This is a genomic window from Sinomonas mesophila (genome assembly GCF_001999765.1).
GTDB lineage: Bacteria > Actinomycetota > Actinomycetes > Actinomycetales > Micrococcaceae > Sinomonas > Sinomonas mesophila.
Map to the genome: position 1 here is coordinate 1 of NZ_MTIC01000008.1, position 115,343 is coordinate 115,343.

Sequence of the window (115,343 nt, forward strand, 5' to 3'; positions counted from 1 at the left end):
CCGCAATCACCCTCGCCGCATCACTCGCATGGCTCAACGCCAGCTTTAGCAACACGCCCTAGGCGGCCACGAAGTGTCCGCTGGCGGCCAGAAGAACGGACCTTCGGCGGCCATGAGATCTGCCCAGTTCCTCTCTGAGCCGGCCGCCAGAGGCCCGGTCACCTCCGCGCGACGGACCGCCGAAGCCCACACCGGCGCCCGGCACCCAGAGCAGACCCCGCTCCGCAGAGGACTTCGAACACTTCGCGGAGCAGCCCGCCCGGGCGGTGGCGCTGACACCGGTACGGCTCAGCCACCGTCCGGGCGCCAGTACCGCAGACCGCCGCTGGTGGCGCCGTCGGGGGCGACGTCTACCACGGCGTACGGGAACGCCAGACGGTCCGACTGGTCAGGTCCGCGACCGCGGACGTCTGAAGACCACGTGCCGGTGTTGACGTACCGGGTGGGGCACGCCTCGAGGGCCGACTCGACGGCCCGATGGGTGTGGCCCGAGACGTACCAGGGCACTCCGGAACCGTGCGCCTCGAGGGTACGCGCGAACCGGCCCGCTGCAGCAGGAGCCTTCTCGCCGGTGACTCTGCGCCCGGCGGCCGCGAGCACCATGCGAGTCCCGGCGAGCGGTAGCGCCGACACCGTCCGGAACCTGGACAGGCGCGCCAGGTCCCGGACGGCAGCCCCATCGAGGCCGAGTCGCAGTGACTCGGCCTGCAATAGCTCGTCGTAGGCGAGCTCCCGGATGCGTCGTTCCGCCCGTTCGGAGGCCAGGCACGCCCGGGCGACGGCCCCGGCACGCCTCAGGCGCGACCTCGGAGGAGCGTTCCAGGCGGCAAGCGGTGGTGGATCCAGCTCGTCGGTGCCATTGATCGCCGTTCGGAGCAGCTCGGGAATCCGGTGCAGCGCGTGGTGCTGATGCCCGTGCTCGGCCACGAGCACGTGGGGCACGTGCAGGAACCACGGGTGCACCCGGACCCGCGTGGGCTCGACGGGTGACAGCAGCGCCGACAGACGGGAGGCAACCGCGGGCCGGGCCAGCTCGACGTCGTGGTTGCCGCACACGAAGTGCAGCTGCACGCCACGCGCCGCACACGCCTCCAGCGCCCGGAACGTGTCGACGTGGCGGGTGAGGATGGACTCGAGCCGGGCCAGGCTCTCATCCTCGGCGAACCCAACCAGCTCGAACGTGTCACCGACGAAGGCGACGTGCTGCAGCGGCCCGGAGGCTGCCAGCACCTCGCGGCGGAGGAACTCGCTCAGCACTCTGCCGGGGCGGCGGGGGTCGTCGTCGAACGCGCCCAGATGGAGGTCGCTGAGGAGCCACCACCGCGCCGCGCGGCTCACACCAGCAGTCCCAGCACGCGTGGAAGGACGAGGAGCAGGCACATCGCCCAGAGGACGGCGACGATGCTGCGGCTCGCTGTTCGGCTGAGGAGCCTCGCGCGTGTGGGCCGCCCAGTGTCCGGTCCGGCGCTGTCCGATCCCGCGCTGTCCGCACCGGCACGTTGCACCTCGATCGCGACGAGGGTGATGAGCAGGGCGGCAGCCACGAGCAGCCCGGCCAGATCGATCATGACGCAACCTCCTTCCGTCCGCGTGCCACGCAGGCCAGGACGGTGGTGACGCCCATCGTGACGACACACGCCTGCCACGACCACACAGCGAGGTAGAACATGGCCGTGGACACCGCCGTGAGCGCGCCGAGGCCAAGCACCAGGACGAGCAGCGCGCCGAGCGTGGGGTCGGTCACCGGCGTGAGCCTGGTCAGTGCCTGCCCCGGGAGCAGGATGAGGACGGCTATCGCGGCGGCTGCCTGCAGCGGTGTCGGCAGCCCGACGAGCGTCACCAGAGACAGCGCCACGGCCGCGAGACCGAGCGCCACGGTGGGCCTGCTGACGCCGCTCATGGCGTCACCCGATACGCGCGTGCGTCGGCGTTGCCGAACGCGAGCTCCACGCCGTCCTGCGAGCTCAGCCACGCCTCCAGCTCGGCCAGGCCGCCCGCGCTGCTGGCGCCCTGGAGCACGAGACTCGCTTTCGACGAGCGCGTGAGCAGCACGACGGCGCCGGCAGGGTTGCGCCGGGCGTAGTCGTAGACGAGGGGGCCGCACGTCGCCGTCGCCAAGTCGTTCCGGCACAGATCGTCGATCGTCCGGTACCGGTGTTCGAGGTAGGCCTCGCTGCGCCACGGCGTCGGGTGGGCAGCCGAGATGATCGCCGAGCCGGGGGGCGCGAAACGCTGCACGGCGGCGACGGCGGCGATCTCACCGTCGGTGAAGACGTCATACTGGGCGTTCCCGAACCGGCCCGTCACGGTCAGCACAGCCAGCAGGAACCCGGTGAGCACAAGGACACCCGCGGCGCGGAAGGAGGGGCGTGTGCTGCCGCCCGTGGGAAGCAGGACCGAGCACGCCTGGAAGGCAATGAAAGGCAGGGCAAACAGCGAGACGCGGATGAGCATCTCCCCGCCGTACAACTGAACGGGGAAGAGCAGCAGTGGGGTGACCGCGAGGAGGACCACGCGGAGGTCTAGACGGCCGCTGCGCCAGTCGCGCACTGCCCCCGCGACGGCCAGCGCCCACAGCACGAGGGTGAGAACGATCCGGACCTGGACCACGATCACATGCCCAGCGCTCCCGCTCAAGCGGTCGACGACGTTCGCCTCGAGCGCGGCCGGAATCCCTGCGTCAAGCAGCGGCGGGTGCCCGGCGAGGAAGGTGCTCGCGGGGAAGGCGAGCCAGAGCCCCAGAATGACCGCGGTGATCAGAGGCAGCCGGCTGGGCCAGAGACGTCCAGTCAGGGTGAGCGCGGTCAGGGCGATGAGCACCATGAACGGCGTCAGCTGATGGCTCGCGCAGATGACCGTGACGAGCAGGAGGGTCACCGCGAGGGCGCTCACCCTGTGCGCCGGCCGGGGATCGGCGGGCGTCCGCCCTCGCCACCACGCCGCCAGATCGGCGCGTCGGAAGCCGCGGAACTCGGACGGCCGCGCGGCCAAAGGGCCGATGATGAGCGCGACCACGACGAGGTACAGGAAGAAGCCGAAGGCCTGAGGAGACAGGTAGTCCTGGTCCTGCCAGTTTCCAAGGCAGAAGATCCACAGCACGAGCCAGCGCCGGCGCGGATCGCTCGTCAGGTAGCGCACCAGCACGCCCAGGGCAGCGAGCCACAGACCCATGTTGAGCACCGGCGCCCACAGGGCAACGGCTATGGGGTCGAGACCGGTTGCCTGGAGCACCGTCGCCAGGAGGGCGAAGAAGGCCGGCCAGTTGAAGTACGCGTCGATTCTTGGGTTGATCCCCTGGCTGTTCGTGAGAGCATCCGCGACGCCAAGATGACGGAACGCGACCTCCCCCCGCGGCACGTCCGTCACGAAGGCCGCGGTCCCGAAGAGCACGAGCACGAGCGCCACGATGAGCCACAGCATGACCAGTCGGCGCGCCGGACCCGCGGCATCCCCCCGCAGCGCCACAATGAAGGCGATGTTCAGGAGCAGGACCCCGATCCAGAACGGGTAGGGCAGCACGGCGACGAGGCCCAGATCGCTGCTCACCGGCACGGCCACCGTGGATGCAGCCCCCACAGCAAGCGCCAGCGACACAGCGCCCGCCACTGCGCACCACACCTCACGGGGCTTCCAGCGCCCCATGGTGCGGATGGTCGCATCGAGCCTTCCGGTGATCACGCGACTCATCGCGCCTCCCGCGCGACGCGCCGAAGGACGGCGACCAGCCGGACGCCGACCGCCGCGGCCCCGATGGAGAGCACCACCAGCCATGTCAGGGCCATCGCGCTGGCGCCCCTCTCGGCGGCCGACAGCGCCGAGGCGCAGAGGGCGACGCCGAGCATCACGCCGACCACGATCGCCTCCACGGAGTGACCGCGGACCCGGCATACGGCGTTGTAGGCCTGCAGCACCGCGTAAGGCACCAGTCCGGCCGCCAACCACTGAAGAGCGCCGGCGGACGAGTCGGCGTACCGCTCCCCCAGCAGACTGAGCAGCGGGTGAGCGAAGAGGGCGAGGACGGCGGCAGCCAGACCTCCTATGGCGAGCGACCAACGAAGACTCGCCATGGTGGTCGACACCAGGCGGGCCGGGTCGCGGACACCCTCGGAGAACTGGACGATGCCCATCAGCGTCGGAGCGGTGTAGGCGGCCCAGGCCACCATCCATGCGGGATACCAGTAGGCAGCGGCCTCCGGCGCTACCATGTGCGCGAGCAGGAGCGGCAGCACCAGCCCTGGGGCCCGCTCGGTAAGGGTGAGGAGTTGGTGCGGAATGCCCAGCGCCAGCAGGGGACGGCCGCGCGCCGAGCGCAAGGACGGTCGCGGCCGGTAGCCGACCAGTCTTCGCAGCTGGACCGCACCGACGACGCACGTCACGGTCGACCCGAGGGTCCAGCAGGCCATCAGCACGTCGGCGGAGGCGCCATGCGCCAGCCAGGCCACGAGCGCCGCAGCCCCGAGTGAGACCCCGCCGCCCAGCGCGTACCTCAAGGTCGCACTGGCGCCGCGTCCCAGCGCCACGAGCGCCTGGTCCAGCACGATGACCAGAGTGCCGGTGACGGCAGCCACGAGGAACGTGAGCCAGAAGAGAACCGATGTCACGGCCGTGTCCGGCGCCACCACCGACTGCAGCACGAGGTAGCCGAGGGCCAGCACGGTGCCGGCTATCCCCACGATGGCGAACGCTGCGTCCAGCACTCGCGCGGGCGACTCCCCTCGTCCCACCGAGACGATCACGGCCGACCCGGCGCCCAGCACTGCCAGCTGCGTGCAGATCATCACGGCCGAGACCGCGGCCGTGGTAAGCCCGACCTCACGGACAGACGTCGCATGCGCGGCAATGATCCAGAAGGCGAAGCCAGCACCCGTCTGGGCGGCCTTGGCCACGATGAGGCCGAGGGAGCTGCGCAGGGCGGAGTGCCGGACCGTTGGGACCTCCGTGACAGCGTTTCCCAGTTCAGTGCTCACGACCGAGACTCCTTGCCATGCCCGCGTAGTTGTACCAGCAGAAGGCCACGTAGTAGCGCAGCCACCGAGGCTGGCCCGCGGCGAGGCTCAAGGCGCTGCCCCGAGCTGCCGCGGCGGCGGGCAGCAGCGCCAACCTGGCACCGCGCCAGCCGTGCTTGCGGATCATCCGTCCCAATCCCGTTCCGTCCATGAGGAACTGGTCGAGCGCGAAGTCGAAGTCGTCTGAGGCGAAACGATGTTCGACGACGACCCGTCGTGACACTCCCGTCCGCAGCCCTGACTCCCGCATCCGCCAACGCAGCTCGATGTCCTCCCCCGACTTGAACGAGTCATCGAAACCCATACCCAGCATCAGGTCTCGGTCGACCATCGTCGCCACGAGCCCGAACCAGTTGCGGCTGCGCCCGGTGCGATGGTGGTGTGCCAGCGCCTGCCCCCAGTAGCCCGGCCCAGCGACACTCTCCAGACCGGCCTGGAGGGCGTCGTAGCCGCCCTCGACCAGCTCCGTGAGCAGGTCGGCGACTCCGGTGGGCCCGAACACGACGTCGGCGTCGACGAGCAGGACCCAGCGAGTGCTGCTGCTCCGCACACCGAGCGTCCGGGCCCACGGCAGGCCGCGGCCCTCGTCACTCAGGACCCGAGCACCGGCCGCGAGGGCGAGGTCGACGGTGCCGTCGGTGGACAATCCGTCCACCACGATGATCTCGGCGACACCGGACTGGCGCAGGGCCTCCAGACAGCGCGGGAGCAGGCGCTCCGCGTTCCGGGCCGGAACGACGGCGGTGACCTCGGCAGAGCTGTTACCCACTGTCTCCCACCCCTCAGGCCTGCTCGTCGAGGACTGACGGCAGCAGCTCGTCGAGATACCGGACGATGTCGTCCGACGCCTCGTCCGCCGTGTACGCGGAGGGCACCTGCAGCAAGTGGCAGGGCCGTCCGTCGAGCGCCTTGTTCAGCACGACCCCCTTCGCCGTGAAGTGCTCGCGCCACGGGACGACGGACGTTGCCGCCAGGCCGGTCACGACCCGCTGCGAGAAGCCGGCCATCTCGATGTGGAAGTTGCCGAGCATGCGGTCGACCATCCACTCGCTCGTCCGCTCGACGATCCTAGACCGGGTGCCCTCGAAGCGCTCGACGTAGACGGCAGCCGCGAGCGGGGCCGAGGTCGTCACTTCCCGCCCCGGGAACGCGGTCCCCGGGGCGACCATGCGGTGCTCCGGCGACCATCGCCGGGAGAAGTCCGCGAGGCGCGGATAGCGGATGACGTACGGGTGCACCACGGTGGTGAGGCGGCTGACGCTGTTCGAGAGCTGTGACGGAACGAGGGGCTTCCGGACACCTTGGAACAGGTGCGGGTAGATGGTCCGGTGGTGCGGCTTGATGAACATCGGCTTGGCGTAGCCGAGCAGCGTGGCGTCCTCGGAGAGGAAGGCCCAGTCGTCGCCCATGAACGACCACCCCTCGCGCCGCATCAGCTTGGCGACCGTGCTCGTCTTGCCGGTCCCTCCGGCGGCGGGAAGCGCGATTGCGTGACCCCGGTACGCCATTGTTGCCGCGTGGATCATGCCTGCTCCCCGACCGACCATGGCGGCATCGAGAACAGGCACCACGGAGGTCAACAGCTCGCCCGGCCCGTGAATGCGCCACTGCTCTGCGTCCCTCACGACCTGGACCCGATCGGCATTGAAACGCGCGCTCTTCTCCGTGTACGCGAGCTCGTGCTCGAGCAGACCCGCATCCGGCATGGGCTCCGGCCGGTCATCGACGACGATGTCGGCCTGCCGTTCGGTGTCGGTGGCGAAACATGCCAACATGGTCTGAAGCTGGGCCGCGGCCGGAGCCTTCGCATCGACGTTGATCGTGACGCGGCCGTGGATGTCGAAGTGCAATGCCTTGGTCTGCCGGGTGCGCATGGTCGTCCCCTGTCTTGGTGGTGTCAGTTGGATGGTGTGGACCGTGTCGGCCGTGTCGGCCGTGTCGACGGTGTCCGCGGTGTCGTCGCGGTGGCGGTTGGTGACGAGTGGACCCGTGTCGACGCGAACGCGCAGGCAGCTGCCGATGGCTTGGCGAACGAAGGCGGGGGCTCGGTGGCAAGAGACAAATGCCTCACCTCTTCATGGCGTGTGTAGACTCTGCCCAATGGGACGCCCTGCCGCAGGAGAGCCGCACCAGCGCTCAGCGCCAGGGATGCGAACCCCGACCGAGAACGTGTAAGAGCTGACTCTGCCCGAAATTTGAGCGTATCGTCGGCCGGCAAGGTAAACACCAGTAGTGAGTACTCGCTTATGGTTCCTCTTATCTCGCGTCCTACGTGGGGAATCCTGCGCCGGTACCTAGTCCCGATGGCCTTCCGTCGTTCACCCAGCCCACCTCTCAGCATGCCGTGAGCACCTCGGCCACGAACTCCTGCTGCTCCACCGTCAGGTGAGGGTGCATGGGCAGCGAGAGGATCTGCTTCGCGGCGCCCTCAGCCACGGGGAACGAACCCGACCCGTACCCGAGGTGCGCGAAGGCGCGGGTGAGGTGCACGGGCACGGGGTAGTGCACGCCCGCGCCGATCCCCGCCGCGTGCAGGGAGGACAGGGCGGTGTCCCTGCGGCCTGGCTCGAGGCACCGCACCACGTACAGGTGCCAGGCGTCCTCGTTACCGGGCAGGCTCCGGGGCAGGGCGATCTCGGACACCCCCGCAAGTAGTTGCGCGTACCGCGATGCCGCCGCCCGCCGTCGTGCGTTCCACTCCGCGAGCAGGCGCAGCTTCGCGCGGAGCACGACGGCCTGGAGAGCGTCGAGGCGGGAGTTCACCCCGACGCGCTCGTGGACGTACCTCTCGCGGCTGCCGTGCGCGGCGAGGAGCCGCACGTCCGTGGCGATGCCCGGATCATGGGTCGCGACGGCCCCGGCGTCCCCGGCCGCGCCGAGGTTCTTGCCGGGGTAGAAGCTCGTCGCCGCCACGTGGCCGAGGGATCCGGCCGCCCGGCCGTGGCGGCGCGCGCCCTGCGCCTGCGCGGCGTCCTCGACGACGGCGGCGCCCCCGCCGAGCGCCAGGGGAATGATCCGCTCGACGGGGGCAGTCTGGCCGAACAGGTGGACCGGGACGATGGCCTGCGTCTTAGGACCCACTGCCTCGGCCACCCTGTCCGGGTCGATCAGCAGGTGATCCGGATCGACGTCTACGAGCACGGGCCGCGCGCCGATCCGTGCCACGGCCTCCGCCGTGGCGATGAACGTGTTGGCGGGCAGGACTACTTCTCCCCCTGCCCGCACGCCCACGGCGCGCAGGGCGAGCTCGAGCGCATCGGTGCCATTCGCGACCCCGATGCAGTGGGGGGTGCCGAGGAAGGCTGCGTACTCGGACTCGAACGCCGCCACCTCGGGCCCGCCGATGAAGGCACCGGACTCCAGCACCCGCAGGAGGTCGGGTACGACGTCCTCCTCGATGTCCGCGAACTGCGCGGCGAGGTCCACGAGCGGGACCCGCAATGCCGGCACGGCCTCGGTCATGCCACATCACCTCCTTCGTCCAGCCGGGCCGCGGGGACGCCGACCCACGTCTCGCGCTCCGGCACGTTTCTGACCACAGATGCCCCCATCCCGACCATGGAATACGCCCCGACGAGCGTCCGGTCGCGCACGCTCGCGTTCATTCCGAGGTGCGCCCCCCGGCCCACGCGCACCGACCCTCCGAGGCACACGCCCGCGGCGAGGGTCGCGAAGTCGTCGACGACGTCGTCGTGCGTCAGGACGACGCCGGGCATCACCACGACGTGCTCGCCCAGGAAGACGTCGGCGGTGAGCACGACGTTGGCCAGCAGGATGCTCCCCCGCCCGACGATGCAGCCCTCCGGGATGACGGCGCTCGGATGGACGAGCGTCGCGTACCGGCTTGCGTCGAAGCCGAGCCCTGCGAGCCGGTCCACGGCCCGCTCCCGTGCCGCGCCCGACCGCATGCAGAGGGCGACCTGCGCGTGGCGGTAGGCCTGGACGAGCTCGAACGGCCCCAGGACGTGGGCGCCGTCGACCTCGGTGGTCCTCAGGGACTTATCGTCGTCGAGGATCCCGACGACGTCGTAGTCGTCGCCCTCGCGGACCATGGCCATCGCCTCGCGCGCGAGCCCGCTCGCGGCCAGAAGCAGGAGCTCGCTCATCCGTGGCGGCCGGTGCGCAGGACCGAGGCGACGACGCGGTCGACGTCGTCCTCCGTCATCTCGTGGTACAGCGGGAGGATGAGCGAGTTGTCGCTCAGCCACTCCGAGACGGGCAGGGGCCGGTGGGCGTTCCGGGAGAAGGCCGGCTCGCGGTGCGCGGACATGAGGCCGCGCCGCGCGGAGACGCCGTCCGCCGCGAGCTGCTCGAGCACGTCCTCGCGGGAGGCCCAGAACGTGGGCATGACGTCGAGCCGCAGCGACTGGTAGTTGGTCCGCCCCCACAGCGGGTCGCCAGCGAGCACAAGGCCCTGGACACCGGTGAAACGGCGGCGGTAGAGCCCGGCGAGGCTGCGCCGACGGGCCACGATCGCCGGGAGGCGGCTGAGCTGCACGAGCCCGACCGCCGCCTGGAGGTCGGTCATCCCGTAGCTGAAGCCCAGCTCGAGGTAGCGCTCCTGCGGGGCTGGGAGGGACGACTGGCGGGACTCGGCGGAGACGTCCATCCCGTGCTGCCGCAGGCGCCGGGCGCGCTGCGCCCAGTCGCCCCGGGAGGTTGTGAGCATTCCGCCCTCCCCCGTCGTGAGGAGCTTGCGGGAGTGGAACGACCACACGGTCACGTCCGCCCTGCGCCCGACGGGCTGGTGGTGGTATTCCGAGCCGGCCGCGCACGCCGCGTCCTCGATGACGGGGATCCTACGGGCGTGGCAGAGGCGCAGGATCGGGTCGATGTCGGCGGGCATGCCGCCCTGGTCGACGACGACGACAGCGGACGTCCGCTCGCTCAGGTGCGGCACGAGCGTGGTGGCCGTGACATTCCCGTGCAGCGGCTCGACGTCGGCGAACACGGTCGCGGCGCCGAGATACCTCGGCGCGTTGCCGGTGGCGATGAACGAGTGCGAGGGCACGACCACCTCGGTGCCCGGGCGGACGCCGACGAGGACGAGGGCGAGGTGCAGCGCCGCGGTGCAGCTCGAGAGGGCGACGGCGTGCGGCACGCCATGAGCGGCCGCAAACGCCTCCTCGAACATCGCCACGCGGGGGCCCTGCGCGAGCCAGCCAGAGGCGATGACCTCGCTCACGGCCTCGGCCTCATCCTCGCCGAGCCACGGCTTCATGACGCTGATCCGCTCGACCTGGCCGTCTTGGATGCTCATGGGACCGCCACCGCCCTCGCCGCGGCGATCTCGTCCCGCAGGGGCCGCCGCCCGCAGACGGACGCGCTCGAAGCGAAGACCACCTTGTCCACGCCGTGCTCGGCGGCCGCCTCGGAGACGGTGAAGCGTCCGTCGGCGAGCAGATGATCTGGCATCAGACTGTGCTCCTTCACTTCCATGGGTGTCACGTAGGGGGTTGTTCACGACGCCCCGACGGGGTCGACGATTGCCCGGAAGGCACGCCAGAGGATCCTCAGGTCTCCGGTCAGGGACCAGTTCTCGACGTAGTACAGGTCGAGGCGGACGGCGTCGTCCCACGAGAGCTCGGAGCGGCCGTTGCTCAGCCACAGGCCCGTGATGCCGGGCTTGATGAGCATCCGCCGGTGCGGATAGCCCTCGCGGTCGGCGACCTCGCGGGGCAGCGGGGGCCGCGGCCCGACCAGGCTCATGGTGCCTTCGAGGACGTTGAACAGCTGCGGGAGCTCGTCGAGGGAGTACCGGCGCATCCAGCGCCCGCAGCGGGTGATCCGTGGATCGTCGCGCATCGTGAACAGGACGCCGTGGGCGTCGCTGCCGTTCGTCAGGCCCTCGGGCAGGGCCTCGGCGCCGGGAACCATGGTGCGGAAGGTGACCATCCTGAAGGGTGCCCCGCCGCGGCCGATGCGCTCCTGCCGGAACAGGATCGGCCCCCCGGAGTCGAGCCGGACGACGAGGGCGAGCGCGAGCAGGAGCGGCGAGAGCGCGAGCAGGGCGCACGCGGCGAGCACGATGTCGAGGCCGCGCTTGGCCCAGTGCTTGGCGCCGGAGTAGTAGGGCAGCTCGGCCTCCATAAGGGGAAGCCCCTCGACGGGGCGCCAGTGGATCCGTGGGCCGGCCACGTTCGTCAGGCCCGAGGACAGCACGAGCTCGACCCCGTGCTCCTCGAGGCGCCAGCCGAGCTCCCGGATGTACTGGGTGCCGCCGGGGACGTGGCCGGCGACGATGACGGCGGCGGCATGCTTGAGCGCGACCGTCCGCACGACGTCGTCCGTCGAGCACAGCACCGGGAGCCGCTCGCCCTGGACCGTGAGGCTCTGGCCACGCCGTCCGCCGGGGAGGGCGACGCCGAGCACGTTGTACGCGGCCCCGGGGTACTCCGCGATGCGGCGGGCCACGTAGCGGACGTCCTCCGGCTTGCCGACAACGACGGCGGGAGTCAGGTACAGCCCGTCCCGGCGCTGGCGCTTGAGCCAGGTGCGGCTGAGCCAGCGCGAGGCGAGCAGCCCGAGGATCCCCGCGGAGAGCACGACGCCGAACAGCGCCCCCGGGAACTCGACCTGGAGGATGAACATGACCATCGCGGCGCCGCCGAACACGTGCATCGTGGCGGTCACGACGCGCTTGTACTCGTCCGAACCGACGCCGAACACCGAGGCCTCACGACTCCGGTAGGCCCCGAGCGCCACGATCCACGCGAGCCCGAGGACCGCGAGGATGCCGGGGAAAGGCTCGGCGCCGGCGCCGTCGGTCAGCCATGAGGGGGCAAACGCGTAGCTGCCCAGGATGCAGGAGAGGACGACGGCGGCGTCTGTCACGCGCAGGAACCTCGCATAGCGACGTGGCCAGGCCTCGGCTGCGGCCGACCGGGCGATGCGCGGGCGTGGGGGCGGGATGAGCCCGGACACTCGGCTGGGCGACCAGGACGCGTGCGTCGACATCATGCCGAGGCCGCCCATAGCTGCCTGGCGCCGGTGCTCGGTGTGCTGTGCCACCATGATGGGCCTCCGAGAGGAACGGATGGGAGCTGCCCTGTTTCTCGTTCAAGTACATCGGGCGGTGCCCGGCGGCACACGAGTACCGGGTACGCGATCTGCGCGGAGCCGAGAGGCCGGCGGCACCCGGGCGGTACTCAGTTGCGCCGGGCCGCCAGCGCCGGACTACTCGGAGGGAGCCGTGCGGCCTCAGGACCTCTCCTGAGGTTTCGGGTACGGATCTCGACCGCGAAAGGGCGTTCCGGGTATGCGGTCGCGTACCCGGAACGGCCTTTTGGCGTCGAGATCCGTACCCGAAACGATGGGGAGGGGTCAGTCGAGCACTGCCTCGGGCAGCTCGTCCCGGCCGCGCACGCCGAGCTTAACGTAGCTGCGGTGGAGGTGCCCCTCGACCGTGCGGACCGAGATGGAGAGCCGCTCGGCAATGTCCCGGTCGGCAAGCCCTTCGAGGGCGAGGAGGACGATGCCGTGCTCCCGAGCCGTGAGCTGCTGGGCGGTGAGGAACTGCTCCTCGGGCGAGACGGGCAGCCCCTGGCCGCCGTCGGCGGCGCACTGCCTGGCGAGGGAGCCCGCGCGTCGCGCGGCGACCCGGTCGCCGTCCCGGTCGAGGGCCTGTGCCGCGCGGGCGTAGGCCGAGCGGGCCTGCCGGGGGAGCCCCAGGCGCACCAAGGCCTGCCCCGCCTCGAGATAGCTTCCGGCGCTCGCGTCGAGGACGGACCGCGCCCAGGCGCCCCACGCGTGCGCCCACGCGCCCTCCGCGGCGGGGATCAGCTCGACCACGCGCTGGGCCGGCGCCGTATCCCCGAGCTCGAGCGCAAGGATCTCGGCGACGAGTTCGAGGCCTGGCAGCCCCGCGCCGCCCTCGCGGCGCGCAGTGGCGTGCAGGCCGCTGAGCGCATGCGGCTCCCCGAGCCGATGGCGGGCGACGGCGCGGTGCAGCTCCGCGAGCACGCGCCGCACGTGGTTTCCCCGCCCGGCGGCGGACTCGGCCTCAGCGAGCCAGGCGACGGCGCGGCGCTCGTCGCCCACGGCGGCCGCGGCGACGGCGGCAAGGGCGGTCGCGACCCCGAGGAGCTGGTGCGGGTCGTGGACCCGCAGACTCGCGACGGCCTCGGGCAGGAGCGCCGCGGCATCGCCGAAGCGGCCCCTGCGCACGAGCCCATAGGCCCGGCCGCACAGGAGCGCCGGGCCGCGCGCGACCGCACTGCGGGACCTCGCTTCGAGGGCGTGCCCGAGCTCTTCGTCGCCGAGGTCCCAGCCCCCGCAGTGCAGGCCCGCCAGAAGGCGCAGCGCGAACGCACTCTCGGCGATGGGCAGGAACTCGCCGTCCGCGTCCGTCGCCCCCAGCAGTGCCGTCGAGGTCTCCGCGGCCGCGGCGAAGCGGCCCTCGGCAAAGCGGCTCTCGGCATCCAGGAGCTTCCGCAGGAGCTGGCCTGTCGCGCGCTGGCCGGGGAGCCCCTCGCGCCCGGCCAGAGTGGGCGCCGTGTCCGCCGGGCGGGCCCCGGGGGCATCCCTCCCTCCTGCCTCGGCCAAGAGCGAATCCACGACGCCGTAGTCGCCGCGGTCGGCGGCGCACAGGGCATCGACGAGGGCGCAGTGTTCCTCGACCGACTCCAGCAGGGCCGGATCCGCCTGGCCTCGGGCAGCGAGCAGCGCCGCACGCGCGCGGAGGCGGCCGAGGTCGCCGGCAATCGAGCCGTCCTGGCGGAAGGCCAGCCGGAGGTGGGCGAGCAGGAGGCTGCCGGACAGGAGCGCGCCCGGGGAGGCTGCCTGATCGGGTTTCTGCTCGAGGACCTCGATCGCGACGCTCGTGTCGCCCAGGTCGTGAAGGGCGCGTGCGATGCCGACGCGCAGGCGGAAGCGCTCCGCGGGGGAGCGCAGGAAGCGGCCGAACGTGAGGGCGAGGCCTGGTCGGCCGCCCGCGAGCGCCTCCGCGAGCCCCCTGGCGATCACCTCATCGGGCACGTGGACGCCGCAGTCGAGGTCGAGCTCCAGCCGGCGCAGCCAATGGAGCCCGGCCGGGACCGCATGAAGTGCGATCCGCTCGCGCATCTGGAGCTTTCGGGACGCTGTCGTGACGTGGCAGATGGCATCGGCGCGCATGGGCTGGGCCACGCGGAGGCCGTCGGCTGTCTGCCTGAGCCAGCCGGTCTCGACGAGCCGCGCCACGACGTCGGCGTCGAGCACTCCGGCCTCCGCGAGCGGCTCGGCGAGCGCGACCAGGACCACGGCGTCCCGCTCGCGGGGCGCCAAGACGTCCAGCTCGGCCCCGATCGTCTCCGCGAGAGCCGCGCCGGTGCTCTCGAAGGAGGGCCGGAGCACCCAGACTCCGTCCTCCGCCACGATCCCTCCCCCGGAGCTCGCCTCCTCGAGGAGCCGCGCCAGCAGGTGGGGGTTGCCCCCGCTGATCCGCTGGAGGACGGCGGCGGCGAGCCGGCTGAGCCGGCCGCCGAGCCGCTGCTCGGCGGCCTCGGCGGTCTCCTCCACCGAGAACGGCTCGAGCTCGTGATGCTCGGCCATGCCGTCGTTCCATAGTTTGAGCAGCGCATGGGGCAGGCCGGGGTGAGTCTGCGCCGCGGCCAGGAGTCGCAGCTGCGAGGAGGCAGCAATCTCCGCGAGGATGCCGGCGCTCGCCTCGTCGAGGTCGTGGGCGTCGTCCACCACGACGACGACGCCGCGCCCCTCGGCGCTGTGGGAGCCGAGATCCGCCCAGACGGCTCGCAGCACGCTCACGGGGTCGAGCGCCGGGAGGGGCCCACTGCTCCGGAGGTGGGGGGCGAGGGCCCCGTAGGGAACGGAGCGGAGGGCGTGGCTCGCTATCACGCGCCGGACGGCCTCGCGGGGCGGGAGCGAGCTGACGACCCTGTTCAGGAGGGTGCTCTTCCCGGACCCTGCCTCGCCGGTGATGAGGAGGCTCACGGAATCGCTGCCGCCGAGGGAGTCCTCCAGGGCGGCGCTGAGGGCTCTCCGACGGCGGTCTTGGCCTCTGTGCTCTCGCCCCTCCATGACGTCGTGTCCCCGCCCTAGATGAGCCCGGCCAGGCCGGCTCGGGAGGAGATCCCGAGCTTCGTGAAGATCTGGTAGAGGTGGCCCTCGACCGTCCTGACCGAGACCCCCATGGAGTCCGCGATCTCCCGGTTGCTCGCCCCCCGCGCGGCGAGCGCCGCAACCTCCCGCTCCCGCGCGGTGAGTGAGAGGGCGGGCGTGCGGGGCACGAGCGGCAGGGAGGGCAGGCGTTCGGCGAGCGCGTCGAGCCGGGACTGGGCGAGGGCCGCGGCACCGGGGCGGCCGAGGTCGCGGGCCACGTCGACGGCCTGCGCCGCCGCCTGGGCCTCGATCCCCTCGAGCCGGAGGGCTGCCGCGTCGTCCGCGGCGGCGAGGAGGGCGTCAGGGTCGCACAGGCGCCGCCCGCGGGCCACGGCCCCGAGGAGACGGGTGAAGCGCGAGCCGGTGTGCCGGGCGAGGGCCTCGACATGGCCGAGGCCGTCATCCTCTCGGACCGTGGCCTCGAAGAGCGCCAGGCAGGCTGTCGTGTATCGCCCTGCAGCCTCTTCCTCCGCCGCGAGCGCCCGGAGCAGCCCGGCGGCCTCGGGGTCGCCCAGCCAGCGCTTGGCCAGGGCAGTGCAGAAGTCTGCGGCCCACGCGACCCGCCAGGACGGGGAGCGGTCCGCCGCCGCTGCCCGGTCGAGGTAGCCGCGCGCCTCTGGCCCGTCTCCGAGCTGGGCGAAGGCGAGTGCCGTCGCGGCGTAGGCGAGGCTCAGGCGCCCGCCGAAGCCGGCGTCCTCGAGGTGCACAGTCCCCGCCAGAAGCGGCTCAAGCGCCCGCTCCCCGTGGCCGGCCAGGAGATGGGCCAGGCCCTGCCCGATTTCGACGTCGCCCCCGTGGAGCCTCAGCTGGGACGACCCGCTCCCGGCGAACAGGCCTGCGACGTCGTGGCAGCGCCACCACTGCCCCGCGAGGAGGCAGGCCTCGAGCAGGACGGCATAGCCTGAATCGAAGGCGCCGAGCACGCCCCGGGGACCGCTCTGCACGAGGGATTCCGCGAGGGCGACGGCGTCGTCCGCGCGGCCGGTGGCCGACCACACGTCGGCGAGCATGAACCCGCATGCGGCGCGGAAGGCGGCGCTGCCACCGTGACCGCGCCAGCTTGACCGCAGCCTGTCGGCGAGCCCGCGGTAGCTGCCGGTGAAGCAGCGCTGCTCGAACTCGGCGCGCTCGAGCAGCTCGAGGGCCTCGGACGCCTCGGGTGCCTCGCGACTGGACGCGGCGAGCTCGGAGCGCACGGCGGCGATGGCGTCGAGCGGATCCTCGCGCCCGGGCAGCCAGCGGAGGATCCTGCAGCGCAGGAGCACGCGCCTGGCCGCGCCGACCGGCCCTCCGCTGTCGCCCGGGATGGAGTCGAGCGCCTCGAGCGCCTCCTCCAAGCGGCCGAGCTGGGCGAGGGCCTCCGCGCGGTGCAGCAGGGCCTCGGGGGCGGCGGTGTGGTCCGCCGGGACGAGCCCGGCGAACCTGAGGGCGCGCTCGGGGTCGGCGAGCGAGATGGCCGCACCCGCGGCGGAGGCCAGGAGGTCGCCGCCGATGCCCGCCCCCGAGTCGAGGGACCAGTCCGCGTAGGCGACGAGGTCCCCGGGCGCCTCGCACGGTTCTGGGGTTGTGCCCTGATCGAGCATGTCGCGCAGGCGCCGGCGGCGTTCCTGCGTGAGCCGCTCGCGCACGATGTCCGCCATGCGCGGCTCCGCGAGGGCGACGCCGCGCTGGGCGGTGGCGTCGATCCGCACGAGCCCGGCGTCCTCCATGTGGACGATCACGTTGACGCCGAAGACGCCGGCGAGAGTCGTGAGGGGCACGCGGCGAGCGTCGGCGAGCAGCTCGATGACCTCCCGCACGTCGCGGGGCTCCTTGGCCCAGCGCGCCCGCAGGAGCTCGTCCGCACCCGAGCTCGTGGGTGACTCGATGGGCCCGCGCAGGGTCCACACGCCGCGCCGGGAGACGAGGTTCCCGCGCTCGATCTGTCCGCGGACGATGGTCGGAAGGGCCAGGACGTGCCCCGCGCAGGCCTCGTACAGGGACGAGACGGCCGAGAGCGAGACGATGCCGCCGAGGAGCGTCAGCAGGAGCTCGCGCGTGAGCAGTGGCGTGAGCGTGCCGAGCTGGATCGTGCGGAGTTTCCCCTCCCGGACGAGCCGGCCCAGATCCGTGGGCAGGTCCGCGGGCCGTGGGGCGACGGCGACGAGCTTGGCTGTGCCGTCGTGGAGCAGGTGGGCGATGACTCCGGTGCTCTCCTCGTCGAGGGGCGCCGACGTGTCGACGAGCAGCACCGTCTGGCGCCCTGCCGCGTCCCTCCGGACGAGCTCGTCGACGCCCAGCAGGATGCCGAGGGGGGACTCCAGGTACGCGGGGGCGACGCGGGCGAGCAGGAAGCCGAGCGCGGAATAGGCGCCGGACGACGGCGCGGTGGACGCGTGGACATGCTGGACGTGGGTCTCGGGGCCGAGGGCCGCGACGATGCCGGAGGCGAGGAAGGACTTCCCGACCCCCGGGGGGCCCGTCACGACGACGCCGAGCACGCCAGGTCGCCAGATCTCCGTCAGGGCCGACTCGAGCTCCCGCCGCCGCGCGTGGGCGGCCCAGCGCATCCGCTCGGACTGCCGGTCGGCTCCAGATGCGAGCCAAGGGCCCTGGGCGACGGGCCGCTTCGCGGCGACCACGTCGCCCCGGCCCGCGCCGCTCGGCTCACTGTCAACCAACGCGGCGTCAACCAACGCGGTGCGCGCTGCCCTCATCGGCAGATGCTCAATGGACATAGCCCCCGGTCCTCCACTGGCTGACGGACTAGGGCTCCAAGGCTACTCAGGCACGCTCTTATAACAAGCGTTTGTTTGCCGTTCGCGGGGAATTCAAGTACTCGCCCGCGGGGGCCAAGTAGTTGGCCGAGGGATGCGCTGCGTACACCCCCGGCGCCCGCAAGTACCCGGCATCCCGAGTACTCGCCTCCGGGCACCGAGGTGGCTAGTCCTCTGCCCGCGCCTGCCGCGCGGCGTCCTCCGCCGCGACCCACGCGAGCATCGCGCACTTGACCCGGGCCGCGTAGCGCGAAACGCCCTCGAACGCGGCCGCGTCCCCGAGGACCTCGGGATCCGCCTGCACAGCCCCGCGAGAGCGGAGCATGTCGCGGAACGCGGCCACGAGCTCGTCGAATTCCCCGAGACCGGCCCCCTCGGCGAGGCCGTGGAGCACGGAGGCCGAGGCCATCGAAATCGAGCACCCCTGCCCCTCCCAGCGCAGGCTGCGGATCGCGCCGTCGGACACCTCGACGCGCACCGTGACCTCGTCGCCGCACACGGGGTTGAGCTGGTGCGACTGCCCGACACCCGGAACGGGGAGTTCGCCGGCACTGCCGGGGGCCACGCTCCCGGTCGAGGCGTCGAGGCCGCTTCCGTGGCGGGCCTTGGCATGCTCGAGGATGAGCTGCTGGTAGAGCGAGTCGAGGCTCATCAGGCCACCCCGAAGTAGGCGCGCACGTCGGCGAGGGCGTCCAGGAAGACGTCGACCTCCTCGGTGGTCGTGTACAGGTAGGCGCTCGCGCGGGTCGACGCCGTGAGACCGAGCCGGCGGTGCAGCGGCTGCGCGCAGTGGTGCCCCACGCGGACGGCGACGCCGCGGCTGTCGAGGTACTGGCCGACGTCGTGCGCGTGCACGCCGTCGACGTCGAACGCGGCGAGCCCGATCCGGCCCTTTCCATGCCACTCCTCGCCCGGCCCGGGCCCAAGGAGCCGCACGCCGTCCATCCCAGCGATCCCCTCGGCGAGGCGCTCGCCGAGCTGCGCCTCCCGGGCGTGGATCCGGTCCATGCCCGTGTGCGCGAGGTAGTCGACGGCGGCCGCGAAGGCGATCGCCTGGGAAATGCGCTGCGTGCCCGCCTCGAACCGCTGGGGCGCGGGCAGGTACTCGGCGCGCTCCATCGTCACGGTCGTGATCATGGACCCGCCCACAAGGAACGGCGGGAGCGCGTCGAGGAGCTCACGGCGCCCGTACAGGGCGCCGATGCCCGTCGGGGCGAGCATCTTGTGCCCCGAGAACACCGCGAAGTCGACGTCGAGGGCCCTCAGGTCCAGAGCCAGGTGCGGCGCGGACTGGCACGCGTCGAGGACCACGAGGGCGCCGGCGCGACGCGCGAGCGCGACGAGCTCCCCGACCGGGGCCACGGTGCCGAGGACGTTCGAGGTGTGCGCGAAGGCGACGACGCGCGTGCGCGGCCCGATGACGGAGGCGGCGTCCTCGAGGCGGAGGCGGCCCGCATCGTCCACGGGGATCCAGCGCAGCGTCGCGCCCGTGCGGAAGGCGAGCTCCTGCCACGGGATGAGGTTCGCGTGGTGCTCGAGCTCGGTCACGACGATCTCGTCGCCCGGCCCGAGCGCGAGCCGGCGCGTCTCGGCCCCGCCGCGGCCGCGCTCGGCCCACACCGTGGCCGTCGCGAGGGACTGGGCGACGAGGTTGACGGCCTCGGTCGCGTTCGACGTCCACACGAGCTCGTCGGGGTCCACGCCCACGAACGCGGCGACCGCGGCCCGGGCGTCCTCGAAGGCCTCCGTCGCGCGAACCGCGAGCTCGTGCGCCCCCCGGTGCACGGCGGCGTTGCGCTGCTCGTAGAACTCCTGCTCGGATTCGAGGACGCTGCGAGGCTTCTGGCTCGTGGCGCCCGAGTCGAGGTACACCAGCGGGTGGCCGTTGACCTCCTGGGCGAGCGCGGGGAAGTCGTTCCGGATGCGCTCCACCTCGGCGTCGTCGAGTGCCGGCTGTGCGTGCTGCAGGGTGCTCGGTGTCTTCACCAGGGCCACGGCTGGGGCTCCTTCGCGGGACGGATCGAGGCTGCCTGGGACAGCCTGCGGCGAATACGGCACGTGGGCGTGCCGCAATTCATTGTCCCATGGGGGTGAGGGCGCGGCCTCACGGGGCTCGCGCACCAGAGAGCCGGCGACGGCTGGGGGGAGGAACCTTGGTCTCGGGGAGGTTCCGACGTCGCCGGCTCTGTCCTGGGGAGCCTGTAGCCAGCGTGACTTGGGCTACTGGGACAACTCTGTCACCCGCCGGAGGGGCCCCGCACGGGTAGTCAGTACTCGTGTTTGGAACGTCGCGGGGGACGCGACTACTTGGGTACGCGCGGCGTGTACTCGGTTTGCGAACGGAGCCGTCCCGACCCGCGCCAGTGGGGCCCGCCCGTCAGCCCGAGAGCATGCTGAACGCGGGGGCGAGCTGCTCCCGCCGCGTCACCCCGAGCTTCGCGTAGGCGCGGTACAGGTGCCCCTCGACGGTGCGCACCGAGACGGTGAGGCGCTCGGCGATCTCGCGGTCGCTCAGCCCCGCCGCAGCGAGCGCGGCGATCTGCCGCTCGCGCCGCGTGAGCGTCTTGGTCTCGGTCGCGGCGGCCGCGGCCCCCTCCTCGCCCAGCTCCGCGTCGCACTCGGCCTTCGCGGTCCATGCGGCCTTCGCCTCGCTGCGGCGCAGGTTCCGGTCGAGCACGCGCGAGGCCTCGGCGAAGCACTCACGGGCGTAGCGGATCGCGCCGACCGCCCGCAGCCACTCGCCCGTCTCCAGCAGGACCTCCGGCGTCCCGTCCGCGAGCGCCACGGCCAGCCGCCCCACGAGGTCTGGCCACGGGCCGCGCACGGCGCGCGCGGCCGCGAGCAATTCGTCGAACCGGTCCCTGCCCCCTGATTCGAACCAGAGGACCTCCGCCTGGAGCTCGACGTCGGCGCGCCCGCTCTCCGCGGCGTCACGGATGCAGTCGGCGAGGGCCTCTCGCGACTCCTCGGCGGGATTGACCACGAGCTCCGCCGCCGCGGCGAACACGCCCACGAGCGGGCGCAGGAACGCCGTCGTCGGCCGCTCGGGATCGAGCGCGTCGAGCAGGAGCGCCTCGGCGTCGTCGCGGTGGCCCAGGAGCGCGCCCGCGTAGGCGGCGATCGCCGCCGTGACGCACAGGACCTGTTGGGGGTCCCGCTCGCGGAGGCTGTCCACGGCGGGGACGAGCCGGGCCCACGCCTCGGCGTGCTTACCCTGGCGCAGGAGCGCGAGCCCGCGGCCGGACTCGGCGGCCGCGCCGACGGAGATGAGGCCCGCGTTGGATTCGGAGAGGAAGCGGCCGAGGGCGCGGTCGGCGGCCGCCCACTCCCCCGCCGCGCACGCGGCGAGGACGAAGCGGGCCGCCGCGAACCCGACGACGAACGGGTGCTCGGCACCGCCGACGGCGAGCCTCTCGAGCGCTGCCGCGACGACGGCCATGCCGCGGTGGGGCTCGCCGCGAGCGACGAGCAGCTCCGCCATGAGCGTGGCCCGCAGGACGTCCGCCGTGGCGTCGCCCTCCGGCGGTCCGTCGGCGGACGGTCTCTCAGCGGACGGTCTCTCGGCGGCGACGGGCACCCGTTCGGCGCCGGGACCGTCGCCGTCCTCCTCGAGCCACACGGCCACGTCCCGGTAGTCCCCCGCGAGGGTGTCCGCGAGGACCATGAGGAGACGCCCGACGGCGGCGGAGCCACCATCGACGGCGGAGCCACCGCCGACGGCAGAGCCACCGCCGACGGCAGAGCCACCGCCGACGGCGGAGCCACCCCCGACGGCCGTCGAGGCCGGGCCGCCGGCGTCGTCCGCCCCCCGCGGCCCGGCCTCGACGGCCGTCGCGACGAGCTCCTCCGCGTCCCGCCTGATCGCGGCCGGGTCATGGCCGAGCGCCGAGCGGCTCACGGCCCACAGGAGGCAGCCCGCGAGCCCCGGACGGACGCGCCCGTCGCGCCGTACTGACGGCTCGAGCATGGCGGCGGCCTCTGCGTACCGCCCGCGGTTGTAGGCCACGCACCCGAGGACCTCCTGGGCCGCGCCGCGCAGCTCCGGGTCCTGAACGGCGCCGGCCGCACGCACGGCGAGGGAGTTCTCGAAGAGGCGGACCGAGAGCTCGGCGGCCTTGAGCAGGGTCGCGTCGTCCATCCCGAAGCCGCAGTCGAGGGCCCACGAGACCGCCCGCAGGAGGCCCTCGGCCGTCGCCGTCTGCTGCGTCACGTACCCGGTCGCATACTGACGCAGCTGCACCGAGCGGGCGAGCGGGATGAGCTTGACCATCGCGTCCCCGTACATCGGGTGGCGGAGGCGCAGGACGCCGTCGGGGCCGTCCGGCGGCCGGATGATGCGCTTGGCCACGAGCTGGCGGACGACGTCGGGACCGCAGTGGCGCTCGACGAGCTCGAGCGGCGCCGGCTCGGCCACGACGATGAGGCTCAGGGCATCGCGCTCCTGCGGCGTGAGGCGCGTGAGCTGTTCCCGGGCGAGCCCCACGAGCCCGTCTCCCCGGCGCGTGAGCTCGCCGGTGAGGACCCACGTGCCGCCGCGCAGTTCGAGCGAGCCGGCACGCCGGGCCTCGTCGACAAGCTGGCCGAGCACGAGCGGATTGCCCTCCGACTCCCGCCAGAACAGCTGCACGACCGAGGGAAGGAAGCGGCCCAGGAGCGTCGACTCGAGGTACTCGGTGGCCTCCTCGAGGGTCAGCGGCGCGAGGTCGACGCGTTCGACGCCGCCGTCGAGCCAGAGTTCGAGGAGCGGCCTGGGCAGGGCCGCGCCGCTCGGGGAGGCGATGATGGCCTTGGCCCAGCGCGCGCCGAGGAGCTCCGCGACGATCTCGCTCGAGGCGGAGTCGAGCTCGTGGGCGTCGTCGATGACGAGCAGGAGCTCGTGCTGGCGGCCCCGCCGCAGCGTCTCGACCTCGCGCCAGAAGGCCCGCAGCACCGCCACGCGCGAATCGGCCTGCTCGGCGGGGAGGCCCCCCAGGAACGGGGCGAGGACCCCGAACGGGACCTTGCCCAGAGCCGGGCTGCCGTGGATGCGCAGCGGCTCCATCTCGTCCCCGAGCGCCCTGGCCGCCGCCTCGAGCAGCACCGACTTGCCCGCGCCCGACTCGCCCATGACGAGCACCGCCGCCGTCCCACGCCGGCGCAGCATCTCCGCGCAGTGATCCGTGTCCTTGGTCCGCCCGAAGGTTCGTTCCGTCTTCATCGCCGCCCCCTCACAGCACCTCTGAGAGCTCGGTGCGCGTCGACACCGCGAGCTTCGCGAACACTTGGTAGAGGTGCCCTTCGACCGTGCGCACGCTCAGCCCCAGGTCCTCGGCAATCTGCCGGTTGGACGTGCCGCGCGCGGCGAGGATCGCGACCTCGCGCTCGCGCACGGTCAGCACGGGCAGGGCGCGGCTCGGCACGACCGGCAGCACGGGCACCCGACCGGCGAGCCGGTCGAGGCGCGCCTGCATGATGCGGGCGGCCACGGCGTCCTCGGAGGCACGCGAGCAGTCGATGCCGACGGCGACGCAGCGGGCCTCGAGCGAGTCGAGCTCGAGGCTCGCGGCGATGTCGGCGGCGCCCGTGAGGTCCGGAAGGCTGCCCGTGCGGCTCCCGCGTGCGAGCAGCAGGCCGAGCTTCGCGAAGGCGCCCTGGCGGTGGGTGCACACGTCCTCGAGGAGCTCGAGCACGTCCTCACCCGCCCCGACGCTCGCGCCCACGAGCTTGACCCCGGCCCTGGTCCAGCGCTCCTTGCGGATGTCCTCGCGCGCGGACTCGATGAGCCGGCCCGCGGCGTCCGCGTCGCCGATCCAGTGGCGGGCCATCTCGGCGCAGAACTCGATCGAGGCCTGCGTCGCGTAGCTGCACACGCCGGACCACGAGTCGAGCTTCGCGAGGTATTGACGCGCCGAGGCGGCCTCGCCCTGCTGCGCGTAGGCGAGGGCGGTGGCCGCGTAGGCGGAGCCGAGCGTGTTGAGGACGGGGTACTGCTCGAGCATCGCGATCGCGGACAGGAGCGAGGGCACGGCCTCGTGGCCGCGGCCCGCATAGACATAGGCGATGCCGATCCCGAGCTCGACGGCCGCTCCCATGCTCTTGGTCCTGGCCAGGGGCCACGACGGCGAGCCCCGCAGGAGCGCGAGGCACTGGCGCCAGTGCCCGTTGAGCAGCAAGACGCTGAACCCGCGCACGGAGAACTCCTGGCGGGCCCGGGCGGCGCCGAGCGAGGTGTCGAGCTCGCTCGCGACCTCGTGCATGAGCGCGAGGCCCTCCTGCTCGCGCCCCATGACGGTGCGGGCCTCCATGAGGATGCACTGGAAGACGACCCGCAGCTCGGGGTTGGCCACCTCTGGGGCGGCGACCACCGCCTCGAGCCGGTCGATGATCTCCGCGAACTCTCCGATGAACGCGAAGTGCTCGAACTCGGCCAGGTCCAGGATCTCGGCCGCACGCCTCAGCTCGAGGCCGTCGGTTTCCCTGGCCGTGGCGCGGACCGTCAGCGCGGCCCTCGCCTCGTCGATCATCGCCGGGATGCTCTTGCTGGAGCCCTCGATCCACGACATGGACTCGGCGCGCGCTGCCACGTAGCGCGCGAGGTCGGACGGGGACTCGGCCTCGAGCTCAGCCTCGGTGACCTCGTCGAGGTAGGCGAGCGCCTGGCGCGGGAGCTGGAGGATCTGCGACGCGCGGGCGCGGAGCCGCTGGACCATCCCCCAGGAGCCGGGTTCGCGCTCGACCCCCTCCAGGCACTCGAGCGCGAACTGGGGGTCGAAGAGGCGCAGCGACGCGGACGCCGCTGCAATGGCGTGGCGGACGGGCAGGATCGCATGGCACTCGCGGGTCCACGCGGCGAAGCCCAGAAGCTCGACGGTCGAGAGGACCTCGAGCGGCGGCGTGCTGTCGCCGAGGAGCATCTGGCGCAGCTGGCGCCGCCGCGGCACCGAGAGCCAGCCGCGCACGACGTCGCCGACGAACGGGTCGGTGAGCGAGACCGAGTGCCGCCCTCCCTCGTCGACCGTGATGAGGCCGGACTCGTCCATGTCCGCCACGACCGCGGGGCTGAAGACGGCGGTGAGCCCCTCGAGCGGCATCCGCCGGGCGCAGGCGAGTGCCTCGATGACGGTCTGCACCTCGGCGGGCTCGCGCTCGAGGCGCGCGCGCACGAGGTCGTCGAGCTGCCGGCTCCCGCTCGTGTCTGCGTGGGGCGCGAGGGTCCACACGCCGTTGGCGGGGCGCAGGCCGCCCGTCTCGAGGAGCTCGGAGACGCTCAGCAGCAGGATCTGCGGGTTGCCGCGGGAGAGGGCGTGCAACTGCAGGCCGACGGTCCTCGGCACGAGCCCGCCGAGCAGTTCGCCGACCGCCTCGAGCGTCGCCTCCGGGGAGATCGCGGTGAGCGGGATGTCCCGCAGGCGATCCTCGGTGAGCATCCAGTGGAAGTCAGGCGGGAGGTCGCTCGTCCGGTCCGCGACGATGACGAGCTTCGCCGTCCCCGTGATCATGATGTTGATGAGGGTCGCGGTGCTGAGCTCGTCGAGGTTGTTGGCCGTCTCGAGGGCGAGGACCGTCTGCTTGCCGCCGGCGTCAGCGGCGAGGATCTGCAGGATCCCCCGCATCGTCGAGCCCGGATCGGCCTGGGCATCGGGAGGCAGGCGCGCGAGCAGGAGGGCGAGCGCACCGTAGGGCGTCTCCCTCCCCACGATCGTGCTCCGCAGGCGCACCGCGTGCATCGAGCCCTCGACATCGGCGAGCAGGGCCGATGCGACGGCGGACTTGCCGAGCGTGTTCTCCCCCGAGATGACGATCCCGTAGCTGCGGGGATCGGCCAGGACGGCGGCTCCCTGGGTGATCTCGCGATGGCGCACGGTCCTGGCCCAGCGCAGCCTGTCACTCGCGCGCATCTTCGCGCCGCGGACCAGCTCATCGGCATCCGACAGGCCTGCTGCCAAACCCTCATCACCTCCGCCCCCAGCGTCGGCACGTCTCCTCAGACGTCGCTGGGGGACACGATACATCGGGCCCTGCGACAGAGGCAGAGGCCATGGTCACTACCGGACGGTAGCGCACCATGCGCGCAGGACGCCAGAACCTGGGAGGCTCAGCCCTTGGCAGGATGGAACTTTTGCTGTGCGGCGGGCAGGCCCTCGGTGAGGAGCATCTCGGCGGCGTCGGCCGCCTCGTCGAGGAGGAACGGCAGCTCCTTGCGCTCGGCCGCGCCGAAGTCCCGCAGCACGAAGTCGGCAGCGTCCATCCGGCCCGGCGGCCGGCCCACGCCCACGCGGACCCGCAGGTAGTCCTTCGTGCCGAGGGCCTTGGAGATGTCGCGGAGGCCGTTGTGGCCGCCCTCCCCTCCCCCGAGCTTGAGGCGGACCGTGTTGAAGGGGATGTCGAGCTCGTCGTGGACGGCCACGACGTGGTCGGGCGAGATGCCGTAGTACTTGGCGAGGGCCGAGGCGGGGCCGCCCGAGACGTTCATATAGGTGAGCGGCTTCGCGAGGACGACGCGCGGGCCGCCGATGCCGAGGCGCCCCTCGAGGACGGCCGCGCGGGCGCCCTTGTGCGAGGCGAACCTGCCGCCGACGCGGCCGGCCAGCTCGTCGAGCACCATCTGGCCCACGTTGTGGCGGTTCTGGCTGTACTCGGGCCCTGGGTTGCCCAGGCCCACGACGAGCCACGTCTCAGTCATGTTCTCTCCTTGGACACTCGCCTGAGCGCAGAAGGCGGCCCGCCCCGGCTGGGACGGGCCGCCTCGAACGCTCGAAACGCTCGATGCTCGAAACGAGAGACTACTCGGCAGGAGCCTCGGCCGGGGCCTCCTCGGCTGCGGCCTCGGCCGCGGCCTCGGCGGGAGCCTCCTCCTCGGCCACCTCGAGAGCCTCGGAGACGTTGACCACGAGGGTCTCGGGGTCGGTCAGGAGCGTGACGCCCTGGGGCAGCACGATGTCCGAGGCGTGGACGTGCTGGCCGGCCTCGCGGCCCTCGATGCTGACCTCGAGGGCGGTCGGGAGGTGGGTGGCCTCGGCCTCGACCGAGACCGTGACGGCCTCCTGGTTGGCCACGGCGCCCGCGGCGACCTCGCCGTTGACGTGCACGGGGACGTCGACCGTGACCTTCTCGCCGCGGCGGACGGTGAGGAGGTCGATGTGCTCGATGGCCTGGCGGACGGCGTTGCGCTGGATGTCCTTGACGATCGCAAGGTGCTCCTCGCCCGCGATGTCGAGGGTCAGGAGCGCGTTGGCGACGCGGACGGCGAGGGTGGTCTCGCGGCCCGGGAGGGCGACGTGGATCGGGTCGGCGCCGTGGCCGTAGATGACGGCGGGGATCTTGCCGGCGACGCGGGCGCGGCGGGCGTAGCCCTTGCCGAATTCGGTGCGCAGCTCGGCTGCGAGCTTCTCGCTCATGAGGGTCTCCTTCGGTTCTTGAGTCGTTGGCGCGAGGTCTGCACGACCTCCAGCGGCCAGCCCGGGGGCATCGCGAAGGAGTTCTCAGACCCAGTCGATCACGGAGCGGGCGCTCCCTCGCCAAGGTTCGCCGTCGAGTCTACCAGCCCGGAAGAGCAGCGCACGACGGCGAGGCTCACCGCCGTGGTGATCCTCGCCGTCGTGCGCTGCTCGCCGCCGCTGAGCTGCGCTGGGCGCTCAGCTCCGGCCGTCGAAGAGGCTCGTGACCGAGCCGTCGTCGAAGACCTCGTGGATCGCGCGGGCGATGAGCGGGGCGATCGAGAGGATCGTGAGCTGCTCGAAGCGCTTCTCCGGCGGGACGGGCAGGGTGTTGGTCACGACGACCTCGCGCGCGCCGGACTCGGCGAGCCGCTGCGAGGCCGGGTCGGAGAACACGGCGTGGGTCGCCGCGATGATGACGGACCGGGCGCCGGCGTTCTTGAGCACGGCGACGGCGCCGGCGATCGTGCCGCCGGTGTCGATCATGTCGTCGATGAGCACGCAGTCTCGGTCCTCGACCTGGCCGACGACCGTCTTGGACACGGCGGAGTTCGGCACGTTGACGTCGCGCGTCTTGTGCACGAACGCGAGCGGCGCGCCGCCCAGCCGCTCGGCCCACTGCTCCGCGACGCGCACCCGGCCGGTGTCGGGCGAGACCACGGTGACCTTGTTGAGGTCCACGCGGGTACGCACGTAGTCAGCGAGGAGCGGGATGGCCATGAGGTGGTCGACGGGACCGTCGAAGAAGCCCTGGATCTGCGCGGTGTGGAGGTCGACGCTCATGAGCCGGTCGGCGCCGGCGGTCTTGTAGAGGTCGGAGACGAGGCGGGCCGAGATGGGCTCGCGGCCGCGGTGCTTCTTGTCCTGACGGGCGTAGGGGTAGAAGGGCGAGACCACCGTGATCCGCTTCGCGCTCGCGCGCTTGAGCGAGTCGATCATGATGAGCTGCTCCATGATCCAGTTGTTGATCGGCGCCGGGTGCGCCTGGATCACGAACGCGTCGGTGCCGCGCACGCTCTCCTCGAACCGGACGTAGGTCTCGCCGTTGGCGAAGTCGTAGGCCGAGGTCGGCAGCAGCTCGGTGCCGAGCTCCTTGGCGATCTCCTGCGCGAGCTCCGGGTGGGCCCGCCCGGAGGCGAGGACCAGCCGTTTCTCGCCGTGGGCCGTGATCTCGGTCATCTACTTGCCTTCTTCTTTCTTCAGGGGGGATGCGACGGAGGAAGGTTCGGGGTTGCCCGCGGCAGAATCAGGAACAGCGGCGCGGGCCCGCGCAGCAGCCTCGGCAGATGGCGAGCCGGGCCGGTGCGCCTCGGTCCAGCCCTCGGCGTTGCGCTGGGGGGCGATGGAGAGGGCGAGCGCGCCCGCGGGGACATCCTTGCGCACGACGGCGCCCGCGCCCGTGTAGGCGCCGTCGCCGACGGTCACGGGGGCGACGAAGACGGTGTTGGACGCCGTGCGCACGTGCGCGCCGATCACGGTGCGGTGCTTGTGGACGCCGTCGTAGTTGGCGGTGATGTTGCCGCAGCCGATGTTGGTGCCCTCGCCGACCTCGGCGTCGCCGACGTAGCCGAGGTGGGAGAGCTTGGCGCCGCGGCCGATCTCGGCGTTCTTGGTCTCGTAGAACGCTCCGATCTTGCCCTCGGCCCCGAGCCGCGTGCCCGGGCGGAGGTAGGTGAACGGGCCCACCGTGGCTCCGGGGCCGATCTCGGCCTTCGTGCCGTCCGTGCGCTTGACTGTCGCGCCCTCGCCGACGACGACGTCGGTGAGCGTCGTGTCGGGGCCGATGACGGCGTCGCGCTCGACGACGGTCGCGCCGTGCAGCTGCGTGTTCGGCTTGACGGTGACGTCCTCGGCGAGGCGGACGGTCGCGTCGATCCAGGTCGTGGCCGGGTCGACGACGGTCACGCCCGCGCGCATCCAGGCCTCCACGGTGCGCCGGTTGTGCTCGCGGGCGAGGGCCGCGAGCTGGACGCGGTCGTTGGCGCCCTCGACCTGCCAGCGGTCGTGGGTCGCGACGGCCTCGACGCGGCCGCCGGCCTCGCGCGCGATCATGAGGACGTCCGTAAGGTACTTCTCGCCCTGGGCGTTCTCGGTCGTGACCTTGCGCAGAGCCGTCCGGAGCGCCTCCGCGTCGAACGCGTAGATGCCCGAATTGACCTCCCGGACGGCGCGCTCGGCCGGGGTCGCGTCCTTGTGCTCGCGGATGCCCGCGACCGTGCCGTCCTCGCCGCGCAGGATGCGGCCGTAGCCGGTGGGGTCGTCAAGGACCGCGGTCAGGACCGTCACGGCGTTGCCGTCGGCCTCGTGCACCGCGACGAGCTCGGTCAGCAGCTCCGTGGTCAGGAGCGGGACGTCGCCGTAGGTGACCACGACGGTCCCGGTGAGTCCGCTGTGGTCACCTGCGGCCGCCTGCTCGGCGTCGAGCGCCTCGAGGGCGACCTCGACGGCGCGGCCGGTACCGGGGACCTCGTCCTGGTCGACGATGAGGATGCCGGGGTCGAGGGCCGCGATGTGCTCCGCCACGAGGTCCCGCTCGTGGCGGACGACGGCGGCGAGCCGCCCGGGCGCGAGCCCGGCGGCGGCCGCGAGGGCGTGCGCGACCATGGAGCGCCCACCGAGCGGGTGGAGGATCTTCGGGGTCCGGGACTTCATGCGCGTGCCGGCGCCGGCCGCGAGCACGATCACCGCCGCGGGATGCGGCCCCTCCGGTCTCTGCGCTTCCGGCGCCTGTGGTGCGGGTGCGCTCTGTCCGGGGATGTCCGCATTCACTGTCGCTGGCTCTCCTGGTCGATCGGCTCCGGCGTGTGGCTGCTCGCCATTCTATCGACGGCCCACATCGGGCCCCTGACGGGTCCCGCCCGTGCGCGCGTCGACGGCGGCGCCACGTTCCGCCCCTAGGATTCGAACCTAGACTGCACGGCTCCAAAGGCCGGCGTGCTGCCGTTACACCAGGGCGGAGTGCAGTGCGTCCGGCGGGCCCGCGGGCGGGCGCGCGCAGAACGCAGCGGCACAGTGCTCAATTCTGCCACGGATGGGCTACTCGAGGATCTCAGAGGCCTCGAGCCAGGCCAGTTCGAGCTCCTCCTTCTGCGCGACGAGGTCCTGAAGCTCGGTGTTGAGCTCGCCCAGCCGCGCGTAGTCCTCCGCAGAGGCCGCCATCTGGGCGTGGAGCTCCTCCTCGCGCTGGGCGATCCTGCCCAGCTGGCGCTCGATCCTGGCGAGTTCCTTCCGCGCTTCGCGCTTCTGAGCCTCGCTGAACCGGGACGGGGTCGCGGCGGCCGCGCCGGCGCCTCCTCCGGTGCCCGAGGCCGACGCCGGGGCCGCACCCGAGGTGCCCGTGGCACCGGCCAGCGACCCCCCGCCGTCGTTCGCTGCGCCCGTCGCCCCTGCCAGGGCCGCCTCGCGGAGGGCGAGGTACTGCTCGACGCCGCCGGGCAGGTCGCGGATGCGGCCGTCACCGAGGAGGGCGAGCTGGTGGTCGGTGACGCGCTCGAGGAGGTAGCGGTCGTGGCTCACGACGACGAGGGTGCCGGGCCAGCCGTCGAGCACGTCCTCGACGGCCGTCAGGGTGTCGGTGTCGAGGTCATTCGTGGGCTCATCGAGCATGAGCACGTTGGGCTCGCCGACGAGCAGGCGCAGGAGCTGGAGGCGGCGCCGCTCGCCGCCGGAGAGCTCCGAGATCCGCGTCCACTGCTTCTCGTTCGTGAAGCCGAGCTGCTCGACGAGCTGGCCGGCCGTGAGCTCCTTGCCGCCGACTCTGACGGTCTGCTTCTCGCGCTGGATGAGCTCGACGACGCGCAGCTCGGCGACGTCGTCGAGCTCGCGGACCTCCTGGCTCAGCACCGCGGGCACGACCGTCTTGCCCCGCCGGACCCGACCCGCCGTGGGGGCGATGTCGCCCGAGAGGAGCCGCAGGAGCGTCGACTTGCCCGCACCGTTGACGCCCACGATGCCGACGCGCTCCCCGGGCGCGAGGCGCAGGGTGATGCCGTCGAAGAGGGGCGCGTTCCCGCCGTCGTCCGCGCCGCCGTCCTGACGCGCGTACGCGAGGCTCACGTCCTCGAGGTCGATCACGTCCTTGCCCAGGCGCGCCGTCGCCATGCGGGACAGGGCCACGGTGTCGCGCGGCTCGGGCACGTCGGCGATGAGCGCGTTCGCGGCCTCGATGCGGAACTTGGGCTTGGACGTGCGGGCGGGCGCGCCGCGGCGCAGCCACGCGAGCTCCTTCTTCATGAGGTTCTGCCGCTTGGACTCGACGACGGCGGCCGCGCGGTCGCGCTCGGCGCGGGCGAGGACGTAGGCGGCGTACCCACCGTCGAACGGGTCGACGATCCCGTCGTGGACCTCCCACGTGTCGGTGCAGACCTCGTCGAGGAACCAGCGGTCGTGGGTCACGACGAGGAAGGCGCCCTCGTTCGCGCGCCAGCGGGTCTTGAGGTGCCGCGCGAGCCATGCGACGCCCTCGACGTCGAGGTGGTTCGTGGGCTCGTCGAGCATGATGACGTCGTGCGGCTCGATGAGGAGCTTCGCGAGCGCGACGCGGCGCTTCTGGCCGCCCGAGAGGGAGCGGATCCGTGCGTGCCAGTCGACGTCCTCGACGAGGCCGCCCATGATGTCGCGGATCGCGGGGTTCGACGCCCACTCGTAGTCGGCGCGGTCGCCGACGATCGCGGCGCCGACCGTGAGGTCGGCGTCGAGCACGTCGCCCTGGTCGAGGTAGCCGATGTTCACGTCGCGGCGCTTGGTGACGCGGCCGGCGTCGGGCTCGAGCCGCTGGGCGAGCAGGCGCATGAGTGTGGACTTGCCGTCGCCGTTGCGGCCCACGACCCCGATCCGGTGGCCCTCGTCGAGCCCCACCGTGACGCCGTCGAGCACCGTGCGGGTGCCGAAGGAGATGGAGAGGTTCTCACCGCCGAGCAGGTGTGCCAAGGGATGCGTGTCCTTAGAGTGGGCCGGAAAAAATGGACTACAGCAGGGTATCGCTCAGGATCCTCGCCCCAGGAACCGGGCCGTGCACCGCGAGGGCCTCGACGCCGCGGTGGGCCAGGGCCTCGACGAGCCCGGCCGCGGCATCCCCGTCCGGCGCGAGGAGGGCGACGGTGGGCCCGGACCCGGAGACGAGGGAGGCGAGCGCGCCGTGCGAGTCCGCCCAGCCGAGCGTCTCGCGCAGGCCTGGGGCGAGCTGGATCGCGGCGCGCTGGAGGTCGTTGACGAGCAGGTGGGACAGGCGGGTGGCGTCGGCGCTGCGCAGGGCCGCGAGGATCTCGGGTTCGACCTCGGTGGGCTCGGGCGCGGCGATGCCCTCGGCGTCCCGGAGCCGGTCGAGCTCGGCGAAGACGGCCGGGGTGCTGAGGCCGTAGTCGGCGGGGACGAGCACCCAGTCGAGGCGCTCGGTGGCGAGCGCGGGCGAGAGCCGGTCCCCCACGCCGAGGCCGACGGCGGCGCCGCCCAGGAGCGCGAACGGCACGTCCGCGCCGAGCTCGGCCGCGAGGTGCGCGAGCTCCTCCTTGGACAGGCCGCTGTCCCATAGGGCGTCGCACGCGAGGAGGGTCGCGGCGGCGTCGGCCGATCCGCCGCCCATGCCGCCGGCGACCGGCACGCGCTTGGTGATCTCGAGGTGCACGCCCGTGGCCCTCTCGGACACGTCCGCCATGAGGCGCGCGGCCCTGACGGCGAGGTTGCTCTCGTCGAGGGGGATCTCGACGCCCTCGAGCTCCAGGGTGCTCTCCGGGCTCAGGCTCACGGTGATGCCCGGCTCCAGCGTGCTCGTGGCCGTGACCTCCTCGAAGAGCGAGACGGCGAGGTACACGCTCGCGACCGAGTGGTAGCCGTCGGGCCGCAGCGGGCCGACCTGGAGCGAGACGTTGACCTTCCCGGGGGCCTTGGCTCGCACGGAGCGCTGCCGCCTGGGCTGGCCGGTGCCGAGCCCTGGGGGTGGTGTGTGCATGCCCCCCACGCTAGCGGCCGGCCCCCGGAACCGGCTCATCGGACGGTGCGCCGGCCGGGTCCGATGCCGTCCGCTGCTCGGCGATCCGCGCGAACTCCGCGATGCCGAGGACCTCGCCGCGGGCCTTGGGGTCGATGCCGGCGGCGACGAGGATTCGTTCGGCCTCGGCGCCGCTGCCTGCCCAGCCCGCGAGGGCCGCGCGGAGGGTCTTGCGGCGCTGGGCGAACGCGGCGTCGATGACGGCGAACACCTCGGCGCGCGTCGCCGTCGTCCGGGGCGGCTCGGTGCGGACGAAGCCCACCAGGCCCGAGTGGATCTTGGGGGCGGGCCAGAAGACGTTCATGCCGATCACGCCTGCCTTGCGCATCGTGCCGTACCACGCGGCCTTGACGCTCGGGACGCCGTACACCTTCGAGCCGGGCTCCGCCGCGAGACGGTCCGCGACCTCCTCCTGCACCATGACGAGGCCGTGCCGCAGGCTCGGGAAGTGCTCGAGCAGGTGCAGCACCACGGGGACGGCGACGTTGTAGGGGAGGTTCGCGACGATCGCGCTCGGCTCCTGGGGCAGTCCGGTCACTTTGAGCGCGTCGGAGAGCACGAGGTCGAAGCGGCCGACGGCGTCCGGCCGCCACCGGGCGACCGTCGCGGGCAGGCGCCCGGCGAGCACGGGGTCGATCTCGATCGCGACGACGTGCTCCGCGGCGTCGAGCAGCCCGAGGGTCAGCGAGCCGAGCCCGGGCCCGACCTCGAGCACCGTCTCCCCCGGCTCGAGATGCGCGGCGGACACGATGCGGCGGATCGTGTTGCCGTCGATCACGAAGTTCTGGCCCAGCGTCTTCGTGGGCCGGATCCCGAGCTCTCCCGCGAGGGCGCGGATGTCGGCGGGGCTGAGCAGATCACGGCCGTCACGGGAGCCTGGTGCGTGCGTCACCCGAGCATCCTACCGACGCGGGCACCCGCCGAGGCGCGCCAAGGCCCCGGCCGGGCAGGATCCCGGCCGGGGCCATTGGCGTTCGTCTCGCCGGCCTCAGCCGCCGACGACGTGGCGGCAGCCCCACGGGGCGAGGCTGGCGTTCGTCTCGCCGGCCTCAGCCGCCGACGACATGGCGGCAGCCCCACGGGGCGAGGCCGGCCTTGTCGTAATACGTATTGGCGACGGCGATCTGCTGCTCCTTCGTCGCGAGCGATGCGTTCGGGGCGTACTGCCCGCCGCCGTTCGCGAGCCAGGAGGGGATGTCGAACTGGAGGCCGCCGTAGTAGCCGTTGCCGGTGTTGATGTTCCAGCGCCCGCCGGACTCGCACTGGGCGATGGCCTCCCACATTGCGAGGCGGTCCATGGGCGGCGCCGCGGCCCCGGTGTTCTGGCTCTTGGGCTTGGTGCCGACGAGGACCTTCTCCGCGACGGGCTCCTTCGTCACCTTCTCGGAGACGAGCGTGCGGGTGGCCTCGCGGCCGTCGAGGGTCACGACGCGGTACTGCTTCTCGACCGTGCCCGCGACGCCCTTCTGGACGACCTTGGTCTCGCCCTGGGTCAGCTCGGCAGACTCGGTCTTCTCCGTGCTGAAGGGGAGCGTCTCGCTGACGACGGGGGCCTCGGAGACGTCGACGCGCGTGAGCTTGAGGGTCATGTTCGCCACGACCGGGGAGTTGCCGGGGACCGAGATTCGGTCGCCCGGGCCGGGGGTGATCTCGAGCTCCGTCAGGAGCTCGGCGACGGTCGCCGCCGTCGTCGTGCGCGTCACCGGGTGGCCGTCGACGACGACGGTGACGTCCTTCGGCGTCGTGATCTCGACGACGGTGCCCTGGGTCGCGAGCTGGGTGCCGCCGTCGAGCGAGACGACGGCGCTCGAGGCGACCCCGAGCTCGGCAACGAGCTCGTCGACGTTCGCGCCGGTCGTCTCGACGGTGCGCTCGGCCCCGTCGAGCTGGACCGTGACCTGCTTGGCCCGGCTGACGGTGATGACGGAGCCGTTGGCCAGCGAGGTGTCGAGGGACGGCGTGATGCGGTCGCCGTCGGAGACCTCCACGTCTGCGCTGTCGACGATCTGGCCGACCGTCCCCGCGAAGGTCGTCACGGTGCTGGCCTGCCCGTCCACGGTCAGCGTGACGGTCTTGCTGTTGGCCACGAATGCCGTGGTCCCGAGGACCAGGGCGGCCACCACGGCGGCCTGCCCGGCGATCTGGACGGGCGAGCGCTTGGGGCGCGGTGCGGTCGGCGTCGTCAGTGCGCGGTGCGCGGAGTTTCTCTTCACAGGGGCCCGATCGTCGGTCGACCCGGGCACGGCGGGCGACGGACGGGGCGGCACAGGCGTGGCTCATCAGTCCGACGTCGTTGACGGAGGACTGAGCGCCAGTGCTGCTTTCCCGCCCGGAGGAGCACTGGCCGGATGGCCGAGGGCGAGCGTCCGGCGGCCTTCCCCGACCCCGGCTATTGGACCCACTGTAATCAAAAAGTTATGCAGGGCCAAACCAGGTCACAGAATGATGACGGACTGGGAATGTTCAGTCCCAGCTGCCGTAGGCCTCCTCGGTGTTGGCCGTGAGCCGCCCGCACAGCTCGGCAAGGTCGGCGCCGAGCTCCTCGGCCATGGCGCGGACCGTATACGGGACCATGTAGCTCGCGTTGGGCCGGCCCCGGTACGGATGCGGCGTGAGGAACGGCGAGTCCGTCTCGACGAGGAGGCGCGAGGGGTCGGCGACCGCGAGGGCCCGGCGCAGGTCGTCGGCGTTCTTGAACGTCATGGTCCCGGAGAAGGACATGAACCAGCCGTGTTCGTTGCACACGCGGGCGAGCTCCTCGTCGCCCGAGAAGCAGTGGAACACGACCCGGTCGGGCGCGCCCTCCTCCGCGAGGACGCGGACGACGTCGTCGTGCGCGTCCCGGTCGTGGATCTGGAGCGTCTTGCCCAGCCGCTTCGCGAGGTCGATGTGCCAGCGGAACGAGTCGAACTGGACCGTGAGGGCCTCGCCCTTCGTGCGGAAGAAGTCGAGCCCCGTCTCGCCGATGGCCCGGACCCGGGGGTGGGCCGCGAGCGCCTCGATCTCGGCGTAGGCGGCCTCGAGCTCGCCGCGCGCCGCGTAGCGGGGGGCGTCGTTGGGGTGGAGTGCGACGGCGCCGAGCAACCGGGCGTCCGCCTCGACGGCCTCGACCGTGAAGCGGGACGAGGGGAGGTCGCAGCCGACCTGGACGGCACGGCCCACGCCCACGGCCTCGGCGGCGTCGAGCGCGTCGCGGACCCCGACCTCGACGAGCCCGTCGCGGAAGTTCAGGTGGGTGTGGTTGTCCACGACCGGCACGGGCAGGGGCTCGGGGGCGGGCGGATAGTCGAGCCGGCGCCGGCGCCCCTCCTCGTCCGTCGCGGACCGCCGCTCGCCCCGGCCTGCGGTGCCGTCCGCAGCAGTGCCGTCAGCGCGCGTGTCGGCGTCGTCGTCGGTCCAGCGGTAGGCGGCGGGGGGCAGGGAGGCGCACATGGCCTCCACTCTAGCCATCCGGCGCGGCTGGGCTCCGATGACGGGAGTGCCTGCCGCGTTCGCAGGCTGCCGAGGAATTTGTCGTAGATGATGTCTAGATATCGCAGCGCACCCCCATTATCATCGAACAAAGATTCGACAACTGGGAGGGCGCAGGTGACTGGCACGGGCACCGCCGTGGACGCACGGCCGGAGACGCTCCCCGCGTTCACTTCGCGCGACGCGGCTGTCCTGCGCGGATCGCTGTGGATCGACCCTGACACCCTCGCCGGCCCCGGGGGCACCGCACGGGCGCTGAAGGCCCTGGCCGACTTCGATGCCTACACCGCGGCCCTGAGGGCGTTCCTCGTGAACTTGCTCGGCCAGCAGATCGCCGACGAACCGCTCGAGGGCCGCCAGGGGCAGCCCACCCGACTGGGCGGGGACCTCGGCCACGCCGTGACCGTCTCGGAGGTGGCCCTGCTCCAGGGAACGTCCGAGGCCGCGGCCGCCCGGACCGTGAACTTCTCCGACGCGCTCGTCGCGGTCCACCCCGCCGTCCACGAGGCGCTCCTCTCCGGCGACATCACCGAGGCCCACGCCAAGGTCATCGTCGAGCAGGCCTCGACCCTCCCCGAGGAGGCCGCCGAGCCCTTCGGGCTCGAGGCCCTGGCCCGCCTGCGTACCCGGAGGGGCCACCTCCGGACCCCGGGCGAGCTCCGCGCCATCGTGCGCGCCCTCCGGGAACGGCTGCACCCGGAGTCCATCACGAAGCGGCGGATCCGCGCCCAGGCCGACCGCGGGGTCTGGTTCCAGGCCGAGGACGACGGAATGTGCACGCTGACCGCGCTCCTGCCGGCCGAGATCGGGCTGGCCGCCTACCAGCGCATCGACGCCATCGCCCACGCCGCACACGGGAAGGACGGCGAAGCCCGCACCACACCCCAGCTGCGCGCCGACGCCCTCGCCCAGGCCCTGCTCACCGACGCCCCCGCCGGACCCAACGACGGACCCCAGGCCACGCTCGTCGAGGCCGTGTATCCGACGCCTGTCCCGGTGCCGGAGGGTCTGGCGGATCTCGTCCGGGCGGAGATCGTGGTCCACCTTCCCGCGGCCGTGCTGCTCGGAGCCTCCGACGATGCCGCCGAGCTCGAGGGCTACGGCGTGATCGACGCCCAGACAGCCCGGGAGCTCGCCGCGGCCGCGCCCACGTGGCAGCGGATCTGGACCGACGCCGACGGCGTGCCCGTCCGGCTCGGCAGAACCGCGTACCGCCCCCCGGAACCGCTCAGAAGGTTCATCCGGTACCGGGACGGCGTGTGCCTCGTGCCCGGGTGCACGTGCGCCGCCCGGCGCGCGGAGATAGACCACACCATCGAATGGCAGGACGGCGGCCCCACCGACGCCGACAACCTCACCCTCCTGTGCCCGAAGCACCACGCGCTCAAGTCCCTCGCACTCTTCACCCTGCGCCGCAAGGCAGAACAGGAGGGCGCCGACCCCTCCGCGCCGATCAGCGGCGAACTCCTGTGGCGCACGCTCCTCGGCTTCGAGCACCCAGCCGAACCCCTCGACAGAAGCCACATCCTCGGCCCCCTGCGCGAGAGCATCCCAGACCCCCGCGCCCCAGAGCCCGACACCCCAGAGCCCAGCACCCCGGAGCCCAGCACAGTGGACCCCGCTCCCGAACCCACAATCCCGAGCCCACCGCCGGACCCCACAGACCACGAGCCGCCCCGGCGGGAGGAACCCGCGCCGCCCCAACCGCCACCGTTCTAACCCGAACCGCGGCGGGCCTGAACCGCCGCGGGCCCGAACCGCGGCGAGACCGGTGCGCAGCCGCGAGACCGGTGCTGGAAGGGCCGGTCTCGCAGCCAAGAGCCGGTCCCGCACTGAGACCGGCCCTCCCCCACGGCTCTGGCAGCCGGCCACAGCACAGACGAGCGGCACAGACCACGCCACGGACCGGGCCCAGCTCGGCGGAGCCCCCCACGCCGGGTGCCCGTCCGGCGGCCAGAAGGTAACGTAATTCATAGCGTGACCTGGGTCACGAGTGCATTTCCCAGGAGGGGGACCCATGGACGTCCACCACAGCGGCCAGGCCGGGATCGGCGAGCACGTCACCGCCCTGCGCCCCGTCCGCAGGCCGGGCCACGGCGCGGCCGGCTCCCCCGCGGGCGCCTCCGTGGACGCAGAGCCCATGGATCCGGAGCGCTTCGGCTCGCTGTGCACGGGCATCCTCGCGGCAATCGGGCAGGTCATGGACGGCCAGTCGGAGGCCGCCGAGCTGGCCCTCACGGTGCTCCTCGCGCAGGGGCACCTCCTCGTCGAGGACGTTCCGGGGGTGGGCAAGACGATGCTCGCCAAGACCCTCGCGCGCACGATCGACTGCACGGTCAGCCGGATCCAGTTCACGCCCGACCTCCTGCCGAGCGACGTCACGGGCGTCTCGGTCTACAACCAGGCCACACGGCAGTTCGAGTTCCGGCCCGGCGCGGTCTTCGCGAACATCGTGATCGGCGACGAGATCAACCGCGCCTCCGCCAAGACGCAGTCCGCGCTGCTCGAGTGCATGGAGGAGCACCAGGTCACGGTCGACGGCACCTCCTACGCCCTGAGCGAGCCCTTCATGGTCGTCGCCACCCAGAACCCGATCGAGATGGAGGGCACCTACCCGCTCCCGGAGGCGCAGCGGGACCGCTTCATGGCGCGCATCTCCATGGGCTATCCTGACGCGGCCGCCGAGGCCGAGATGCTCGAGAACCACCAGTCGGTCTCGCCGCTCGTGAGGCTCGAGCCCGTCGTGAGCGAGGACGACGTCCGGGCGATGGCCTCGGCCGTCAGGGCCGTGTTCGTCTCGGCCCCCGTCAAGGAGTACACCGTGGCCCTCGGGCGGGCGACGCGAGCGAGCGAGCGGCTGCGGCTCGGGGCGAGCCCGCGCGCCGTCCTGCAGCTCCTGCGCGCCGCGAAGGCCCGCGCGGCCCTCTCAGGCCGCGACTTCGTCCTCCCCGACGACGTCGCCGCGATGGCCCCGGCCGTGCTCCCCCACCGGCTCGTCCCCGACCGCAGGGCCGCCGGCAGCGGCCTCACTCCGGCGGCGATCCTCGAGGGGATCGTGGCCTCGGTGCCCGTGCCGACACCCGGCGCGCCCTCCCCGCGGCGCAGGAGCTGAGGGAGGCGCGCGATGGGCACGGGTACACGGACCGACTGGCAGGGTACCCTCACGCCCCGCGGGTGGGGGTTCGTCGCGGCCGCAGTCCTCGCCCTGATCGCGGCCCAAGTCATGGGCCGGCGGGACCTCCTGCAGCTGACCGTGTTCCTCGCGCTCGTCCCCGTCGCGGCCCTCGCGTCCAACCTGCTGTTCCGCCCCTCGATGGACGTCCGGCGGGCTCCCCGGCCCGACGTCGTCGAGGCGGGGTCCACGACCGAGGTGAGCCTGCGCCTCAAGCACAGCGGCCTCCTCGCCGGTCGCATGTCGATGGCCGAGCACCTTCCCCCCACGCTCGGCACCGGCCCGGCCTTCCTCTACCCCGGGCGGTCCGTCGCTCGGGACGGCTTCAGCAGCTATCGCTACCAGCTCGGCTGCCCGCGGCGCGGGCTGTACCGCCTCGGGCCGGTCGAGGCCCGGTACACGGATCCCTTCGGCCTCGCGGAGCGGCACAGCCGGCTCGGGGACGCGACCCGGCTCGTCGTGACGCCCGCCTCCGTCGCCCTCGCCGCCGCGGTGCTGTCCGGCACCCGGGGCGCCGAGGGCGTCGTCGCAACCCGCGTCCAGTCCACGCCGAGCGACGACGACGTCATGACCCGCGAGTACCGCCACGGCGACCCCATGCGCAGGGTCCATTGGGCGGCGACCGCTCGGCATGGCGAGCTCATGGTCCGTCAGGAGGAGTCCGCGACCTCTCCCGAGGCGACGCTCGTGCTCGACGTGCGCCGCCAGGCCTTCCCCGCCGTGGGCCACGCCCCCGGCGAAGGACACGAGTCGCCGGCTTTCGAGTGGGCCGTCACGGCCGCCATGTCCGTCGCCGCCCACCTCGCCGAGCGCGACTACTCGCTGAGGCTCCTCGACACCGCTGGCGGGCTCGCCCTCGCGCATTCGGAGTCCGCGCCCGAGCCGGAGGCGCCCTCGTATTCCGGGCCCGACGGGCTCGCCTCGATCGCCGAGGGCCTCGCCGCGATCGCGCCCCGCTCCCCCGGCCCCGGCCAGCCGGGCCACCGGACGACCGACGCCGCCGACGAGCCCGGTGCCTCGACTGCGTCCGCGGGGTTCTCCGAGCTCCTCCTCGACCGGCTCGAGGCCCACCGCTCGCGCGGGCCGATCGTCGTCGTCCTCGGCGCGACCGACGCTGCCGCCGCGTCGATGCTCGCCCCCGCCGCGGCCTTCGCCGACCGCGCCCTCGCGCTCGTCGTCACCTCCCGCCCCGGCGCCAGTCAGGCGGCCGCGGAGGTGCTCCGGGACGCCGGGTGGCGCGTTTCCGAGGCCACGCCGCGGACGGCGGTCGACGCCGCGTGGCTCGCGCTCACGGTCGACGAGCCAGACGCGCAGGGCACAGCGCAGGTCCGGAGGACGTCGTGAGGCCCCGGCGGTGGAGCCATGGCGGCGCAGAGCTCTCCCTCGCCCTCGCGGTCGTGGGCGGATCCATCGCCTACGGCGGCGTCGTGCGCGGCTACAGCTGGCTGTACCCCGTCGCCGTGGTGGCCTGCGGCGCCCTGGGCGGCGCCGCCGTCGCACGATCCCTGCGCTGGCATCCCGTGGCCGTGGCCATCGCGGGGCTCGCGGGGTGGACGGCCGCGATGTGCTTCATGTTCTTCCGCACCCAGAGCATCGGCGGCGTCATCCCGGGGCCAGAGACGCCGGGCGCGGTCCGCGAGGCGCTCGCGCAGGCCTGGGAGACGGTCGTCTACGACACCGTGCCGGCGGCGCCCAACGTCGGCATCACCGCCGTGCTCGCGGGGACGCTCGGGCTCATCGCGCTCATCGCCGAGACCATCGCCCTCTCGTGCCGGCTCCCCGCCGTATCCGGGATCGCCGTCCTCGCGGCCCTCGTCGTCCCGGCAGTCCTCAAGCCGCAGAGCGTCGGCGCGGCGGGCTTCGCCGCCGCGGCGGCAGGCTACCTCGGGCTCCTCGCGACGGCACGCCCCGACGAGGCGACCGCGCTCGGGGGCCCGCGCCCGCCCGACGAGAGCGCCGCGGCCGCCGTCTCCCCCGGCCGGGTCGCGGCCCTCGCCGCCGCGATCGTCGCCGGGACCCTCGTGCTCCCACAGGTCGTCCCGGGCTTCGACAGGGGGCTCTTCCCCGAGGGCTCGCGGCTGCGCAGCCTCGGCCAGAACGTTGGCCTCAACCCGCTCATCAGCCTCGGCAACGACCTGCGCAGCGCCGAGGGCGTGGGCGTCCTGCGCTACGCCACCGACGCGCGTGGTCCCGTCTACCTGCGCACGGTCACGGTCGAGGACTTCGACGGCGGGTCGTGGGGCCCCGAGAACCGCGACGACCAGCTCGAGTACCCGCTCGAGTCGATCTCCGCGCGCGTCTCGCTCGCGGGCGCCAGCGCGACCGCGTCGACGACGACCGTCGTCGCCACTGGCGGGTTCACGAGCCCGTACCTGCCCGCGCCGTACGCGCCCGTCGCCGTCGAGGGCGCGCGCGGCCGGTTCGGCTGGGACCCCCAGGATCTGAGCATCAAGGGCGAGCCCGCCTCGAGCCGCGACCAGTTCTACCTCGTCCGCTCCGCCATGCCGGAGCTCACCCCCGCGGCGCTGGCAACGGCCGGCGCACCACCGCGCGGGATCGGCCAGGCCGTCCAGAGCGTCCCGCGCGGCGTGCCCGGCAACGTGCGCACGACGGCGGAGACGGTCACCTCGGGAGCCGCGAGCGCGTACGGGCGAGCCCTCGCCCTTCAGGGATACCTGCGCACGTTCCAGTACTCGGAGCAGACACCGGTCGAGGACGGCTACGACGGGACCGGGATGGAGGTGCTCGAGACCTTCCTCGACAAGCGCTCGGGCTACTGCATCCACTTCTCCGCGGCGATGGCCGTCATGTCCCGCATCGTCGGCATCCCGAGCCGGATCGCCGTCGGCTTCGCGCCCGGGCGGCCCACGGGCCAGACGATCTCCGTGCCCGGCCCAGGCGCCCTCCCCGAGTTCTCGGTCGACGGCCGCGACGCCCATGCGTGGCCCGAGCTGTACTTCGAGGGCCTCGGCTGGGTTCCGTTCGAGCCCACGCCCTCGCGCGGCGTGACGCCGTCGTACGCGCTCACCGACGCGCTCGGCACCGGCACGGGCACGAACTTCGACGACCTCAACGACAGCCTCAATCCGGGCGCGATCGCCCCGACGCCGGGCGTCACGTCCCCGCCTGCGCTGCCCGGTGCCGGCGGGGCCGGGCAGGGGACGCCTTGGGTGCCCGCGGCGCTCGCGGCCCTCGCCGTGCTCGGCGCGGTGCTGCTCGCCGTCCTCCCTGCCGCGGCACGCGCCGCCCAGCGCCGCAGGAGGCTCGCGCGCGGGCTCGGCGGGATCTGGGAGGAGCTCGAGGCCGTCGGCGTCGACCATGGGCTCGCTCCGCACCCGGCAGATACCCCGAGGGCGTACGCCCAGCGGCTCGAGGCGTGGGAGGGCCAGGACGGCCGGCTCCGCCACGCGCTCGCCACCCTGACCCGCGAGTACGAGCGGCACGAGTTCGGCCGGCCCGGCTACGAGCCGGACGAGGACGCCGCCCGGCGGGCGGTCGCGGACGTCCACCGCGCCGGGCGGCGCGCCCAGCGGCCCGTGCACCGGGCCCGCATCGCCGCGCTCCCGCCGTCGTCCTTCGCCGCGCTCGCCAAGGCCTTGCGGGCCTCCAGGCGGGGGCTCACGCGGGCGGGGCGCGCCGTCGTGCGCGGCCTGACACCGCTGGCCCCCGCAGCGAGGGCTGCGGGGGCCAGGACGGCGGCCGCCTGGCGGCGGCTGCGTGGAGGGTGAGCGTCAGGCACGAGGCCCGCCTCCCCCCAAACGCCGCATCGCGACACGCTGCAATGCGACCGGCATTGCGGCGTGTCGCGATGCGGCGTTGTGGCCGGCTGCCGCTGCTACTGCGCGTAGGGGTCCGCGATGCCGATGTACTGCGTCGTCGTGTACTCCGCGATGCCCTCCGCGCCGCCCTCGCGGCCGAGGCCGGACTGCTTGACGCCGCCGAACGGGGCCGCCGCGTTGGAGATGACTCCGGCGTTGAAGCCGACCATGCCGAACTCGAGATGCTCGGCCACGCGGAACATGCGGGCGTAGTCGCGGGTGTACAGGTACGAGGCGAGGCCGTACTCGCTCGAGTTGGCGAGGCGGATCGCGTCCTCTTCGGTGGCGAACGTGGTCACGGGGGCCACCGGGCCGAAGATCTCGTTCTGCAGGATCACGGCGTCGTTCGGTACGTTCGCGAGCACCGTCGGGGCGTAGAAGTAGCCCTCGCCCTCGACCGGGGCGCCGCCCGTGGCGACGGTGGCGCCGGACTCGACGGCCTCGGTCACCAGCGCGTGGACGTCCTTGCGCGCGCCGCCGTCGATGAGCGGACCGACCTTCGAGTCCGCCTCGGTGCCGCGCCCCAGCTTGAGCGCGCCCATCGCCTCGGCGAACCTTGCCGTGAACTCCTCGGCGACGGACTCCTGGACGAGGAAGCGGTTGGCGGCCGTGCAGGCCTCGCCCATGTTGCGCATCTTGGCGGCCATGGCGCCCTCGACGGCCTTGTCCAGGTCCGCGTCCTCGAACACGATGAACGGGGCGTTGCCGCCGAGCTCCATCGAGGTCCGCAGGACGTTCTGCGACGCGTCGGCGAGCAGGCGGCGCCCGACCGGCGTCGAGCCCGTGAAGGAGATCTTCCGGAGCCGGTGGTCCTTCATGAGCGGCGCGGAGATGCCTGAGGCACTCGACGAGGACACGACGTTGACCACGCCTGCCGGCACACCGGCCTCAACGAGGACGCCAGCGAACAGCTGGGTCGTGAGAGGCGTGAACTTGGCCGGCTTGATGATGACCGTGCAGCCTGCCGCGAGGGCGGGGCCGACCTTGCGCGTGGCCATCGCGAGCGGGAAGTTCCACGGCGTGATGAGCAGGCAGGGGCCGAGCGGCTTGCGCGTCACGAGGATCTTGTTCTTGCCCTCGGGGGTGGTCAGGTAGCGGCCGTAGTCGCGCACGGCCTCCTCGGAGAACCAGCGCAGGAACTCGGCGCCGTAGGTGACCTCGGTGCGGGACTCGGCGAGCGGCTTGCCCATCTCGAGCGTCATCAGCAGGGCGAAGTCTTCGGCGCGCTCGGTCACGAGGTCGAAGGCGCGGCGGAGGATCTCTGCGCGCTCGCGCGGGGCCGTGCGGGCCCATGCGGCCTGGGCGGCGTCCGCGGCGTCGAGCGCCGCGAGCGCGTCCTCGCTCGTCGCGTCGGCGATCTCGAGGAGCGTCGCGCCGGTGGCCGGGTCCTCGACGGCGAACGTGCCGCCGCCGGTGGCCTCGCGCCACTCGCCGTTGATCAGCAGGCCGGTCGGAACAGACGCGAGCAGCTCCTGCTCGCGCTCACGGGTGACAGCAGTGTTCTCGGACACGTCGGGCTCCTTTTCGCAGCACGCTCACCGGCGAGCGTGGGTGGACTGCTTCCACGCTAGGCCCGCGCGCTTGCGCATGTCCATGTATGGCCCCACCACGATCCGAGGGCGCAACTGGACATCTGCACAATCAGCTTCCGCGGAATTCCGGGGTTTTTGCCCCCGGCTGTCCCAAGGCGAGGGGGGACGACACGGAGGCTACCGCGCTGCGAGCACCGCCGCGTACAGCTCGCGCTTGCTGGCCCCGGCCTCCTCGGCCACGAGCGCCACGGCCTCCTTGAGCCGCGTTCCCGCCGCGACGAGCGACTCGACGCTCGCGATGAGGTCCTCGGTGCGGGCGGGCGCGGCCTCGGGCGCGCCCTCCGCCACGACGGCGATCTCGCCGCGGACCTCGTGCGCCTGGGCCCACGCGGCGAGCTCCCCCGCGGCGCCGCGCAGGACCTCCTCGTACGTCTTGGTGAGCTCGCGGCAGACGGCGAGCCGACGCTCGGCGCCGAACACCTCGGCCACCGCAGCGAGCATCGCCCCGAGCCGGTGCGGCGCCTCGAAGAAGACCATCGTGCGGCGCTCGCCCCGGAGCTCGGCGAGCCGCTGTGCCCGCTCCCCCGCCTTGCGCGGCAGGAAGCCCTCGAAGCAGAAGCGGTCCGTCGGCAGGCCCGACAGCGCGAGGGCGGTCAGGACGGCCGAGGGGCCGGGGAGCGAGGTGACGGTGAGGTCCTCGGCGACGGCCGCCTCGACGAGCCGGTAGCCCGGGTCTGAGACGGCAGGCATGCCGGCGTCGGTCACGAGCAGCACGGTCCGGCCGGCGCGCACCTCCTCGAGCAGTTCCTGGGTCTTGGACGCCTCGTTGTGCTCGTGGTAGCTCACGACGCGGCCGCGCGGCCGGACGCCCAGGCCGCTCGCGAGCCGCTGGAGCCTACGGGTGTCCTCGGCGGCCACGACGTCGGCCTCGGCGAGGAACTCGACGAGACGGCGGCTCGCATCGCCGAGGTTGCCGATCGGCGTCGCGGCGAGGACCACGGCCCCGCCGCTGCCCGGGAGCGCGCGGTGCGCGCCGGCGTCGTCCGCCGATTCGGCTCCCGCGGTGGCGTGGGGATCGGGGTCGAGGGCCTCGGGCTGCTGCACGCGCCCCAGCCTACGCCAGCCACCCCGCGCGGGTAGCATGGGCCGGGATGAGCACCCCGACGCAGACCCGCCCGCCCTCGCACGGCTGGAACTCGCGCCGCGAGTGGCTCGTGGACCCCAGCCCATCTGGCGGGCGCGGCGCCGCGGACGCCCTGCGGGAGCGGCTCCTTGGCCCCCTCACGCCGTGGCGCGAGCTGGCCCGGCGCGAGCAGCTGCTCGTCTGGCTCGTGCCGCTCGCCGTGGGCCTCGTGGCGGGGATCATCCGGTTCACGTCGCTCGACCGCCCCCACGCGCTCGTCTTCGACGAGACCTACTACGTCAAGGACGCCTACTCGTTCCTCGTCTCCGGCGTGGAGCGGAACTGGGCCGAGAAGGCCAACGACCTCTTCGTCCGCGGCGACACGAGCGGGCTGCTCGAGACTCCGGAGTACGTCGTCCACCCGCCCGTGGGCAAGTGGATGATCGCGCTCGGCCTGGCGATCTTCGGGCCGGGCAGCTCGTTCGGCTGGCGCTTCACCGCGGCCCTCGTCGGGACGCTCTCCGTCATCCTCACGGCCTGGGCCGCCCACCGGCTCTTCCGCTCGCACACGCTCGCTGCCTCCGCCGGGCTGCTGCTCGCCGTCGACGGGCACCACATCGTGCTGTCCCGCACCGGGATCCTGGACATCTTCCTCTCCTTCTGGGTGCTCGCGGCCTTCTGCGCCCTGCTCCTGGACCGCGAGGACGGGCGACGGCGGCTCGCGGCGCGGCTGGGCGCGCTCGCCGGCCCGGACGGCCGGCTGGGGCCCGCGGCGCTCGCCGGAGGGCCGTGGCTCGGCGTGCGCTGGTGGCGGCTCGCCGCCGGGGTGTGCCTCGGGCTCGCCGTCGGGGTCAAGTGGTCCGGACTCGCGTTCGTCGCCGTCTTCGGGCTCCTGACCGTGCTTTGGGACGCCTCGGCCCGACGCGTGGCGGGCATCCACGGCTGGCTCCCGGCCGCAGTCCTGCGCGACGCCCCCGGCGCGTTCGCGAGCATCGTGCTGCTCGGGGCGGCCGTGTACACGGCCTCGTGGTGCGGCTGGTTCGCCTCGGACATCGGCTACTTCCGCACATGGGCGGCCGAACACCCCGACCCCGCGTGGGCCTGGATCCCCGAGGCCGTCCGCTCGCTCGCGCACTACCACGCCGAGGCCTACTCGTTCCACAGCGGCCTGTCCTCGCCGCACCCCTACGCCTCGACGCCGTGGAGCTGGCTCGTGCAGGGCAGGCCCACGTCCTTCTACTACACCGAGCCGGCGGGGGCCTGCGGGACCGACCACTGTTCCTCGACCGTCCTCTCGGTCGGCAACCCGCTCGTCTGGTGGGGCGGGACCATCGCGCTCGGGATCGCGGCCCTGCTCTGGGTGGGCCGCCGCGACTGGCGCGCCGGGGCGGTCCTCGCGGGAATCGCGGCGGGGTACCTGCCGTGGTTCCTGTACCCGACCCGGACGATGTTCGCGTTCTACTCCGTGGCCTTCGAGCCCTACCTCGTCCTGGCCCTCGCCCTCGCGCTCGGACTCCTGCTGGGCCGGCGCGCGGACCCCGCGTGGCGGCGCCAGGCCGGCCTACTCGCCGTCGGCGTGTTCCTGCTCTCCGTCCTCGCCGTCTCGGCATACCTCATGCCGATCTGGAACGCCGAACCCATCCCCTACCTCGAATGGCGCCTGCGGATGTGGATGCCCAGCTGGACGTAGGCAGCGCCGATGGCAGCGCCGGGAAGCTCCGGCGGCAGCACGAGTGGCAGGATGGGACGCGGCGCAGCGCGCCTACAGGACCGCGGGGGGCATGCAGGAAGGAGAGGGCACATGAGCGCCCAGGACGTCCACGGAACTGACTCCCCGCGACGTGAGGAGGCCACGGACGCCGTCGCCGGCCTCGACCCGTCCGTCAACGTCACGGACCTGCTCCTCGAGCGCGCCGCGTCCGCCCCCGACGCCGAGCTCTTCGCCCGCCGCACGGACGCCGGGTGGACCGCGGTCACCGCCGCGGAGTTCCTCGACCAGGTGCGCGCCCTCGCCCGCGGCCTCATCGCGAGCGGCCTCGACACGGGCGGCCGCGTGGCCATCGTCTCGGCGAGCAGCTACGAGTGGGCCCTGGTCGACTTCGCCGTGTGGTTCGCCGGCGGCGTCCCGGTGCCCGTCTACGAGACCTCCTCGGCCTCGCAGATCGCGTCCATCCTCGCGGACTCGGGCGCCCGACGCGTCTTCGTCCAGGACGCGGACCTCGCCCGCCGGGTCGAGGACGCCGTTCACGGCCACCCCCAGCTCGCAGACACGCTGCTGCCCATCACCGTCATGGCCGACGACGGCGAGGGCGCGACGCTGCGCAGCCTCGCCGGGCCGGGGCTCGGGGTGAGCGAGGCCGAGCTCGAGCGGCACCGGACGGCCGCCGGGCTCGACGCCGTCGCGACGCTCGTGTACACGTCCGGGACGACGGGGCGGCCGAAGGGCTGCGAGGTCACGCACGGCAACCTCGCCCTGCTCGCGGTGAACCTCCGCGCGCACCTGCCCTCCGTCGTCGGGCCCGGCGCGCGGACGCTCATGTTCCTGCCGCTCGCCCACGTGCTCGCCCGCGCCGTCCAGGTCACCTGCGTGGCGGCGGGCGTCGTCGTCGGCCACTCCCGCCAGGCGGACCTCGCCGCGGACCTCGGCACGTTCTGCCCCACGTTCCTGCTCGCGGTGCCGCGCGTCTTCGAGAAGGTCTATGCCGGGGCGCATGCGCGGGCGTCGCACGGGCTGCGTGCCGCCGTGTTCGAGCGCGCCGCCCGCACAGCCCGCGAATACTCGCAGGCACTCGACGACGCGGCGTCGGGCCTCGGCGACGGGCCCGGTCGGCGGCTGCGCGTGCGCCACGCCGTCTTCGACCGCCTCGTCTACGGCCAGCTCCGCGCCGCGTTCGGCGGCCGCCTGACCACGATCGTCTCGGGCGCCAGCGCCCTGAGCCCCGCGCTCGCGCACTTCTTCCGCGGGGTCGGCCTCACGGTGCTCGAGGGCTACGGGCTCACGGAGACCACGGCACCGTGCACCGTCAACACCCCTGAGGCGACGCGCGTCGGGACGGTGGGCCGCCCCGTGCCGGGCACCGCCATCCGCATCTCCGACTCCGGCGAGGTCCTCGTGAAGGGGATCGGGGTCGCCGCCGGCTACCGCGGGGCCGCGCCCGGCTCGCCCGAGTCCCAGGCCTTCGGCCCGGACGGCTTCCTCGCCACGGGCGACCTCGGGCAGCTCGACGCGGACGGGTACCTGAGGATCACGGGACGGGTCAAGGACATCCTCGTGACCGCCGGCGGCAAGAACGTCGTGCCCGGCCCGCTCGAGGAGGCGCTGCGCGAGTCCGAGCTCTGAGCCTCGAGGACGGGGACCTCACGCCGTCGCTCAAGCTGCGCCGGCAGTCGGTCCTCGCGGCGTTCCCCGACGCCGTCGAGGACGTCTCTACGCCGACTAGGACTCGGCGCCCTCAGGGACCACCGGCGCCCCGGCGCGCGAGGCGCGCCGCTTGGGCGTGGGCCAGCAGAAGATCGACACGAGCACCGAGGTCAGCAGGACCAGGACGCCGACCGTGACGGCGGCATCCATCCAGAACTGCCCCGGGAAGAGCCGGATGAGCGTGTCCTCGAGGCGGAAGGTCCACGTGCCGTCAGCGAAGAAGATCCGGTGGAACTCGGTGAAGAACTGCTCCCAGCCGAGGAAGGCGAGGACCGTGAGGGCGGCGATGAGGCCGACCGTCACGAGGGACCCGGCGAAGAGGCCGCGCCCGAACGCGCCGCGTGCCTTGCGGAGCCCGAAGAAGGCGAGGATGAAGAAGAGCAGCACCAGGGCCCCGGCCCCGTAGGCGGAGAGGACGACAAGCTTGACGTCCGCCATGTGGCTGACCTCCCCGGACGTGAAGAGCCGGTCCCCGTTCGAGAACACGAGGTCGCCGAGGTACCGCGACGAGGACAGGTTGGCGAGGTAGTCCACGGCGTAGGAGGCGTAGGTGAGCCGGTCGTCGGCGGAGAAGCCGTAGCCGTCGCCCGGGAAGCCCGGCCTGTGGTACTCGGCCCACAGGAACAGCGGGCTCGCGACGATCCGCACGGCGGCGATGAGGATCAGGAACGGGAAGAGCGCCGCCATGAGCACCTGGAGGACGCGAGGGGCGATCGGCTTGGCCCGGGCCGCGGCGTCGCGCTCGGCGCTGCGCCGCTGCACGTCCTCCTCGGGCGGGCGGGCATTGAGCATGCCCGTGGGCGAGGGTTCAATCCTCTCCGACCCGGGGGCATCGAGCCCGTCGGCGCCGGCCGCGGCCTGCCCGTCGGCCCCGCCCCTCCCGCCGGCCGGGGGTGCCGCATGCCGGCCGACGCGCGCGTCCCCGCGCATCCACTCGAAGGCGGGCTCGTCGCTGTCCTGGGACTCGTCGAACCCGGTCCCAGGCTCTGATCCGGATCGTTTGTCGGTCAACACAGTCACCGTCCAGTCACGGCCCTCCAGGGACCTCGGTCAGCATGGTCTGACTCCACCGTACCCGTTGGCCGCCGTGGCTCCCGGGCACGGCATGCACGTGTGGCCGAAGCGTTACTGTCAGCGCTTCGCGTACGTGGCCCAGTCCATGTTCCAGTCGCCCCAGCCCTCGAGCGGCTCGACGGCCGGCGCGCCCGTGTTGAGCGTCTGGACGACGTCGCCGGGCTTGAAGGTGGCGAAGAACCAGGCCGCGTCCGCGGGCAGGAGCCCGACACAGCCGTGCGAGACGTTCCGCACGCCCACATACGGGATCGCCGACTCGAGGGCCTGGTGCACATAGACGCCCGAGGTCGTGAGCCGATTCGCGTGCTCGACCGTGAGCGGCGGGTAGTAGCCCTTGTCCCCCGGCTTGAGGCCGATGCTGCCCGCGTTGAAGTTCGAGTGGCGCTGCTGCTCCATGATCACGGCGTAGCCCGTGGGCGAGAGCCAGTCGGGATCGCCGAGGGTGACGGGGAACGTCCTGACGTGGGCCCCGTCGATGAACACCTTCATGGTCTTGGTCGCGTCGTCCACCACGGCGAGCCGGGAGGGGCCGGTCGTGAAGCTCACCTCGGCGTCGAAGTTGCCCACCATGCCGCCGCCGAACTCGACGCCGAACAGCTTGAGCGAAACAGTCACCTGCGCGTTGCCCGCCCAGAAGGTCTCCGGCCGGATGCGCACCATCCTGTCGCTGTACCAGTGCCAGCGCACGGGCTGGTTGGAGGTCGAGGCCACGGTCACGGCCTTCTCGACGGCCTCCTTGTTCATCACCGGCTCGCTGAACGTGATCTGGATCGGCTGGCCCGTCCCGACCGTCGCGCCGGTGCGCGGGAAGACCGCCGCATCGGCCTCGTTCGCGGCAGTGACCGTGTGGAACGACTGCTTCTTCGTGGTCGTGCGCCCCGCGCCGTCGGCGAGCGTGAACTCGTAGGTGTAGGACATGTTGAACTCGAGGGCGCCCGTGGCCGTCCACGTCGAGCCGTCCGCGCTCGTCTCCCCCGGCACCACGGTGCCGTTCGCGTCCACGAGCCGCACGGACTCGACGGTCCCGTTGACGGCCTTGACCTGCGGGCTGATGGCCGGATTGACCTCCTGCGCGCCGTCGGTGGGCGTGACGCCGAGCTCGAGCGGCTTGATGACCGGGACGACGAGCCCCGGCTCCGTGCGGAGCGGGCTGCCGGCCTCGGACGACGGCGCGGGGCGGGCCCACGTGGGGGCGGTCGCCACGCCGGCGGCCCCGCCGAGGACGCCGACGACGAGCAGGGCGGCGAGGGCGATCTTGGAGCCTCGGCCCAGCCGCCGGCGCTCAGCCACGGGGCCTGCCCGCGGCGGCCTCGCGCCCCGGCTGCCCCGAAGGCCCGGTCCCGGCGTGTCCGTGCACAGTACGGTGCTGTCCCACAGTGCTGTCCCCCTGATCGGCTCGAAATGACTCATTCAAGCGTAAGGCAGCAGCACGCGTGCCCCGGTCACGCCCGGAATGCTGTCCGGGCACGATCGGGGCACGCCTGCGGGCGGGCGGCTGTGGGCAGCGCGCAAGGGGCGCACTGTCCTGCCCGGTTCCGCTCAGTAGCGGTAGTGGTCGGGCTTGTAGGGGCCCGCGACGTCGAGGCCGAGGTACTCCGCCTGGTCCTTGGTCAGCTCCGTGAGCTCGACGCCGAGGGCGTCGAGGTGCAGGCGCGCGACCTTCTCGTCCAGGACCTTGGGCAGGACGTAGACCCGGTTGCCGTACTCGCGCTCGGCCTCGGGCTGGTCGTGCTTGGTCCACAGCTCGATCTGGGCGATCGTCTGGTTCGCGAAGGAGTTGCTCATGACGAACGACGGGTGGCCCGTCGCGTTCCCGAGGTTCATGAGCCGCCCCTCGGAGAGCAGGATGATCGAGCGCTCCGGGCGCCCGTCCGCCGCAGGGAAGACCCACTCGTGGACCTGGGGCTTGATCTCGACCTTGCGGACGCCGGGAACCTTGGCCAGACCCGCCATGTCGATCTCGTTGTCGAAGTGGCCGACGTTGCCGACGATCGCCTTGTCCTTCATCGCGGTCATGTGCTCGGCGAGGATGATGTCCTTGCCGCCGGTGGTCGTGATGAAGATGTCGCCCTGCCCGAGCACCGACTCGAGGCGGGCCACCTGGTAGCCGTCCATGGCGGCCTGCAGCGCGCAGATCGGGTCGATCTCGGTCACGACGACGCGCGCGCCCTGGCCGCGCAGCGCCTCGGCCGCTCCCTTGCCGACATCGCCGTAGCCGCACACGACGGCGACCTTGCCGCCCATGAGCACGTCCGTCGCCCGGTTGATGCCGTCCGGGAGGGAGTGGCGGATGCCGTACTTGTTGTCGAACTTGCTCTTCGTCACGGCGTCGTTGACGTTGATCGCCGGGAAGAGGAGCTTGCCCTGCTCGGCGAGCTGGTAGAGGCGGTGCACGCCCGTCGTCGTCTCCTCCGAGACGCCCTTGATGCCCGCGGCGACGCGGGTCCACTTCTTCGGGTCACTGGCCTGGCCGGCGCGCAGGACGTCGAGGATGATCCGGTACTCCTCCGGGTCGTCCGCGGAGGCCTGCGGGACAGCCCCGGCCGCCTCGAACTCGGCGCCCTTGTGCACGAGCAGGGTTGCGTCGCCGCCGTCGTCCAGGATCATGTTCGGCCCGAGCGAAGGATCCTCCGCGGCGCCGGGCCACGTGAGGATCTGCTCGGCGGTCCACCAGTACTCCTCGAGGGTCTCTCCCTTCCACGCGAAGACCGGGACGCCCTGGGGATCCTCCGGGGTCCCGTCGCCGACGACGACGGCGGCCGCGGCCTCGTCCTGGGTCGAGAAGATGTTGCACGAGGCCCAGCGGACCTCAGCGCCGAGCGCGGTGAGCGTCTCGATGAGCACCGCGGTCTGGACGGTCATGTGGAGGGACCCGGCGATCCGGGCGCCCGCGAGCGGCTGCGACGGGCCGAACTCCTCGCGCAGGGCCATGAGGCCGGGCATCTCGTGCTCAGCGAGGCGGATCTGGTGGCGGCCTGCCTCGTGGAGGGAGATGTCGGCAACCTTGTACTCGAGGGTCATGCGTGCTCCTGGGCGGTGCTGTCGTCGTGCTGGGCGCTGGGGATGCCGGGACCGTGCTGGCCGCTGCCTGCGCTCTGGGCGGCCTGCAGGTGCTCCGGCGGAAGCAGGACGGGGATGCCGTCCTCGATCGCGTAGCGCGGCGCGGCGCCGTCGGGCCCGGGGGCGGTCGCGACGAGCTCGTCGCCGTCCTGGACGAGGGCTGATCCCGTCACGGGGCACCGCAGCACGGCGAGCAGCGAGGGGCTGAGATTCGGCATGCGCACTAGCCTACAGCCGCGTGCAGCGCGGTCGGTCCGGGCGCGAGGGCGTCCAGTGCGAGCGGTTCAGGAGGGCTCGCGCAGGAGCCTGAGGTGCCGGCGCGTCATCGCCTCGCCGGGGGCCGGCGGCTCGAGCGGGGCGCGCGGGCCGCGCTCGGCGGGCGGGGGCTCCTCGGCGGCCTGGACGGGCTCGGGTTCGCGCACGGCCTCGGCGATCGCGAGGATGTCGTCCGCTGCGACGGGGGTGCCCGCCGGGAGCGCGAGCCGCAGGACCTCCCAGCCCCTCGGGACGGTGAGGCGCTCGGCATGGGCGGCACAGAGGTCGTAGCTGTGGGGCTCCGCGAACGTCGCGAGCGGGCCGAGGACCGCCGTCGAGTCGGCGTAGACGTAGGTCAGCGTGGCCACCGCAGCCTGGCGGCAGGCAGATCGAGAACAATGGCGTAGTGGGCCCACGGCACAGAACCCTACCGCCCGCCGGGACGAACCGCGGGCATTGACCCCTGCACAGGGCCTCCGCGCCGCGCTCCCCCTGAGGTCCCGGGCCCCGCTCGGGCGGCCCGGCCGGGGTGAGCGGCTCGCCGGTCGGCCCGAGGGCGACTACAGTCGATGTATGCAGGATCGTTCGTCTCCGGCGGCGCCGCGGGAACCCCTCCCCGGGCACAGCCTCAGCATCCGGCCCGTTCCCCCCGCGGGAGAGCCGGGGGCGGGCCAGAGCCGCGGCTTCCGCAGCCGGCGCCGGAACCGGCATGGCCGGGGGCTGCGCGGCGAGATCCTCCCCGCCGTCCTCCCCGCGAGCCGGACTCGGGCCGAGCGCTTCGAGGACTGGGTCTTCGACGCCGCGGACCGGCTCCAGGACATCCGGGGCTCCGAGCTCGACGGCGTCGAGTACGCCGTCGAGGAGATCCCCCCGGGACTCGAGCAGCTCCTGCGCGACGGCGGGCGGCCGCCGCAGGGACACTTCACCCCGGGCGGCCGGGGCAGGGCCCCTCGGATCACGGTCTACCGCCGCGTCGTCGAGACCGCCGCGGGCACCCAGGCCGAGCTCCAGGACCTCGTGCACGACGTCGTCGTGGAGTACACGGCCCTCATGCTCAACGTCGCCCCCGAGACGCTCGACCCCTACTACCGCTTCCGCTGACCAGGCACCGGCTGGACCGGGCCGCCCTCAGTGCCCCAGCGTGACGGGGAGCGACTGCGACCCGGCGACGGGCCCGACGAAGGCCGCCCCGGCGATCTGGTTCCCGTCGCCCCGGGTCAGGAGCGATCCGAAGGCGGGGTCCCCGGACGCCGAGACGATGTAGCCGGCCACCGGCGATCCGTCGAGCGAGTCCGCTGCGTCGAGGACCGCCGTCGTCCCTCCCGCCACGTCGATCGTGACGGCAGGGTGCTGGCGGCCGTCCTCGGTCACGGGGACGGCGCGGATCTGCGCGCGGCCCTCGGGAACGCCGAGCACGATCGAGCGGGAGCCGAGGCTTCCGACGGGGAGGACGTGGGTGTCGCCGAGGCGGACGGACGCCCCTGGCGCGGCGAAGTCGAGGGGCTCGGCGGCGTCGAGCCCCCGCGGGACGTGGGCGCCGGCGGTGAAGGACACGTCGGCGGCCGCCGAGACGGAGTACGTCCCCGCCGGCAGCCCGGCGAGGGAGACGGTCGTGACGGCGCCAGCCTTGGCAGTCACGACGCCGCCGCCCGGCAGGGCGACCGGCCCGTTCCGCCCGTACACGCGCAGCTGCACGACGGCGTCGACGGCGCCCGGGACGGTGAGCTGGACGGACGCCCCGGCGTCGGCGAAGCCCCTGCGGGAGGCGAGCTCGCGGGCACGGTCAGGGTCCTGGAGCTCGATCCCGGTCACGGTCTGGCGGGTCGCCGGCGCGACGGCCGGCGTGATGAACTCGACGCCGCCCGGGGTCAGGCCGCGCAGCGTGGACTGCTGGACCGAGGCGGCGACGGGGCCGCCGCGGCTGCGCACGTGCACCGACAGGCTCGACTGCCCGGGCAGATAGCCCGCCAGCGCGACCGACTTCGACGACCCGGGGGCGACCTGCAGACCGCGGCTGCCCGGGGGCGCCTGTTCGAGGCGGGCGTCCCCGAAGAACTCGAGGTCGACGGTCGACGGCGTGCCGCTCGTGTTCGTGAGGGTCAGGACGGAGGTGCGGCCCACGAGGGTCGAGGCGCCCACGAGCCACTGGTCGTTCGACGGCGGCGTGCACGAGGCCGTGGCGAGGCCCCTGAGGTCGCCGTCGCCGGCCGAGAAGCGGAAGAGCGCCGCGGCCGACGACGCCCGGCCGCCCTCGGCGTCCACGTCGAGGGCGGTGGGGGCGTCCACGGCCTCGCGCGGGATGACCGAGGCCCGGGGCAGGGACCCGCCGCCGGTGTCGGCGAGATTTTCATCGACGGTGCGGAGCACGTCCCCGTCCGGGGTCTCGAGCGTGCCGGGCGGGATGGCTCCCGTGGCCGAGGAGGGGATGACGGCGCTCAGCGAGCTCTCCGCCGTCGTGCTCACGGGGCTGAACTGCGCGTCCCCGGCGACGGGCGTGCCCTCGAGCAGCCGCGCTGGCCCCGGGCACGTGCGCACGGTGTTGCCCGCCGGCACCTCGGCGGCCCGCGGCGCACCCGGCGACAGGGACGACGGCGCGGGCAGCGCCGAACCGGCGACGGCCAGCCCGGCCCCGGCGGCGACGAGGAGCGTGCCGACGGCGGACGAGACGGCCGCCCGGACTCGGCGGCGTTTCCGGGCGGTGCCCTCAGACGCGGGTTTCATGGCCGCGGGCCTCCTTCCCCTCTGCGGCGGTCTGCCGGGTCTCGGGCAGGATGTCGTCGAGTGCGCTGGCCCCCTGCCCGCGCGGGGCGTCGTGCCCCGCGCCCGGGCCGCGCCGGGTCTCCTTCCGGGCGGGGCCCGTGGCGCGCCGGGCGGGCCCGGGCGCCGCGTGGGCGGCGCGGGCCCTCGCGGCGAGCTCGACCCGCAGAGACCCCCCGCCGAGTCCCGGCGTCGTCGCGCTGCGCCGCGTGCGGGCCGGGACGGACAGGAGCAGGGTCACGACCAGGACGACCGCGGCGATGAGGCCGAGGGGCCCCGCGGCAGGATGCGTGTAGCGGACCTCGAGGCGCCCGCCGGCGGCGGGAAGCTTGAACGCCTGGGCCCAGCCGTCGGCAGAGTCCCTCCCCTCGGGGAGGGGCTGGCCGTCCAGCTTCGCGGCCCACCCCGTGCTGGAACGCTCGGTGAGCACGAGACGCCGGCCCTCGGCGCCCGCCGGGATGTCCGCCGAGATCCGCTCGGGCCCCGAGGGGACGAAGGCGAGGGTCCTGCCGCGCGAGTCAGTGATCCGGGCCCGGTGGGCGATGGCGAGGCCCTCCGCGGCCTCGCCGGAACGCGGGGTCACGCGCCAGAGCCAGCCGGCGTCGGTCCGGCCGACGGTGACGAGCCCGGGGACGGCGTCGACGCGCGAGGCGAGCAGGGCGTCCGAGGCGTCGCGCTCCTGGAGCACGACGAAGCCGACGCCCAGGTCCTCGAGCGCGGCGCCGGGGTCCACGCCCTGGGCTGCCGCGATGGTGGCGGCCGCCCCGCGGACGGAGGCGTCGGCGGCGTCGTCGTCCGCGATGCGCTCCTCGCCCCACTCCCCCGTGATGCGGCTCGCCGAGGCGGCCGCGGAGAGCGCGTCGAGGGTTGTGCCGCCTCCGCGCATGAGCGAGGCCACGACCCCGCCGCCGTCGGTCGTGCGCAGCACGAGCGTGCGGGTCTGCTGGGTCCCGACGCCGAGGTCCGAGGCGGTGGCCGGGAGGGTGCGTTCGCGCGACGGCGCGAGGAGGAGGTCGGGCCCGAGCCCTGCCGTGGGCTCGGCGGCGGGCAGGACGCCCGCGGATGCCCAGTGCGCGAGGGCCGCGACCGGGCCAATGCCGGCCAGGGCGAGCGCGGCGGCCGCGCCGGCCGCGGCCGCGAGGCGGCGCCGGTCGCCGGGGTGCGAAGCGGGCCTGGCGGCCAGGGCGCGGCGGTGCTCGAGGACCCGGTCGGCGCCGAGCACCGCGGCGGCGAGGAAGCCGAGCATCCCCGCGCCGACCGCCGGGCCCGCGAAGGGCGCCACGAGGCTGTCCCCGGACACGGCGGTCGGGATGCGGGAGACGGCCCATGCGTAGGCGAGGGCGAGCACGCCGGCGCCGACGAGCGCGCGGGCGGCCGCGCCGCGCCGCCCCTGCAGGAGGACTGCGGACGCGGCGGCGCCGGCGAGGACCGGGGCGCCGAGAGCGAGGGCCGCGACGAGGGACCAGGGGATGCCGGCGGGGAGCCAGCCGATGCCCGCCAGCCCTGCGCCGGCGTCGAAGGCGGCGGGCTGGCCGAGCGCGAGCTGCCACGGGGCCGCGGGCGCCGAGGCGAGCGGAACCCCGGGGTCGGCGATCCACGCGCGTGGATCCTCCGGGGCGGAGAACCACACCGGCAGGAACAGGGCGACGGAGGGGACGAGCGTCCACCAGAGCGAGCGGGCCCGGGACCGCAGGGCGACGGTCCCGACGAGGACGACCCCTGCCGCGAGGGGGAGCAGGGACGGCGCGCCCGCCGTCACGACGGCGAGGGCAAGGCCGCCGGCTGCCGCGGCCGTCCACGACGGCACCCCCCCGGATCCGGGCCGGGGCGCGCGGTCCGGCCCGAGAGTGCCGCGCACGCGCGCGGCGCCGACGGCGCGCAGCATGCCGAGGAGCGCCCACGGCAGAGCAGCATGCGCGAGGACAGCGCCGAGCCGGCCCTGACCGACGGCGACGAGCAGGACGGGCGCTGACGCCCACACGAGGGCTGCGAGCGCGCGGGGCGAGCGGTGGGAGGTCAAGGACGCCGCGAGGCCCCACGCCCCGAGGGCCGCGAGCGGCGCTGCCGCGAGGAGGGCGACGACGACCGCCCGGTTCCCGTCGCCGAAGCCGAGGAGCCCGAGGAGGACGAGGAGGAGCCCGAAGGGGTCGCCGTGGCCGGGGTGGCCGGCGTCGGCCTGCGTCCACCAGCCGGTCGCGTGGGCGAAGAGGTCGGGGATGGCCTCGGAGACGGGGAGGAGGGCGCCGCCCGCGGCGGCCGGGGCGCCGAGGAGTGGCGCGAGCGCGATCGCCGAGGCCAGGAGCGCGGCGCCGGCGGCGACGAGGGCGCCCGTCCCGACCCACACCCGGGTCGCCACGGCGAGGGCCGCGAAGTCGTGCTGGGAGTCGCCCGTCGGCTCGTCAGGGCCATCCGCGCTGCCGCTGCCGTCGCCGACGACCGAGTCCGACTCGGCGGCGGCGGACTCGAGGAGCGCTCGGCGGTACGCCCAGATCTCCGCGCGGGAGGTCGCGAGTGCGCGCAGGATCGAGCGGGAGACGGTCCGCGTGCGGGCCGCGCGGCGCCGGCCCCGCAGCAGCGGGCCGACGGCCGCGAGGGCCGCGAGGCTCGCCCCGAGGCGCGCGGCGCCGAGACCGGGCTCCTTGAGGATGATCCCGGCGAGCAGCTGCCACAGCCCGCCGAGGAGCGCCCCGATGGACTGGAACGGGAGCTGCCACAGGGGCGCGTGCTTGAGCCGCGAGTACACCTCGGCGCGGCGCGCGGAGTAGGCCGTGCCCGCCGCGTGGGGACGCTGGGCGCGGTAGATGCGGGCCGAGGGGACGACGACGACCCGGTGCCCGGCGAGGCGCACGCGCCAGCAGTAGTCGACGTCGTCGCCCGTCGCGGGCAGCGCGGGGTCGAAGCCCGCCAGCCGCTCCCACACGTCGCGGCGGACGAGCATCCCCGCCGAGTTCACGGCGAAGACGTCGCTGCGGGCGTCGTGCTGGCCCTGGTCCTGCTCGTCGACATCGACGAGCGCGAGCCGCTCGGCCCAGCGGCTCACGGAGAGGCCGACGTCGAGGAGCCGACGGGGCTCGTCCGCGTCGAGCTGCTTGCAGCCGGCCACGGCGACGCTCGGGGCGCGCTCGACGGCGGCAAGCAGCTCCGCGAGCGCGTCCGGGGCGGGCGCCGAGTCGTCGTGCAGGAGCCACACCCACTCGGCCGCGGGGTCGGGCCCCGCGGGTGAGAGCATCCCGAGGCCCCGGCTCACCGCCCCGCCGAAGCCGCCCGGGCCCCGGGAGACCACGAGGGCTTCCGGGCCGAGAGCGCCCTGCAGGAGGGCCGCTGAGCCGTCCCGCGAGCCGGCATTGACGCCGATGGCCGCGTCCGCGGGGCGGGTCTGGGCCGCGAGAGCGGCGAGGGTCGCTGGAAGGTGGGCTTCGCCGTCGTGCGCAACGACGACGGCGGTGACGCTGACGGACTCCAGGATCAGACCGCCCGCTTCCGCAGCCGGCGGCGCTCGCGCTCGGAGAGACCGCCCCAGATCCCGAAGCGCTCATCGTTCGCGAGGGCGTACTCGAGGCACTGGGCCCGCACGGCGCAGGATCCGCACACCTTCTTGGCGTCCCTGGTCGATCCGCCCTTCTCGGGGAAGAACGCCTCCGGGTCCGTCTGGGCGCACAGCGCGTCCGCCTGCCACGCGAGCTCGCCCTCTTCGGGCTCGCCCGGCTGCGCCAGGCCGATCAGGACGGGCTGGACCCCGTGCCGCTCCGGGCTTGCGAGGAGCGCGAGGGCGCGCTCGACGGCGTCGTCCCCGGCGTCTTCCTCAGCGTCTTCCTCGGCATCGTCGTCGAGGTCCTCGGGCTCGTCGTCCTCGTGCGCCGTGAGGAAGGCCGTCGCCGCATCCTCGAGCGACTGCACGGACATGGCCGTGTACCTCTCACGTGCTTCCGGGTCTGCCGGGTCGACATACCAGTCCGCAGGAATCCCCCTCGACCGATACGTAGCCGATGCCTCTCGCGCAACGGCCGACTCATAGTGGATACGCTCCGCCTGTCCCACGGTGCTCCTCCTCGGGTCGTCTTCTGCTGGGCGTGCCGCAGTTGACCAGCGCCGGGAGGAATCCCGGTGCCGGGTCCCCCCAGTCCACCGGATGAACGCTTCATCCGAGGACCGCCGGCGTAATTACTGTCCCTGCTAATTACATGCTTGTAAGTCCGGCCGCGTCAAGCCGCGGCGGCGAATTCTAGCGATGCGGCCGCCGCCTTTTCCGAGGCAACACGCCAAGACGTCGCTCGGGCGCCGGAGACGGCGCAACGGGCCCGCGGTCCCGCGGGAGTCGCGGACAATATGCGGGGCGCGGGAATTACCCCGTCACGGGGGCAAAACCCGAGAGAAGCACTCCCGGCAACGGGGCCAACGCGCTCACTCCCGGAAGAGTTCCCCGCCCGTTCCACAGCCCACGAGCCTGCAAATTCCCCGCGTTTCCCGTCGGCGCAATTTCGCGACGTTCGCCGCACCGTTCCGCGCAGGCAGGGAGACGGACAAGAATGGGGTCCATGGCTTCCACGATCCTCGACCTGCTCCACCACCTGCGCAGCGGCAACTCGGGCGCCCCGCGGCTCACCTGGTACGGCCCCGGCGGCGAGCGGGTGGAGCTCTCCGGCCGCGTCCTGGACAACTGGGTCTCCAAGACGTCGAACTTCCTCACCGAAGAGCTCGACGCCGAGCCGGGCACCCGGGTGCGCCTCGGCCTGCCCCCGCACTGGAAGACAGCCGTCGTCGCCCTCGCGGCGTGGCAGGCTGGCGCGGTCATCGTGGACGACGGCGACGCGGACGTCACCTTTGTCGGCCCGCCCGGCGCCGCGGGAACCTCTTCCTCGGACGCTCCCTCCGGGGGAGCGGCGGCGCACGGCGGGAGCCTGATCGCCGTCGCGCTCGGGGCCCTCGAGACGGCCTACCCCGGGCCCCTGCCCGGTGGTGCCCTCGACTACGCGGCGCTCGTGCGCCAGTTCGCGGACTCCTTCGACCCCTTCGACGTGCCCGCCCCCGGCGACGAGGCCCTGAGGACCCAGGACGGGTCCTTCACGCAGTCCTCGCTCCTGAGCGGCTTCGCGACGCCCACCCCGTCCGGGGCCCGTGTCCTGATCACGGCGGGCGACGGGCTCCCCGCCGTCCTCGCGGGCCTCCTCGGCGCGTGGGCGGCCGACGGCTCGGCAGTCCTCCTGCACCCCGAGGTCGAGGCCACCGAGCACCTCCGCCGGATCGAGCAGGTCACGGGCTGAGCGGCGCGGGTCAGCCCCCGTCCACGGCCCCGCGCTCGACGGTCGCTTCCGGGGCGCCGGACGCAGCCCGGTGCTCCGCGTGGTGGTGGTGGAGCTCGATGAGCTCGTGGTCGCCCTCGAAGCCGGGCTCGGCGTCGAGCTCCTCGTTGAAGACCCAGAAGCGGTAGGCGAAGAAGCGGAAGATCGTCCCGAGGATGAGGCCGACGATCGATCCCGCCACGAAGATCGAGACCTTGTCCGTCATATCGAGGATGTACTTCGTGAAGCCCACGCAGCCGGCCGCAATGAGCAGGCCGATGCCGTTCATGATCGCGAACATGATGGCCTCGCGTACGGCGTTGGCCTGCTTGCGGTGGCGGAAGGTCCAATAGCGGTTGGCCACCCAGGAGAAGATGCTCGCGACGACGGTCGCGAGCGACTTGGCCCACACTTCGCCGCTGTGGAGCGGACCGTTGAGCAGCCAGATGAACACTGCCGAGTCGATCACGAAGGCGATCCCGCCGACCGTTCCGAACTTGGCGACCTCACGCCAGAAGAGCGAGACGAGGCCGCGCAGTCGATCGGAGATGGTGCTGATCATGATCCTCCACAGGTGGTGTCCGGTCCCCCGCAGGCACGCCAGACGCGGCACGGGGCTCGTGAATTGTACCGCCGCCCCCTTGGAGGGGGCCGAGGGCCCGCGGCCGGTTGGGTAGGCTGTGGGGGTGAGTTTTCCTGTGATCGGTGTCGTCGGCGGCGGCCAGCTCGCCCGCATGATGGCCCCCGCCGCGACTGCCCTCGGCCTCGAACTGCGCGTCCTCGCCGAAGCGGAGGACGTCTCGGCCGTCCCCGCCGTCCCCACCGCCCCCGTGGGCGACTACCGCAGCCTGAAGGACCTCCGCGCGTTCGCCCGCGGCGTCGACGTCCTGACCTTCGACCACGAGCACGTCCCCACGGAGCACCTGGCGGAGCTCATCGACGAGGGCGTCAACGTCCAGCCCGGTCCTTCGGCCCTCGTGCACGCGCAGGACAAGCTGCGGATGCGCGCCGCGATCGAGGAGCTCGGCCTGCCGAACCCGCGCTGGGCGGCCGTGCACCACGTCGAGGAGCTCGTGGAGTTCGGCGAGCGGGTCGGCTGGCCGGTCGTGCTCAAGACGCCGCGCGGCGGCTACGACGGCAAGGGCGTGCGCGTGCTGCGCTCGCCGTCGGACGCCGAGGAGTCCATCGACTGGTTCGGCACCATGACTCCGCTTCTGGCCGAGGAGCTGGTCGAGTTCTCCCGCGAGCTCTCCGCCCTCGTGGCCCGCACGCCGGACGGCGCGTCCCGGGCCTGGCCTGTAGTCCACACGATCCAGGTCGACGGCGTGTGCGACGAGGTCATCGCCCCCGCCCCGGGGCTCGACCCGGAGGTCGCCCAGGCGGCCCAGACGGCAGCCCTGCGCATCGCCGAGGAGCTCGGCGTGACCGGCGTCATGGCCGCCGAGCTCTTCGAGACGCCCGGCCGCGGCGCGGGCTTCCTCGTCAACGAGCTGGCGATGCGGCCGCACAACACCGGCCACTGGACACAGGACGGGTCGGTCACGAGCCAGTTCGAGCAGCACCTGCGCGCCGTCCTGGGCCTTCCCCTCGGGGCGACGGACGTCCTCGGCGACTGGGCCGTCATGAAGAACTACCTCGGCGGCGCGAACCAGGACCTCTACAGCGCCTATCCCGCGGCCCTCGCCGCTGACCCGCGGGCGAAGGTCCACGCGTACGGCAAGTCCGTGCGCCCCGGCCGCAAGATCGGCCACGTCAACCTCGTCGGCGGGCCCGGCTCCGACCCCGAGGACCTGCGCGCCCGCGCCGCCCGCGTGGCCGCGATCGTCCGCGACGGAGCCCCCGCCCCCACAGAAGCCACGACCCAGGAGAACGCATGAGCACGCCCGCAGGGCACGGCACGCACGAGACAGCAGCCCAGCCCCTTGTCGGGCTCGTCATGGGCTCGGACTCGGACTGGCCCGTCATGGAGGCCGCGGCCGACGTCCTCGCTGAGTTCCGCATCCCGTTCGAGGCCGACGTCGTCTCGGCGCACCGCATGCCGGAGGAGATGATCGCGTACGGCAAGAGCGCCCGCGAGCGGGGGCTCCGCGCGATCATCGCCGGCGCGGGCGGCGCCGCGCACCTCCCGGGCATGCTGGCCTCCGTCACGACCCTCCCCGTGATCGGCGTCCCCGTGCCGCTCAAGACGCTCGACGGCATGGACTCCCTCCTGTCGATCGTGCAGATGCCCGCCGGCGTGCCTGTCGCAACCGTCTCGATCGGCGGCGCGCGCAACGCCGGACTCCTCGCGGTCCGGCTCCTCGCCTCGGCGCCTGACGAGCTCGGCGAGCGGCTCGCCGTCGAGCTCGCGGACTTCGCCGCGGAGCTCAACGCGACGGCCACCCGCAAGGGCGAGGCCCTGCGGCTCAAGGTCGCGGACGTCTTCTCAGCGGACCACGCCCAGGCCCGGAGCGCCCGCTAGGGCAGCAGCCAGGACACCGAGGAGGAGCATGGCCCTGCACAGCCCCGGCCGGATGCACCAGACGGAGCCGATCCGCTACCCGGAGACGGCCCCGCCGTCGATTCTGACCAAGCGGGCGGTCATGCTCCTGGTCCTCACCGTCGTCCTGCCCGGCAGCGCCCAGCTCGTGGCGGGCAGCCGCCGGGCAGGCCGCCGGGCCCTCGCCGTGACGCTCGCGGCGTGGGCCGTGCTCCTGGTCGTGCTCGTCGTCAGCCTCGTGAACCGGGCCGCGGCGCTGACGATCGTCACGCACCCGGTCATCTCGCTCGCTGTCATCGCGGTCCTCGTGCTGCTCGCCGTGGCGTGGGCCGCCCTGTTCCTCGACACCCTGCGTCTCATCCGCGTCCCGCTCCTCGCGCGGCGCATGCGGCCCGTCATCGTCGTCGCCCTCGTCGCCTCGATGATCCTCACGAGCGGGAGCCTCGCCTACGCGGCGTACCTCATCGGCGTCGGCCGCGGGGCGATCGGCAGCATCTTCGGCAGCGGGCCGGCCATCGATCCCGTGGAGGGCCGGTACAACTTCCTTGTCCTGGGCGGGGACGCCGGCGCCGACCGGCTCGGCCGCCGGCCGGACAGCCTCTCCGTCGTCAGCGTCGACGCCACGTCCGGCCGCACGGCCCTCATCTCGATCCCCCGCAACCTGCAGAACGCCCAGTTCGCCGAGGGTTCGCCCATGCTCGAGGTCTACCCCAACGGCTACAGCTGCGGCGACGCGTGCCTCATCAACGCGATCAACACCGAGGTCAATGAGAACTACCGCGACCTCTACCCCGGCTCGGATGATCCCGGCGCGCAGGCCACGATGGAGGCTGTCTCCGGGACGCTGGGCCTCACGATCCAGGCCTACGTCATCGTGGACATGGGCGGCTTCGAACAGCTCATCGACGCCCTCGGCGGGGTGCGGGTCAAGGCCGGCGGCTGGGTCCCGATCAGCGGCGCGTCCCTGGACGACGCGGGGACCCACGCCCAGCCCGAGGGATGGATCGCCCCGGGCGAGCAGACCCTCGACGGCTTCCACGCGCTCTGGTACGGGCGCAGCCGCGAGTTCGCGAGCGACTACGACCGCATCGCCCGGCAGCAGTGCATCCAGCAGGCCATGATCAACCAGCTCAACCCGGCCAGCGTGCTGACCAAGTTCCAGGAGATCGCGGACGCCGGGACGAAGGTCGTCGAGTCGAACATCTCCTCGACCCAGCTCGGGAGCTTCGTGGACCTCGCCCTCCAGGGCAAGGGCGAGCCCGTGAACCGCCTCGTGATCGGCCCGCCGGACTTCGACGCCTCCTTCCCCACCTACCCCGACTTCGAGGCGATCCATGCCAAGGTCGACGAGGTGGTGTCAGCGAGCACGGGCTCGGCGGGCGACTCGTCGCCCTCCGCTGACGGCTCGAGGGACTCGGCGCATGCCCAGGCGCGCACGACGGCGCCGCACGCCGGCGGCCCGGGGCTCGCGGGCGGCACGGGGCTCGCGGGCGGCACGGGGCTCGCGGGCGGCGTCGGGCTCGCCGTCCCCGGGCTCGTGGCGCCTGCCCTCGCGGCGCCTGTCCTCGTACCCGAGGGACCGTACAACGACATCGGCCCGGACGGCGTGCCCGTCACGGCGGAGCGGCTCAACCACCTCTTCACCACCGGACAGAACGACCTCCTGACGGCGATCGTCGCCGGCAACGGGGAATGCACACCCCTCTGACACCGCCAGCCTCTGATCCGCCTGCCTCTGACACCGCCTGAAACAGCGAGGACACCCCACATGCACCTGCTGCACAACACCCTGCGCACCTACGCGTGGGGCTCGCGGACGGCGATCGCCGCCCTCCTCGGCCGGGTCCCCAGCGGCGGCCCCGAGGCCGAGCTGTGGATCGGCGCGCACCCGGACTCGCCGTCGGTCCTCGCTGACGGGGGCCAGGGTGCCGCAGGGACGACGCTCGAGGAGTTCATCGCCGCCGATCCGGCCGGCACGCTCGGGCCCGAGAGCGTCGAGGCCTTCGGGGCGCGGCTGCCGTTCCTCCTCAAGGTCCTCGCCGCGGACGGCGCCCTCTCCCTCCAGGTGCACCCGACGCTCGAGCAGGCGCGGGCCGGCTTCGCGGCCGAGGAGGCCGCGCGCGTGGAGCGCTCGGCGCCGCACCGCAACTACCGTGACGACAACCACAAGCCAGAGATGGTCTTCGCGATCACGCAGTTCGAGGCGCTCTCCGGCTTCCGCCGGCCCGGCGAGTCCGCCGTCCTCTTCGAGGAGCTCACGGCGCTGCTGACGTCGGAGGGTGCCGACGAGGCGGCCGAGGTCACCGAGCAGGTGGCCGAGCTCCTGCGCACGCCCGACGAGGCGGAGGCGCTCCGCAGCGCCTTCGCGCGGCTCATCGCGGGCGGGGACCAGGTGCGGGCATGCGTCGACGCGACCGCCGCAGCCCTGCCCGGCTCGGGTACCGCCGATCCGGGCCTGCTCACGGTCGCGCTGCTCGCGGCCGAGTACCCTTCGGACCCGGGCGTGCTCATCTCGCTCATGCTCAACCGCGTCTCGCTTGCCCCCGGCGAGTCCCTCTACCTCGCCGCGGGCAACGTGCACGCGTACCTCAGGGGCCTCGCGATCGAGGTCATGGCGTCCTCGGACAACGTCCTGCGCGGAGGGCTCACGCCCAAGCACGTCGACATCTCCGAGCTCCTGCGCACGATCGTCTTCGCCGCAAGCAGTGCGCCCCGCCTCGAGGCCGAGGAGACCGAGCTCGGACAGGAGCTGTACCGCCCGCCCTTCGCGGAGTTCCAGCTCCAGCGCATCGAGGCCGCCCCGGGCGCGGAGCCCGTGCCGGTCGCCCAGTCCGGGGCCGCCGTCGTCCTGTGCGTGAGCGGGAGCCTCACGCTGGACTCGCCGCGCGGCGACCTAGCCCTCCGCCGCGGGGACAGCGCCTTCGTCCCCGCCTCGGAGGCCCCCGCCGTCGTCCACCCCGGCGCCGACGGGACGCTCGCCTTCGCGGTCACGACAGGCCTCGCCGTCAACCCGCTCGAGGCGCGGGACGCGGGGGTGGGCGCGTGATGGAGCACTTCCTCCAGACCCCCCTGTGGGGCGAGGTCCAGCGTGCCCTCGGCCGCACCGTCGTCGAGCGGGCCGGGTCCGGCTGGCGCTACCTCGCGATCCTCGAGCGCAACGCCCTCGGGACCATCCTGTACGCCCCCTACGGGCCCGTGGCCAAGACCCCCGAGGCGCTGCGCGCGGCCCTCGCGTCCCTCGCGGGCGAGGCACACCGGCTCGGGGCGATGGCCGTGCGCGTCGAGCCGGTCGCGGCGCCCCTGGACGAGGACGTGGCCAGCCTGCGCGCCCTCGGGCTCACACGCGCCCCCTCGGACCAGCAGCCCGAGCGGACGTGGGTCATCGACCTCCGCGGGGACGAGAAGGACATCCTCGGGGCCATGAAGCCCACGAACCGGAACCTGCACCGGAACATCCACAAGAAGGGCGTCTCGATCCGCTCGAGCCAGGACCCGGCCGAGCTCGAGATCCTGCTCGGGTTCCTGCACGCGACGGCGGCGCGGGGCGACTTCACGCCGCAGAGCGACTCCTACCTGCGGACCGTCGCGGAGATCCTCATGCCCGCCGGGGGCGCGAGCCTGTGGGTCGCAGAGCTCGAGGGGGCCCCCATCGCGGCGGCGCTCGTCTACGACACGGCGGACACCCGGACCTACGCCCACGCGGCGATCGACGACACCCATCGCCGCCTCAGCGCGGGCATCCCGCTCGTCGTGGCCCTCATCCTCGACGCGAAGGCCAAGGGGCTCACGTGGGTGGACCTCTGGGGGATCGCGCCCACGGAGCGGCCGGACCACCGCTGGGCGGGGTTCAGCGCGTTCAAGAAGTCCTTCGGCGGCCATGAGGTCGTCCGCACGGGCACGTGGGACCTGCCCGTCAACCGGTCCCGCTACGCCGCCTATCAGGGCATGCGGAGCCTGCGCGGAGTCGTCCGCTCCGTGGCCCGGACGGTGCTCTCACGCGGGAAGGCCCTGCTGCGGCGCGGGTGAACCGGCTGCAGCAGGGCCTTCGGGCCGCCCCTTGAGGGGTCAGATCCTCGCCAGAATCAGGCCTGGCGGGCCCAGGGCTCCCACTTGCTCGCGTGGTGCTCGGCGTCGACGAAGCGGACGGTGCCGGACTTCGAGCGCATGACGATCGACTGGGTCTTGACCCGGTTCTTCTCGTAGCGCACGCCGCGGAGCAGGTCGCCGTCGGTGATGCCGGTCGCGGCGAAGTAGCAGTTGTCGCTCCTGACGAGGTCGTTCGTGGTCAGGACGCGGTCGAGGTCGTGGCCGGCGTCGAGCGCCTTCTGCTTCTCCTCGTCGCTCGTGGGCCAGAGCCGGCCCTGGATGACGCCGCCGAGGGACTTGATCGCGCAGGCCGCGACGATGCCCTCGGGGGTACCGCCGATGCCCATGAGCGCGTCCACGCCGGTGCCCGAGCGGGCCGCCGCGATCGCGCCGGCGACGTCGCCGTCCATGATGAACTTCGTCCGCGCGCCCGCGGCGCGGATCTCCTCGACGAGCGGCTTGTGCCGGTCGCGGTCGAGGACGCACACGTTGACCTGGTTGATCTTGACGCCCTTGGCCTTGGCGATGAGGTGGAGGTTCTGCTTGACCGGCAGGCGCAGGTCCACGAGGTCCGCGGCCTCCGGGCCCGTGACGAGCTTCTCCATGTAGAACACCGCGGAGGGGTCGAACATCGTGCCGCGCTCGGCGACCGCGAGGACGGCGAGGGCGTTGTTGATGCCCATGGCCGTCAGGCGCGTGCCGTCGATCGGATCGACGGCGACGTCCACCTCGGGGCCCGTGCCGTCGCCGACGCGCTCCCCGTTGAAGAGCATGGGCGCCTCGTCCTTCTCGCCCTCGCCGATCACGACGACGCCGTTGAAGTGCACGGTGTGCAGGAAGGAGCGCATGGCGTCGACGGCAGCGCCGTCAGCCTTGTTCTTGTCGCCGAAGCCCACCCAGTGGCCGCCCGCGATCGCGGCGGCCTCCGTGACGCGGACGAGTTCGAGGGCGAGGTTGCGGTCCGGCTCGTCGACTCCGACGTTGAGGGAGCTGGACAGGGTCGAGTACTTGCTGTCGATCGGCGATGCGGGCACGGTGACCTCTTCTTCGAGCGGGCTTTGTGATGATCATAGTCTTCCGCATCCCTCAGGTCCGAGCCGATGACGCCGCTCACACCCCGGTGCCCGGTTCGCGGTCGGCGGCACAAGTGCGGGACCATGGAGGGGTGAGCAGCACCGACCACTCCCCCCAGGCGCCGCGGGCTTCCCAGACGCCGCAGGCTTCCCAGGCGTCCCAGCAGGATGTCCCCGTCAAGCCCGTCATCAGCGCCGCCGCGGCCAAGCGCGCCAACGCCTCCGTGATCGGCATGATCATGGCCCTCGCGGTCAGCGTCCTCGCGTTCGTGCCCATCGTGCTGCTCAATGTTGCGCCCACGACGGACGGCTACCGGCCCGCCGTCGACGTCGCCGCCGTCGCCCGCAACGCCGCCCCCGTGGCCGGGTTCGAGCCAGTGGCGCCGGCCCTGCCCGAGGGCTACTCCCCCAACTACGCCCGCTGGAACGCCGCGGGCGCGGACGGCGTCGCCCACTGGGACGTCGGGTGGATGACACCGGAGAAGCAGTTCGTCTCGCTCGTCCAGACTGCGACCGCGAACCCCACGTGGCTCCTGACCCAGGTGAAGCAGGCCCCCGTGACCGGCACCCGGGCGGTCGGCGGCGTGGAGTGGACGCTCTACGACAAGCCCGGGATCGAGAGGAGCCTCGTGGGCCAGGTCGACGGCACGACGGTGGTCCTCAGCGGCTCTGCCGGCTTCGCGGAGCTCGACGTCCTCGCCGAGGCCGTCGTCACATCGGCCGCCGGCTGAGGCCATGCTCCTCCGGGCCGGGCTAGAGTGGCCCCCGTGCCCGAGACTCTCACCCCCGCCCAGGCTTGGCGCGCCCTGCGCGACGGCAATCAGCGCTTCGTGGACGGAACGACCAGCCACCCCAATCAGGACGCCGCGCGCCGCGACGAGCTGGTCTACGCCCAGAACCCCTTCTGCGTCATCTTCGGCTGCTCCGACTCGCGCCTCGCGGCAGAGATCATCTTCGACCTCGGGCTCGGCGACGCCTTCGTGGTGCGCTCGGCCGGACAGGTCATCGACGAGGCCGTCCTCGGCTCCCTCGAGTACGCGATCGACCCGCTCGGCGTCCCGCTCATTGTGATCCTCGGCCACGACTCGTGCGGCGCCGTCGCGGCGACGGTCGGCGCGTACGAGACCGGCAAGATGCCCACCGGCTTCGTCCGGGACCTCGTCGAACGGATCATGCCCTCCGTCATCACGGCGCAGCGCAACGGCGTGACCGACGTCAACACCACCGTCGTCGAGCACGTGAAGCAGACCGGCAAGCGGCTCCTCGAGACCTCCCAGGTCATTGCGGCGGCCGTCAACGAGGGCCGCACTGCCGTCCTCGGCGTGTGCTACCGCCTCAAGGAGGGCAAGGCCGAGCTCGTCTCAGGCTTCGGCGACGTCTGACGGCGGCCGCCTGAGTCGGGCGTCCGCCCCCGCGTCTGCAGGGTCGGTGATCTCCGTCGCACGCCGGCCGTGGCCGACCCGCGCGGGACTATTCTGGGTCGCATGACTGACTCTGCAGTGCAGGCCCCTGCCTCCGACTACCGCATCGAGCACGACACGATGGGCGAGGTGCGCGTCCCCGCGTCGGCGCTCTACCGCGCCCAGACCCAGCGCGCCGTCGAGAACTTCCCGATCTCGGGCAAGACCCTCGAGCGCAAGCACATCGAGGCGCTCGCGCGCGTCAAGAAGGCCGCCGCCCTCGCCAACGCCGAGCTGGGGGTGCTCGACGACGAGCGCGCCCAGGCGATCGCGGCCGCCGCCGACCGCGTCGCGTCCGGCGAGTTCGACGCGCACTTCCCGATCGACGTGTTCCAGACCGGCTCCGGCACGTCGAGCAACATGAACACGAACGAGGTCATCGCCGAGCTCGCGAGCCGCGCCCTCGAGGACGCCGGCAGCACCACGACGGTCCACCCCAACGACCACGTCAACGCCTCGCAGTCCTCGAACGACGTCTTCCCGACCTCAGTGCACGTCGCCGCCACGGACGCCCTCCTGAACGACCTCGTGCCCGCCCTCGAGTACCTCGCAGCCTCGCTCGAGCGCAAGGCCGAGGAGTTCAAGGACGTCGTGAAGTCCGGCCGCACGCACCTCATGGACGCGACCCCTGTGACGCTCGGCCAGGAGTTCGGCGGCTACGCCGCGCAGGTGCGCTACGGCGTCGAGCGCATCCACGCCTCCCTGCCGCGCGTGGCCGAGGTACCACTCGGCGGCACGGCCGTCGGCACGGGCATCAACACCCCGGCCGGTTTCCCGCAGCGCGTCATCGAGCTCCTCGCCGCGGACTCGAAGCTGCCCATCACCGAGGCGCGCGACCACTTCGAGGCTCAGGCCAACCGCGACGGCCTCATCGAGGCCTCGGGCCAGCTGCGCAACATCGCGTACTCGTTCATGAAGATCAACAACGACCTCCGCTGGATGGGCTCGGGCCCGAACACGGGCCTCGGCGAGATTGCGATCCCGGACCTCCAGCCGGGCTCCTCGATCATGCCGGGCAAGGTCAACCCGGTCATCTGCGAGGCCGCGATCATGGTCGCGGCCCAGGTGATCGGCAACGACACGACCATCGCCCTGTCCTCGACGAACGGCGCCTTCGAGCTCAACGTCGGCATCCCGGTCATGGCCGCGAACCTGCTCGAGTCGATCCGCCTGCTCGCGAACACCTCGCGCGTCATGGCGGACAAGATGATCGACGGCATCACCGCCAACGTCGACCGCGCCCGCTTCCTCGCCGAGGCCTCGCCCTCGATCGTGACGCCGCTCAACAAGCACATCGGCTACGAGAACGCGGCCAAGATTGCCAAGACCGCCGTCAAGGAGGGCCTGACCATCCGCCAGGCCACCGAGAAGCTCGGCTTCGTCGGCGAGGGCGAGGGCAAGGTCTCGGAGGCTGAGCTCGACAAGGCCCTCGACGTCACGACGATGACGGGCCCGGCCAAGGCCTGACCCTCCCCCCACAATCGGGGGTCACCTCCCTGCGTTGCGGGGTCACCTCCCTGCGTTGCGGGGTCACCTCCCAGCGTTGCGGGGTCACCGCGGCGAGCACGACGGCGGCCGCGTCCTCACGCACGAGGCCGCGGCCGCCGTCGTCCTCCCCTAGGCTGGGACCATGCCGGTTCCCGACTTCATCCTGGCCCTCCGCGACAAGATCGGCGGCCATCCCCTGTGGCTCCCCGGGGTCAAGGCCGTCGTGACGGACGACGACGGGCGGCTGCTCCTCGTGCGGCGGGCCGACAACGGCCGGTGGACGGTCCCTGCCGGCATCGTCGAGCCTGGCGAGGAGCCGGCCGCCACGGCGGTGCGCGAGGTGCTCGAGGAGACTGGCGTCGCCGTCGAGGTCACGCATGTGGCCGGAGTCGGGACGACCGCGCCCGTCGTGTACCCGAACGGCGACCACGCGCAGTACCTCGACGTGGTGATGGGATGCCGCTACGTCTCCGGCGAGGCGCGGGTCGCCGATGACGAGAACCTCGAGGTCAGCTGGTTCTCGCCAGACGAACTTCCGGACCTCCCGCCGCTGCATCGCCGCGCGATCGAATGGTCGCGTGATCCTGCAGGGCGCACCCACTTCGTGGAGCCCGTCAACTGACCCCGCAACGCTGAAACGTGACCCCGCAGCGCTGAAACGTGACCCCGCAACGCTGACACGTGACCCCGCATCGCAGGGGGAGGTGTCGCGGGTGGCTCAGGCTGGGAGCAGGAGCGCGAGCGCGGCCCCCGCGAGCATGAACGGGCCGAAGGGGATCGCGGACTTCGCGGTCCCCCGCCGGGCCACGATGATCGCGATCCCGTAGACGCCACCGAGGATGAACGCCGCCGCCGTGCCCCAGAAGAGGTGGCTCCAGCTCAGGAAGCCGAGGTAGAGGCCCAGCACGCCGGCCAGCTTGACGTCCCCGAACCCCATCCCCGCCGGATACACGACCCGCAGGACGAAGTACACGACCCACAGGAGCGCCCCGCCGCCGGCGACCCGGAGGAGCCCCGCCAGCTCGAACGCGCCCGAGCCGATGGCCGCGGCGACCGCCAGCGGGACGCCGGCCCAGTAGCTCGGCAGCACGATCCGGTTGGGCAGCAGGTGGCTGCGGATGTCGATGACAGCCAGTCGGGCGGCCATCCACGCGAAGTAGCACAGGCATGCCACGACGAGCCAGAACGCGAGGGGGCTCTCGAGCCAGAGCTCGGGGAGACGGTGGGTCATGCTCGGACCCTACCGGACCCACCGCCTGTCGCGGCAGCCACCACGGCATGCGCTAGCGTGGCGGGATGCTGACGCTCGACGACGTGTGGCCGCTCTTCAGGCTCCGGCTCGCCACCCCGAGGCTCGCCCTACGCCCGCTGCGCGACGAGGACCTCCCCGCCCTCGCCGAGGCCGCAGCCTCCGGGATCCACGACCCGGCGCGCACGCCCTTCGCGGCGCCGTGGACGGACGCGCCGGCCGGGGAGCTCGCCGCGAACACCGCCCGCTGGGTGTGGGGGCGCCGCTCGGAGCTGGCTGCAGACGCGTGGACGGTCCAATTCGGCGTCTTCGCGCACGACGGCGCGCTGCTCGGTGCGCAGGACGTCAGCGCCGCCCGCTTCACGGACCGCAGGACGATCGAGACCGGCTCCTGGCTGCGCCGCGACGCGCAGGGCCGAGGCTACGGGGCAGAGATGCGGGCGGCCGTCCTGCTGTGGGCGTTCGACTGCCTCGGAGCCGAGGTCGCCGAGACGGCGGCCTTCGACTGGAACGCGGCGTCGCTGGGCGTGAGCCGGAGGCTGGGGTACGGGCCCAACGGCGAGACGCGGCACGCGACCCGGCCCGGCGTCGTCGAACGCGAGCTCAAGCTCCGCCTGCTCGCGGAGGATTTCCGCCGCCCAGAGTGGGAGCTCGAAGTCGGCGGCGGCCCGGAGGCCGCCACCTTCCTCGGCATCCCCACGGCCGAGGGCTAGATCTCGGCGCCCTCGAGGAGCTCCGTGACGAGGGCCGCGATGGGCGAGCGCTCGGAGCGGGTCAGGGTCACGTGCCCGAAGAGCGGGTGGCCCTTGAGCGTCTCGACGACGGCCGCGATGCCGTCGTGCCGGCCCACCCGGAGGTTGTCCCGCTGGGCGACGTCGTGGGTCAGGACGATCTTCGAGTTCTGGCCCATGCGGCTCATGACCGTCAGGAGGACGTTCTTCTCGAGCGACTGCGCCTCGTCAACGATCACGAACGAGTCGTGCAGCGATCGGCCGCGGATGTGCGTCAGGGGCAGCACCTCGAGCATGCCGCGGTCCATGACCTCGTCGATGACGTCCGAGCCCACGAGCGCCCCGAGCGTGTCGAAGACCGCCTGCGCCCAGGGGTTCATCTTCTCGCTCTCGGAGCCGGGCAGGTAGCCGAGCTCCTGGCCGCCCACGGCGAACAGCGGCCTGAAGACGACGACCTTCTTGTGCTCGCGGCGCTCCATGACGGCCTCGAGCCCGGCGCACAGCGCGAGCGCCGACTTGCCGGTGCCGGCCTTGCCGCCGAGGGAGACGATCCCGACGCCGGGGTCCAGGAGCAGGTCGATCGCGAGCCGCTGCTCGGCGGACCGGCCGTGCAGCCCAAACACGTCCCGGTCACCCCTGACGAGCCGGACCTGCTTGTCCGCCCCGACCCGGCCGAGGGCGGAGCCCCGCGGCGACAGGATCACGAGGCCCGTGTTGACGGGCATCTCGGCGGCCGCCGGGATGAAGACCGGCTCGTGCCCGTAGAGCGCGGAGACCTCCTCCTCGCCCGCGTCGACCTCGGCGACGCCGGTCCAGCCCGAGTCCTTGACGAGCTCGTTGCGGTACTCGTCCGCGTCGAGGCCCATGGCCGAGGCCTTGACGCGCATCGGCAGGTCCTTCGACACGAGCGTGACCGTGCGGCCCTCGTTGGCGAGGTTCTGCGCGACGGCCAGGATCCGCGCGTCGTTGTCGCCGCTGCGGAACCCCGCGGGCAGGACGTCCGCCGAGATGTGGTTGAGCTCGACGACGAGCGTCCCACCGTCGGCACCCAGCGGCACGGGCCGGTTGAGGCTCCCGTGCTGCAGGCGCAGCTCGTCGAGCAGGCGCAGCGCCTTGCGGGCGAAGTAGCCGAGCTCAGGATCGTGCCGCTTGCCCTCGAGCTCGGTGATCACGACGACGGGGACTACCACCTCGTGCTCGGCGAAGCGCAGGAGCGCGCGGGGATCGGACAGCAGGACGGACGTGTCCAGGACGTAGCTCACGCGGACGCCGCTGCTGTGGGTGCTGCGCGGTGTGGGCTGCCCGGAGACGGAATGACCGGCCTCCGCTGCGGTCCGCGCGGTGCCGGTCATGGGGCTCTCGGTCGTGGTGGCCGTGTGGCCTGAGGCGCCCCCTCGCGCCTGCGGCGCCGTTCCTCCGGCCAGTACTTCAGTGCTCGTCACGTCGACTCCAGCCCCCGGGCCAGGCCCGGTCAGTTCTCCTCGAGGACCGGATCGGCCGCGAGGCCGTGCCGGCCTCGGCGGAACTGCTGCGCAGCGTCCATGTACGGCCTCCCCGTCGGTGGGCGGGTGCCCTCCGATGCGGCCACAGTACGCCCGGGGGCGTGACGCGGGCGTGAACTGGAGGGGAGTGTCCCGTGAACCGGGGGTTTGTGACGTCAGGCCCCGAAGCGGCGCTGCCGGCCGGCGTAGTCGCGCAGGGCGCGCAGGAAATCGACCTTGCGGAAGGCGGGCCAGAGTGCCTCGCAGAAGTAGAACTCGCTGTAGGCGCTCTGCCACATGAGGAAGCCGGAGAGCCGCTGCTCGCCGGAGGTGCGGATCACAAGGTCGGGATCGGGCTGGCCCGCCGTGTAGAGGAAGCGGGAGATGTCCTCGACGTCGAGCCGCGCGGCGAGGGCCTCCATGTCCTCGCCGTTCGCGGCGGCCTCGCGCAGGAGCAGCCGGACGGCGTCGACGATCTCGCGCCGGCCGCCGTAGCCGACGGCGACGTTGACGTGCAGCGGCTCCGAGGGGCTGGGCTTGGCAGTGAGCCGGTCGAGCCGCTCGGCGAGATGGTCCGGGAGCAGCTCGGGGGCGCCCATCGCGTGGACGGAGACCGTGGGGTCCTCGTCGAGCCGGTCGAGCGTCTCGGCGATGATCGCCGTGAGCTCGGAGAGCTCGTCGCTCGAGCGGCTCATGTTGTCGGTCGAGAGCATGTACAGGGTCACGACCCGCACGCCGAGCTCGCGGCACCAGCCGAGGAACTCGTGGATCTTGTCAGCCCCGGCGCGGTGGCCCTGGCTCGTGGGGGCGTTGAACTGGCGGGCCCAGCGGCGGTTGCCGTCGACCATGACGCCGATGTGCCCGGGGATGCTGTCCCGGCTGAGCGAGCGCTGGAGCCGCCGCTCGTAGTAGCCGTAGAGGAATCCGGGCAGTTCCATGCCCCTCCCGCCCGTAGGAATCCGCGCCCTGGCCGGGCGTGCCAATGTCGCTCCTAAGGCTACCGCAGCGCCCCAGCCCCCTTCGGCCGTTGCTACCCGCGGGTACGGTAGACTGGTCCGCCATGCAGCCCCCTCTCGAGACCCGGGCCGAGCTCCTGGCCCTCAAGCCATCGTGGCGCGGCTGGCTCCATGCGGCCATGGCGCCCCTCGCCCTCGCGGCGGGCATCGTCCTCGTCGCCTTCGCGCCCGGGCCCACGAAGGCCGCGTGCGCGGTCTACGCCGTGACCGGCCTGCTGCTCTTCGCCGTGAGCGCCCTGTACCACCGCGGCACGTGGTCCCCGCGGGTCCGGGCCGTGCTCAAGCGCCTCGACCACGCCAACATCATGCTCGTGATCGCGGGGACGTACACGCCCCTCACGACGGTGCTCCTCCCCGGCCCGGCGGGCGCGGCCCTCCTGACGGCCGTGTGGGCGGGCGCGCTGCTCGGGGTCGCCTTCCGCGTCCTCTGGCACGGGGCGCCGCGCTGGCTGTACGTCCCGGCGTACGTCGTGCTCGGCTGCGCGGCGCTGCTCTTCCTGCCGCAGTTCTTCACCGCGAGCGTCCCGGCCGCCGTACTCATCTGCGCAGGCGGGGCGCTCTACATCGCCGGGGCCGTGTCCTACGGCATCCGCCGCCCCAACCCCAGCTACCACCACTTCGGCTTCCACGAGGTCTTCCACGCGTTCACCGTGGCCGGGTACGCGACCCACTTCGTGGCAATCGCCCTCGCCGTGCTCGGCACGCCGGCGGGCTGACCGGTCCGCGCCCGTGGGGCCCGGGACTACGTCCGCTGCTCCCCCGCGAGCTGCGCCTCGAGCGCCTCGGGCGTCGCCACGGGCAGACGGCACGCGAAGCCGCGGCACACGTAGGCGAGCGGTCCGCCGTCGGGCGCCGCGGGGCGATGCGCGAGCAGGGGCACGACGGCGTGCGGCGCGCCTCCGGGACGGTCTCCTCCGGGACCGGCCTCGGGGACCCCGAGCGCGACGACGAGCCCGGGGCTCGGGGACAGGAGCGCCGCGCGGTGCAGCCCGAGCGTCTCCGCCGCCCGGGCCCCCTCCAGCGGGCCCACGACGGCCGCCTCGAGCGGCCCCGCCACGGCGGCCTCCGCGACGGCCAGGAACCAGCCGGCGACGCGCGGGGACTGGCCGACGAGCCCCGGCAGGCCAGAGAGGAGGGCCCGGGCGGCGGCGCGGTCCTCCGCCGAGCCGGTGTACGCCGCGCGGCCCAGGAGCGCTCCGGCGAGCAGGGACGTCCCGCTCGGAGCCTCGTTGTCCGTCGCGTCGAGCATCCGGGCGCCGTTGAGCGCCGCAGCGCTTCCGGCGGGTCCGTCCGCGGCGGCGACGTCGGAGAGCAGCCCGTCGGCGATGAACCGCGCGCGGGCGGCGGCGAGGAGCTCCCCCGCCCACGAGAACCAGCGCTCCTCGCCGGTCGCGGCGTACAGGGCGAGCGCCCCCTCGGCGCACCCCGCGTAGTCCGCGAGGAGGCCCTCGACGCCCGCGGGCTCGCCGTCGTGCGTGACGCGCGCGAGGCGGGTGCCGTCCCAGTGCGCGTCCGCGAGCAGGTGCGCGGCGCGGCGGGCCTCCACGAGGAGGTCCGGCCGGTCGAGGACCACGGCGGTGTCCGCGAGCGCCGCGACCGCGAGGCCGTTCCAGCCGGCCACGGCCTTGTCGTCGCGCGACGGCGCGGCCCGCCGGGCCCGGGCCGCGAGCAGCGCGGCGCGGTGCCGCTCGAGCAGCCCCCGCTCCTCGGCGCCGAGCTCACGCCCGGCGTGCAGGGGGCCGCCGTAGGGCTCGTGCCCGTGCCCGGCGCCGTGCTGCCCGGCGCCGTGCTGTCCCGCGCCGTGCTGGCCCGCCCCGTCCGCGGCGACACCGAACATCCGGGCCAGCCGCGCGCCGTCATCCGCGCCCGCCGCCTCGGCGAGCTCGGCCTCGGTCCAGACGTAGTAGCCGCCCTCGACGTGGGCGCCGTCCCGCTCGGAGTCGGCGTCGAGCGAGGAGGCGAGGCCGCCGCCCGGGAGCCCGAGCTCGCGCACGAGCCAGTCCGCCGTGAGCGCCGCGGCATCGCGCGCCTCGGCCTCGGGGAACTCCGGGGACCCGCCGAGCCGCGCCCAGTGCGCGAGGGCGCGCAGGAGCTGGGCGTTGTCGTAGAGCATCTTCTCGTAGTGCGGGAGGGACCAGTCCGCCGTGACGGAGTACCGCGCGAAACCGCCGCCGAGCGCGTCGAAGAGCGCCGAGCGGCACATCGCGGCGAGCGTGCGCCCGGCAAGCGCGCGGGCCGCCGCGGCCGTCGGGGAGCCGCCGGCCGCGTGCCGGACGAGGAACTCGAGAACGGGCGAGGGCGGGAACTTCGGCGCGGCGCCGAACCCGCCGTGGGTGCCGTCCTCCGCCCGTCCGAGGCCCACGACCGCGGCGGTCGCGAGCGCAGCGAGCTGGGCGTCGTCGGGGCCGCCACCGGCCTCGTCGAGGCGCAGGAGCTGGGCGGAGAAGATCCCGCCGAGGCCTTCGGCGAGGCCCGCCGCCTGGCGCTCGACGGCGCCGCGGCGTTCGCGCCAGGCCTCGCCGACCGCCTCGAGCACCTGCCGGAAGCTCGGCCGGCCCGGATGCGGGCGCGGCGGGAAGTAGGTTCCGGCGTAGAACGCGCGGCCGTCCGGGAGCGCGAAGATGCTCAGGGGCCAGCCGCCCTCCCCCGTCGTGGCCTGGCACGCGGCCATGTACGCGGTGTCGACATCGGGGCGCTCCTCGCGGTCGACCTTGACGCTCACGAATCCCGCGTTGAGCACCTCGGCCGTGGCCGGGTCCTCGAAGGACTCGTGGGCCATGACGTGGCACCAGTGGCAGGCCGCGTAGCCGATCGAGATGAAGACCGGCACGTCGCGCCGGGCGGCCTCGGCGAACGCCTCGTCGCCGAAGGGCTGCCAGTGGACTGGGTTGTCGGCGTGCTGGCGCAGGTAGGCGGAGGCCTGTCCGGCGAGGCGGTTCGTCATAGTCCGAGTCTGCACCTCAGGCACGGGCCGGCGCGAACACGTCCGGTGACACACCCGGCGGCCGGTGCGGGCACGCCCCGCACGTGGTCCTAGCCGGCGGAGGGCGAGTGGCCGCCGTCGGCCTCCTCCCCCTCGCTGCTGTCCGCGCCGCGCCGCGCCGCCCCGCGCTGCTCCTCGACCTGGGCCCGGTAGCGCACGCGGCGGAGGCGGCGCACCATGTCGATGATGAGCAGCATGGTCAGGACGACGACGAACGCCGTGAGCAGGAAGCCCCACGTCCCGGGGCTGATCTGGTCCTCCGTCACGCCCGGCCGCAGCGTCCCGTCGGGGGCAGGGGTGGACGTCAGGGCGATGAGGAGGTTGTGCACCGGTCTATCCTAGCCCGGCGCTAGCGCAGTCCGGCGAACAGGTCAGTCTCGGTCTCCCCCTCGGCCGGGGCGCCCACGGAGGAGGAGACGAGCGAATAGTCCTCCCAGGGCCATTCCCGCTGCCGCAGCTCGAGCGAGACGGCGAAGAACCAGCCGTCCGGGTCGATCTGCGTCGCGTGGGCCAGGAGGGCCCGGTCCCGGACGCCGAAGTGCTCGGCGCACTCGACCTGGGTCGTCACGGGGTGGCGCGAGCGCCACGGCTGGTGCCCCTCGGCGTCGTTCTCCGCCTCGCGCGCGATCCAATCCGCGTACGGGGATTCGAGACCCGCCGCGGCGAGCGCGTCGTGGATCCTGCGCACTCGCTCCGGGTTGAACGGGACGTCGTAGTACAGCTTGGCCGGCTCCCACGGCTCGCCCGTGCCGGGGTACGCGTCCGGCTTGGCCGCGGCGTGGAACGCCTCGACGGCGACGCGATGCGCCATGATGTGGTCGGGGTGCGGGTAGCCGCCGTTCTCGTCGTAGGCGACGACGACGTGCGGCCGGAACTCGCGCATGAGCCGCACGAGCGGGGCCGCGGCCTGCTCGAGCGGGAGCGTCGCGAAGGAGCCCCACGGCAGGGTCGGGAGCGGGTCCCCCTCGGGCAGGCCCGAGTCGGTGAAGCCGAGCCAGCGGTGCTGGACGCCGATGATGCGCTGCGCCTCCGCCATCTCCAGGCGCCGGGCCCCGGCCATATCCCGGGACGGATGCGGGGCGTCGACGAGGTGGGGGTTCTGCACGTCCCCCCGCGAGCCGTCAGTGCAGGAGACGACCATGACCTCGTGGCCCTCGGCGAGGTACTTGGCCATCATGGGCGCGCCCTTGCTCGATTCGTCGTCGGGGTGGGCGTGGACGGCCAGGAGCCGCAGGGGTCCGGGGTTCTCTCGCACGCCTCCTAGAATAGACGGGTGACCCAGAACCCTGCGCTCGCCGCGCGCTACGGAGCCCCGCGGCGAACCCTCTCCCGGAGGACGGCGCGGATCCTCATCGTCCTGGGCCTGCTCGCGGGCATCGCGGTCGCGGTGTGGCTCGCCGCGGGCGTGAGCGCGCCGGGCGTGTCGTTCAAGGACGTCGGCTTCCGGACCGAGGGCGCCACGCGGGCGGAGATCGACTTCGAGGTCTCGAAGGACGCCTCCGCGACGGCGGTGTGCGCCATCAAGGCCCTCTCCGAGACCTACGCCGTCGTGGGCTGGAAGGAAGTCCGGATCGGCCCCGAGCCGGAGCGCAGCGGAACCGTCACGACGTCCCTGACCGTGCCCCTGCGCACCGAGAGCGCGGCCGTCTCCGCCGTCGTGGACTCCTGCTGGATCGCCGCCGGCTGAGCCGCGGTTCGGCGGAGGGCGAACGTGACACGCCAATCGCCCGGCTTGGGTTCGGACCCGGCGGTCACTAGAATGTACTAATACCCACTGCCCCGCCGGTGGCCAGAAGCGCTCCCGAGGCACCCGCCTCAGGGGGTGCGCGCAGGCCGCGGCGGGGTCTTTGCATGGAGACGCGACGAGGAGACGACATGTCCACCACTACCCACGGCGGCCCCTGGCTGACCCAGGAGGCGTACAACCGCCTCAAGGCGGAGCTGGACCACCTTTCGGGCGCCGGCCGCCATGAGATCGTCGAGAAGATCGAGGCCGCCCGTCAGGAGGGCGACCTGAAGGAGAACGGCGGCTACCACGCCGCCAAGGAGGAGCAGGGCAAGATCGAGGCCCGCATCCGCCAGCTGAGCGACCTCCTGCGCAACGCCCACGTGGGCGAGAAGCCCGCGGACGACGGCGTCGTGGAGCCCGGCATGCTCGTGGTCGCGAAGATCGCCGGCGAGGAGGAGAAGTTCCTCCTGGGCTCGCGCGAGATCGCGGACGGCTCGGACATCGACGTGTTCAGCGAGAAGTCCCCGCTCGGCGCCGCGATCGTGGGCCACAAGCAGGGCGACAAGCTCTCCTACACGGCCCCCAACGGCCGCGAGATCCCCGTCGAGATCATCTCGGCGACGCCGTACAACGGCTGACACCCCCGCCAACAACGCACCCGCGCCGGCACCCGCCGCGCGCACGACGGCGCCGTTCCCCGCCCCGGGGTGCGGCGCCGTCGTCGTGCGTGGGGTATCCCGCGGAGGCGACGGCGGGGTGGTACTCGTCAGGCGGCGGCGCGCTCCCGCGGGCGCAGCACGAGCGCCGCGACGACGCCTCCCGCGAGCCCGAAGACGTGAGCCTGCCACGAGATGCCCCGGCCCACGCTGGGCAGCACCCCGAGCAGTACGCCGCCGTAGGCGACGAACAGCACGACGGCGAGCAGGATCTGCCCCCAGCTGCGGTTGAAGAAGCCGCGGACGAGCAGGAAGCCGAAGAGGCCGAAGATCACCCCCGACGCGCCGACCGTGACGGAGGGGAAGCCGAAGAGGCTCCCGCCGAAGAGCCACACGCCCACACCCGAGGCGAGCCAGGACAGGGCCACGGCGGTGAGGAACTGTCGTAGCCCGGCGAGGAAGGCGAGGAAGCCGAAGACCACGAGCGGGAGCGTGTTGGCCACGAGGTGGTTCCAGTTCGTCGGGTCGTGCACGAGGGGGGACGTGAGGATGTCCGGCAGGCTCCCGAGGTCGCGGGGCCGGATCCCGAAGGTCCTGCTGAGGAAGCCGAGGGTGGCCATGTTCGCGACCTGGATCGCGTACAGGACCGCCGTCGCCGTGGCCATCGTGACGAGCCCCGCCCGCGCCCTGCCTGCCAGCCCTGCCTCCATGCCCCCTCCTTGTGCCGGCCCGACGTCAGACGTGGATCACGATGGGCTGGAAGCCCTCGGCGCGCAGTGCCCGCAGGACCTGCTCGCAGTGCTCGTGGCCCTTGGTCTCCATGTCGATGGTGATGGCCACGTCCCCCATACTGATCGAGCCACCGACGCGCGTGTGGTCCACGCCGGTGACGTTCGCGTCGTTCTCCGCGATGATGCGCGAGATCGTCGCGAGCGAGCCGGGACGGTCGTCGAGCATCATGCGGACGGTGAAGTAGCGGCCGGCGGCCGAGAGGCCGCGCTGGATGACCTTGAGCATGAGCATCGGGTCGATGTTTCCGCCCGAGAGGATGACGGCGGTCTTCTTCGCGTCGATGCCGAGCTCGGCGAGCTTGCCGTCCATGAGCGCGGCGACGCCGACGGCGCCCGCGGGCTCGACGACGAGCTTGGCCCGCTCGAGGAGGAAGATGAGGGCGCGCGCGAGCGAGTCCTCGCTCACCGTCACGACGTCGTCGACGAGCTCGCGGATGATGCTGAACGGGATCTGGCCCGGCAGGCCCACGGCGATGCCGTCCGCCATCGTCGCGACCTTCTGCAGCGGCACGAGGGCGTCGGCCGCGAGCGAGGGCGGGTACGCGGCGGCGTTCTCCGCCTGCACGCCGATGACGCGGATCTCGCGGCCGAGCTCGCGCGCCCGTGCCTTGACCGCCACGGCGACTCCGGCCAGGAGCCCGCCGCCGCCAACGCCCATGAGGATCGTGTCGACGTCGGGGATCTGCTCGAGGATCTCGAGGCCGAGGGTGCCCTGGCCCGCGACGACGTCCGCGTTGTCGAAGGGGTGGACGAAGACGGCTCCGGTCTCCTCCGCGTACTTCTTCGCCTCGGCGAGCGCCTCGTCGACGTTGTGCCCGTGCAGGACGACCTCGGCGCCGTGGCTGCGCGTGGCCTGGAGCTTCGGGAGGGCGACGCCCATGGGCATGTAGATCCGCGCGCGGATGCCGAGGCGCTTGGCGGCGACCGCGACGCCCTGGGCGTGGTTGCCCGCCGACGCGGCGACGACGCCGCGGGCCTTCTCTGCGTCGCTGAGGCGCGCCATGCGCACGTAGGCGCCGCGGACCTTGAACGAGCCCGCCCGCTGGAGGTTCTCGCACTTGAAGTACACCTCGCCGCCGACCAGCTGCCCGAGTGCCCTGGAGGTCTCGATCGGGGTCTTGGCGATAATGCCCTCGAGCAGCTCCTGTGCGGCGAGGACGTCGTCCAGCGTCACAGCGAGTGTCGAGAGGGCTTCCATGCTCATGGCTCCTAGGGTTCCTGGGGGGACTCCGGACCCGCCGGCGCGTCGAGTGCTGCCGCGGGCACCACTTCAGTGTCCCATGCCCGGGAGGCAATGTAGCGCACGGCGGCGTTCGCGACCGCGAGCGTGGGCACCGCGAAGAGCGCCCCGGGGATGCCGGCGAGGTACGATCCCGCCGCGACCGCGAGGATCACGGCCACGGGGTGGAGGGCGACCGCCCGGCCCATGACGAGCGGCTGGAGCACGTGGCTCTCCAGCTGCTGGACCGCGAGGACGATGATGAGCATGATGACGGCGGGGACGAGCCCCTTCGCGACGAGCGCGAGCAGGACGGCGACGGCGCCGCTCACGAGGGCCCCGACCACGGGGATGAAGGACGCGACGAAGACGAGGATGCCGAGCGGGATGACGAGCGGGACGCCCAGGATCGCGGCTCCCGCGGCGATGCCGACGGCGTCGACCGCCGCGACGAAGACTTGGACGCGGACGTAGTTCACGAGCGAGGCCCACCCGCTGCGGCCCGCGCCGTCGGCCGGGATGCGGGCCTGCGATGGCAGGAGCCGGACCAGGAAGGACCAGATCCGCTCCCCCTCGAGCAGGAAGAAGACGAGCACGAAGAGGGAGATGAGGGTGCCGGTGACGATATGCCCGGCGGAGCTGCCCACGCTCAGGACGCCGCTCACGAAGGTGCCCTGGTTCGTCGACAGGAAGTTCTGGGCGTCGCGGATGTAGCTGTCCAGCTCGCTCTCGGAGACCTGCAGCGGCCCGTCGGCGAGCCACTGCCGGATCTCGCCGAGGCCTGCGAGCGCCTGGTCCCAGAGCTCCCGGAAGCCGGCCGTGAGCTGCCGGCCCACGAGCGTCAGGAGGCCCGCGACGAGCGCGATGAAGCCGATCTCGGTGATCGCGACCCCAGCGCCTCTGGGGACCCCGACCCGGCGGAGCCACCCCACGGCCGGCAGGAGCAGGCCCGCGAGGAGGGCGGCAACCAGGACCGGGATCACGAGGAAGCTCAGCTGGGCGAGGGCCCAGACGACGGCGGCGGCGAGGACGATGACGATGCCCAGCCGCCAGGACCACGCCGCGGCGATCCGCAGGGCGAAGGGCAGGTCCGAGTCGGTGACGGGCCGGGAGGAGCGACGGCGCCGGGCGGCCTCCGCGGCCGCATGCCGGGAATGGCGGGCATGGTGGACGTCGACGGGGTCTGGGCCGGTGTGCTCCATGGCCCCATCCTGTCAGAGATCCGAGCCGATCCCCCAGCGGATCGAGGCCTCCCCGCCGGGCGCGAGCCAGCGCAGGCCCGCCCCGCTGTTGAAGGCGTTGGCGGGCGCGGTCATGGGCTCGAGGGCCACGGCCTTGAGACGCCCCGGGTAGCGGTCGCTGACGAACACGTGCACATACGGGCAGGCGTCGTCCTGCCACAGCCACACCGATCGCCCGTCGGGGGCCTTGAGCACGCTGCGCGCGCGGCCTCCCTCGAACGCGAGCCCCGTGTAGGCGGCATCAATGCCAAGGCCGCCGCCCAGGCCGCCCACGACGCGGCCGCCGCGCAGGTCCGCGTCCCCCGCGACGGGCTCAGAGGCCCGCGGGATGAGCCGGCCGTCCGCGACGAGTCGCGTCGACGCGGGCACCTGCAGCGCGAGCTCCTCCGTCGGGACGTCCCCGAGCCGGAGGTAGGGGTGCGCACCGAGGCCGAACGGGGCCTCGCGCGCCGAATCGTTGGCGAGGGTCTGGCGCACGCTGAGCCCGCCGTCGTCGTCCAGCGCGTACTCGACGCGGTGGCGGACGAGGAACGGGTAGCCGTGCTGCGGGAAGACCACGGCCTCGAGCGCCACCGAGCCCGCGGAGCGGTCCACCGCCTCGTAGCCCGTGTTGCGCAGGAGCCCGTGGCTCGCGTGGCCGCGCGACGGCTCGGTGATGTCGAGCTGCTGGACGGCCCCGTCGAGCGTCCAGCGGCCGTCCTCGATCCGGTTCGCCCAGGGCGCGAGCGTAATGCCCGCGGCGCCGGGCGGGAGGTCGGCGTCGCCGAAGGTCTCGACGAGGGCGACGCCGTTGCGCTCGTAGGAGCGGAGGGTCGCCGCGAGCTCGGTGACGACGGCGACCCCGCCGCCGCGGCGGAGCTCGTACTGGCGGCCGGTGGCGCAGGCGCGGGCGGTGGCGGACGTGGGGCTGGCGATCCGTGACGCGGCGGGGACGGACGAGGCGGTCATGAGGCCCACCGTAGCGGCAGGCAGGCCCCTGGGGACAGCCGGGGAAGGCGCGCACGACCCCTTCCCTTCTCCCGTCGGCGATGTTATCTTTTGTTAGAAACATGTTGATTATGTGAACCACTCGCCGCCCCTCGGCGGCGAGCACTGGGGGGAGGAAGGGCCATGCTGGCAGCGGAGCGGCACGCACGGATCGTGGCCGAGCTCGAGCAGCGCGAGGCCGTCCGCGTGGCGGAGCTCGCGACGGCGCTCGGGGTCTCGGAGATGACCATCCGGCGCGACATCGAGCACCTCGAGCAGCAGGGGCTCGCGCGCCGCGTCCACGGCGGTGCGGCCCGGCCGACCGACGTCGGCTTCGGCGAGCCCGGCTTCGCCGTCAAGAGCGAGCAGCGCCCCGACGTCAAGAGCGCGATCGCCGACCGCGCCCTCGAGCTCGTGCGCCCCGGCGCCACGATCTTCGTGACCGCGGGCACCACGACCTACGCCTTCGCCCACCTCCTCGCCGCGGTCCCGGACCTCACGGTCGCGACGAACTCGATCAAGGTCGCCGAGGCGCTCGGCGAGCCCGGCCACGGCGTCCGGACGATCCTCACGGGCGGCGAGCGCACGCCGTCGGAGGCCCTCGTCGGCCCGCTCGCGACGGCGACGCTCGCGCAGCTGCACGTCGAGACCTGCTTCATGGGCGTCCACGGACTGCACCCCCGCGCCGGCCTCACGACCCCCAACATGCTCGAGGCGGAGGTGAACCGCGCGGCCGCCGAGGCCGCGGCCAGGCTCGTGGTCCTCGCGGACCACAGCAAGTACGGGCTCGTGAGCCTCTCGCGCATCCTCCCGCTCGACGCGATCGACACCCTCATCACCGACGACGGCCTCTCCGCCGCGGCGCTCGACGAGCTGCGCCAGAGCGTGCCGGAGCTGATCGTCGCCCCCGTCCCCTGATCCCGCCCCCGCTTCCTCCCACCCTCCCACCCTGAGGACCGCCATGAGCCCCCATTCCCCCCACGTCACGAGCGCGCGGCTCGCCGACGGCCGCGAACTCATCTACTTCGACGACCCCGGCACGGGGCCCCGCACGCCGGTCCCCGACGCGCGGCCCCTGGCCGGGCGCGCCGCCCCCGGCCACGTGCGGTACGACGAGCTCAGCGGCGACTGGGTCGCCGTCGCCGCGCACCGCCAGAGCCGCACCCACCTGCCCCCGGCCGACGCGTGCCCGCTGTGCCCGACCACCCCCGCGAACGCCTCCGAGATCCCGGACCCGGACTACGACGTCATCGTGTTCGAGAACCGCTTCCCGTCCCTCGGCCCGGACGCCGCCGAGCTGCCCGCGGCGCTCCCCTGGGGCGAGACGGCCCCAGCCGTGGGGCGCTGCGAGGTCGTGTCCTTCACGTCCTCGCACACGGGCTCCTTCGGCGAGCTGCCCTACGAGCGGGCGCGCACCGTCGTCGAGGCCTGGTCGCACCGCACCGCGGCCCTGAGCGCCCTGCCGGGCGTGCGCCAGGTGTTCCCGTTCGAGAACCGCGGGGCGGAGATCGGCGTGACCCTGCACCACCCGCACGGGCAGATCTACGCCTACCCCTATGTCACGCCCCGCGCGGCGCAGCTCGGCGCCGTCGCGCGCCGCTTCTACGACGACGCCGGCGGACGCCAGACGCTCCTGGGGAGCCTCCTCGATCGCGAGCGCTCGGCGGGCGAGCGCATGGTCCTCGAAGGAGGCGCCTTCAGCGCCTACGTGCCCTTCGCGGCGCGCTGGCCCCTCGAGGTCCACCTCGTGCCGCACCGGCAGGTGGCCGACTTCGCCGAGCTCACGGGCGCGGAGAAGGACGAGCTCGCGGAGGTGTACCTGCGGCTCCTGCGCGGCCTCGACGCGCTCTACGACACCCCCACCCCCTACATCGCCGCGTGGCACCAGGCGCCGCTCGAGGCGTCGCTGCGCCCCGCCGGGCGCTTCCACCTCCAGCTGACCTCGCCGCGCCGCGCCGCGGACAAGCTCAAGTTCCTCGCCGGCTCCGAGGCCGCCATGGGCGCCTTCATCAACGACACGACGCCGGAGGAGGTCGCCGCCCGGCTCCGCGCCGCTGTCGGGGCTCAGCCGGTCCGGCCCGTCGCCGCGGAGCCGGGCGCCGACCTCGCAGGAAAGGCCCACGCATGAACACCCAGACCCCAGCCCCCGGCACCGAGAAGGTGCTGGGCGCCTTCTCTTCGGCGTTCGGCGGAGCGCCCGACGGCGTGTGGCAGGCACCCGGGCGCGTCAACCTGATCGGCGAGCACACCGACTACAACGAGGGCTTCGTCCTGCCCTTCGCGATCGACCTCGCCGCCCGCGTCGCCGTGCGCGTGCGGCCCGACCGGACCGTCCGGCTCCTGTCCACCTACGGGCGGCAGGGCGTCGTCGAGCTCGACCGCGACGCGCTCTCGCGCGAGTCCGCGACGGGCTGGACCGTCTACCCGGCGGGCGTCGTGTGGGCCCTCGCGGAGCACGGGGTCGACGTCCCGGGATTCGATCTGGTCCTCGACTCGGGCGTGCCGCTCGGCTCGGGGCTCTCGTCCTCGCACGCGATCGAGTGCGCCGTGGCGACGGCGCTCACCGAGCTGGCCGGGGCCGAGCTCGCGCCCGAGGAGCTCGTGCTCCTGACCCAGCGCGCCGAGAACGAGTTCGTCGGGGCCCCCACAGGGATCATGGACCAGTCCGCGTCCCTGCGCGGCGCTGCCGGCCATGCCGTCTTCCTCGACTGCCGGGACCAGAGCGTCGAGCTCATCCCGTTCGACGCCCCCGCGGCCGGGCTCACCGTCCTCGTCGTCGACACGAAAGTGTCGCATTCGCACGCCGACGGCGGCTACGCCAGCCGCCGTTCCGCATGCGAGCTCGGCGCCGAGGTCCTCGGCGTGGCCGCCCTGCGCGACGTCTCCTCGGCCGATCTGGCCGAGGCCCAGGGGCTACTCGACGACGTCACGTTCCGCCGCGTGCGCCACGTCGTGACGGAGGACGAACGCGTGCTGCGGACTGTGGAGATCCTGCGGTCCGAGGGCCCCGCCGCGATCGGGGCGCTGCTGGACGCGAGCCACGCCTCGATGCGGGACGACTTCGAGATCTCCTGCCCCGAGCTGGACCTGGCCGTCGAGACGGCCCGCTCGGCGGGCGCGATCGGCGCGCGCATGACCGGCGGCGGCTTCGGCGGCTCGGCCATCGCCCTCGTGCCGACGACGGCAGAGGGCCGCGTGCGCGAGGCCGTCACCGCCGCGTTCGCGGCGGCCGGCTACCGGGCCCCGGACCTCTTCGCGGTCTCGCCGGCCGACGGGGCGCGCCGCGTCGGCTGACCACCTGCCCAGGGCGGCGGCGCCCGCGAGGCCGCCCCCTCACCGACGCCCCGGAACGCAGATGCCCCGGACCATGCGGTCCGGGGCATCTGCTCACTGAAGAAGGCGGCGAGGCGAGGGATCCCCGCCGACCTGGCCAGAGGGTCAGTCGTTGCTGTTGAAGATGGCGAGGATGCGCAGGATCTCCGTGTAGAGCCAGACGAGCGTCACGGTCAGGCCGAATGCGGCCGTCCACGCGTAGCGGCGCGGGGCGCCGGCGCGCACGCCCTCTTCGATGCTGTTGAAGTCGAAGATGAGCGAGATGGCGGCCAGGACCACGGCGAAGAGGCCCACGATCACGCCGAGCGGGATGCCCATGACCTCGATGCCGCGCAGGCCCCATGGGCTTTCCACGGCGCCGAAGAGGACGAGGCCGAGGTTCACGAGGCTGAACGCGAGGTAGCCCACGATGGCGATGAGGAAGAACTTCATCAGGCCCGGCGTCGCGCGGACCTTGCCGCTCTTGTACAGGGCGAGGGTCACGCCCGTGACGACGATCGTGCCGAGCACGGCCTGGAGGCCCACGCCGGGCGCGAACGCGTCGACGAGGCGTGTGAGGCCGCCGAGGAAGAGTCCCTCGAGCGCGGCGTAGGCGAGGATGAGGCCCGCGACAGGCTCGCGCTTGAACGAGTTCACGAGGGCCAGGACGAAGCCGCCGATCGCGCCGAGGACCATGAGGCCGAGGGCTGCCCCGACCGGGACGGCGAGCGTCACAGCCGCGCCGAGGACCACGAGGCCCAGGCACGCGAGCGTCTTCATGATGACGTCGTCGTACGTCAGGCGGCCCGTCTCGACCGGGCCGGCGGACGGCGCCTTGTAGAGCTGGTCGAGCTGCTCGGGCGTCATCTGCTGCCCGTACGGCGCCTGGCCGTAGGGCTGCTGCTGGCCATAGGGCTGCTGCTGGCCGTAGGGCTGCCCATACGGCTGCTGCCCGTAGGGCTGCTGGCCATACGGTGCGTGCGGAATGGGAGGCGCGGTGGCCACGGCCTCCTTGAAGTTCTTCCCCCGGAAGACCGGGTTGCCCCCAAATGCCATGTGTCGGCTCCTTGTCCACGGCCTGCGGGTGGGCAGGCACTCACTCGTGAGATTGCGAGACGTTCTCGTGCGTCAACGCTACCAATGCCACGACCGGAGCGGGGCGAAAGTTCCCCGACGCTCCCCGGGATTCCCTAGGGCTCCCCGGGATTCCCTAGAATGGTGCGGTGCCACGCGAAGAGTCCGCCGTCCGTACGCCAGCCCAGTCCCCCGCGGACGGGGGCCCGGCGCGGCTGCCCCTGCGCATGCTCCACGACAGGATCCTCGTCGAGCTCGACCGCGAGGCCAGCGAGCGCCGTTCCGCCTCGGGCATCGTCATCCCGGCCACGGCCGTCCTCGGCAAGCGGCTCGCATGGGCGACCGTCGTGGCCGCGGGGCCGAGCGTGCGCCAGGTCGCCCTGGGCGACAGGGTCCTCTTCGATCCCGAGGACCGCGCCGAGGTCGAGGTCGCGGCGCACGACTACATCCTCCTGCGCGAGCGGGACCTCCACGCCGTCGCGGAGCGCGACGAGCCCTCGAGCTCCCTCGGCCTCTACCTCTGAGCCTCCTCTACCTCTGAGGCTTCCGCGGACGGCGTCCCGCCCCCAAGGGTTAGCGCCCAGCCTCCGTTTCCCGCGATTCGTTAGGCCCGGCTACGCCTCAGCGCAGGCTGGGCTCCACAGTTGTTACCGGATCGCGATCTAGCGCGGGCCCATGCCCTCATCCCATGAGGTTTACCGCGAGTAACATGACGTTCCAACGGGTGAGCCGTATCACACCCAGGGGGTCGATGCGGCGCGCCCGCCGCACCGAACGCAGGCTGGCCACGGCCAGCAGAACCCCCGGGAAGACGGAGGCCCCTACGTGAAAAGCACAGCCCTGGCCGCCCATCCGCCGCGTACGCCGCGGATGCTCGTGGCCGCAGGCGCCCTCCTCGGCGCCATCCTTGCAGTGCTGTTGGCGCTGGCACCGGCGGCCGTGGCGACAACCACGCCCTCCCCGTCCCCCAGCCCCTCACCGACCCAGTTCCAGAACACCATCACGGGCTTCCTGCGCAACGAGGGGCAGCCGCTCTCCGGCGTCGAGATCAAGGTCTCCGGCGAGGGCTTCGAGGGAACAGCGACCTCCACCCAGAACGGCTCGTGGTCCATCGGCGTCCCCACCCAGGGCACCTACACGCTCGAACTCGACGAGTCCACGCTCCCGCAGGGCATCAAGCTCGCCGAGGGGCAGGAGAACCCCAGGACGGTGACCTTCACCGGGACCTCGAACGTGAGCTCGATCTTCACCTTCGGCAGGGGCATCCAGATCGTCCAGGCGGACTTCGGGCAGCAGCTGCTCAACCGCCTCGTCGCTGGACTGAGCTTCGGGCTCCTGCTCGCCCTGGCCGCCGTCGGGCTCTCCCTCATCTTCGGGACCACGGGCCTGACCAATTTCGGCCACGGCGAGATGGTCACCCTCGGGGCCGTGGCCGTGTTCAGCCTCAGCGCGGCAGGCCTGCCCTTCTGGCTGGCGATCCTGCTCGCGCTCGCGGGCAGCGCCGCGTACGGCTACATCCAGGACGCCGGGCTCTGGAAGCCCCTGCGGCGACGCGGCACGGGCCTCGTGCCCATGATGATCGTCAGCATCGGCCTCGCCCTCGCGGTCCGCTACGTCATCCTCCTGTTCTTCGGCGGCTCGACCCAGCAGCTGCCCTATGCGCAGAGCCCGGACATCCAGCTCGGGCCGATCTCGATCTCGCCGAACAACCTCTGGTCGCTGCTCATCTCGGCGATCGTCATCGGCGCGATCGGCTTCGTCCTGCTCAAGACCCGCCTCGGGAAGGCCACGCGGGCCGTCGCGGACAACCCCGCGCTCGCCGCGGCGTCAGGCATCGACGTCGATGGCGTCATCCGGCTCGTGTGGGTCACGGGCGGCCTGCTCGCGGGCCTCGGCGGCATCCTCTGGGCGTACTACCGCCCCGGCGTGAACTTCGAGATGGGGCAGCAGATCCTCCTCATGATGTTCGCCGGCGTGACCCTCGGGGGCCTCGGAACCATCTTCGGCGCGCTCGTCGGCTCGGTCATCGTCGGCGTCTTCGTCGAGCTCACGACGGTCTTCGGGCTCACGGCCGACCTCAAGTACGTCGGCGCCCTCGTGATCATGATCGTCGTGCTCCTCTTCCGGCCGCAGGGCATCCTCGGCCGCCGCGAGCGAGTGGGCTGAAGGAGGCTCCCATGGACTACGGATTCGTTCTCAGCAGCGCCCTCGGGGAGATTGCAACCCCGACGACGGCGGCGTACGCGCTGGCCGCGCTCGGCCTCGCCGTCCACTTCGGCTACTCCGGCCTTCTCAATTTCGGGCAGGCGGGCTTCATGGCGGTCGGCGCCTACGGGTTCGCGATGACCACGATCCACTTCGGGGCGAGCTTCTGGATAGGGCTCCTCGTGGCCGTCGTGGCGTCGGTGGTCTTCGCGCTCATCCTCGGCATCCCGACGCTCCGGCTGCGCGCCGACTACCTCGCCATCGTGACCATCGCCGCAGCGGAGATCGTGCGCTACGTCGTCACAACCAACGCCCTGACCGACGTGACGGGGTCGGCTGACGGCCTTGCGGCGTTCCGCGAGGACTTCCTGCGCCTCAACCCGTTCCCCGAGGGGAACTACCTCGGCTACAGCAGCAACGACTTCTTCTACCGCTTCTTCGGCTGGGGCATCGTGATCGTCGCCTGCATCGCCATGTGGCTCCTCATGCGGAGCCCGTGGGGCCGGGTCCTCAAGGGCATCCGGGAGGACGAGCTGGCCGTCCGCTCGCTCGGCAAGAACGTGTACAAGTACAAGATGCAGGCCCTCATGATCGGCGGCATCCTCGGGGCCTTCGCGGGCATGATCTTCACGCTCCCGCGTGACGTCGTCCAGCCCGGCAACTATGGCACCGAGCTCACGTTCTTCCTGTGGACGTGCCTGCTCCTGGGTGGCATGTCCACGATCCTGGGCCCCGTGGCGGGGGCGATGATCTTCTGGGTCGTCCTGTCCCTGACCCAGGGGCTCCTCACGGGCCTCATCGAGTCGGGCGCCGTCACGTGGCTCTCGACGACCCAGGCCGGGCAGCTCCGCTACGTCCTCGTGGGCGTGGCGCTCATGCTGCTGATGATCTTCCGGCCGCAGGGCGTGTTCGGCAACAAGAAGGAGCTGGCATTCGCATGAGCAGCGCTGCAGAGTCCCCGCGGTCCGCGGGAAGCACGGAGCCCGAGGGCGTCCCGGACCACATGACGGACACCCGGCCCATCGCCACCGGGCCTGCTGGCCCCGGCTGCAAGAAGCGGGACCCGATCGTCGTCATGGACAACGTGAGCCGCAGCTTCGGCGGCATCAACGCCGTCGACGTCGAACATCTCGAAATCCCGCGGCACAAGATCACCGCCCTCATCGGCCCCAACGGCGCGGGCAAGACCACGCTCTTCAACCTGCTCACAGGCTTCGACACGCCCAACAGCGGCAGGTGGCAGTTCGAGGGCAACAACCTCGCGGGCGTCTCCTCGTACAAGGTCGCGAGGATGGGCATGATTCGCACGTTCCAGCTGACAAAGGTCATGGGCAAGCTCACGGTCATGGAGAACATGCGGCTCGGCGGCTCGGCCCAGCCGGGCGAGAGGCTCCGCAACGCCCTCTTCCGCGGCATCTGGGGCTCGCGGGAAAAGGAGATCACGGCCCACGCGGAGATGCTCTTGGCCAAGTTCAAGCTCGACGCGAAGCGGGATGACTACGCGGCCTCGCTCTCGGGCGGGCAGCGCAAGCTCCTCGAGATGGCGCGCTCGCTCATGGCAGACCCCAAATTGGTCATGCTCGACGAGCCTATGGCCGGCGTCAACCCCGCTCTCACTCAGAGCCTCCTGGACCACATCAAGGGCCTCAAGGCGGAGGGCATGACGGTCCTCTTCGTCGAGCACGACATGCAGGTGGTCCGGCACATCGCTGACTGGGTCGTCGTCATGGCCGAAGGCAAGATCGTGGCCGAGGGCCCGCCGGGCGAGGTCATGCGCGACCAGGCCGTCATCGACGCCTACCTCGGCGCCCACCACGAGGTCGACCTCGGCGCCGCGGGCGGCGTCAAGGCCCTCGAGGAGGAGCTCGCCCTGGACGAAGAGTCCATCGTCGGCACGGAGGACGCAGGGATCATCGCCCCCGAGGCGGTCCTCGGCGACGCCGAGGTGCTCCATGTGGACACCGAGAAGCGCGAGGAGGGCAGCAGGTGAGCGGGAAGCACGAAGCAGCAGCAAATGGGCCGGCAGGCGGCGCAGCCCAGCCCCGCCCCACGGGGACGGGCGCCGCGAAGGATGGCGCGACCCCGGGCGACGAGGTGGTGGTCAGCGTCACTGACCTCGTGGCCGGCTACCTCCCGGGCGTGAACATCCTCAACGGCTGCAACCTCGAGGCCCGCCGCGGCGAGCTCATCGGCATCATCGGCCCCAACGGCGCCGGCAAGTCGACGCTCCTCAAGGCCATGTTCGGGCTCGTCAAGGTGCACTCCGGATCGGTCGTCGTCCGCGGCAAGGAACTCACTGGCCTCAAGGCGAACAAGCTCGTGAGCCGGGGCGTGGGCTTCGTCCCCCAGACGAACAACGTCTTCACGACGCTCACGATCGAGGAGAACATGCAGATGGGCCTCTTCCAGAAGCCCAAGGCGTTCAAGGAGCGGTGGGACTTCGTCACCGAGCTCTTCCCCGAGCTCGGGCGGCGGCGGGCCCAGCGCGCGGGCTCCCTCTCGGGCGGCGAGCGGCAGATGGTCGCGATGGGCCGCGCCCTCATGATGGACCCCGCGGTGCTCCTGCTCGACGAGCCCTCGGCAGGCCTCTCCCCCGTCAAGCAGGACGAGACGTTCCTGCGCGTGCACGAGATCAACCGCGCGGGAGTCTCGGTCATCATGGTCGAGCAGAACGCCCGGCGCTGCCTGCAGATCTGCGACCGCGGCTACGTCCTCGATCAGGGCCGCGACGCCTACACGGGCACGGGCCGGGAACTCCTGAACGACCCCAAGGTCATCCAGTTGTACCTCGGCACGCTCGCGCAGACGCTCGAGGAGGAGGGCCGGTAGCGCTGACACGGGGAAGGCCCCGGATCCCTCACGGGACCGGGGCCTTCCTCTGCGTGCTGTCCCTCTCGGCCGAGGCGACTAGCCCAGCTTGCCGAATTCGGACTTGATCGGCTTGTTCTTGTTGTCCTCGCCGAACTCGTAGATGCCGATGAACGCCTCGGAGGGGTCGCCCGCATCCGTGAACGAGATCGGCCCGGAGTAGCCGTCGTAGTCGATGTCCTTGCCTTCGCGCAGGAGCGTGACGCACGAGGCGAAGCCCGTGCACTTCTCCCCGCCCTGGGACACCGCCTTGAGCTGCTGGGCGATGTCCGTGCCATCGACGCTCTTGGCCGCCTCGGAGGCGAGGGCGATGACGTTGACGGCGTCATAGGACTCGCCGGCGTAGTTGTAGTCCCTGAGCGCCGGGTCGATCTCCCTGAGGGCCGCCTGGAAGTCCGCCTTGGCGAACGTGCCCGGCTGCGTGCCGTGCGCGCCCACAAGCGTTCCGGGCTGGAAGTCCTTGCTGTAGTCGAGGGTATTGCCGTCCACGAGGAACAGCTGGTTGCCCTTGATGCCCTTGCCCGTCAGGAGCGGCAGGATCTGCTTGGCCTCGTCGAAGCTGATGACCGCGACCGCGTCGGGCTTCGCCGCGAGGACCTTGTCGACCTGCGTGCTGAACTGTGAGTCACCCGTGTTGTACAGCTCGGCCGCGACGACCTTGCCGCCGGCGCCCTCGAAGGCCTCGGTGACCGTCCTCTGCAGGCTCGTGCCGTAGGCGTCGTTCAGGACGATCATGCCGAGGGTCTGCACGCCGCACGAGGCGATGTAGTTGCCCAGGACGCGGCCCTGGAGGACGTCCGAGGGGGCGGTGCGCCAGTAGAGGCCCTTGTCGTCCCACGTCGTGAGGTCGGTTCCGGTGTTGGCCGGGGACATCTGCACGACCCCGGCGCCGGTGATCTGGTTGATCACGGTGCGCGTGACGGACGACGACGCCGCGCCGACGATCGCGCCCACGTCCTGGCCGAGCAGGTTGGTCACCGACTGGGTCGCGAGGTCGGTCTTGGTGTCGCCGGAGTCGCGGTGGATGACCTCGACCGGGTGGCCGAGCACGCCGCCGACGTCGTTGATGCGCTTGATGGCGTAGTTCACCCCGGCGATCTCGGGCGGGCCGAGGAACGCGAGGTTGCCGGTGACCGGCAGGAGCGAACCGATCTTCAGCGGCGTCTCGGACGTGGTCGTCGCAGCCGGGACGCTCGTGGGCTCCGCCGGAGACGTGCCGGCGCCGACCGGTTCAGAGGGCACGGGGCAGGCGACCCCCGCGGGAGCCGCGGTCGTGGTACCTGTGCCGGGCGGAGTTCCCGTAGGGCCTCCGCATGCGGTGGCCAAGAGAGCGACTCCCATTCCGAGCGCGGTCAGCTTCCCGGCTCGCGGCAGTGCCGAATGACGTGGAATCATGCGTATTCTCCTCCATGGGAGGGCAGCACCCCCCCGGATGCGAATCACAGGTGTCTCCTGATGGACACAGGCTAATTGAACGCTTAACCCTGAATACAGTGCTTCAGGTCACATCCTTGTAACGGCTCCTTGTGGGGGCTACGCATGCGTAACGGCCCGCTCCCCCGGGGCGGGAACGGGCCGTTTGACGCAGTGCCCCAGCAGGGACTCGAACCCTGACTGAGCGGATTTTAAGTCCGCTGCCTCTGCCGATTGGGCTACTGGGGCGCGCATCCAGCCTACCGGCCCTGGGCACCCGAGGGGGCTGGCGGCGGGGAGGACGACGGCGGCCGCCGCCTCGAGCGTGAGGCGACGGCCGCCGTCGTGGATGCCGTGGAAACGGGTGCCAGGCTCCTTGGCCTAGGCGCCGACCTTCTCCTTCTCCGGCGCGCTGGCGGGAACCGGAGCGGGGGCCGCGGCGGCCGGCTTGGGCGCCGGGCTGGCAGCCGCCTCGAAGGCCGCCCGCGGGTTGTCGAGGCCCTGCAGCGGGGTCGTGTCGCGGCCGACGAAGAGCGAGGAGAACCAGTCGAGGACAACGCGGAGCTTGCGCTCGAAGGTCGGGATCGCCATGCCGTGGTAGCCGCGGTGGGCGAGCCACGCGAGCGGGCCCTTGAGGCCGATCCGGCCCACGAGGTTGATGTTCGCGACGCCCTTCCAGGGCCCGAAACCCGCGACGGCGCCGAGGTTCTTGTGCTTGTAGTCGCCCATCGGCTTGTCCCAGCGGGAGGCCCACAGGTTCTTCGCGAGCTGCTGGGCCTGGCGCAGGGCGTGCTGCGCGTTGGGGACGCACGTGCCGTCCGGGAGGCCCAGGCCGGTGAGGTCCGGGACGGCGGCGATGTCGCCGGCGGCCCACGCGTTGTCGACGATTCCCTCGTCGCCGGCGATGCGCAGGTCGGGAAGGACCCGGACGCGGCCGCGCGGCTCGAGCGGGAAGTCGGTCGAGCGGACCATGGGGTTGGCCTGGACGCCGGCGGTCCAGATGAGCGTGTCGGCCTCGAACTCGTCGGCCGGGGACTTGTCCGGCATGTTGATGAGCTTGAGGGCGCCCTCGGCGCTCGCGAGGGACGTGTTGAGAAGGACCTCGACGCCGCGGCTCTGGAGGTGCTCGACGACCCACTCGGCCTGCTCGGCGGTGACCTCGGGCATGATGCGGCCCATGGCCTCGACCAGGACGAAGCGGACCTCCTCCTGGCGGACGCGGCCGTTGTTGCGCACGGCCTCGCGGGCGAGGTCCTCGAGCTCGGCGATGGTCTCGATGCCGGCGAAGCCGCCGCCGACGACGACGAAGGTCAGCGCGCGACGGCGCTCGGCCGGGTCGGTCGCGGTCGAGGCGAACTCGATGCGCTCCATGACCTGGTTGCGCAGCGCCACGGCCTCCTCGATCGTCTTGTTGCCGATGCCCTTCTCGGCCAGGCCGGGGATCGGGAACGTGCGCGTGATGGCGCCCGCAGCGAGGACGACGTCGACGTAGGGGATCTCGACCGAGCCCTGCCCGCCCGGCAGCGCCACGACGGCCTTGCGGTTCGCGTGGTCGATGGCCGTCACGGAGCCCTGGATCACCTCGGACTCCTTGAGGTGCTCGCGGAGCGAGACGACGGCGTGGCGCGCCTCGATGTTGCCGCCGGCCACCTCGGGCAGGAACGGCTGGTACGTCATGTAGGGAAGCGGATCCACGACCGTGACGATGCCGCCGGCCGTGGCGATCTTCTTCTGGAGGTTGAGGGCCACGTAGAGGCCGACGTAGCCGCCACCGACGACGAGGACGCGGGGGCGGTCGACAAGCTGGAGCGAGGAAGGCATGGCCTAAGCGTAGCAGCTTGTGAAAATATTCACTAGCTCGGGTCTGAATCCCCCAGACCGCCCCCTCCCGACGGCGCGAGATGGCGCCGCCGGGGCGAGCCGCCGTCGTCCGTGGAGCCCCGCTCGGAGGCGACGCGGCGCATGTGGAGCGCCCCGCCGAGGGCGATTGCGGCGATCACTGCGGCGCTGCCCAGCACGACGACGGGAGGCCACGCGTTGTCCGCCGAGGACGGCTCCCTCGGGGCGGGCGCGGCCGCCTCGGGGATGGCCTCCGCGCCCTGCGGGGGCGCCGCCGGCTCGCCCCCGGCGGGGGCGGGTGAGGCGGCAGCGCCGCGGCGGTGCACGCGGATCCAGTCCGCGATGGAGCCGAGCGGATTCGCGGCCACGGGCCCGACGTCGGCGGTCAGGGCGGCCTCGGCGTCGAGAACGCCCGATCCGTAGAGAGGGTCGTGGCCGGGAGAGCCCGCGTCCTTCGCCGTGCCGATGATGCGCTGGATGACCTGCGCGGCGCTCATGTCCGGCCATTTCGAGCGGATGAGCGCCGCGACGCCGGCCACGATCGGCGCGGCGCCGGACGTCCCGGCCCACTCGGCGTAGCCGTTCCCGGGCAATGCGCCGACGAGGTTCTCCGCGGGGGCCGCGACGCCGATGCTGATGCCCTGAGACGACGAGTCGACGCTCGCGACGCGCTGGCGGTCGAGGCCCGAGACGGTCAGAACCCCCGGGATCGTGGCGGGGGCGCCCACCTGGACGTTGCCGCCCTCGCGGTTGCCGGCCGCGGCGACGATCACGACATCCTTCTGCTCGGCGTACAGGAACGCTGAGTCCCAGCTCTGGGGCCATGCGGGCTGCGCGCTGCCGAGGGAGATGTTGATCACCTTGGCGCCCTGGTCGACGGCCCACCGGACCGCCGCGGGAATCTGCTCCTGGTCCGAGGGGCCCCCGGGGTTCGGGGAGCCGAGCCAGGCCGAGACCGCGAGGATCTGGGCCTCCGGAGCGACGCCGATGACGCCGTCAGGCCCGCCCGCGGGGTCGCCCTCCTTGGCCTTCCCGGCGTGCCCGCGGCCCGCGAGCATCGACGCGACGAGCGTCCCGTGCTCCGTGCGCGAGCCGATGGGCTTCTGGCCGTCGGGGTTCCCGGCGCCGGAGGCGTCGTGCCCGCCGACGACGACCCCGCGCAGATCCGGGTGGGCGCCGTCGACGCCGCTGTCGATCACGGCGACCTTGACCCCGGCGCCCTTGGACACCGCCCAGGCCTTCTCGATCCCATACTCGGCGAGCCAGTACTCACGGTCCCTGATGCTGTCCGCCGCCGCGGGGGCGGCCCCGAGGAGGGCCAGCGGCGCGAGCGGGACCAGGGCTGCCAAGACTGCCAGAACTGCGAGCGCGCGGCGGATCACAGGCCGGCACCTGCCGCGGCGCTCAGGGCGATGCCATCGAGGATATCGTGCTCGCTCGTCACGGCGGTCGCGATGCGTCCCTCGGTGAGCTCGGCCAGGCGCACGAGGATGCGACGCCACACGAGGGCGCCGGCGCCGATGACGTCGACCCGCCCCGGGTGCATGTACCGCAGGGCGGCCCGCTCGTCGTGGGTGAGCGACAGGAGCGACGAGCACGCGTCGGCCACGTCGGCGAGCGGCAACTCGGCCCCGTGGATCCGCTCGGGCTGGTAGGAGGGCAGGCCGAGGGCGTGCGCGGTGATGGTCGTGATCGAGCCGGCGACGCCGATGACGGCCGTCGCGCGGCCGAGGGGCACCTCGGCGAGGGCCTCGTCGATGCCGCGGTCGACGTCGTGCTCCGCCGCCGCGATCTCCTCCGGGGTGGGTGGGTCGGAGCGGAGGTGCCGCTCCGTGAGCCGCACGCAGCCGATGTCGACCGAGCGGGCCGCGATCACGCCGGCGGCGTCGCCGAGGACGAACTCGGTGCTGCCGCCGCCGAGGTCGACGACGAGCACGGGCTGCCCGGCAGCGAGGCCCAGGACGCTCGCGGCGCCGGCGAAGCTCAGCGAGGCCTCCTCGGCCCCGCTGGCCACCTCGGGGGCCACGCCGAGGCGCGCGCGGATGCCGGCGGCGAACTCGTCGCGGTTGCGGGCGTCGCGGGTGGCCGACGTCGCGACGAAGCGGACCCGCTCGGCCCCCAGCTCGCGGATCACCGCGGCGTAGTCCTCAGTCGCGGCGAACGTGCGTTCGAGGGCCTCGGGAGCCAGGACGCCGCTCGCGTCGACGCCCTGGCCGAGCCGGACGATGCGCATCTCGCGGTGGACGTCGACGAGCCTCTCCGGACCGCCCTGCGCGGCCGCGCCCGGCTCCGACACGGTGTCTGCGACGAGCAGACGGATCGAGTTGGTCCCGCAGTCGATGCCTGCGACCCTCATGCTGTGCCCTCCTGGCCCGGGGCCTCCCCCGCTCGTTCGTGTGCTGTGCCGTCCTGCACGGCTTCCTTTGCTGCGTCGTGCGCTGCATCCTGTGCCGCGCGGCGCACCGGGGCCGGCCGGCCGGTCATCGACGGCAGGCCCTGCGGCCCGTGCCGCGACAGGTCCTTGTCCGGGGTCGGGCCGGCGGTGTCCCACGCGCCCTCGCAGTAGCAGCGGTCCCGCGTCCACCACTCGGCGATGCCCGCGATGGCCTCGTCGCCGAGGGGGTTGACCCCCTCCCCCATCGCGAGCGACTGGCCGACGAGGACGTGCAGGCACTTGACGCGGGTGGGCATGCCGCCGGCCGAGACGCCGTCGATCTCCGGCACCGGGCCCGTCCCGGCGCGGCGGCCGATCTCGGCGCGCGCGGCGAGGTAGGCCTCATGGGCCCCGCGGTACGCGGCCGCGAGGTCCTGATCCGCGGTGAGCCGGTCGTTCATCTCGTTCATCACGCCGGCGGCCTCGAGCCGCGAGACCGCGGAGGTGACGACGGGGTGCGTGAGGTAGAAGGTCGTCGGGAAGGGTGTGCCGCTGGACAGGCGCGGCGCCGTCGCGGCCACGAGCGGGTTGCCGCACACGCACCGCGCGGGGATCGCGACGACGTCGCGCACGGGCCGTCCGAGCTGCCGGCTGAGCACCTCGAGGTCGTCCGCGCTGGGCTCGTCGGCGGTCGTCATGGGGAACTCGGTCACTTCTCTGGAGGTCCTTGCTGTCGGTCGGTGGCGGGCGGGCCCGCAGGGGGCGCCGCCGCGCCCGGTCGGGGACGTCAGTCGGTCGCGGCGCGGCGCAGCGAGTCCCAGACGCCCGCCAGCCAGGGCTGATCCTGGTCGCCCTGCGCGGACGGGCCCGAGCTGGCCGCGGACGGGCTGCCCGCGTCGCCGAACACCCAGTAGGAGGTCTCGCCGGGCATGACCATGTTAATGCGGTCCCGGGCCTGCTGCTTGACGTAGTTCGGGTCCTCCCAGCGGGAGATCTCCTGGCGCAGGCCCTCCTGCTCCGCCCGCTTCGACGCGATGTCCGCCTCGAGCGCGCTGATCTCCGCCCGCTGGTTGAGGAAGACGCGCACGGTCGGCGCGAGCATGACCGTGATCGCCACGAGCACGACCGCGAGGGCCAGCATCCGGCCGGAGAAGGCCCGCGCGGGGACGGGCCCGGCGTCGTGCGCCGCATCGGAGGACGACGGCGGCGCCGCGGCCGTGCGCGGGGGCGGCGCGGCCGCGCGGGTGGCGCGGGGACGCCCGGGCGAGGTGCCGCGCGGGTGGATGCCCGCGGCGGATGCGGCGCCCTCGGGGGGCCCGGGCGAGGGCTCGGGGCGCTTCGCGGCGCGCGCGTTGCCCGTCGTGCGGGGCACGGCCGGTCGACGCGTGGCCATAGAGCTCCTTGTCACGGGCTGGGCGCCACAACGGCAGCGCCGCGGCGGCAGTGGTCTCGTTCAACCATAGCCGCCGCGGCGCATCATCCGCCCCAGCGTCGAGCGGGAGTGTCAGCCCTTGAAGCGCGGGAAGGCACTGCGGCCGGCGTAGCGCGCGGCGTCGTCGAGCTCCTCCTCGATGCGCAGGAGCTGGTTGTACTTCGCGACGCGCTCGGAGCGGGCCGGGGCGCCGGTCTTGATCTGGCCGGCGTTCGTGGCCACGCAGATGTCCGCGATCGTCGTGTCCTCGGTCTCGCCGGAGCGGTGGGACGTGATCGTGGTGTAGCCCGAGCGCTGGGCGAGGGACACGGCGTCGAGCGTCTCGGTGAGCGAGCCGATCTGGTTCACCTTCACGAGCAGCGAGTTCGCCGTGTTCGCGTCGATGCCCTGCTGGAGGCGCTCGGGGTTGGTGACGAAGAGGTCGTCGCCCACGAGCTGGACCTTGTCGCCGATCGTGTCGGTGAGGACCTTCCAGCCCTCCCAGTCGTTCTCGTCGAGCGGGTCCTCGATCGAGACGAGGGGGAAGTCGGCGACGAGCTCGGCGTAGTACGAGCTCATCTCGGCGGCGGAGAGGGACTTGCCCTCGAACTGGTAGGCGCCGTCCTTGTAGAACTCGGAGGAGGCGACGTCAAGGGCGAGCGCGATGTCCTTGCCCGGGGTGTAGCCGGCCTTCTGGATCGCCTCGGTGATGAGCTCGAGCGCAGCGCGGTTGCTCGGCAGGTTCGGGGCGAAGCCGCCCTCGTCGCCGAGGCCCGTGGAGAGGCCCTTGTCCTTGAGGACGCTCTTGAGGTTGTGGTAGACCTCGACGCCCCAGCGGAGGCCCTCGGAGAAGGTCTCGGCGCCGATCGGGGCGATCATGAACTCCTGGATGTCCACATCGGAGTCCGCGTGCGAGCCGCCGTTGAGGATGTTCATGAGCGGCACGGGCAGGACGTGCGCGTTCGGGCCGCCGAGGTACTTGTAGAGCGGCAGGTTGGCCGAGTCGGCGGCCGCGTTGGCGACGGCGAGGGAGACGCCGAGAATCGCGTTCGCGCCGAGGTTGGACTTGTTGGCGGTCCCGTCGAGGTCGATCATCGCCTGGTCGATCGCGCGCTGGTCGGTCGCGTCGAAGCCCTCGAGGGCCGGGGCGATCTGGTCGAGCACGGCCTCGACGGCCTGCTGGACGCCCTTGCCGAGGTAGCGGCCCTTGTCGCCGTCGCGGCGCTCCACGGCCTCGAACTCGCCCGTCGAGGCGCCCGAGGGCACGGCGGCGCGGCCCAGGGAACCGTCGCTCAGCAGGACCTCGACCTCGACCGTCGGGTTGCCGCGGGAGTCCAGGATCTCGCGGGCGTGGATGGCATCGATAAGCGCCATGGATGTGCTCCTCGGTAAATGGAACGTGCAAGACGAACGGGGCAATTCAGGGTGACCACCCGTGTCGGTCCCCAGACTAGTCGGCCCGCAGCGCCAGCCGCGACCTTGTGACGCACCCCCTGCGGACCTACCGCGGCTTGGATCGGTTCAAAGGCGGGCGACGGCGGCGCGCAGCGCCCTTTCGGCGTCGAGCCCACGCGCCCGGGCCGCCCGCACGACGTCGAGGAGGAAGTCCCCGAGCTGGTCCTCTGTGGCAAACGCCGCACCCAACCCCGCCGAGGTGGGGGCCTGAGACGCCGAGGTGGGGGCCTCTGACGCCCAAGTGGGGTCCTGGGACACTGGGGTCGGGCCCTGGACCCGTTCGGCAGCGGCAGCGGCATCGAGGGCCCTGCGTCGCTCGGCCCGCCCGAGCGCCTTCTGCGCGAGCGCGAGCGCGGGCAGGTGGCGCGGGAGCCCCTCGAGCGTCCCCGGCCCGACGAGCCGGGGCGAGTCGCGCTCGTCGGCCCCGACTGCCTTGGCCGCCTTCTCCTGCCGCTTGGCCTCGTCCCACGAGGCGATGATCTCCTCGATCGTCGCCGGGAAGCTCGGCTGGAGCCCGCCGTCGGGCGTGAAGACGTGCCGGTTGCGGCGCACCATCTTCGCGGTGAGCGCCTCCGCGACGCCGTCGAGGTCGAACGCGCCGCGCTCCCGGGCGATCTCCGCGTGCAGGACGATCTGGAGGAGCAGGTCCGCGAGCTCGCCGCGGAGCTCCTCCTCGGGGTGCCCGTCCTCGATCGCCTCGACGAGCTCGTAGGACTCCTCGATGAGGTACGTCACGAGCGAGGCGTGCGTGAGCGCCGCCGTCCACAGGCAGTGCTCGCGCAGGAGTCGGATGACCTCCACGAGACGGTCGACGGCGGCGCTCACCCTTCGCCCTGCCTACTCGGCCAGGTTGGCGTACGCCTGGTTGATGTACTCGACGAGGTCCTCGCGGTCCTCGAGCGGCAGGAAGGCGGCCTCGGCGGCGTTGAGCGTGAGCTCGAGCAGATCGTCGAGGTCGTAGTCGAAGGCCTCGATGAGCAGCTCGAACTCATCCGTGAGCGTCGTTCCGCTCATGAGGCGGTTGTCCGGGCTCACGGTGACGTTGAAGCCCAGCTCGAAGAGCATGTCGATCGGGTGGTCGAGGATGTCCTCTCCCCACTGCTCGATCGCACCGGTCTGGAGGTTCGACGACGGGCACACCTCGAGCGGGATGCCGCGGTCGCGCACCCACGACGCGAGCGAGCCGAGGGTGACGTCGAGGATCGGCACACCGTCGTCGTCGACCTCGTCGGTCGAGTCGACGGTGATGTCCTCGGCGATCCGCACGCCGTGGCCCAGGCGCAGGGCCCGGCCGTCGACGAGCGCGGACTGGATGCTCCCGAGACCGGCCGCCTCGCCCGCGTGCACGGTCGCGGGGAAGTTGTTCTGCGCGAGGTAGGTGAAGGCCTCGGCGAAGCGCGAGGGCGGGAAGCCGTCCTCGGCGCCCGCGATGTCGAAGCCGACGGCGCCGCGGTCGCGGTGGCGGACGGCGAGCTCGGCGATCTCCTGGCCGCGGTCGGCGTGCCGCATGGCGGTGATGAGCTGGCCGACGGCGATGACGCGCCCGGTCTCCTCGATCGCGGCCATGCCGTCCTCGAGCCCGGCCTGGACGGCCTCGACGGCCTGGTCGAGGCTGAGCCCGCGCGTGAGGTGCTGCTCCGGCGCCCAGCGCACCTCGCCGTACACGACGCCGTCGTCCGCGAGGTCCTCGACGAACTCGCGGGCCACGCGCCGCAGGCCGGCCTCGGTCTGCATGACGGCAATCGTGTGGTCAAAGGTCTCGAGGTAGCGCGGGAGCGAGCCGGAATCGGCCGCCTCGCGGAACCACTCGCCCAGGGCCACCGGGTCCGTGGACGGGAGCGTGTGCCCGATCTCGGCGGCAAGCTCGATGATCGTCGCGGGGCGCAGGCCGCCGTCGAGGTGGTCGTGGAGGGAGACCTTGGGCAGGCTCCGCAGGTCGAAGGTCAGGTCCGGCGCAGCGTGGATGTTCGGCTCAGTCACGCTCCAACTCTAGTCACCGATGGAGCGGGACGTTTCAGGCACGCGCGGAGCGTAGTCGTCGGGGGCGGCGCTCGGGCGGGCCGCCTGCTCGCGCTCGTGCTCCGCCGTGGCCTCGGCGGCCGCCTTGCGCGCGTCGACCGTATCGCGCCAGCGGTGGAACAGGGTGATCGCGTGGTCGAGGACCACACCGAGGACGACGGCGAACACGACGGCAACGAGGACGCCCAGGAGCGGGCTGTCGTGCAGCCACGGGAAGGAGCTGGCGAGGAGCCCGACGCCCACGGAGTAGCCGACCCACGTGAGGCACGCGAACGCGTCGAGCCAGAAGAAGGTGCGGTGGCGGAAACGGGTCGTGCCCGCGACGTAGTTGACGGCCACGCGGCCCCACGGGACGTAGCGCGCCGTGAAGATCAGGACGGCGCCGCGCTTGTCGAGTTCGTGCCGTGCCCAGGCGAAGACCTTCTGCACCTTGCGCCGGCGCATCCATTTCCAGCGGTCGGTGCCGATCTTGCGCCCGAGGAGGTAGGCCATGTTGTCGCCCGCGATGGCGCCGATGAGCGCGGTCGTGCCCAGGATCCACAGGTTCGGCTCGCCGCTGTGCCGCCAGTAGGCCGCGAGGGCGACGATGAGCGTTTCGCTCGGAGCGACCATGGCGAACCCGTCAACGAAGAAGAAGCCGAGCAGAATCGGGTAGATCCACCACTGCCCTGCGGCATGGAGGATCACTTCATTGATGCTGTCCAGCATGCCGGGGCGCTCCTTGACGAATGTGACTTGATTCAGTGTCGCACGCTGTGTTTGGACCCGTCATCAGCCTTGGGGAGGATCCGTCGGGAGGCGTGTCTCGGCGGGCGTGGCGGGCTCCGGCTCCTCCTCGATGGGGAGCGTGCCGCGCACCCGGGAGATGACGATGTCGATGGCGATTCCGAGCGCGACGGCGCAGACGATGGCGATGGTCGCGCCGATCAGGTGGTTGCCCTTGAACCACTGCCCGAAGAACAGGCCGATGAACACCGAGTAGCCCGCCCAGAGCACCGCGGAGAGCGCCGTGAGCGGCACGAAGCGGCTGCGCGGATAGTGGGTGGCCCCCGCGGTGAAGTTCACCGCGACGCGGCCCACGGGGATGAAGCGGGCCACCATGATGAGGGAGGCCGCGCGCTTGCGCAGCTCGCGCCCGGCCCAGCGGAACGCGGCCTGCATGCGCAGCGATCGCATCCACCGCCAGCGGTGCACGCCGACGGCCCGGCCGATCGTGTAGGCGATGTTGTCCCCCACGAACGCCCCCACGGCGGCGGCGCAGAACAGGGCCCACGCGTTGGGCAGCCCGGCCGACGCCGCGACGGAGGAGAGCCCGACGACGAGCGACTCGCTCGGCACGGGCGGGAAGAACCCGTCGATGGTGCAGAACGCGAAGAGGACGATCGGCACCCATCCCTGCCCGGCGGCCGCCAGGATCGCCTCGTTGATCTGCTCCATCACCCCTGCAGTGTCCCATGGGGAACCGGTCCCACGGTCCCCGCGGTACGGCGATTCAGGGCGCCCTCAGGGGCGGCTCAGGGACCTCCCCCAGATCTGGCCCCCGCCGGGTCAGGCGATCCGGTCCAGGATGAGGCGGCGCGCGGGCCGGGAGCCGGCGGGGGCGATCGTCACCGCGCCCTCAAGGGCCTCCTTGGCCCGGGAGAACCGCTCAGGGGTGTCCGTCAGAAGCGTCATGAGCGGCTCCCCGGCGCGCACGCTCGCTCCGGGCTTGGCGTGCAGCCGCACTCCGGCCCCGGCCTGGACGGCGTCCTCCTTGCGCGCCCGCCCGGCACCGAGGCGCCAGGCCGCCACCCCGACCGAGAGCGCGTCGAGGCCCACAAGGACCCCGTCGGCGGGCGCATAGAGGGTCTCGCTCTCCTTCGCCCGCGGCAGGGGCGCGTCCGGGTCGCCGCCCTGCGCGGCCACCATCTTCCGCCACACGTCCATCGCGCGGCCGTCCTGGAGGGCGCGCGCCGGGTCTGCGCTGTGGACGCCCGCCGCGGCGAGCATCTCCTCCGCGAGGCGCACGGTGAGCTCGACGACGTCCTCGGGCCCGCCGCCGGCGAGCACCTCGAGCGACTCCTCGACCTCGATCGCGTTGCCCGCCGTGAGCCCGAGGGGGGTCTCCATGTCCGTCAGGAGCGCGACCGTGGACACGCCAGCGTCCTGCCCGAGGGCCACCATCGTCTCGGCGAGCTCCCGCGCCCGCGCCTCGTCCTTCATGAACGCCCCGGAGCCGACCTTGACGTCGAGGACGAGGGCCCCGGTGCCCTCGGCGATCTTCTTGCTCATGATCGACGAGGCGATGAGCGGGATCGCCTCGACGGTGCCCGTCACGTCCCGGAGCGCGTAGAGCTTCCTGTCGGCGGGGGCGAGGCCGGCGCCCGCAGCGCAGATGACGGCGCCGACTCTCTCGAGCTGGGACATCATCTCGTCGTTGCCGAGCTGCGCGCGCCAGCCAGGGATGGACTCGAGCTTGTCGAGGGTCCCGCCCGTGTGGCCGAGGCCTCGGCCCGAGAGCTGGGGGACGGCGACGCCGAAGGCCGCCACGAGCGGGGCGAGCGGGAGCGTGATCTTGTCCCCCACCCCCCCGGTGGAGTGCTTGTCCGCCGTCGGCCTCCGTCCCCCGCCCGGGGTGCGCAGGGAGGAGAAGTCCAGCCGCTCGCCCGAGGCGATCATCGCCGTCGTCCACCGCGCCGTCTCGCGCTGCGTCATCCCGTTGAGGAGGATCGCCATCGCCAGCGCGGACATCTGCTCGTCCGCGACGGCGCCGCGCGTGTAGGCGTCGACGACCCAGTCGATCTGGGGGTCGGCGAGCTCGCGGCGGTCGCGCTTGGCGCGGATGACGTCGACGGCGTCGTAGGGCTCGGCGCTGACGCCAGGGCTGCTCGCGGTCACTCAGGCTTCCTTCCGGTCGGGGTCAGATTCTCGGGTCCGAAGGCGTCGGGGAGGACCTCGTCCATGGTGCGCACCCCGCGCGTCGTGAGCAGGCGCATGCCGGGGGCGCGGAACTCGTAGAGGAGCTGGCGGCAGCGCCCGCACGGCATGAGGGTCTCACCCTCCGCGTCGACGCACGCGAACGCGACGATCCGCCCGCCCCCGCCCATGGCGAGCGCGCTCACGAGCGAGCACTCCGCGCACAGGGTCAGGCCGTACGAGGCGTTCTCGACGTTGCAGCCCGAGACGATGCGCCCGTCATCGACGAGCGCCGCCGCGCCGACGGGGAAGCGCGAGTAGGGCGCGTAGGCGCGGCGCATCGCCTCGGTCGCGGCCGCGACGAGGGCGTCCCAGTCGACGGCGTCCGGCCCAAAAGAGTCAGCCCTTGACATACGGGATGCCCTCAGCGGCCGGCGGCCGTGAACGGCCCACGAGCCCCGCAACGGCGAAGACCGTCACCAGGTACGGCATCATGGCCATGAACTGGCTCGGGACCGGGGTGCCGATGATGGTCAGGATGGCCTGGAGGTTGTCCGCGAAGCCGAACAGGAGCGCGGCGAAGAACGCGCCGATGGGGTTCCAGCGGCCGAAGATGAGCGCCGCGAGGGCGATGAACCCCCGCCCGCCGGAGATCTCCTTCGTGAAGCTGTCGATGGCCACGAGCGTGAAGAAGGAGCCGCCGATGCCGGCGATCGCGCCGCCGAGCGTGACGTTCCAGAAGCGCGTCGCGTTGACCCGGATCCCGAGCGTGTCCGCGGCCTTGGGATGCTCGCCGACGGCGCGCAGGCGGAGCCCCCAGCGGGTCTTGAACAGGCCCAGCCAGACCACGGCGACGGCGATGTACATGAGGTAGCCGACCACCGACTGCTTGAACAGGATCGGGCCGAGGATCGGGATGGCGCTCAGGACGGGGATCTCGAGGATCGGCAGGCGGCCCGGGCTGTTGAAGAGCTCGGGGTCCTCCTGCATGACCGTCGTGAAGAGGAACCCGGTGAGCCCCGAGACGAGGACGTTGAGGACGACGCCGACGATGATCTGGTTCACGAGGTAGCGGATCGAGAACACGGCCAGGACCATCGACACGAGCGCCCCGGCGACCGCCGCGGCCACGAGGCCCAGGGCCGGGCTGCGGGTGACGGACGCGACGATCGCCGCCGTGAACGCCCCGCCGAGGAGCTGGCCCTCGATCGCGATGTTCACGACGCCCGAGCGCTCGCACAGCACGCCGGAGAGCGAGCCGAACACGAGCGGGACCGCGAGCGTGACGGCGCCGGCGATGAGGCCCGCGAGCGAGATCGACGGCGTCCGGGCGCTGGCCACGACCCAGACGAGGAACGAGAAGACGAACATCACCGCGAACACCGGCCCGGCCCAGCCGGGCGTCCTGCGGCCCTGGAGCTTGAGCCACACGGACCACGCGGCCAGGCCCGCCATGAGCACGCCGAGCACGATCGACGTCGCCATGCCCGGCACGCGCAGCGCCGGGAGGGCGAACGCGTCGCCGCTCGCGCTGATCCCGAACTCGGCCGTCTGGGCCGACCCGAGGAAGCCGAACACCACGAGGGCGACGACGGCGAGCACCGAGAGCGTCGCGGGCACCTTCCAGCCCACGGGGGCACCCGGGGAGATCGCGGGCGCGCTCACGGCGGGGGCGGCTGTGGCGCTCATGCGGCACCTCCTGCGGTCGTGCCCTGGGCGTGCCTGGCGCGCGGTCCGCGCCGCTTCGCCCGCCGGCCGAACCCGAAGAGCGAGCGGATCAGCGGCGGCGCGGCGATGAACAGGACGATGAGTGACTGCACGACGAGCACGATGTCGATCGGGGTCCCCGTCTGGATCTGCATCTGGACCGCCCCGGCACGGAAGGCGCCGAAGAGCAGGCCCGCTGCGAACGTGCCCCAGGGGCTCGAGCGGCCCAGGAGCGCGACGGTGATGGCGTCGAAGCCGTAGCTCGCCGCGACGCCCGTCGTGAGCACCTTCTCGGTGCCCGCGACCTGCGCGACCCCGGCCGCACCCGCGAGGGCGCCCGCGAGCGCCATGACGAGGATCGTCGAGCGGCCGACGTCGACCCCCGCGGTGCGGGCGGCGGAGGGGTTGGCCCCGACGGCGCGGAACTCGAAGCCCACCGTCGAGCGGGACAGGATCCACCACACAGCGACCGTCAGGGCGATCGCGACGACGAATCCGAGGTGCAGGCGCGAGCCCGTGAGCGAGGGGAACACGGCCGTCTCGTCGAGCCGAGGCGAGATGGGGTTGGTCTCGCCGGGGCGCTGGAAGGCGCTCGTGTTGAGCAGGAAGTCCACGAGGTACAGGGCCACGTAGTTGAACATGATCGTGAGGATCACCTCGTGAGCCCCGGTGCGGGCCTTGAGGTAGCCCACGAGCCCACCCCACAGTGCACCGCCGACGATCCCGAGGACGAGGACGAGGAGCAGGTGCAGCCCGAACGGGAGGTGCCACGCGAAGCCGGCGTAGGCCGCGAGCGTGCCGCCGATGATGATCTGCCCCTGGGCGCCGATGTTGAACAGCCCGGCCCGGAAGGCGAGGGCGACGCCGAGGCCGGCGCAGATGAGCGGGGTCGCGACCGTGAGCGTCTCGAGCAGCGGCGCGAAACCCTGCCGGGGGTTGAACACCGCCCCCTGGAAGAGCGCGACGTAGGAGCTCGTGCCGGCGGTCCAGAGGGCCTGGAAGAAGTCGGTAGGCCGCGCGAGGAAATACCCGAGCGTCCGGCCGACCTGCCGGTCGGTGCTCGCGATGAGCAGCCCGCCGAGGACGAGGGCGGCGACGACGGCGAGCAGCGACACGAGGCCGCTGCCAGCCACGATCTCGCGCAGGACGCTCACGCCCTCGGTCTTCGCGGCCGTCGTCGCCGCGACGGGCACCGGAGGCGGGGCCTGGGCGGTCGCCGGGCTGTCCTCCACCGGGGCGCTGCTCGACGGGTCGAGCTGGCTCACAGGGTCCCTCCTTCGCTGTCACGGGTGGGCCTCGGGGATTCCTCGGCCTGGGCCGCGTCCGCGGCGGCGGCCTCGGCCGCGTGTTCTGCCGCTGCTTCTGCGTCTGTTTCTGCCTTCGGCGGGGTCACGCCGGCCATCATGAGGCCGAGCACGTCGCGCGGGGTGCCGGCGGGCACGATCCCCACGAGCCTGCCCTTGTAGAGGACGGCGATGCGGTCGGCGAGCTCGAGCACCTCGTCGAGCTCGGTCGAGACGATGAGCACGGGCGTGCCGCCGTCGCGCTCGGCGACGATGCGGCGATGCAGGAACTCGACCGAGCCGACGTCGACGCCGCGTGTGGGCTGGGAGGCGATGAAGAGCTTGAGCGGGCGCGAGAGCGCGCGGGCCATGACGACCTTCTGCTGGTTGCCGCCCGAAAGGGTCCCGGCGGCGGCCTCGGGCGAGGGCGTGCGGATGTCGAACTCCTCGACGCGCTGGGACGCGTTGGCCCTGACCTCGGCCGGCCGCATCCCGATGCCGCGCGCGTAGGGCTCACGGTCGTACAGGTCGAGGACGAGGTTCTCCGCGACGGACAGGGGGCCAACAAGCCCGTCGACCGTGCGGTCCTCGGGAACGAAGCCGACCCCTGCCCGCAGGACCTCCTTGACGCTGCGGCCGAGGAGCTCCTGCCCCTCGAGCCGGACGCTGCCGCTCACGTGTTCCTGCAGGCCGAGGATGGCCTCGGTGAGCTCGGTCTGCCCGTTGCCCTGGACGCCCGCGACGGCGAGGATCTCCCCGCGCGCGATCGCGAAGCTGAGCCCGTCCACGGCCCGGGTGCCGTTCGGTGCCGTCACGGTCAGGCCCGTCACCTCGAAGGTCGTCTCACCGGGGGCAGCGGGCGCCTTGTCGAGGGACAGGCTCACAGGCCGGCCGACCATCATGGCGGCGAGCTCCGACGGCGAGGCGCCCGGCGCCGCGTCCCCCACGACCTTTCCCCGGCGGATCACCGTGATGACGTCGGAGACGGCCTTGACCTCGCGCAGCTTGTGGGAGATGAAGACGATCGAGGTGCCGGAGGCACGGAGCTGGCGCATGATGTCGAGCAGCTCGTCGGTCTCCTGCGGCGTGAGGACCGCCGTCGGCTCGTCGAGGATGAGCACCTTGGCCTCGCGGACGAGGGCCTTGATGATCTCGACGCGCTGCTGGACGCCGACGGGGAGGTCCTCGACGAGCGCGTCCGGGTCGACGTCGAAGCCGTAGCGGGCGGAGATCTCGCGGATCCGCGTCCGGGTCACGTCGAGGTCGAGGAGGCCCGCGCCCCGCGTGGCCTCGGCCCCGAGCGCGACGTTCTCCGCGACGGTGAAGACGGGGACGAGCATGAAGTGCTGGTGCACCATGCCGATCCCGGCCGCCATCGCGTCCCCCGGCCCCGCGAACCGGACAGGCCGTCCGTCGACGAGGATGCGCCCCGACGTCGGCTCGTAGAGCCCGTACAGGACGTTCATGAGGGTGGACTTCCCCGCGCCGTTCTCCCCGAGGAGGCAGTGGATCTGCCTCTCCTCGACGGTCAGGTCGATGTCCTGGTTGGCGTAGAAGGATCCGAAGGCCTTCGAGATCCCCTGGAGTTCGAGCTTCACGACACCACCGTTCTCCTTGTGGGCCACTCACCGTCCGCGCGCGTCGGCAGCCTCAGCCTAGGGCGCACGCACAGGCGCCGCCAGCACCGGCACGCGGTGCTGGCGGCGCCTGCATGAGCTGCGGCCGCTGGGCTACTTCTTCGGGCTGGCCTGGGACGTGACTGTCACCGTGCCGTCGATGATGTCCTTCCTGAGCTGCTCGAGCTCGGCCTTGGTCTCGGCGCTGACCTTCGCGTCGTAGTCGTGGAACGGCGCGATCGCCACGCCGTCGTTCTCGAGGGTGCCGACGTAGGGCTCGTTGCTGAACTTGCCTTCGGTGTCGTCGCGGACCAGGGCCTCGATCGCCTCGTCCATCTTCTTCATGACGGACGTGAGCATGATGTCCTTGTAGTCAGGGGCGGTGAGATAGCCGTCGGAGTCGACCCAGATGAGGGCGACCTCCTTGCCGGCGGCCTTGGCCTCCTGGAGGGCCGCACCCGCGCCCTTGCCGACCGGGCCGGCGACGGGCATGACGATGTCGGCGCCCTGGTCGAGCAGGTTCTGGGTGAACTGCTTGCCCTTGTCCTGCTTCTCGAAGTCGCCCGTGAACGTGCCGTCCTGGGCCGCCTTGTTCCAGCCGAGGAGCTGGACGTCCTTGCCCTTGGCCTGGTTGTAGGCCGCGACGCCATCCGCGAAGCCGTCCATGAAGATCGTCACCGTGGGGATCTTCACACCACCGAACGTGCCGACGATCCCGGTCTTGGTGGTCGCGGCGGCGGCGTAGCCGGCGAGGTAGGCCGCCTGGGCCGTGTCGTAGACGACCGGCTTGACGTTCGGGACCGGCTGCGCGTAGGCGAAGTCGACGATCGTGAAGTGCTTGTCAGGGTTGGCCTCGGCCGCGGCCTTGGTCGCGTCGCCGAGGAGGTAGCCGACCGTGACCGTGAGGTTGCAGCCCGCCGACATCATGCCGTTGAGGTTGGTCTCGTAGTCGTTGTTGCTCTTGGACTCGGCCTCCTTGACCTGGATGCCCAGATCGGCC

General features: G+C 72.7%; 96 protein-coding genes and 2 tRNA genes (1 of these 98 running past the window's edge). 29 read left to right on the top strand and 69 right to left on the bottom strand.

The window, feature by feature from the left end:
* Nucleotides 1-288: 288 nt before the first annotated feature.
* The 28 genes from BV907_RS13425 to BV907_RS13555 form a co-directional block, all read right to left on the bottom strand.
* A complete protein-coding gene (locus BV907_RS13425; RefSeq protein WP_077490254.1) occupies nucleotides 289-1,338 on the bottom strand; it encodes a hypothetical protein in 1,050 nt (349 codons plus the stop codon).
* On the bottom strand, nucleotides 1,335-1,568 hold the full coding sequence (locus tag BV907_RS13430; RefSeq protein ID WP_077490255.1) for a hypothetical protein: 234 nt from the start codon (nucleotides 1,566-1,568) through the stop codon (nucleotides 1,335-1,337). Before BV907_RS13430 ends, BV907_RS13425 begins: the two co-directional genes overlap by 4 nt.
* Nucleotides 1,565-1,900, bottom strand: coding sequence for a hypothetical protein (locus BV907_RS13435; RefSeq protein WP_077490256.1), 336 nt, complete (start codon nucleotides 1,898-1,900; stop codon nucleotides 1,565-1,567). Before BV907_RS13435 ends, BV907_RS13430 begins: the two co-directional genes overlap by 4 nt.
* On the bottom strand, nucleotides 1,897-3,546 hold the full coding sequence (locus tag BV907_RS13440; protein WP_245827977.1) for a glycosyltransferase: 1,650 nt from the start codon (nucleotides 3,544-3,546) through the stop codon (nucleotides 1,897-1,899). Before BV907_RS13440 ends, BV907_RS13435 begins: the two co-directional genes overlap by 4 nt.
* A 137-nt stretch (nucleotides 3,547-3,683) precedes the next feature.
* Nucleotides 3,684-4,967, bottom strand: coding sequence for a lipopolysaccharide biosynthesis protein (locus tag BV907_RS13445; RefSeq protein WP_077490257.1), 1,284 nt, complete (start codon nucleotides 4,965-4,967; stop codon nucleotides 3,684-3,686).
* Complete coding sequence (locus BV907_RS13450) at nucleotides 4,957-5,775, bottom strand: glycosyltransferase (RefSeq protein WP_077490258.1); 819 nt, start codon at nucleotides 5,773-5,775, stop codon at nucleotides 4,957-4,959. The genes BV907_RS13445 and BV907_RS13450 overlap by 11 nt, the downstream gene beginning before the upstream one ends.
* 13 nt (nucleotides 5,776-5,788) lie before the next feature.
* Nucleotides 5,789-6,880, bottom strand: coding sequence for a hypothetical protein (locus tag BV907_RS13455; RefSeq protein ID WP_077490259.1), 1,092 nt, complete (start codon nucleotides 6,878-6,880; stop codon nucleotides 5,789-5,791).
* A 460-nt stretch (nucleotides 6,881-7,340) separates the two neighbouring features.
* A complete protein-coding gene (locus tag BV907_RS13460) occupies nucleotides 7,341-8,468 on the bottom strand; it encodes a DegT/DnrJ/EryC1/StrS family aminotransferase (RefSeq protein WP_077490260.1) in 1,128 nt (375 codons plus the stop codon).
* Complete coding sequence (locus BV907_RS13465; protein WP_077490261.1) at nucleotides 8,465-9,112, bottom strand: NeuD/PglB/VioB family sugar acetyltransferase; 648 nt, start codon at nucleotides 9,110-9,112, stop codon at nucleotides 8,465-8,467. Before BV907_RS13465 ends, BV907_RS13460 begins: the two co-directional genes overlap by 4 nt.
* Complete coding sequence (locus BV907_RS13470; RefSeq protein WP_077490262.1) at nucleotides 9,109-10,266, bottom strand: DegT/DnrJ/EryC1/StrS family aminotransferase; 1,158 nt, start codon at nucleotides 10,264-10,266, stop codon at nucleotides 9,109-9,111. Before BV907_RS13470 ends, BV907_RS13465 begins: the two co-directional genes overlap by 4 nt.
* Complete coding sequence (locus BV907_RS18900; RefSeq protein WP_175637464.1) at nucleotides 10,263-10,421, bottom strand: hypothetical protein; 159 nt, start codon at nucleotides 10,419-10,421, stop codon at nucleotides 10,263-10,265. The genes BV907_RS13470 and BV907_RS18900 overlap by 4 nt, the downstream gene beginning before the upstream one ends.
* A gap of 45 nt (nucleotides 10,422-10,466) precedes the next feature.
* Nucleotides 10,467-12,020, bottom strand: coding sequence for a sugar transferase (locus BV907_RS13475; RefSeq protein WP_139346776.1), 1,554 nt, complete (start codon nucleotides 12,018-12,020; stop codon nucleotides 10,467-10,469).
* 309 nt (nucleotides 12,021-12,329) lie between these two features.
* Nucleotides 12,330-15,023, bottom strand: a complete 2,694-nt coding sequence (locus BV907_RS13480) for a helix-turn-helix transcriptional regulator (RefSeq protein ID WP_077490264.1) — start codon at nucleotides 15,021-15,023, stop codon at nucleotides 12,330-12,332.
* 17 nt (nucleotides 15,024-15,040) lie between these two features.
* Nucleotides 15,041-17,800 carry a helix-turn-helix domain-containing protein gene (locus tag BV907_RS13485; RefSeq protein WP_217697932.1) on the bottom strand — a complete coding sequence of 920 codons (2,760 nt, stop codon included), beginning with the start codon at nucleotides 17,798-17,800 and terminating at the stop codon, nucleotides 15,041-15,043.
* Nucleotides 17,801-18,026: 226 nt separating this feature from the next.
* Nucleotides 18,027-18,512, bottom strand: coding sequence for a Fe-S cluster assembly sulfur transfer protein SufU (gene sufU / locus BV907_RS13490; protein ID WP_077490266.1), 486 nt, complete (start codon nucleotides 18,510-18,512; stop codon nucleotides 18,027-18,029).
* Nucleotides 18,512-19,855 carry an aminotransferase class V-fold PLP-dependent enzyme gene (locus tag BV907_RS13495; protein ID WP_077490267.1) on the bottom strand — a complete coding sequence of 448 codons (1,344 nt, stop codon included), beginning with the start codon at nucleotides 19,853-19,855 and terminating at the stop codon, nucleotides 18,512-18,514. The genes sufU and BV907_RS13495 overlap by 1 nt, the downstream gene beginning before the upstream one ends.
* Nucleotides 19,856-20,237: 382 nt before the next feature.
* The gene (locus tag BV907_RS13500) at nucleotides 20,238-23,057 is read right to left on the bottom strand and encodes a helix-turn-helix transcriptional regulator (protein WP_077490268.1); all 2,820 of its coding nucleotides are present in this window, start codon (nucleotides 23,055-23,057) and stop codon (nucleotides 20,238-20,240) included.
* Between the two features lie 10 nt (nucleotides 23,058-23,067).
* Nucleotides 23,068-25,785: a LuxR family transcriptional regulator gene (locus BV907_RS13505; protein ID WP_077490269.1), complete on the bottom strand. Its 2,718-nt coding sequence runs from the start codon at nucleotides 25,783-25,785 to the stop codon at nucleotides 23,068-23,070.
* Nucleotides 25,786-25,934: 149 nt separating this feature from the next.
* The gene (gene pth / locus BV907_RS13510) at nucleotides 25,935-26,522 is read right to left on the bottom strand and encodes an aminoacyl-tRNA hydrolase (RefSeq protein WP_077490270.1); all 588 of its coding nucleotides are present in this window, start codon (nucleotides 26,520-26,522) and stop codon (nucleotides 25,935-25,937) included.
* 100 nt (nucleotides 26,523-26,622) lie between these two features.
* Complete coding sequence (locus BV907_RS13515; protein WP_077490271.1) at nucleotides 26,623-27,237, bottom strand: 50S ribosomal protein L25/general stress protein Ctc; 615 nt, start codon at nucleotides 27,235-27,237, stop codon at nucleotides 26,623-26,625.
* A 237-nt stretch (nucleotides 27,238-27,474) separates the two neighbouring features.
* Nucleotides 27,475-28,455 (bottom strand): ribose-phosphate diphosphokinase, encoded by a 981-nt coding sequence (locus tag BV907_RS13520; protein WP_077490272.1) that lies wholly within the window; start codon nucleotides 28,453-28,455, stop codon nucleotides 27,475-27,477.
* Complete coding sequence (gene glmU, locus BV907_RS13525) at nucleotides 28,456-29,961, bottom strand: bifunctional UDP-N-acetylglucosamine diphosphorylase/glucosamine-1-phosphate N-acetyltransferase GlmU (protein WP_281250873.1); 1,506 nt, start codon at nucleotides 29,959-29,961, stop codon at nucleotides 28,456-28,458.
* A gap of 201 nt (nucleotides 29,962-30,162) precedes the next feature.
* A tRNA-Gln gene (locus tag BV907_RS13530) sits at nucleotides 30,163-30,234 on the bottom strand.
* Nucleotides 30,235-30,312: 78 nt separating this feature from the next.
* A complete protein-coding gene (locus tag BV907_RS13535; RefSeq protein ID WP_077490273.1) occupies nucleotides 30,313-32,205 on the bottom strand; it encodes an ABC-F family ATP-binding cassette domain-containing protein in 1,893 nt (630 codons plus the stop codon).
* Between the two features lie 37 nt (nucleotides 32,206-32,242).
* Nucleotides 32,243-33,223 carry a 4-(cytidine 5'-diphospho)-2-C-methyl-D-erythritol kinase gene (locus BV907_RS13540; RefSeq protein ID WP_077490460.1) on the bottom strand — a complete coding sequence of 327 codons (981 nt, stop codon included), beginning with the start codon at nucleotides 33,221-33,223 and terminating at the stop codon, nucleotides 32,243-32,245.
* 10 nt (nucleotides 33,224-33,233) lie between these two features.
* Nucleotides 33,234-34,154 carry a 16S rRNA (adenine(1518)-N(6)/adenine(1519)-N(6))-dimethyltransferase RsmA gene (rsmA, locus tag BV907_RS13545; protein ID WP_077490274.1) on the bottom strand — a complete coding sequence of 307 codons (921 nt, stop codon included), beginning with the start codon at nucleotides 34,152-34,154 and terminating at the stop codon, nucleotides 33,234-33,236.
* Nucleotides 34,155-34,311: 157 nt separating this feature from the next.
* Nucleotides 34,312-35,475, bottom strand: coding sequence for a resuscitation-promoting factor (locus BV907_RS13550; RefSeq protein ID WP_245827978.1), 1,164 nt, complete (start codon nucleotides 35,473-35,475; stop codon nucleotides 34,312-34,314).
* A gap of 250 nt (nucleotides 35,476-35,725) precedes the next feature.
* Nucleotides 35,726-36,694 (bottom strand): TatD family hydrolase, encoded by a 969-nt coding sequence (locus tag BV907_RS13555; RefSeq protein ID WP_245827979.1) that lies wholly within the window; start codon nucleotides 36,692-36,694, stop codon nucleotides 35,726-35,728.
* Between the two features lie 156 nt (nucleotides 36,695-36,850).
* Between BV907_RS13555 and BV907_RS13560 the strand changes: the two genes are divergently transcribed.
* The 4 genes from BV907_RS13560 (at nucleotide 36,851) to BV907_RS13575 (ending at nucleotide 43,633) form a co-directional block, all read left to right on the top strand.
* On the top strand, nucleotides 36,851-38,452 hold the full coding sequence (locus BV907_RS13560; protein WP_175637465.1) for an HNH endonuclease signature motif containing protein: 1,602 nt from the start codon (nucleotides 36,851-36,853) through the stop codon (nucleotides 38,450-38,452).
* 298 nt (nucleotides 38,453-38,750) lie between these two features.
* Nucleotides 38,751-39,845 carry an AAA family ATPase gene (locus BV907_RS13565; RefSeq protein ID WP_077490277.1) on the top strand — a complete coding sequence of 365 codons (1,095 nt, stop codon included), beginning with the start codon at nucleotides 38,751-38,753 and terminating at the stop codon, nucleotides 39,843-39,845.
* Nucleotides 39,846-39,857: 12 nt separating this feature from the next.
* Complete coding sequence (locus BV907_RS13570; RefSeq protein ID WP_077490278.1) at nucleotides 39,858-41,249, top strand: DUF58 domain-containing protein; 1,392 nt, start codon at nucleotides 39,858-39,860, stop codon at nucleotides 41,247-41,249.
* The gene (locus BV907_RS13575; protein WP_077490279.1) at nucleotides 41,246-43,633 is read left to right on the top strand and encodes a transglutaminase TgpA family protein; all 2,388 of its coding nucleotides are present in this window, start codon (nucleotides 41,246-41,248) and stop codon (nucleotides 43,631-43,633) included. Before BV907_RS13570 ends, BV907_RS13575 begins: the two co-directional genes overlap by 4 nt.
* A 107-nt stretch (nucleotides 43,634-43,740) precedes the next feature.
* Here BV907_RS13575 and BV907_RS13580 read toward each other — a convergent pair whose 3' ends face one another.
* Nucleotides 43,741-45,234: an NAD-dependent succinate-semialdehyde dehydrogenase gene (locus tag BV907_RS13580; RefSeq protein ID WP_077490280.1), complete on the bottom strand. Its 1,494-nt coding sequence runs from the start codon at nucleotides 45,232-45,234 to the stop codon at nucleotides 43,741-43,743.
* A gap of 198 nt (nucleotides 45,235-45,432) precedes the next feature.
* Nucleotides 45,433-46,398, bottom strand: coding sequence for a 16S rRNA (cytidine(1402)-2'-O)-methyltransferase (gene rsmI / locus BV907_RS13585; protein WP_077490281.1), 966 nt, complete (start codon nucleotides 46,396-46,398; stop codon nucleotides 45,433-45,435).
* A gap of 8 nt (nucleotides 46,399-46,406) precedes the next feature.
* Between rsmI and BV907_RS13590 the strand changes: the two genes are divergently transcribed.
* Both BV907_RS13590 and BV907_RS13595 read left to right on the top strand, forming a co-directional pair.
* A complete protein-coding gene (locus BV907_RS13590) occupies nucleotides 46,407-48,068 on the top strand; it encodes a dolichyl-phosphate-mannose--protein mannosyltransferase (protein WP_077490282.1) in 1,662 nt (553 codons plus the stop codon).
* 111 nt (nucleotides 48,069-48,179) lie between these two features.
* The gene (locus tag BV907_RS13595) at nucleotides 48,180-49,718 is read left to right on the top strand and encodes an AMP-dependent synthetase/ligase (protein WP_077490283.1); all 1,539 of its coding nucleotides are present in this window, start codon (nucleotides 48,180-48,182) and stop codon (nucleotides 49,716-49,718) included.
* Between the two features lie 96 nt (nucleotides 49,719-49,814).
* Here the strand turns inward: BV907_RS13595 and BV907_RS13600 are convergent, their stop codons facing one another.
* The 5 genes from BV907_RS13600 to BV907_RS13620 form a co-directional block, all read right to left on the bottom strand.
* Nucleotides 49,815-50,810 (bottom strand): TIGR01906 family membrane protein, encoded by a 996-nt coding sequence (locus BV907_RS13600; protein ID WP_245827980.1) that lies wholly within the window; start codon nucleotides 50,808-50,810, stop codon nucleotides 49,815-49,817.
* Between the two features lie 120 nt (nucleotides 50,811-50,930).
* A complete protein-coding gene (locus BV907_RS13605; protein WP_245827981.1) occupies nucleotides 50,931-52,163 on the bottom strand; it encodes a L,D-transpeptidase in 1,233 nt (410 codons plus the stop codon).
* 249 nt (nucleotides 52,164-52,412) lie between these two features.
* Entirely contained in the window at nucleotides 52,413-53,894 is a 1,482-nt protein-coding gene (gene ahcY, locus BV907_RS13610) for an adenosylhomocysteinase (protein WP_077490285.1), read from the bottom strand.
* Entirely contained in the window at nucleotides 53,891-54,151 is a 261-nt protein-coding gene (locus BV907_RS13615; protein WP_077490286.1) for a Trm112 family protein, read from the bottom strand. The genes ahcY and BV907_RS13615 overlap by 4 nt, the downstream gene beginning before the upstream one ends.
* A gap of 66 nt (nucleotides 54,152-54,217) precedes the next feature.
* Nucleotides 54,218-54,604 carry a DUF3499 domain-containing protein gene (locus BV907_RS13620; RefSeq protein ID WP_077490287.1) on the bottom strand — a complete coding sequence of 129 codons (387 nt, stop codon included), beginning with the start codon at nucleotides 54,602-54,604 and terminating at the stop codon, nucleotides 54,218-54,220.
* Between the two features lie 157 nt (nucleotides 54,605-54,761).
* On the opposite strand from BV907_RS13620, the gene BV907_RS13625 reads away from it, so the two are divergent.
* On the top strand, nucleotides 54,762-55,289 hold the full coding sequence (locus BV907_RS13625) for a metallopeptidase family protein (RefSeq protein WP_245827982.1): 528 nt from the start codon (nucleotides 54,762-54,764) through the stop codon (nucleotides 55,287-55,289).
* A gap of 27 nt (nucleotides 55,290-55,316) precedes the next feature.
* On the opposite strand, the gene BV907_RS13630 is transcribed toward BV907_RS13625, so the two are convergent.
* From BV907_RS13630 to BV907_RS19360, 3 genes are read right to left on the bottom strand one after another with little or no spacing between them, the layout of a single operon-like run.
* On the bottom strand, nucleotides 55,317-56,909 hold the full coding sequence (locus tag BV907_RS13630) for a DUF5719 family protein (RefSeq protein ID WP_077490288.1): 1,593 nt from the start codon (nucleotides 56,907-56,909) through the stop codon (nucleotides 55,317-55,319).
* On the bottom strand, nucleotides 56,893-60,465 hold the full coding sequence (locus BV907_RS13635) for a glycosyltransferase family 2 protein (protein WP_077490289.1): 3,573 nt from the start codon (nucleotides 60,463-60,465) through the stop codon (nucleotides 56,893-56,895). The genes BV907_RS13630 and BV907_RS13635 overlap by 17 nt, the downstream gene beginning before the upstream one ends.
* Complete coding sequence (locus tag BV907_RS19360) at nucleotides 60,411-60,983, bottom strand: WhiB family transcriptional regulator (RefSeq protein ID WP_077490290.1); 573 nt, start codon at nucleotides 60,981-60,983, stop codon at nucleotides 60,411-60,413. The genes BV907_RS13635 and BV907_RS19360 overlap by 55 nt, the downstream gene beginning before the upstream one ends.
* Nucleotides 60,984-61,480: 497 nt before the next feature.
* Between BV907_RS19360 and BV907_RS13645 the strand changes: the two genes are divergently transcribed.
* Nucleotides 61,481-62,206 (top strand): TIGR03089 family protein, encoded by a 726-nt coding sequence (locus BV907_RS13645; protein WP_077490291.1) that lies wholly within the window; start codon nucleotides 61,481-61,483, stop codon nucleotides 62,204-62,206.
* Nucleotides 62,207-62,216: 10 nt separating this feature from the next.
* Here BV907_RS13645 and BV907_RS13650 read toward each other — a convergent pair whose 3' ends face one another.
* Complete coding sequence (locus BV907_RS13650) at nucleotides 62,217-62,786, bottom strand: GtrA family protein (protein WP_077490292.1); 570 nt, start codon at nucleotides 62,784-62,786, stop codon at nucleotides 62,217-62,219.
* A 172-nt stretch (nucleotides 62,787-62,958) separates the two neighbouring features.
* On the opposite strand from BV907_RS13650, the gene BV907_RS13655 reads away from it, so the two are divergent.
* Genes BV907_RS13655 through BV907_RS13675 form a run of 5 tightly spaced genes read left to right on the top strand, consistent with a single transcriptional unit; the run spans nucleotide 62,959 to nucleotide 68,729 of the window.
* Entirely contained in the window at nucleotides 62,959-64,101 is a 1,143-nt protein-coding gene (locus BV907_RS13655) for a 5-(carboxyamino)imidazole ribonucleotide synthase (protein ID WP_245827996.1), read from the top strand.
* A complete protein-coding gene (purE, locus tag BV907_RS13660; protein WP_077490294.1) occupies nucleotides 64,098-64,685 on the top strand; it encodes a 5-(carboxyamino)imidazole ribonucleotide mutase in 588 nt (195 codons plus the stop codon). The genes BV907_RS13655 and purE overlap by 4 nt, the downstream gene beginning before the upstream one ends.
* 28 nt (nucleotides 64,686-64,713) lie before the next feature.
* Nucleotides 64,714-66,411: an LCP family protein gene (locus tag BV907_RS13665; RefSeq protein WP_077490295.1), complete on the top strand. Its 1,698-nt coding sequence runs from the start codon at nucleotides 64,714-64,716 to the stop codon at nucleotides 66,409-66,411.
* A 60-nt stretch (nucleotides 66,412-66,471) separates the two neighbouring features.
* On the top strand, nucleotides 66,472-67,749 hold the full coding sequence (gene manA, locus BV907_RS13670) for a mannose-6-phosphate isomerase, class I (protein ID WP_077490296.1): 1,278 nt from the start codon (nucleotides 66,472-66,474) through the stop codon (nucleotides 67,747-67,749).
* Nucleotides 67,749-68,729: a lipid II:glycine glycyltransferase FemX gene (locus BV907_RS13675; RefSeq protein WP_077490297.1), complete on the top strand. Its 981-nt coding sequence runs from the start codon at nucleotides 67,749-67,751 to the stop codon at nucleotides 68,727-68,729. The genes manA and BV907_RS13675 overlap by 1 nt, the downstream gene beginning before the upstream one ends.
* Before the next feature lie 56 nt (nucleotides 68,730-68,785).
* On the opposite strand, the gene glpX is transcribed toward BV907_RS13675, so the two are convergent.
* A complete protein-coding gene (glpX, locus tag BV907_RS13680) occupies nucleotides 68,786-69,808 on the bottom strand; it encodes a class II fructose-bisphosphatase (protein WP_425441644.1) in 1,023 nt (340 codons plus the stop codon).
* A 146-nt stretch (nucleotides 69,809-69,954) separates the two neighbouring features.
* Between glpX and BV907_RS13685 the strand changes: the two genes are divergently transcribed.
* The 4 genes from BV907_RS13685 to BV907_RS13700 all read left to right on the top strand — a co-directional run bounded on the left by BV907_RS13685 (nucleotide 69,955) and on the right by BV907_RS13700 (nucleotide 73,432).
* Complete coding sequence (locus BV907_RS13685) at nucleotides 69,955-70,593, top strand: DUF4245 domain-containing protein (protein ID WP_245827983.1); 639 nt, start codon at nucleotides 69,955-69,957, stop codon at nucleotides 70,591-70,593.
* A 36-nt stretch (nucleotides 70,594-70,629) separates the two neighbouring features.
* Nucleotides 70,630-71,244, top strand: a complete 615-nt coding sequence (locus BV907_RS13690; RefSeq protein WP_077490300.1) for a carbonic anhydrase — start codon at nucleotides 70,630-70,632, stop codon at nucleotides 71,242-71,244.
* A 102-nt stretch (nucleotides 71,245-71,346) separates the two neighbouring features.
* Entirely contained in the window at nucleotides 71,347-72,789 is a 1,443-nt protein-coding gene (locus BV907_RS13695) for a class II fumarate hydratase (protein ID WP_077490301.1), read from the top strand.
* A gap of 163 nt (nucleotides 72,790-72,952) precedes the next feature.
* Complete coding sequence (locus tag BV907_RS13700) at nucleotides 72,953-73,432, top strand: NUDIX hydrolase (protein ID WP_077490302.1); 480 nt, start codon at nucleotides 72,953-72,955, stop codon at nucleotides 73,430-73,432.
* Nucleotides 73,433-73,528: 96 nt separating this feature from the next.
* Here the strand turns inward: BV907_RS13700 and BV907_RS13705 are convergent, their stop codons facing one another.
* Nucleotides 73,529-74,041, bottom strand: a complete 513-nt coding sequence (locus BV907_RS13705; protein WP_077490303.1) for a prepilin peptidase — start codon at nucleotides 74,039-74,041, stop codon at nucleotides 73,529-73,531.
* A 65-nt stretch (nucleotides 74,042-74,106) separates the two neighbouring features.
* On the opposite strand from BV907_RS13705, the gene BV907_RS13710 reads away from it, so the two are divergent.
* Complete coding sequence (locus tag BV907_RS13710; RefSeq protein WP_077490304.1) at nucleotides 74,107-74,772, top strand: GNAT family N-acetyltransferase; 666 nt, start codon at nucleotides 74,107-74,109, stop codon at nucleotides 74,770-74,772.
* On the opposite strand, the gene phoH2 is transcribed toward BV907_RS13710, so the two are convergent.
* Together phoH2 and BV907_RS13720 are read right to left on the bottom strand one after the other, a co-directional pair.
* Nucleotides 74,769-76,142, bottom strand: coding sequence for an RNA 5'-3' helicase PhoH2 (gene phoH2 / locus BV907_RS13715; protein WP_077490305.1), 1,374 nt, complete (start codon nucleotides 76,140-76,142; stop codon nucleotides 74,769-74,771). The genes BV907_RS13710 and phoH2 overlap by 4 nt on opposite strands.
* Nucleotides 76,143-76,447: 305 nt before the next feature.
* On the bottom strand, nucleotides 76,448-77,209 hold the full coding sequence (locus BV907_RS13720) for an isoprenyl transferase (protein WP_077490306.1): 762 nt from the start codon (nucleotides 77,207-77,209) through the stop codon (nucleotides 76,448-76,450).
* Nucleotides 77,210-77,331: 122 nt separating this feature from the next.
* On the opposite strand from BV907_RS13720, the gene trhA reads away from it, so the two are divergent.
* A complete protein-coding gene (gene trhA / locus BV907_RS13725; protein WP_077490307.1) occupies nucleotides 77,332-78,003 on the top strand; it encodes a PAQR family membrane homeostasis protein TrhA in 672 nt (223 codons plus the stop codon).
* Nucleotides 78,004-78,029: 26 nt separating this feature from the next.
* Here the strand turns inward: trhA and BV907_RS13730 are convergent, their stop codons facing one another.
* The 3 genes from BV907_RS13730 to mca all read right to left on the bottom strand — a co-directional run bounded on the left by BV907_RS13730 (nucleotide 78,030) and on the right by mca (nucleotide 81,525).
* Nucleotides 78,030-80,231, bottom strand: coding sequence for a thioredoxin domain-containing protein (locus BV907_RS13730; RefSeq protein ID WP_077490308.1), 2,202 nt, complete (start codon nucleotides 80,229-80,231; stop codon nucleotides 78,030-78,032).
* Nucleotides 80,232-80,320: 89 nt separating this feature from the next.
* On the bottom strand, nucleotides 80,321-80,599 hold the full coding sequence (locus BV907_RS13735) for a hypothetical protein (protein WP_077490309.1): 279 nt from the start codon (nucleotides 80,597-80,599) through the stop codon (nucleotides 80,321-80,323).
* Between the two features lie 20 nt (nucleotides 80,600-80,619).
* Nucleotides 80,620-81,525: a mycothiol conjugate amidase Mca gene (gene mca, locus BV907_RS13740; RefSeq protein WP_077490310.1), complete on the bottom strand. Its 906-nt coding sequence runs from the start codon at nucleotides 81,523-81,525 to the stop codon at nucleotides 80,620-80,622.
* Nucleotides 81,526-81,543: 18 nt separating this feature from the next.
* Here mca and BV907_RS13745 point away from each other — a divergent pair, with 18 nt between their 5' ends.
* Both BV907_RS13745 and greA read left to right on the top strand, forming a co-directional pair.
* Nucleotides 81,544-81,957: a DUF4307 domain-containing protein gene (locus BV907_RS13745; protein ID WP_077490311.1), complete on the top strand. Its 414-nt coding sequence runs from the start codon at nucleotides 81,544-81,546 to the stop codon at nucleotides 81,955-81,957.
* A gap of 188 nt (nucleotides 81,958-82,145) precedes the next feature.
* Nucleotides 82,146-82,637 (top strand): transcription elongation factor GreA, encoded by a 492-nt coding sequence (gene greA, locus BV907_RS13750; RefSeq protein WP_077490312.1) that lies wholly within the window; start codon nucleotides 82,146-82,148, stop codon nucleotides 82,635-82,637.
* A 128-nt stretch (nucleotides 82,638-82,765) separates the two neighbouring features.
* Here the strand turns inward: greA and BV907_RS13755 are convergent, their stop codons facing one another.
* The 4 genes from BV907_RS13755 to BV907_RS13770 are packed head-to-tail and all read right to left on the bottom strand — an operon-like array spanning nucleotide 82,766 to nucleotide 86,854.
* Entirely contained in the window at nucleotides 82,766-83,365 is a 600-nt protein-coding gene (locus tag BV907_RS13755) for a rhomboid family intramembrane serine protease (protein ID WP_077490313.1), read from the bottom strand.
* Between the two features lie 25 nt (nucleotides 83,366-83,390).
* Complete coding sequence (gene ilvA / locus BV907_RS13760) at nucleotides 83,391-84,644, bottom strand: threonine ammonia-lyase (protein ID WP_077490314.1); 1,254 nt, start codon at nucleotides 84,642-84,644, stop codon at nucleotides 83,391-83,393.
* Nucleotides 84,645-84,655: 11 nt separating this feature from the next.
* Nucleotides 84,656-85,867: an AI-2E family transporter gene (locus BV907_RS13765; RefSeq protein WP_077490315.1), complete on the bottom strand. Its 1,212-nt coding sequence runs from the start codon at nucleotides 85,865-85,867 to the stop codon at nucleotides 84,656-84,658.
* A 12-nt stretch (nucleotides 85,868-85,879) separates the two neighbouring features.
* The gene (locus tag BV907_RS13770; protein WP_077490464.1) at nucleotides 85,880-86,854 is read right to left on the bottom strand and encodes an aldose 1-epimerase family protein; all 975 of its coding nucleotides are present in this window, start codon (nucleotides 86,852-86,854) and stop codon (nucleotides 85,880-85,882) included.
* Between the two features lie 162 nt (nucleotides 86,855-87,016).
* Here BV907_RS13770 and BV907_RS13775 point away from each other — a divergent pair, with 162 nt between their 5' ends.
* From BV907_RS13775 to galK, 3 genes are read left to right on the top strand one after another with little or no spacing between them, the layout of a single operon-like run.
* Nucleotides 87,017-87,790, top strand: a complete 774-nt coding sequence (locus BV907_RS13775) for a DeoR/GlpR family DNA-binding transcription regulator (protein WP_077490316.1) — start codon at nucleotides 87,017-87,019, stop codon at nucleotides 87,788-87,790.
* Between the two features lie 43 nt (nucleotides 87,791-87,833).
* Nucleotides 87,834-89,000, top strand: a complete 1,167-nt coding sequence (galT, locus tag BV907_RS13780) for a galactose-1-phosphate uridylyltransferase (protein ID WP_077490317.1) — start codon at nucleotides 87,834-87,836, stop codon at nucleotides 88,998-89,000.
* Complete coding sequence (gene galK / locus BV907_RS13785; RefSeq protein ID WP_077490318.1) at nucleotides 88,997-90,166, top strand: galactokinase; 1,170 nt, start codon at nucleotides 88,997-88,999, stop codon at nucleotides 90,164-90,166. The genes galT and galK overlap by 4 nt, the downstream gene beginning before the upstream one ends.
* 144 nt (nucleotides 90,167-90,310) lie before the next feature.
* On the opposite strand, the gene BV907_RS13790 is transcribed toward galK, so the two are convergent.
* Nucleotides 90,311-91,240 (bottom strand): Bax inhibitor-1/YccA family protein, encoded by a 930-nt coding sequence (locus BV907_RS13790; RefSeq protein WP_077490319.1) that lies wholly within the window; start codon nucleotides 91,238-91,240, stop codon nucleotides 90,311-90,313.
* A gap of 245 nt (nucleotides 91,241-91,485) precedes the next feature.
* Here BV907_RS13790 and BV907_RS13795 point away from each other — a divergent pair, with 245 nt between their 5' ends.
* From BV907_RS13795 to BV907_RS13815, 5 genes are all read left to right on the top strand, one after another.
* A complete protein-coding gene (locus tag BV907_RS13795) occupies nucleotides 91,486-91,782 on the top strand; it encodes a GroES family chaperonin (RefSeq protein ID WP_077490465.1) in 297 nt (98 codons plus the stop codon).
* A 346-nt stretch (nucleotides 91,783-92,128) separates the two neighbouring features.
* Nucleotides 92,129-93,424 (top strand): branched-chain amino acid ABC transporter permease, encoded by a 1,296-nt coding sequence (locus tag BV907_RS13800; RefSeq protein ID WP_077490320.1) that lies wholly within the window; start codon nucleotides 92,129-92,131, stop codon nucleotides 93,422-93,424.
* Nucleotides 93,425-93,435: 11 nt separating this feature from the next.
* On the top strand, nucleotides 93,436-94,404 hold the full coding sequence (locus BV907_RS13805; protein ID WP_077490321.1) for a branched-chain amino acid ABC transporter permease: 969 nt from the start codon (nucleotides 93,436-93,438) through the stop codon (nucleotides 94,402-94,404).
* Nucleotides 94,401-95,453, top strand: coding sequence for an ABC transporter ATP-binding protein (locus BV907_RS13810; protein WP_077490322.1), 1,053 nt, complete (start codon nucleotides 94,401-94,403; stop codon nucleotides 95,451-95,453). The genes BV907_RS13805 and BV907_RS13810 overlap by 4 nt, the downstream gene beginning before the upstream one ends.
* Before the next feature lie 104 nt (nucleotides 95,454-95,557).
* The gene (locus tag BV907_RS13815; protein ID WP_077490323.1) at nucleotides 95,558-96,292 is read left to right on the top strand and encodes an ABC transporter ATP-binding protein; all 735 of its coding nucleotides are present in this window, start codon (nucleotides 95,558-95,560) and stop codon (nucleotides 96,290-96,292) included.
* A gap of 78 nt (nucleotides 96,293-96,370) precedes the next feature.
* Here BV907_RS13815 and BV907_RS13820 read toward each other — a convergent pair whose 3' ends face one another.
* The 18 genes from BV907_RS13820 to BV907_RS13905 all read right to left on the bottom strand — a co-directional run.
* Nucleotides 96,371-97,726 carry an ABC transporter substrate-binding protein gene (locus BV907_RS13820; RefSeq protein WP_077490324.1) on the bottom strand — a complete coding sequence of 452 codons (1,356 nt, stop codon included), beginning with the start codon at nucleotides 97,724-97,726 and terminating at the stop codon, nucleotides 96,371-96,373.
* Nucleotides 97,727-97,919: 193 nt separating this feature from the next.
* Nucleotides 97,920-97,993, bottom strand: a tRNA-Leu gene (locus tag BV907_RS13825).
* 132 nt (nucleotides 97,994-98,125) lie between these two features.
* Complete coding sequence (locus BV907_RS13830; protein ID WP_077490325.1) at nucleotides 98,126-99,565, bottom strand: NAD(P)/FAD-dependent oxidoreductase; 1,440 nt, start codon at nucleotides 99,563-99,565, stop codon at nucleotides 98,126-98,128.
* A 32-nt stretch (nucleotides 99,566-99,597) separates the two neighbouring features.
* Nucleotides 99,598-100,932 (bottom strand): S8 family serine peptidase, encoded by a 1,335-nt coding sequence (locus BV907_RS13835; RefSeq protein ID WP_245827984.1) that lies wholly within the window; start codon nucleotides 100,930-100,932, stop codon nucleotides 99,598-99,600.
* Between the two features lie 29 nt (nucleotides 100,933-100,961).
* The gene (locus BV907_RS13840) at nucleotides 100,962-101,939 is read right to left on the bottom strand and encodes a Ppx/GppA phosphatase family protein (protein WP_077490327.1); all 978 of its coding nucleotides are present in this window, start codon (nucleotides 101,937-101,939) and stop codon (nucleotides 100,962-100,964) included.
* Complete coding sequence (locus BV907_RS13845; protein WP_077490466.1) at nucleotides 101,936-102,655, bottom strand: DUF501 domain-containing protein; 720 nt, start codon at nucleotides 102,653-102,655, stop codon at nucleotides 101,936-101,938. The genes BV907_RS13840 and BV907_RS13845 overlap by 4 nt, the downstream gene beginning before the upstream one ends.
* A gap of 89 nt (nucleotides 102,656-102,744) precedes the next feature.
* On the bottom strand, nucleotides 102,745-103,350 hold the full coding sequence (locus tag BV907_RS13850) for an FtsB family cell division protein (RefSeq protein WP_077490328.1): 606 nt from the start codon (nucleotides 103,348-103,350) through the stop codon (nucleotides 102,745-102,747).
* A gap of 111 nt (nucleotides 103,351-103,461) precedes the next feature.
* Complete coding sequence (eno, locus tag BV907_RS13855) at nucleotides 103,462-104,742, bottom strand: phosphopyruvate hydratase (RefSeq protein ID WP_077490329.1); 1,281 nt, start codon at nucleotides 104,740-104,742, stop codon at nucleotides 103,462-103,464.
* Nucleotides 104,743-104,889: 147 nt separating this feature from the next.
* Complete coding sequence (locus tag BV907_RS13860) at nucleotides 104,890-105,648, bottom strand: MazG nucleotide pyrophosphohydrolase domain-containing protein (RefSeq protein WP_077490330.1); 759 nt, start codon at nucleotides 105,646-105,648, stop codon at nucleotides 104,890-104,892.
* Nucleotides 105,649-105,660: 12 nt separating this feature from the next.
* Complete coding sequence (locus tag BV907_RS13865) at nucleotides 105,661-106,803, bottom strand: adenosine deaminase (RefSeq protein ID WP_077490331.1); 1,143 nt, start codon at nucleotides 106,801-106,803, stop codon at nucleotides 105,661-105,663.
* Between the two features lie 9 nt (nucleotides 106,804-106,812).
* A complete protein-coding gene (locus BV907_RS13870; protein WP_175637478.1) occupies nucleotides 106,813-107,547 on the bottom strand; it encodes a DedA family protein in 735 nt (244 codons plus the stop codon).
* Nucleotides 107,548-107,613: 66 nt separating this feature from the next.
* Nucleotides 107,614-108,279 (bottom strand): DedA family protein, encoded by a 666-nt coding sequence (locus tag BV907_RS13875; RefSeq protein WP_077490332.1) that lies wholly within the window; start codon nucleotides 108,277-108,279, stop codon nucleotides 107,614-107,616.
* A 111-nt stretch (nucleotides 108,280-108,390) separates the two neighbouring features.
* Nucleotides 108,391-109,719: a thymidine phosphorylase gene (locus BV907_RS13880; RefSeq protein ID WP_077490333.1), complete on the bottom strand. Its 1,329-nt coding sequence runs from the start codon at nucleotides 109,717-109,719 to the stop codon at nucleotides 108,391-108,393.
* The gene (locus BV907_RS13885) at nucleotides 109,716-110,150 is read right to left on the bottom strand and encodes a cytidine deaminase (protein WP_077490334.1); all 435 of its coding nucleotides are present in this window, start codon (nucleotides 110,148-110,150) and stop codon (nucleotides 109,716-109,718) included. Before BV907_RS13885 ends, BV907_RS13880 begins: the two co-directional genes overlap by 4 nt.
* Nucleotides 110,137-111,426, bottom strand: coding sequence for an ABC transporter permease (locus BV907_RS13890; RefSeq protein ID WP_077490335.1), 1,290 nt, complete (start codon nucleotides 111,424-111,426; stop codon nucleotides 110,137-110,139). Before BV907_RS13890 ends, BV907_RS13885 begins: the two co-directional genes overlap by 14 nt.
* Nucleotides 111,423-112,709 (bottom strand): ABC transporter permease, encoded by a 1,287-nt coding sequence (locus BV907_RS13895; protein ID WP_077490336.1) that lies wholly within the window; start codon nucleotides 112,707-112,709, stop codon nucleotides 111,423-111,425. Before BV907_RS13895 ends, BV907_RS13890 begins: the two co-directional genes overlap by 4 nt.
* Entirely contained in the window at nucleotides 112,706-114,325 is a 1,620-nt protein-coding gene (locus tag BV907_RS13900) for an ABC transporter ATP-binding protein (protein ID WP_077490337.1), read from the bottom strand. The genes BV907_RS13895 and BV907_RS13900 overlap by 4 nt, the downstream gene beginning before the upstream one ends.
* Nucleotides 114,326-114,457: 132 nt before the next feature.
* Nucleotides 114,458-115,343 carry the 3' portion of a BMP family lipoprotein gene (locus tag BV907_RS13905; RefSeq protein ID WP_077490338.1) on the bottom strand. The gene runs 218 nt beyond the window's last position, so 886 of the gene's 1,104 nt are visible here — the last part of the coding sequence; its start codon lies off the right edge, out of view; its stop codon occupies nucleotides 114,458-114,460.

Coding starts and splice junctions, on each gene's coding strand:
- BV907_RS13430 (WP_077490255.1), bottom strand. CDS start 1,568: ATGATCGATCTGGCCGGGCTGCTCGTGGCTGCCGCCCTGCTCATCACC.
- BV907_RS13435 (WP_077490256.1), bottom strand. CDS start 1,900: ATGAGCGGCGTCAGCAGGCCCACCGTGGCGCTCGGTCTCGCGGCCGTG.
- BV907_RS13455 (WP_077490259.1), bottom strand. CDS start 6,880: ATGCGCACCCGGCAGACCAAGGCATTGCACTTCGACATCCACGGCCGC.
- BV907_RS13460 (WP_077490260.1), bottom strand. CDS start 8,468: ATGACCGAGGCCGTGCCGGCATTGCGGGTCCCGCTCGTGGACCTCGCC.
- BV907_RS13465 (WP_077490261.1), bottom strand. CDS start 9,112: ATGAGCGAGCTCCTGCTTCTGGCCGCGAGCGGGCTCGCGCGCGAGGCG.
- BV907_RS13470 (WP_077490262.1), bottom strand. CDS start 10,266: ATGAGCATCCAAGACGGCCAGGTCGAGCGGATCAGCGTCATGAAGCCG.
- BV907_RS18900 (WP_175637464.1), bottom strand. CDS start 10,421: ATGCCAGATCATCTGCTCGCCGACGGACGCTTCACCGTCTCCGAGGCG.
- BV907_RS13475 (WP_139346776.1), bottom strand. CDS start 12,020: ATGGTGGCACAGCACACCGAGCACCGGCGCCAGGCAGCTATGGGCGGC.
- BV907_RS13480 (WP_077490264.1), bottom strand. CDS start 15,023: ATGGAGGGGCGAGAGCACAGAGGCCAAGACCGCCGTCGGAGAGCCCTC.
- BV907_RS13485 (WP_217697932.1), bottom strand. CDS start 17,800: ATGAGGGCAGCGCGCACCGCGTTGGTTGACGCCGCGTTGGTTGACAGT.
- sufU (WP_077490266.1), bottom strand. CDS start 18,512: ATGAGCCTCGACTCGCTCTACCAGCAGCTCATCCTCGAGCATGCCAAG.
- BV907_RS13500 (WP_077490268.1), bottom strand. CDS start 23,057: ATGAAGACGGAACGAACCTTCGGGCGGACCAAGGACACGGATCACTGC.
- pth (WP_077490270.1), bottom strand. CDS start 26,522: ATGACTGAGACGTGGCTCGTCGTGGGCCTGGGCAACCCAGGGCCCGAG.
- BV907_RS13515 (WP_077490271.1), bottom strand. CDS start 27,237: ATGAGCGAGAAGCTCGCAGCCGAGCTGCGCACCGAATTCGGCAAGGGC.
- BV907_RS13520 (WP_077490272.1), bottom strand. CDS start 28,455: ATGACCGAGATCACGGCCCACGGCGAGAAACGGCTGGTCCTCGCCTCC.
- BV907_RS13540 (WP_077490460.1), bottom strand. CDS start 33,223: ATGCACACACCACCCCCAGGGCTCGGCACCGGCCAGCCCAGGCGGCAG.
- BV907_RS13555 (WP_245827979.1), bottom strand. CDS start 36,694: ATGTGCGCCTCCCTGCCCCCCGCCGCCTACCGCTGGACCGACGACGAC.
- BV907_RS13565 (WP_077490277.1), top strand. CDS start 38,751: ATGGACGTCCACCACAGCGGCCAGGCCGGGATCGGCGAGCACGTCACC.
- BV907_RS13570 (WP_077490278.1), top strand. CDS start 39,858: ATGGGCACGGGTACACGGACCGACTGGCAGGGTACCCTCACGCCCCGC.
- rsmI (WP_077490281.1), bottom strand. CDS start 46,398: ATGCTACCCGCGCGGGGTGGCTGGCGTAGGCTGGGGCGCGTGCAGCAG.
- BV907_RS13590 (WP_077490282.1), top strand. CDS start 46,407: ATGAGCACCCCGACGCAGACCCGCCCGCCCTCGCACGGCTGGAACTCG.
- BV907_RS13595 (WP_077490283.1), top strand. CDS start 48,180: ATGAGCGCCCAGGACGTCCACGGAACTGACTCCCCGCGACGTGAGGAG.
- ahcY (WP_077490285.1), bottom strand. CDS start 53,894: ATGACCCTCGAGTACAAGGTTGCCGACATCTCCCTCCACGAGGCAGGC.
- BV907_RS13615 (WP_077490286.1), bottom strand. CDS start 54,151: ATGCCGAATCTCAGCCCCTCGCTGCTCGCCGTGCTGCGGTGCCCCGTG.
- BV907_RS13625 (WP_245827982.1), top strand. CDS start 54,762: ATGCAGGATCGTTCGTCTCCGGCGGCGCCGCGGGAACCCCTCCCCGGG.
- BV907_RS13630 (WP_077490288.1), bottom strand. CDS start 56,909: ATGAAACCCGCGTCTGAGGGCACCGCCCGGAAACGCCGCCGAGTCCGG.
- BV907_RS13645 (WP_077490291.1), top strand. CDS start 61,481: ATGGCTTCCACGATCCTCGACCTGCTCCACCACCTGCGCAGCGGCAAC.
- BV907_RS13650 (WP_077490292.1), bottom strand. CDS start 62,786: ATGATCAGCACCATCTCCGATCGACTGCGCGGCCTCGTCTCGCTCTTC.
- BV907_RS13655 (WP_245827996.1), top strand. CDS start 62,959: ATGATGGCCCCCGCCGCGACTGCCCTCGGCCTCGAACTGCGCGTCCTC.
- purE (WP_077490294.1), top strand. CDS start 64,098: ATGAGCACGCCCGCAGGGCACGGCACGCACGAGACAGCAGCCCAGCCC.
- BV907_RS13665 (WP_077490295.1), top strand. CDS start 64,714: ATGGCCCTGCACAGCCCCGGCCGGATGCACCAGACGGAGCCGATCCGC.
- manA (WP_077490296.1), top strand. CDS start 66,472: ATGCACCTGCTGCACAACACCCTGCGCACCTACGCGTGGGGCTCGCGG.
- BV907_RS13675 (WP_077490297.1), top strand. CDS start 67,749: ATGGAGCACTTCCTCCAGACCCCCCTGTGGGGCGAGGTCCAGCGTGCC.
- BV907_RS13695 (WP_077490301.1), top strand. CDS start 71,347: ATGACTGACTCTGCAGTGCAGGCCCCTGCCTCCGACTACCGCATCGAG.
- BV907_RS13700 (WP_077490302.1), top strand. CDS start 72,953: ATGCCGGTTCCCGACTTCATCCTGGCCCTCCGCGACAAGATCGGCGGC.
- BV907_RS13705 (WP_077490303.1), bottom strand. CDS start 74,041: ATGACCCACCGTCTCCCCGAGCTCTGGCTCGAGAGCCCCCTCGCGTTC.
- BV907_RS13710 (WP_077490304.1), top strand. CDS start 74,107: ATGCTGACGCTCGACGACGTGTGGCCGCTCTTCAGGCTCCGGCTCGCC.
- phoH2 (WP_077490305.1), bottom strand. CDS start 76,142: ATGACCGGCACCGCGCGGACCGCAGCGGAGGCCGGTCATTCCGTCTCC.
- BV907_RS13720 (WP_077490306.1), bottom strand. CDS start 77,209: ATGGAACTGCCCGGATTCCTCTACGGCTACTACGAGCGGCGGCTCCAG.
- trhA (WP_077490307.1), top strand. CDS start 77,332: ATGCAGCCCCCTCTCGAGACCCGGGCCGAGCTCCTGGCCCTCAAGCCA.
- BV907_RS13730 (WP_077490308.1), bottom strand. CDS start 80,231: ATGACGAACCGCCTCGCCGGACAGGCCTCCGCCTACCTGCGCCAGCAC.
- greA (WP_077490312.1), top strand. CDS start 82,146: ATGTCCACCACTACCCACGGCGGCCCCTGGCTGACCCAGGAGGCGTAC.
- BV907_RS13755 (WP_077490313.1), bottom strand. CDS start 83,365: ATGGAGGCAGGGCTGGCAGGCAGGGCGCGGGCGGGGCTCGTCACGATG.
- ilvA (WP_077490314.1), bottom strand. CDS start 84,644: ATGGAAGCCCTCTCGACACTCGCTGTGACGCTGGACGACGTCCTCGCC.
- BV907_RS13765 (WP_077490315.1), bottom strand. CDS start 85,867: ATGGAGCACACCGGCCCAGACCCCGTCGACGTCCACCATGCCCGCCAT.
- BV907_RS13770 (WP_077490464.1), bottom strand. CDS start 86,854: ATGACCGCCTCGTCCGTCCCCGCCGCGTCACGGATCGCCAGCCCCACG.
- BV907_RS13775 (WP_077490316.1), top strand. CDS start 87,017: ATGCTGGCAGCGGAGCGGCACGCACGGATCGTGGCCGAGCTCGAGCAG.
- galT (WP_077490317.1), top strand. CDS start 87,834: ATGAGCCCCCATTCCCCCCACGTCACGAGCGCGCGGCTCGCCGACGGC.
- galK (WP_077490318.1), top strand. CDS start 88,997: ATGAACACCCAGACCCCAGCCCCCGGCACCGAGAAGGTGCTGGGCGCC.
- BV907_RS13790 (WP_077490319.1), bottom strand. CDS start 91,240: ATGGCATTTGGGGGCAACCCGGTCTTCCGGGGGAAGAACTTCAAGGAG.
- BV907_RS13795 (WP_077490465.1), top strand. CDS start 91,486: ATGCTCCACGACAGGATCCTCGTCGAGCTCGACCGCGAGGCCAGCGAG.
- BV907_RS13800 (WP_077490320.1), top strand. CDS start 92,129: ATGCTCGTGGCCGCAGGCGCCCTCCTCGGCGCCATCCTTGCAGTGCTG.
- BV907_RS13805 (WP_077490321.1), top strand. CDS start 93,436: ATGGACTACGGATTCGTTCTCAGCAGCGCCCTCGGGGAGATTGCAACC.
- BV907_RS13810 (WP_077490322.1), top strand. CDS start 94,401: ATGAGCAGCGCTGCAGAGTCCCCGCGGTCCGCGGGAAGCACGGAGCCC.
- BV907_RS13820 (WP_077490324.1), bottom strand. CDS start 97,726: ATGATTCCACGTCATTCGGCACTGCCGCGAGCCGGGAAGCTGACCGCG.
- BV907_RS13830 (WP_077490325.1), bottom strand. CDS start 99,565: ATGCCTTCCTCGCTCCAGCTTGTCGACCGCCCCCGCGTCCTCGTCGTC.
- BV907_RS13840 (WP_077490327.1), bottom strand. CDS start 101,939: ATGAGGGTCGCAGGCATCGACTGCGGGACCAACTCGATCCGTCTGCTC.
- BV907_RS13845 (WP_077490466.1), bottom strand. CDS start 102,655: ATGACGACCGCCGACGAGCCCAGCGCGGACGACCTCGAGGTGCTCAGC.
- BV907_RS13850 (WP_077490328.1), bottom strand. CDS start 103,350: ATGGCCACGCGTCGACCGGCCGTGCCCCGCACGACGGGCAACGCGCGC.
- eno (WP_077490329.1), bottom strand. CDS start 104,742: ATGGCGCTTATCGATGCCATCCACGCCCGCGAGATCCTGGACTCCCGC.
- BV907_RS13875 (WP_077490332.1), bottom strand. CDS start 108,279: ATGGAGCAGATCAACGAGGCGATCCTGGCGGCCGCCGGGCAGGGATGG.
- BV907_RS13885 (WP_077490334.1), bottom strand. CDS start 110,150: ATGTCAAGGGCTGACTCTTTTGGGCCGGACGCCGTCGACTGGGACGCC.
- BV907_RS13890 (WP_077490335.1), bottom strand. CDS start 111,426: ATGAGCGCCACAGCCGCCCCCGCCGTGAGCGCGCCCGCGATCTCCCCG.